Here is a 103,262-nt window from a genome sequence, read left to right as displayed (position 1 = left end):
ACCCAAGGTGATCAGGTCGAGTTCATCAACGAAGACATCCACAACGCGCACCGGATTGGTGTCGCTGACGTAATCGTCCAGGCTCTCGGGGAGCAAGTTACTTTGACCTCGGTGTTCACCTTGAATAAAGCGTTTCATGGGCAACCCTTGCGATGAAATCCTGGGGAATCATAGCAAGGGTTAGCTTGGATGTTTTTACACACTCTGGGCCGGCGGCGGCTAACCCGGCATCCATGCCGGGTTGCCCACTACGCAGAACCTCCACTCGGCCTCTCGAGGGGGCAAGAAGATCAAAAGCCAAAGCAAAAGCAAAAGCGAGGCGGCCTACCGGCCGGCCTGATCGCGGGGTTCGTTCGCCTGTGATGCAACTGGTCGGCTGACAGGCCGTCATCGCGAGCAGGCTCGCTCCCACAATTTGATCGGTGGACATCAGCAAGACATTGGTCGGCTGGCAGGCCGCCATCGCGAGCAAGTCGGATCGCCGCACCGTCGCTCCCACAGAAGAGCAAAGGCGGATCGGCGTACACCTTCGCTCTTCACCACTCATCAGGCCGAGCGTTAGCTCGCCTGCAGCTCTTGATCTTGATCCACCCGCCCCCTCGGCAGGCTGAGTGGAGGCGTTCATCCGGGGGTGGGCGCGTAGCGCCGTTCGGCGCAGCCGAACACATCGAGAGGAGGTCGAGCGAAGCCGACCGGAGGCGATGCCCCCGGATGAATGCCGGAGCGAAGGAACCCCGAGCCTTAGCGAGGGGCCGTACGTTCGGGGCGAGCGTTTTTTTGCTTACTTTTTTTAGGCGCTTGTAAAAAAAGTGAGTCGCCGTAAGGGCGAAACCATAAGCCGCCGTTACCTGAACAACGGATATGTACACAATCAACAAATAACAGGGCTAGCACGCAACTACGGATCAAAGCTCGAACCGCAACTCAGGCCAGATCGGCGACGTCCCCCGCTTCTGCGACTCAAGTATGGCCCGGCACAACGAACACAGCCGCTGGTCCTGAAACACCCGGCGATCAACACTCGACCAGCGCGGTTGCGCCGGCAACAGACTGCCACACAAGGTCCGGTCCGCCGAACCGCCCAACTCCAGCTGACGGGTCACCAGATGCACCCGCACTTCCTGGCAGGCGAACAGATCCAGCTGTTCGTCAGGCTCGATCAGTTGATAGGCAAATAGTGACCAGGCGGGACGCGGCATCGGGGGCTCCAAATCGGGGGCGCCACCTTAGCCGAAAGCCTGCCTCTAGAAAAGTGTCATAACAGCGGTTTTAGAGTAGGCCAGACATTTTCCAGCAACTTGTCCTGGGCCCCGGCCGCCGGGTGTATGCCGTCGGCCTGCATCAAGTCCGGATGACCGCCCACACCGTCGAGGAAAAACGGCACCAGCGGGATCTTTTTCTCATCGGCCAGGTTGCTATAGACCTCGGCGAACGCCTTGGTGTAACGCGCACCATAATTGGGTGGCAATTGCATGCCGAGCAGCAACACCTTGGCACCGCTGGCCCGGGAGCTGTCGATCATCGAAGCAAGATTTTGTTGCAATTGAGTTGGCAGCATCCCGCGCAGGCCATCATTGCCGCCCAACTCGAGGATCACCAGCTCCGGTTTATGCTCTGCAAGCAGCGCGGGCAGGCGCGCCTGGCCTCCGGCACTGGTGTCGCCACTGATGGACGCATTGATCACTTTGTCGTCGAAACCTTCGCGCCTGAGCCGTTGCTCAAGCAGCGACACCCACCCCAGCCGGGTATCCAGCCCGAAACCGGCGCTGATACTATCGCCAACGATCAGGACTGTACCCGCCGCTGCGTTTTGGGCCATGCACATCAAGGCCAGGCCAGCACTCAAAAACCAGACACGCATCGGACTCTCCATGGGCGCAAGCATTCTCATCGCGAAGGACCTTAGCAAAGTGGTTCCCAGCGCGGAAGGTGAACTGACCATCCTGCACGAACTCAGCCTGGAACTGAACAAGGGCGATAGCCTGGCCATCGTCGGCGCTTCCGGCTCTGGCAAGTCCACCCTGCTGGGCCTCCTCGCCGGCCTCGACCTGCCGAGCAGCGGCGAAGTCACTCTCGCCGGGCAAGGCCTGAGCAACCTCGATGAAGACCAGCGTGCGCGCATCCGCGCCGAACACGTGGGTTTTGTGTTCCAGTCATTCCAATTGCTCGACAGCCTCAATGCCCTGGAAAACGTCATGCTGCCGCTGGAGCTCGATGGCCGCAAAGACGCCCGCGAACGCGCCACCCAATTGCTGCAACGCGTAGGACTGGGCCAACGCCTGACTCACTCGCCGCGCCAGCTCTCCGGAGGCGAGCAACAACGCGTGGCGATTGCCCGCGCGTTTGCCGCCGAGCCCGATGTGCTGTTCGCCGACGAACCTACCGGCAACCTCGACAGCCACACCGGCGAGCGCATCAGCGACTTGCTGTTCGAGCTCAACCAGGAGCGCGGCACGACCCTGGTGCTGGTGACTCACGATGAACGCCTGGCCCATCGCTGCCGGCGCCTGATCCGTCTTGAAGCCGGCCTGCTGGTCGCCCCTCTGGAGCCTTGATGGCACGTCTGCCGCTGTTGCGCCTGTTCCGTCTCGCCATCCGCCAATTGCTGCGCGATGCCCGCGCCGGTGAATTGCGCGTGTTGTTTTTCGCCTTGCTGGTGGCCGTGGCCGCCAGCACCGCCATCGGCTATTTCGGCGCCCGCCTGAACGGCGCCATGATGCTGCGCGCTACCGAATTCCTCGGTGCCGACCTGCTGCTCGAAGGCAGTTCGCCTGCGCGCCCCGAACAGATAAGAAGCGGCACCGAACTGGGACTGGAACATGCGCAGGTGGTGGAGTTTTCCAGCGTCATCGCCACCGACAACGGCATTCAGCTGTCCAGCATAAAGGCGGCCGATGACACCTACCCGCTACGCGGCGAATTGAAAAGCGCGCCCGCACCCTTCGCCGCGGAAACCGTCGGTGGCGGACCGCAACCCGGCGAAGCCTGGGTCGAGGCGCGCCTGCTGACAGCCCTGGACCTGAAGATCGGCGACAGCATCGATGTCGGCATGAAAACCCTGAAACTGGCGCGGGTGCTGACTTACGAACCCGATCGCGCCGGCAATTTCTACAGCCTGACGCCGCGAGTGCTGATCAACCTCGACGACCTTGCGGCCACCGGCGTGGTGCAACCCGGCAGCCGGGTCAGCTATCGCGAATTATGGCGAGGCAATGCTCAAGCACTCGAGACGTATCGGCAACTGATCAAACCGGGGCTTGCCGCCAATCAACGCTTGCAGGACGCCCGCGACGGCAACCGGCAGATCGGCGGCGCCCTGGGCAAGGCCGAACGCTACCTGAACATGGCCAGCCTGGTGGCGGTGTTGCTGTCCGGCGTGGCGGTGGCGCTGTCGGCAACCCGTTTCGCCACCCGCCGGTTCGATGCCAGTGCCTTGCTGCGCTGCCTCGGGCTGTCACGCCGGGAAACCATGGTGTTGTTCAGCCTGCAACTGACCGTGCTCGGGCTGCTGGCCAGCATCAGCGGCGCCCTCCTCGGCTGGCTCGCACAGCTGGGATTGTTTGCCCTGCTGCGCGACTTGCTGCCGACCGACGTGCCTCCGGGCGGGCTGTTACCGGCCGTTGCCGGGATCGGCACCGGACTGGTGGCGCTGGCCGGATTCGCCTTGCCGCCACTGGCGGCTCTGGGCCGGGTTCCGCCATTGCGCGTGCTGCGTCGGGACATGCTGCCGATCCCTTCCAGCACCTGGATGGTCTACGGCGCAGCGCTGGGCGCCCTCGCCCTGATCATGTGGCGCCTGAGCCTGGACCTGGTGCTGACCTTTGCCCTGCTCGGCGGCGGCGTGATTGCAGCGCTGGTGCTGGGCGGCTTGTTGCTGCTGCTGTTGAAGAGTCTGCGGCGCATGCTCGCGCGTGCATCCTTGCCCTGGCGCCTGGGACTCGGCCAACTGCTGCGTCATCCGCTCGCTGCCGCGGGCCAGTCCCTGGCGTTCGGCCTGATTCTGCTGTCGATGGCGCTGATTGCGCTGCTGCGCGGCGAGTTGCTGGACACCTGGCAGAACCAGCTGCCGAAAAACGCACCAAACTACTTCGCGCTGAACATCCTGCCGGCGGACAAACAGGCCTTCATCGATCACCTGATCGCCGTGTCGGCGCAATCGGCACCGCTGTACCCGGTGGTGCCGGGGCGCTTGATCAGCATCAACGGCGAACCGGTACAGCAAATCGTCACCAAGGAATCTGCAGGCGACCGGGCGATCCAGCGCGACCTGAGCCTGACCTGGGCCGCGGACCTGCCATCGGGCAACAAACTCACGGCCGGCAATTGGTGGAACGAACAGACGCCGGAAGATGTTCCCGGCGTGTCGGTAGAAGGCAAGGTCGCCGAAAGCCTGAAAATCAAGCTCGGCGATCATCTGGTTTTCAGCGTGGGCGGGGTCAATCGCGAGGCGAAGGTCACCAGCCTGCGGGAGATCAACTGGGACAACTTCCAGCCGAACTTCTTCATGATATTCCAGCCCGGCACCCTCAAGGATCTGCCGGCGACCTACTTGACCAGTTTCTATCTGGCATCGGGTCATGACCAACAGATTGTCGACCTGTCCCGCGCCTTCCCGGCGGTGACCATCCTGCAGGTCGAAGCCTTGCTGGAGCAACTGCGCAGCATCCTCGCCCAGGTGACCCTGGCGGTGGAGTACGTGTTGTTGTTTGTGTTGGCGGCGGGGATGGCGGTGCTGTTCTCCGGCCTGCAAGCGACGCTGGATGAGCGCATTCGCCAGGGCGCGTTGCTGCGTGCGCTGGGGGCGGAGCGACAATTACTGGTCAAGGCTCGACGTATCGAGTTCGGCTTGCTGGGCGCAGTCAGTGGCTTGCTGGCGGCGCTGGGTTCGGAAGTGGTGAGTTGGGTGCTCTACCGCTACGCCTTTGATCTGCCGTGGCATCCGCACCCATGGCTGTTGCTGCTGCCACTGCTGGGCGCCGTGCTCATTGGCGGTGCCGGGGTGTTCGGCACCCGTCGGGCATTGAACGCCAGCCCGCTGACAGTCCTGCGTGAGGGTTGATAGACTCCTGCCATCCTCACCACAAGAAGCTGTCATGAGCCGTTACCGCCCTCCCCGCACCGCTGGCACCGCGCTGATCACCCCCGAGGGTGAAGCGCGGATGCGCGCCGAGTTCCATGAGTTGTGGCATGTACGTCGGCCCCAGGTCACCCAGGCTGTCAGCGAAGCCGCGGCCCAGGGTGACCGCTCGGAGAACGCCGAATACACCTATGGCAAAAAGATGCTGCGAGAGATCGACAGCCGCGTGCGTTTTCTCACCAAACGCCTGGAAGCGCTCAAGGTCGTCAGCGAAAAACCCAGCGATCCGAACAAGGTCTATTTCGGCGCCTGGGTCACGATCGAGGACGAGGACGGCAAAGAGTCACGCTACCGCATTGTCGGGCCGGATGAACTGGATCTCAAACAGGGCCTGATCAGCATCGACTCGCCCTTGGCTCGCGCCCTGATCGGCAAGGCACTGGACGCCGAAGTTCGGGTCCAGACGCCAACGGGTGAGCAGTGTGTGTATATCGTGGCGATCGACTATCCCTGACCTGCGGCGCTCTGAACCTTAACGCCGGGTAATCAACCCTTGCCGGGCAACGCGGGTCAGTTGCCGGATCACTTCAGGCGCATCTTCGAGGCTGGGGGACTGAATCACTGCCAGATCGAAACTGTCGTCGGCGAAACGAGCGAGCGACTCACCGTCTTCGACAAACTGGATCAGGAAGGCAGCGGGGCCGCCGGTACGACGTGGCCAGCCATCGAGATAACGCAAGAGCGTCGGCTGATGTTTGCCGCCAAGCAGGATTTTTGGATTGCGCTGGGTCAGATGTGCCGTAATCGGCGCGGGACGTACAACGGGGTTTAGTGCATTCATTGTGTCGTGTCTCTGCCTCAAAAGTCTGCATGGCAGGTGAGAGGCAACACCGAACCAGCGCTTTAGCGGTATTTCGAAGCCTGTTCCGGCTTCTATCGGCAACTGGATGGTCACCTGGCGCCCCGCAAGTAGCTGTTTAAATCGGCGCATGAGCAACATCCTAGAGAAGCTGACTGGACAGTGTCAAGAATGACGCGCAACAAAAAAGGCCCGCACAATGCGGGCCTTTTCGTTGAACCAGAGCGGTCAACCGGCGATGGCGCGGTCCGCTGAGAGTTTGCCCGCACCTTCGATCAATACCGCGATACTGCCACCGAGCAAGGCCAGGGCGAATTCATAACCGTTGTTGGCCATGAACAGTCCGTTGCTGATGTGCACCGAGAAAATCGCGACCAGCAACAGGAAGGCCAGGCCAAGCGCGGCCGGGCGAACCAGCAAGCCGATGATCAGAGCCAGGCCGGCGAAGAATTCAATGCCGCCCGCCAGTGTCGCCATCAGGTAACCCGGCGTCAGTCCGTGGCTTTCCATGTACTGCGCGGTTCCAGCCAGACCATAGCCACCGAATGCCCCGAAGAGTTTCTGCGAGCCGTGAGCGGCGGAAATAATGCCGACCACGATGCGCAGAACCGTCAGGCCGTAGCCAGCGCGGGTAGACAGTACCTTGTTGATCAGAGTGCTCATGCTGTTTCATTCCTTGTAAGTGTGTGTTGGTTGGCCGCCATATTAATCAGTAAACCGCATGTTAAAAGCGCAAAAAACCCGCCATAACAATCAGATTAGTTGATCATTTGCGTGAGGCAACCTTTTGCTCCTGGGGCTCCAACGACTCGCGCTCCCGGTCGAACGCCAAGTAATACTTGTTCACGCTATTAACATAGCTGACAGGCCCCATACCTACTTGCTCCATGGCAATTCTTTCGACCTGGAAAAACCACTGGTTGGGATTCAAGCCTCGCCGCCGCGCTTCGGCGCGCATGCCCTGGACCCGCTCCGGCCCGATGTTGTAGGCCGCCAGCACGAAGGCCATGCGTTCGCGCTCGTTGAGTTTCGGGCTGGCAAAGAACTTGCGCCGGATCATCGCCAGGTACTTGGCCCCGGCCTGCACATTGCCATCAAGGTCCTGAATATTGTTGACCCCTACCCGCTGCGCCGCAGAAGGCGTGATCTGCATCAATCCGGTCGGGCCACCATCACTGCGGGCGGCAGGTTGCAGGGCTGACTCCTTGAAGGCCAGCGCCGCCAGGTTCAGCCAGTCCATGCCCTGGGCATCGGCGTGTTTCTGCAGCACCGGGCGAAGTTTTTCCAGACGCTGCCGGTCCGCCTTGGCCAGTGGATAGTGCACTTGATAGAGACGACGATAGATCCGCAGGAACGCGACGTCCTGATCCGATGGTTTTTTGTAGACGGTGAGGAAGCGATCGATGCTGGCCCGCAACATCGAGGCATCGCGGCGCACGAACCAGAACTCTTCCCCTGGATCACTGACGAGTACCTGCTTGTCGAAACGCAGCTTGGGCAGGATCTTGCCCCAGCGTTCGGCGATCGGCTGCTCGACGATGGTCAGGTGGAAGATCCCGCCCTGCACCATCTCCAGCACATCCTCGACGGCAAGGCTCGGATCGACCCATTCGATTGTGACCGGTGGCAGTTTGTGCAAGGCGAGCTTTTGATTGATCTGGCTGACGGCATCTCCGGCGGCGCTGCCGGCGGGTAACGCCAGGGTCTTGCCGGAAAGCTGTTCAAGCCTGGTGTAGCGGCGTTCGCCCTTGATGCCCACCAGGACCAACGGGATGTTGCTGGCAATCGGCTCACTGGTGCTGACGGCGAAGCCGGGTTGCAGATCGAGCAACTCGCCTGGCGCCACCAGGTCGCCCTCCCCGCGCTGCAATGCGCCAAGCAGTTGATCCTTGGCCTTGGGAATGATCTTGAGGGTGATTTCCTGGCCGTCACGGGCGTGGCCGTTGAGGTATTGCTCGAACGCTCTCAGGCGATGGTATTCAACCCCGATCGCCTGCCCCTGGACTTCGCCGGAACTGTTGCGGCTCTGGTTGACCAACACCCGCAGCACACGACTGCTGCGAATTTCCGCAAGGTCGCGCACCTTGCTGGCCGGTACGGCTTGCAGCGGCCCGGGCAGACGCGCGACCGCCGACATCGGCAGTAGCAGCGAACAACACAGCAGTAGCAAAACCGAGGGACGAATCATCCACTCTCCGGAAAGAATATGAGGCCCGCTTCAATGACGAAAACCATCAAGCGCGGCGACAAAAACAGAGCGCCCAAGGCGCTGGCAAAGTGCGAAAGACTGGCACAATGATGGCAAAACTACCAACCCGGCTTGCCCCGCGGCTCAAGAGACAGCGTTAACCCGTTGTAGTTCTTGGCTTTTCTTATAAATCCACGGCTCTGATATGCTTTCCGGCCTTTGGGCCGAGGTAGCACCATGCAACTCATCGATATCGGCGTCAACCTGACCAACGCCAGTTTTGCCGACAAACACCAGGCCGTACTCGACCGTGCCTACGCGGCCGGCGTGTGCCAACTGGTGCTGACCGGCACCAGTGTCGAGGGCAGTGAACAGGCTCTTGAGCTGTGCCAGCAACTGGACGAAAGCGCCCAGCGCCTGTTCGCCACCGCCGGTATTCACCCTCATTGCGCCAGCGACTGGAACGCCGACAGCGCCCGACGTTTGCGCAGCTTGCTCAACGAGCCGAATGTGGTGGCCGTGGGTGAGTGCGGGCTGGATTTCAACCGTGATTTCTCGCCGCGCCCGCAACAGGAGAAAGTCCTCGAAGAACACCTGGCCATGGCCGTCGAATTGCAGCTGCCGGTGTTTCTGCACGAACGCGACGCCAGCCAGCGTTTGCTGGAAATCCTGCGCGACTTCCGCGACCGACTACCGGCCGCGGTGGTGCACTGCTTCACTGGCGAGCAGAAGGCACTGTTCAGCTATCTCGACCTGGACTTGCACATCGGCATTACCGGCTGGATCTGCGACGAGCGCCGGGGCACGCATTTGCATCCGCTGGTCAAGGAGATCAAGCGCGGACGCCTGATGCTCGAAAGCGATGCACCGTATCTGCTGCCGCGCAGCCTGCGCCCCAAGCCGAAAAACGGGCGCAACGAGCCGGCGTATCTGACCGAAGTATTGCGCGAAGTGGCGCTGCATCGCGGGGAAAGCCAGGAAGATCTGGCGGCGCACACGACAGCGTGCGCACGGGCGTTTTATGGCCTGCCATTGATCTCCTGATTCCCACAGGTTTGAAGTTGATCTGCATCAAGAATCAACCACCTGAGTAGCGGCACAATGATGGCACCTTGCCAAAACTGTTTCCGCTATCAGAGAAGACCTCCATGGGTGCCTGGCTTAGCAATATCTCGCTGAAATACAAATTCTGGGCGGTCAACGCCGTCGCTTTCGTCACCACCCTGTTGTTGGCGCTGTACGCGGTGCAGATCGAACAGCAGGCCCGCAGTCACGCTGCCCAGGCTTCGGCCCAGGCCCAGGCGCGATTGCTCGAAGCCTGGCCCGCCGGGCAACCGCTGCCCCACGTCGACAACCTGCTGGCGTTCAGCCGCGGGCAGGCACCCACGCTCAATGAGCAACCCGTGCAAGAACTGGCCGACGCTAATGGCTGGGTCGAGATCAACCCGATGCCGCTGTTCGGTGACAATCCGTTGATGGGTGCCGAAGTGTTTACCCGTGCCGACGGCCAACGGGTCGCCCTGATTGCCCATGGCCCGAGCTTGAGCCAGGTGTTCAACGAGCGCTTCGCCAACTACGCCTTGGCCGTGTTCATCCTGATGCTGGCAATGCTCGGCGCATCGCAGTTATTGATCCGCTTCCTGCTCAGCCAGCTCAACACCTTGAAAGACGTCATGTTGCACGTGGAGAAAACCGGCGACCTGTCGGCCCGCGTGCCATTGGCTTGCAGCGACGAAGTCGGGCAAATGGCCAACGCCTTCAATGCCATGCAGGCCGGTTATCAACGGGTAGTCAACACCGTCGCCAGCACCGCCCGGCAATTGGACATCAGCGCCGCGCGGCTGGCGGCCAGCATGAATGAAGTGCGCCACGGCATGCTGGGCCAGCAAAGCGAAACCGATCAGGCCGCCACGGCGATCAATGAAATGACCGCCACGGTCTATCACATCGCCCAACACGCTGGTGCCACCCGTGACCTTTCGCAATCGGCCAATACCCTGGCCGGCAGCGGGCAGGAGGTCGTGACACGGGTGCAGCGGTCGATTGCCGGGCTGTCCACTGGCGTCCAGCAGACCGCCGAGATGATTCAACGCCTGGCCAAGGACAGCCAGAAGATCAACGGCGTGGTCAACGTGATTCACAGCATTGCCGAGCAGACCAACCTGCTGGCGCTGAACGCAGCCATCGAAGCGGCCCGGGCCGGCGAGATGGGTCGCGGCTTCGCGGTGGTCGCCGATGAAGTACGCAACCTCGCCAAACGCGTGCAGGCCTCCACGGATGAAATCACCCTCATGGTCTCGGCGTTGCAGGCTGGCACGCGGGACGCCGTGGATTTCATGCAAGAGAGCTCGTTCAAGGCTGACGATTGCGTGCAACAGGCGCAAGAGGCCGGGGCGGCATTGGCCGAGATCACCAGCGCAGTGGCGCAGATGCGTGAAAGCAACACGCAGATCGCGGTGGCGGCCGAGCAGCAGAGCCAGGTGGCAGAAGAGATGAACCGGGCGGTGGTGAGCATCCGTGACGTGACCGAGAACACGGTGCAGCAGACGGTGACTTCGGCGACCACCAGCAATGAGCTGGCGGCGTTGGCTGGGGAATTAAGCAAGACGATAGGTCAGCTCAAACTTTGAGGGCCTCTTCGCGAGCAAGCCCGCTCCCACAGGTGACCGAGTTCTTTCATTAGAATGCGGACGAATGTGGGAGCGGGCTTGCCCGCGATGAGGCCGGAACCGGCAACATCAATCCAGACCATGACACCTATCAAGCCAATAGCCAGCCTTGATTCGCCGCCAGCATTGACCGGGCCTATTCTTCCTACATGTGTTCAACATGGATCGAGGATCAGCATCATGGGCAAACGTCACCCCAACCTTCCCGCCTGGCAATGGCGAGCGTACCCGAACAATCACCAGCACCCGACCAATCTGGTGCTGCACCTGATCGCGGTGCCGCTGTTCATCGTGGCGTTTCTGCTGATTGTGTCCGGGGTGTTCAGCCTGAGCCTGGCAAACATCGCCATCGGCGTGATCGGTGTGATTGCGGCGCTGGCCTTGCAACGCCACGGCCACAGCCTGGAGACCCAAGCCTCCGAACCCTTCAGTGATCGCAAGGATGCGGTATCGCGCCTGTTGGTCGAGCAGTTCCTGACGTTTCCGCGGTTTTTCCTCAGCGGCGGCTGGTGGCGCGCCTGGCGTGAGCGCCACCGCCGTCACTGATCAAGCGAATACGGTCACCGTCTGCCGGCTCATGGCGATCAACCGGCCATCCGCGCTCCACATTTTTGCGGCGGCATGTCCGTAGCCGTCAGCGGCGTATTCGGTTTCGACCAGGTATTTGCACCAGTCCAGGGTGGTCAGTTGCAGCAGCGGTTGCACGAACTCGATGGTCCAGGTCAGCGTGCTGCCCATCGCCGGTTTCTTCAAAAACGGCATCAGGGCCGGCGGCCAGGCGTCCACCAGCGCCAGGATATGCGCCTCGCTGATGGCCTCTTCCTTTACATCACCGCGCAAGCGTACCCAGCCACCCATTTGCCGGGATGTACTACCACTGAACGGCAGCCCGCCGACACTCCAGCGCATCGCCAGATGCCGCATGAACTCCGGGATGACGCCTTCGACAAAAGGCAATTCCTGGCATTCGTCCCAGTGCTTCATTTCAGGTGCCGGTTCAGCGGCCACCGCCACTTCCGAGGGGCGCGAGGCACCAAAGCTGCCCTGGATCAACGTCACCACTTGGCCCTTCTGCATCACCCGGCCCAGCACTTGGCTGACGGCCTTGCCTTCACGCAGCACCTCGACCTCAAAACTGACCGGAACCTCGGGTTCAACCGGGCCGACGAAGGTGATTGCCAACGAACGCACCGGCCGATCCGCCGGAACCCGGGCGCGCATGGCTTCGTACTGCAAAGCAGCCACCAGGCCACCGAAACTGGCCCGTCCCTGGGCCCAGGAGGCCGGGATAGACAGCTCCAGCGGCTGGCTGCGGACAGCATCGAGCAGTTCGGAAAAACGCATGAAAACCTCTGGGATCGGAAAAAGATGAAGGGATCTTAACCAGCCAGCGAAGGCTATACAGCACCCATTCCGGCCAAATTGACTGACAGATGAGCCGTGCTCGGCTCTAACACAAAATCTCTGGCCAACATTGAGCCCCCACAAGGGATCTGGATAGATATCAGGATTTGAAGCAGTCGCGGCTGAGTTTCTCCAGCACAAGGTCCGCACGCTGTTCAGCCTCGGCCATGGTAGTTTTCCAGACCGCAGCACAGGGCTGCAAATCCGCTTCCCGTTCAGCCATGGCCAGCCATTGCACGCAATCGTGCCAGTCACCCAGCGCGCCCTGGGCCGATTTCAATCGGGGCATGGCCGCTTTCGGCAAACGGTCCAGCTCGGGGTAAGCGTCGATGCCATAGCGCACGCGCTTGATCAGCAGGCGCAATCGATGACGGTCGTGGGTCGGATCGTGCAGTGCCTTGTCGAGTTTTTTCCACTGCTTGCCCAGGCGCTTTTCGATGCGCTTGCGCAGGCCCTTGAGCAATCCCTGGCGCTGGGCGGCACGCAGAAAACGCGGAAACGCATCGAGGACGATCAGCATTTGCGCGAGCTCGGGACTGGCCGCCACAGCCGGATAGGCCTCGGCCATTTGCGCCATGCGCCACTGTGCGGCTTGGGGTTGATGGTGCTGGAGCAGGTACGCCGCCAGCACTTCGCGATCACGTAATGGCGTGCTCAGTTCGCCCACCCTGGAGGCGGCCGCTTCCAGTTGCTCGACACCGGGCTGCCCGCGCAAGGGTCGCAACAGGCTGCGCAACCGACGCATGGTTGTGCGCAGATCGTGTAACGCTTCAGGGTCTGTACGCTCTTTCAAGCGGGCCTGACAGGCCAGCAGACGAACTTCCAGGCCCAGAACCTGAGCCACCAACCGATCGATCATGGGGGTTTACTCCGTAAACAGCGCCAGGCTGCAAGCTCCAGGCTGCAAACTCGATGAGTCTTGCAGTTTGCAGCTTAGAGCTTGTAACCGCTTTTCGCTTTTAACGCCCTGCGCGCGATTCACGAATATAGAAACGGGCCTTCTCGGCTTTGGTGGTGCAGCCTTCGAACCCCTCGAATTGCTGCTGGGTCTTGGCCGCGGTCAACAGCGACAGGGCCTTGGAGTAGCTGACAGTCCCGGCAAAACCTTCGGCCTTGGCCAGGTCCAGTTCATGCCATGCAGCATCCAGGTTGCTACCGCAACTGTCGCGATAAGCGGTTTTGCCGGCACAACCGGCGAGCGCCAGGGCAATCAATGGCACGCAGATCCAGGCTTTCATCACTCACTCCTCAAAGATAGGTCAACAGTCGTGCAGGTAAGACGTTGTGGCACCTGAAAAGTGCCGTTGGTCCGCTGTGCAAACTATAGCGCTGCCGAGAATAACCATGTGCCGCCATGGAGTGTCGAAAATACGACGCTCTTGCCCCATCGAACGACCATGGCGATTGAAGCATGCCCCTCGATGGGTGCATTGTTGAACCATTCAAGCGAGGGCGATTCATGAAAAAGCGTGTCGCACTGGTATTGGGCTCGGGTGGAGCCCGGGGTTATGCGCATATTGGGGTCATTGAAGAGATCGAACGGCGCGGCTATGACATTGCCTGTGTCGCCGGTTGCTCCATGGGCGCGGTGGTGGGCGGGATCTACGCCGCCGGCAAACTCAATGATTACCGCGACTGGATCGAGAGCCTGGATTATCTCGACGTGTTGCGTCTGGTGGACGTCAGTTTTCGTCTGGGGGCGATCCGTGGCGAGAAAGTCTTCGGGCAGATCCGCAAGATCGTCGGCGAGATCAACATCGAAGATTTGCGTATCCCCTACACCGCCGTTGCCACCGACCTGACCAACCAGCAGGAAATCTGGTTCCAGGAAGGTTGCCTGCATCAGGCCATGCGCGCCTCGGCAGCGATTCCCAGCCTGTTTACCCCGGTGATGCAGGGCAACCGCATGCTGGTGGACGGCGGCATTCTCAACCCGCTACCGATCGTGCCTGTAGTGTCGAGCCATTGCGATTTGATCATCGCGGTCAACCTCAACTCCACCAACCAGCGCCACTATCAATTGCCGGTCATCCAGCGTCCCGCCGCCTTCAAGACCCGCTTCGACAGCCTGATCAACTCCGTCGGCTCTAAGCTGCCGTTCCGGCGCAAACAGGCTGAACAATTGTTGGTTCTGGAACAGGAAGCCTTGAAGGCCGAAGGTGCAGACTTCAATCCGTGGATCGAATCCGCCGAGCCCGAAGCGCAGCAACCCGCGGCCGCTCCGCAAGCCAGTGGCGCCCCTCGCTCCGCCACCGGTTCGTTCATCATCGACAATGTCGGACCGGCGTCCTTGCTGGATTTGATCAACCAGAGTTTCGAGGTGATGCAGACGTCGCTGGCGCAGTACAAGATTGCCGGGTATCCGCCTGACATCCTGATCAACGTGCCCAAACGCGTATGTCGGTTTTTCGAGTTCTACAAGGCGCCGGAGTTGATCGCGCTGGGACGGGAGATTGCGCGGGATACGCTGGACCGGTATGAGAATGAGCAGAACTGAGCGCCTGAAAACTCTCGATTGAATGTAAGGGCCTCATCGCGAGCAGGCTCGCTCCCACAGTGAATCTTTGGTGTTCACAAAATGTGTATCTGGCCGAAACTCCTGTGGGAGCGAGCCTGCTCGCGATGGGGCCGGATCATTCAGCACAAAACTAAAGGCTGCCCTCACTCAACAACCGATACCCCACCCCCGCCTCAGTGACGATGAACCTGGGTTGGGTCGGATCATCCGCGAGTTTCTGGCGCAAGTGCCCGACCACGATACGCAAGTAGTGAGTGTCTTCGGTGTGAGTCGGCCCCCAAATGTCCTTGAGCAATTGCTGTTGGGTGATCACCCGTCCGGGATGTCGCGCCAGTTGCGCCAGCACGGCGTATTCCTTGCGGGTCAGCGCGACCTCGACTCCGTCGAGCAACACCCGGCGATACGCCAGGTCGACCGTCAATGGACCGAAGCTCAGCGCCGCTTGTTGCGCCTCGCCTGCGGGCGCCTGGCGCAATAAGGCCCGAATCCGCGCCAGGAACTCCTGGATGCCGAACGGCTTGGTCACGTAGTCATTGGCGCCGCCATCCAGGGCATCGACTTTCTGCCCTTCACTGGCGCGCACGGAGAGCACCAGCACCGGCACCGTCGACCACTCGCGAAAATCGCGCAATACCTGTTGGCCGTCCATGTCCGGCAAGCCGAGATCGAGCACGAGCAAGTCCGGTTTGTTCAGCGCGGCTTGCGCCAACCCTTCGCTGCCGGTGCCCGCCTCCAGCACTTTATAGCCCTGGGAAGCGAGGCTGATGCGCAGGAACTTGCGGATCTGCGGTTCGTCGTCGATGACCAAAATGGTCGCGGTCTGGCTCATGAATTCACATCAATACAAAGAAGTGGCAAGAGAGTAGCGCAAGCGCGATCAGGCTTCACTTTCGTATCCCGGCTGTGCCTGCAGCGGCAGGTGCAACATGATGCAAGTGCCGCGCCCCTCGATGCCGTCGGTAACGGTGATGCGCCCGCCATGGGCACCGACCATGCCCTGACAAATCGCCAGCCCCAGCCCGGTACCCTGCCCGCCGCGATCACCCCGCGCCGCGGTATAGAACATGTCGAAAATCTTCGCCCGTTCCGCCTCCGGAATCCCCGGGCCCTCATCGCTGACTGAAAAAAACAGCTCACTGTCATCGGCCCCGGCGCGCAATTGCATACGCCCGTGGGGCGGCGAAAACCGCGCAGCGTTTTCCATCACGTTGATCAGTGCCTGTTCGATCAGCGCGGCATGCACATACAGCAACGGTAACTCGGCCGACACGTCGGTGCTGACCTGCAACGACGCAAGGACTGTCCGCAGCCGATTGAGCGCACTGCCGACGATGTCCGCCGGCGACACCCAGTCCCGCGCCAGCTTCAAGGCTCCGTGGCCGAGGCGGGTCATGTCGAGCAGGTTTTGAATGTAGCGGTCGAGGCGCTCGGCTTCATCGCGGGTGCCTTCGAGCAACTCACGTCGATCCTCCAGCGGGATCGCTTCACCCAGGGCCAGCAGGCTGTCGATACTGCCGCGCATGGACGTCAGCGGAGTGCGCAAATCGTGGGACACCGACGCCAGCAAGGCACTGCGCAGTTGCTCGGTTTCGCCGTGCAGCCGCGCCGCTTCCAGATCATCGGCCAGTTGCGCCCGGGCCAGCGCCTGGGCCAGCGGCTGGCTCAGCGCGGTCAACAAGCGTCGGCGCTGGCCGCTCAGGGTCTGGCCTTCCCTGGCGCATACGCCGAGCAACGCCAGCGGGCCGTCCTCTACCGATAACGGCCACCACCACCAGCGGCCGAACGGCAAGGTGCCGGTGCCCGCACCCGCCGGTTGATCGTGCTGCCAGGCCCAATCGGCGGCGGCGCGCTCGGCTTCAGTGAACTCCAGCGGGCCACCGGTTTCGACTTTCCAGCCGCTTTGCCCGTCGCGATTGAGCAGGCACAGTTGTACATCGTTCCAACCATTGAGGTGCTGGGCGGCCGCGCTGACCACAGCCTGGCGGTCGGTGGCGGCGGTGAGCTTGCGTGACAGGTCGAGCAATTCGGTGGTTTCTTCCTGAGTATCGCGCAGTGCCTGCAATTGCCTGCGCTGACGCGCCGCGAGGTTGCCGGTGAGGGCCGCCATCAGCAGGAAGAACAGCAGGGTCAGCACGTCTTCTTCGCGCTGGATTCTGAAAGAGAAATTCGGTGGAATGAACAGGAAGTCATAGGTCAGGAACGACAGCGCCGCACAGGCCAGCGCCGGCCCGAGACTGCTGCGCACCGCCACCAGCAATACCGCTGCAAGGAACACCAGGGAGATGTTCGGCAGTGGCAGCACGCTCGCCACGGCCCAGGCCAGGGCGCTGGCCAGAACCGTCGCGACCACGGCCAGTGCGTAGTCGAACCAGACCAGTGAATGCATCGACCGCTGATGGGGTTGATGCTGTTGGTGATCGCTGTCGAGAACGTTGATTTCCAGTCCGCGAGCATTGCGCAGCAGACGCGCCGCCAGCCCGCCCCCGAACAGACGTCGGCGCAAACGCGGCCGGGACTGACCGACCAGCACCAGGCTGGCGCGGCGTTCGGCGGCATGCTGGATCAGGGTTTTCGCCACTTCACCGGCGCGCAGCAACACCACTTCGCCGCCCAGGCGCTCAGCCAGTTGCTGGGCGCTCTGCAGACGCAGGCGTGACTGCTCGTCACGCACGCTGCCGTTGTCCACGTGCACCAGACTCCAGGGCAGGTGCCGCCGCTGGGCCACGCGACTGGCATGCCGTACCAGGCGCTCGGCCTGCGCATCGCCGTCGACCCCCACCAGCAAACGCCCGCGCACGGCCGGCGCCGCTTGCCCCAACTGACGATACCCTTGGGCCAGATCGTTATCGACCTGAGCCGCCGCGGTTTGCATCGCCAACTCGCGCAGGGCCGTGAGGTTGGTCTGGGAAAAGAACGCGTCGATGGCCGCCCGCGCCTGCTCCGGCACATAGACCTTGCCATCGCGCAGGCGCTCCAGCAGCTCCCGTGGCGGCAAGTCGATCAGCAGCAGTTCATAGGCTTCCTGCAACACCCAGTCCGGCAGGGTTTCGCGGACCTGCACGCCGGTGATGCCACGCACCTGGTCGTTGAGGCTTTCCAAGTGCTGGACGTTGACCGTGGTGTACACATCGATGCCGGCGGCGAGCAGTTCCTGAATGTCCTGCCAGCGTTTTTCGTGACGGCTGCCCGGAGCGTTGGTGTGCGCCAGTTCGTCGACCAGCACCAGCTTCGGTTTGGCGAGGAGCAGACCGTCGAGGTCCATTTCTTCGAGCAACACGCCACGGTACTCGGAACGTACCAACGGCTGCTGCGGCAAGCCGCTGAGCAGGGCTTCGGTTTCGGCCCTACCGTGGGTTTCGACGACGCCGGCGATGATTTTCACCCCTTGGCGTAACTGGGTGTGGGCCGCTTGCAGCATGGCGTAGGTCTTGCCGACACCCGGCGCGGCGCCGAGAAACACCTTGAGCCGGCCACGGCCATCGCGGGACAGGTCTGCTAACAGCGCGTCGGCGCGGCCGGAGTTGCTCATGCTTGGGAATCTCTTTTTTCAGATGTTGTTGTGGTGATTGTGAGTCCGTCATCGCGAGCAGGCTCGCTCCCACAATTGGAATGCATACTCCTGTGGGAGCGAGCCTGCTCGCGAATGGCTGCACCGCCGATTTACAGTTTTTCCAGTGCCAGATTCAACTCAAGCACATTCACCACAGGCGGGCCTACCAGTGGTTGCTCGATGTGGGCATCCAGCAGTTGCTGCAGGGTCGCCACCGGCAGGTTGCGCGCCGTCGCGACACGCGCCAGTTGATAGGCAATCGCCGCCGGTGGCAAGTGCGGATCGAGACCGCTGCCAGACGTAGTGACCAGCGCCAAGGGCACCGGCCCCTGGCCAGGCACCAGCAGTTTGCTGGCATCGTCGAGTACCCGTGTCGCCAGCGCCGGGTTGCTCGGCGCCAGGTTGCTGGCACTGCTCGACACGGTGGCAAAGGCACCGGCCGAAGGACGCGGGTGGAACCAGGCGTCGCCGACGAAATCCTGGGCGATCAGCGAGGAGCCGCGGACCTTGCCCTCGGCATCCCGCACCAGGCTGCCGTTGGCCTGATCCGGGAATGCGACCTGGGCCACGCCGGTGACCACCAGTGGATAAGCGACGCCGGTGATCAGCGTCATCAGGACCAGCAGGCTCAGGGCCGGGCGTATCAATGTGGACATTGCAAAATCCTCGAATTCGTAAAGTGTTCAATCCGTTGCACCGTGGTGCACTCATCGCGAGCAGGCTCGCTCCCACAGGGGAATGCGGTGCTCCTTGTGGGAGCGAGCCTGCTCGCGATCGGTCAAACCAGATGCAACGCGGTCAACAGCATGTCGATCGCCTTGATGCCCACGAACGGCACCAGGATCCCGCCCAGGCCATAGATCAGCAGATTGCGCCGCAGCAACGCCGCCGCACTCGCCGCTTGAACCCGCACACCGCGCAGCGCCAGCGGAATCAGCACCACAATGATCAAGGCGTTAAACACGATCGCCGAGAGAATCGCGCTCTGCGGGCTGCTCAGGTGCATCACGTTGAGCACGCCCAGTTGCGGGTAGATCGCAGCGAACAGTGCCGGCAGGATTGCGAAGTACTTGGCCACGTCGTTGGCGATGGAGAAGGTCGTCAGCGCACCGCGGGTGACCAGCAACTCCTTGCCGATCTGCACCACGTCCAACAGCTTGGTCGGGTCGCTGTCGAGGTCGACCATGTTGGCCGCTTCACGTGCCGCTTGCGTGCCATCGTTCATCGCCATGCCGACGTCTGCCTGGGCCAGGGCCGGGGCGTCGTTGGCGCCGTCGCCGCACATGGCGACCAGGCGACCGTCGTTTTGCTCGTGACGAATGCGCGCCAGTTTTTTCTCCGGCGTGGCTTCCGCCAGCACATCGTCCACACCCGCCTCAGCAGCAATGGCAGCGGCGGTCAACGGGTTGTCGCCGGTGACCATGACGGTGCGGATCCCCAGCTTGCGCAGCTCGGCGAAACGCTCGCGGATACCGGGCTTGACCACGTCCTTGAGGTGGATCGCACCGAGCAACCTGCCGTCGGCACACACCAGCAGCGGGGTGCCGCCGCTTTGGGCGATCTTGTCGATTTCGCGGGACAAGGCCGGTGCCAGGTCAGCACGCTTGAGGCCAACGAAAGCCAGCAACGAATCCACCGCGCCCTTGCGGTACACGCGTCCCTGATAGTCGACACCGGACAGGCGGGTTTCGGCACTGAATGGCACACCTGTCAGCACCTCAGCGGACGGTTCCGGTTGCGGATGAGTGCCACGCAGGTATTCGACTATCGACTTGCCTTCCGCGGTGTCGTCGGCCAGCGACGCCAGCAATGCGCCTTCGGCCAGCTCCCTGGCTGTCACGCCAGGCGCGGCATACACCGCCGAGCAACGACGGTTACCGAAGGTGATGGTGCCGGTCTTGTCCAGCAGCAAAACGTGCACGTCCCCCGCCGCTTCCACCGCACGACCGGATTTGGCGATCACGTTCAGGCGTACCAGACGATCCATCCCGGCGATACCGATGGCCGACAGCAAACCGCCGATGGTGGTCGGAATCAACGTGACCAACAGCGCCACCAGGAACACCAGCGGCAGGCTGCCGCTGGCGAAGTGGGCGAACGGTTGCAGGGTGACGACCACCAGCAGGAAGATCAGGGTCAGGCCGATCAGCAGGATATCGAGCGCCACTTCGTTCGGGGTTTTCTGGCGTTTGGCGCCTTCGACCAGGGCGATCATGCGGTCCAGGGTCGACTCGCCGGGGTTGGCGGTGATCTTCACCAGCAGCCAGTCGGACACCAGCCGGGTGTTGCCGGTGACGGCCGAGCGGTCGCCGCCGGATTCGCGGATCACCGGCGCCGATTCACCGGTAATCGCCGCTTCGTTGACTGCTGCGATGCCTTCGATCACTTCGCCGTCACCGGGGATCATCTCCCCCGCTTCGACGCGCACCACATCACCCTTGCGCAGGCTGGTGGCCGGCACCACTTGGAACGTGCCGTTGCTGGTCTTGCGGCGGGCGCTCAAGCCTTCACTGCCGGCCTTGAGGCTGTCGGCGCGAGCCTTGCCGCGGCCTTCGGCCAGGGCTTCGGCGAAGTTGGCGAACAGCACAGTGAACCACAGCCACACGGCAATTTGCGCGGCGACGAACGTCGGCACGGCCGTATCGGGAATGAAACACAGCACGGTAGTCAGGATCGCGGTCAGTTCGACCACCAGCATCACCGGTGCACGCTGCAATTGCCGTGGGTCGAGCTTGACGAAGGCTTGCACCAGCGCCGGACGCCAGAGGGCCGAGATCGCGGTTTTCGGTTGCTCCGGTGCCTTGACGGTGGCGACCGGTTTAGTTACGGGCATATTCATCAAATAGTCCTCAGAAGCCCATGCTCAAGTGTTCAGCGATAGGACCCAGTGCCAACGTCGGCAGGAAGGTCAGGCCGCCCACCAGCAAAATGGTCACGGTCAGCAGGGTCACGAACAGCGGGCCATGGGTCGGGAAGCTGTTCTGGCCGATCGGTGCGGTTTTCTTCATCGCCAGGCTGCCGGCCAGGGCCAGAACCGGGAGGATGTAGCCGAAGCGACCGATCAACATGCCAAGCCCCAGCATCAGGTTGTGGAACGGGGTGTTGGCGCCGAAACCGCCAAACGCTGAACCGTTGTTGGCACTGGCCGAGGTGTAGGCGTAGAGCAGCTGACTGAAACCATGAGCGCCGGGGTTGCTCACGGCGGCCACCGGGCCTGGCAGGCTGGCGGCGATCGCGCCGAGCACCAGTACGCCAATCGGCATGACCATCAGGGTGACCACCAGCAATTGCACTTCTTTGGCTTGCAGTTTCTTGCCGAGGTATTCCGGGGTGCGGCCGATCATCAGGCCGGCGAGGAACACCGCGATCAACACGTTGAGCAACATGCCGTAGAGCCCGGCACCGACGCCGCCGAAGATCACTTCGCCGACCATCATGTTGACCAGCGCCACCATGCCGCTCAGCGGGTTGAGGCTGTCGTGCATGCCGTTCACCGAACCGTTCGACGCTGCAGTGGTGGTCACCGACCACAACACAGTGGCGGTAGTGCCGAAGCGCGCTTCCTTGCCTTCCAGCGGCGCAGTCTGTTCGACGGCGACGTTGTTCAGGGCCGGGTTCGGCTGGTATTCGGCCCACAGCGAGGTCGCGCCGCCGATCAGGAACAGCGCCAGCATGCAGGCGATGATCGCGCGGCTCTGGCGCAGGTCCTTCACGTAGTGGCCGAAGGTGAACACCAGCGCCACCGGGATCAGGATGATCGAGGCCAATTCGAACAGGTTGGCCCAGGCGGTCGGGTTCTCGAACGGATGCGCCGAGTTCACGCCAAAGAAGCCGCCACCGTTGGTGCCCAATTGCTTGATCGCAATCTGACTGGCAGCAGGCCCCAGTGGAATCACCTGATCAACGCCTTGCATCGTCACTGCATTCACATACTGTGCGAAGGTTTGCGGTACACCCTGCCAGACCAGATACAGCGCCAGCAGCAGGCACAGCGGCAACAAGCCATAGAGGGTGGCGCGGGTCATATCGACCCAGAAGTTGCCCAGGGACTGGGTGGATTTGCGACCGATGCCGCGGCACAGCGCGACCAGTACCGCCAGACCGGTGGCAGCGCTGACGAAGTTCTGCACGGTGAGGCCAACCATCTGGCTCAAGTAGCTCAGGGACGCTTCGCCGCTGTAGGCCTGCCAGTTGGTGTTGGTCATGAAGCTGACGGCGGTGTTGAACGCCAGCGTCCACTCCTGACCCGGCAGGTTCTGCGGGTTCAGCGGCAGGTGGTCCTGGAACATCAGGATGGCGAACAACAGCAGGAAACCCGCGAGGTTGAAGGCAAGCAAGGCCAGGGCGTATTTCTGCCAGCTCTGTTCGGCTTGCGGGTCAACCCCGGCCAGTCGGTAACAGCCACGTTCGACTGGCCCGAGGACCGGCGACAGCCACGTGCGCTGACCTTCCATTACCTTGTAGTAGAAGCGCCCGAGAAACGGCGCCGGGACCAAAACCAGGGCAAAAAAACCGAGGATCAGCCAATAGTCATAACTGTGCATAGCCGCTCCTAGTTCCGGTCCGCGCGCAACAGCGCAACCAACAGATAGATGAACAGCCCCACTGCGAGCAGCAGCGACACCCCGTCCAGAACGCTCATGGAAGTTCTCCGTGTTACGGCGTATTGCCGCGTGTGGAGTCATTGTCGGAAAGGAGGCTGTAAAGGAACGAGATCGAGGGGGCGCGCCAGGCATAAAGAAAGCGTAAAGAGTGGGTTTACGCCGGGGTTACAGGGTGCGGGGAGGAGCTCCGGTGCGGAAAAACCGGGAATGTCGCAGGTAGAACTCTAAATTGTGCGCAAGAGTAGTGAGTGACTGCTGCAAGTCGTGGATAATCCCGCCCGATTGGCGCGACGCAACCGAATGGGGTCAAGAACTCTTGCACCTCCCCGCTCGCGCCTGCAAGCTACCGCTATTCGCATTACTGAAAAAGGCTGGCCCAACGTGCGTATCCTTATTACCGGCGGAGCCGGTTTCATAGGCTCGGCCCTTGTCCGCGAGCTGATTCAACACACTGAGCATGATGTGCTCAACCTGGACAAACTGACGTATGCCGGCAATCTCGAATCGCTGACCAGCATTGCCAACGACACTCGCTACGAGTTCGTTCAGGCCGATATTGTCGATCAGGCGACCGTCAGTGCAGTGCTGGCACGTTTCCGGCCTCACGCGATCATGCACCTGGCAGCCGAGTCCCACGTCGATCGTTCCATCGACGGGCCATCGGAATTCATCCAGACCAACATCGTCGGCACCTACAGCCTGCTCGAAGCCAGCCGCGCCTATTGGCAAGCCCTTCCGGAGCCTGAGAAAAGCGCCTTCCGCTTTCATCACATTTCCACTGACGAGGTTTACGGCGACCTGCACGGTGTCGACGATCTGTTTACGGAAACGACACCCTACGCGCCGAGCTCGCCCTACTCCGCCAGCAAGGCTGCGTCCGATCACCTGGTCCGTGCCTGGCAGCGAACCTATGGCTTGCCGGTGCTGCTGACCAATTGCTCGAACAATTACGGGCCGTTCCACTTCCCCGAGAAACTGATTCCGCTGGTCATCCTCAATGCCTTGGCCGGCAAGCCGCTGCCGGTGTATGGCAATGGCCTGCAAGTGCGCGACTGGCTGTTCGTCGAAGATCACGCCCGGGCACTGCTCAAAGTGGTGACCACCGGCACCGTCGGCGAGACCTACAACATCGGCGGGCACAACGAACAAAAGAACATCGACGTGGTGCGTGGCATCTGCGCCCTGCTTGAAGAACTGGCACCGCACAAGCCTGAGGGCATTGCGCATTACGCCGACCTGATCACGTTCGTCCAGGATCGTCCTGGTCATGACCTGCGCTATGCAATCGATGCCGGCAAGATTGAACGCGAACTGGGCTGGGTGCCCGAAGAGACCTTCGAAACCGGCCTGCGCAAAACCGTTAAATGGTACCTGGAAAACATGGAGTGGTGCCGCCGTGTCCAAGACGGCAGCTATCAGGGTGAACGCCTTGGCGCCATCAATCCCAAGGAGCTGCTCGCATGATGAAAGGCATCGTTTTGGCGGGTGGCTCGGGCACACGCCTGCACCCGATTACGCTTGGAGTGTCGAAACAGCTGTTGCCGGTCTACGACAAGCCAATGATCTACTATCCGATCTCAGTACTGATGCTGGCCGGCATCAAGGATATCCTGCTGATCTCCACCCCGCAGGATCTACCCCAGTATCGCAATCTGCTGGGGGACGGCAGCCAGTTCGGGGTGAACTTCAGCTTTGCCGAGCAGCCGTCACCGGACGGTCTGGCCCAGGCTTTTCTGATTGGCGAAGAGTTCATTGGTGATGACCCCGTTTGCCTGATCCTGGGCGACAACATCTTCCATGGCCAGCACTTTGGCGAACAATTGCAGAACGCGACAAAACGCACTTGCGGTGCCACCGTATTCGGCTACTGGGTCAAGGACCCCGAGCGCTTCGGCGTGATCGATTTCGACAAAGATGGCCGTGCGCTTTCGATCGAAGAGAAACCGAAAAAGCCGAAATCCAGCTATGCCGTTACCGGCCTGTATTTCTACGACAACGATGTGATCGAGATCGCCAAGGCGGTGAAGCCTTCGCCTCGCGGCGAGCTGGAAATCACTGACGTCAACAATGCCTATCTGCAACGTGGCGATCTGCAGGTCGAGCGTTTTGGTCGAGGATTCGCCTGGCTCGACACCGGCACCCACGATAGCTTGCTCGAAGCCTCTCAGTACGTGCAAACCATCGAACACCGCCAAGGCCTCAAAGTCGCCTGTCTCGAAGAGATAGCCTATGAACATGGCTGGATCGACCGCGAACAGTTGCTGGAGCGTGCCCGGTACTTTGGCAAAACCGGGTATGGCCAGTACCTGGCCAAACTGGCAGGGGAAGAGCAATGAATCTGTGCGAGCCCGATTCGCCCGGTATCGAGACTGGACTGTTCCCGTGAAAATACTCATCAATGGCCGACACGGTCAGGTTTCACATGAATTGCAACAGCGGCTGGGGGCTGTCGGCGAACTGATCGTATTGGGTCGCGATCAGCTCGACCTCGCGCAACCCGATCAGATTCGCCGTCAGGTGCAAAACGTCCGTCCCGATCTGATCATCAACGCAGCAGCCCATACAGCGGTTGATCTGGCAGAAAGCGAGCCGCAATCAGCCTTTGCCATTAACGCGGTAGCTCCCGGCATCCTTGCCGAAGAAGCGCTGGCTCTCGACATCCCATTGATACATTACTCCACGGACTATGTATTCGACGGGAGTAAAGTCGGACCTTACAACGAGGACGACACGCCAAATCCGCTCGGGGTGTACGGCAAGAGCAAACTGGCCGGCGAACAGGCCATCAGGGGCGTGCAAGGTAAGCATCTGATCCTGCGTACCAGTTGGGTCTATTCAACTCATGGCCGCAACTTTCTGCTGACGATGCAGCGCTTGCTCCAAGAGAAACCGGAGTTACGCGTAGTCGCCGATCAAATCGGCGCACCGACATGGGCCGGTACAATCGCCAACAGCACCCTCGCCATGATTGAACGCTGGCAGGCGAACGAAGTTGCCAACTGGGGTACTTATCACCTGAGCGCTCAAGGTGAAACCTCCTGGTTTGGCTTCGCCCAGGCTATCGGCGAAGCATTGCGACAACAGGGCAAGCCCTGCGCCGACCTGTTACCGATCCCGTCCAGCGACTACCCGACACCCGCAGCCCGGCCGCTCAACTCGCGCCTGGATTGCAGTCGCTTGCAGCGTGATTGGGGTGTCAGTCAACCAGACTGGCAAACCGCGTTGCGCGAGTGCCTCACTCAGCAAGCCTGAGCATCAACCGCTGCCCGCACCTGCATTTAAATACCAAACCTGCGTGTTGCAGCGGTGTTGGGGAGCGGGTATGCGGGCTTGCTCGCGAAAGCCGCATTTGCAACAACTGCGCCCCTGACTGACGCACAAATTTGTGCATCCAGTGGCGAACATCCCCGATACGACGCCTTTCAGCCCATTACGACGCACAATTGCGAAATGGCACGCCCACTGCACTGGCCTCCCCCGAGCTTTCCAAACCACTCAGGGAGCAAATCCATGAACACACAACTCAAACCCACGCTGGGCACCTTGCACCTGTGGGGCATTGCGGTCGGGCTGGTGATTTCCGGAGAGTACTTCGGCTGGAGCTATGGCTGGGGCGTGGCCGGGACTTTGGGCTTTCTGGTGACTTCGTTCATGGTCGCCACCATGTACACCTGCTTCATCTTCAGTTTCACCGAACTGACCACCGCCATTCCTCACGCTGGCGGTCCCTTTGCCTACAGTCGTCGCGCCTTTGGCGAGAAAGGCGGGTTGATCGCCGGGCTGGCGACACTGATCGAATTCGTCTTCGCCCCACCGGCGATTGCCCTGGCCATCGGCGCCTACCTCAATGTCCAGTTTCCAGCCCTGGACCCGAAACACGCGGCAGTCGGTGCCTACATCGTGTTCATGGGCCTCAACATCCTCGGCGTGAAACTGGCAGCGACCTTCGAGCTGGTGGTCTGCGTATTGGCCGTCGCCGAATTGCTGGTGTTCATGGGCGTGGTTGCCCCGGCATTCAGCTTCAGCAATTTCGCCCTCAATGGCTGGGCCGGTTCCGACGTATTCGGTGCTCCGGCGATTGCCGGGATGTTCGCAGCGATCCCCTTTGCCATCTGGTTCTTCCTCGCCATCGAAGGCGCAGCCATGGCCGCCGAAGAAGCCAAGGACCCGAAACGCACGATTCCCAAGGCTTACATCAGCGGTATTTTGACCCTGGTGCTGCTGGCGATGGGCGTGATGTTCTTCGCCGGTGGCGTCGGCGACTGGCGCACCCTGTCGAACATCAACGACCCGCTGCCACAGGCAATGAAAACCGTGGTCGGCGAAAGCTCGGGCTGGCTGCACATGCTGGTGTGGATCGGCCTGTTTGGTCTGGTGGCGAGTTTTCACGGGATAATCCTCGGCTACTCGCGGCAGTTCTTCGCCCTCGCCCGGGCCGGTTACCTGCCGGCGTCCCTGGCCAGATTGTCGCGTTTTCAAACCCCGCACCGGGCGATCATCGCCGGTGGCGTGATCGGCATTGCAGCCATCTACAGCGACGGTTTGATCAACCTCGGTGGCATGACGCTAACCGCCACAATGATCACCATGGCCGTGTTCGGCGCCATCGTGATGTACATCATGAGCATGCTCAGCCTGTTCAAACTGCGTAAAACCGAGCCGAACCTGGAACGCACCTTCCGCGCCCCCTGCTACCCGCTGGTGCCGTTCATTGCGCTGATGCTGGCGGTGGTGTGCCTGGTGGCGATGGCCTGGTTCAACACGTTGATCGGCCTGATCTTCCTGGGTTTCATGGCGGTAGGTTTCGTTTACTTCATGCTCACCGCGCAATTGCGTGCCGACGCACCGGCGGATGCGATGCTGACCGGACTTTGAAAGCGTTCGAGTGAACCTTGAACAACAGGCATAGAATGGGGGTGATAGCGATGGAGCTGCGATGAAACCCCATCACTCAAAGTGGTATCCACGATCGGTTGGCGAGCCCTCGCCGACCGCCGGCTTTTCAAGGAGAGTCCTATGCCCTGGTATGCCTGGTTGATTCTGGTCGTTGCCATCGGCTCGATCGTTGGTGGTCTGATGCTGCTGCGCGACACCGCCAACAAGGTCGAACTGACCGAAGAGCAACGTAAGCGCGTCGCCGAACGCAATGCGGAAATGGACGCCAAGGAAGCGCAGGACCGCTGACTGAAAACCCCGCCTTGAACGGCGGGGTTTGTTTTTGCGTGAAATCTCCTGAAATCATGCCGCTTAGTGCCCATATCGATGCATCTGCATGCTTTTAAGAAGTAGAAGTACAGTCACCATGCAATTTTCATTGGTTAATATGGCCGCATTGATGCGGAGATATCAGATGCGTTACTCGCAGGACCATAAAGCCCAGACCCACCAACGCATAATCAAGGAAGCTTCAGCGCGATTTCGACGCGACGGTATAGGCGCGACCGGGCTGCAACCCCTGATGAAAGCACTGGGCTTGACCCACGGTGGCTTTTACTCGCACTTCAAGTCCAAAGACGAACTGGTAGAGAAAGCCTTGCAAGAGGCTGGCGTACAAGTCGACGAGTTGTGCGCGCAAATCTTCGCCGAGGAACAGCCACTCGAAGCCTTCATCGACGCTTATCTGTCCGAATGGCATCAAACCTCACCCCAAGAAGGTTGCCCGCTGCTGACCATTTCTTCGGAACTGGGACTGCGTGGTCAACCGAGTCCGACCAGCGACGTCGTGCTCCAGGCGCGACTCGATCAGATCCAGCACACCCTTGACGGAGAGCGCACCGACGAACGCAGCATCGTCATCATGTCTACGCTGGTCGGCGCCTTGCTGTTATCGCGCAGCGTCGCCGACGCCGAGTTTGCCCAACGGATTCTCGACGTCGCACGCGAACACCTCAAGCACTCGCAGGATTAACCCTGCCAACGCTTGAACAGCACACTGGCATTGACCCCGCCAAATCCAAAGCCATTGGACAACGCGTACTCGATGGCCATTGGCCGCGCTTTGCCATGAACGATGTCGACACCTTCAGTGGCAGGGTCCGGGTTCTCGAAATTGAGGGTCGCCGGCACGATCTGGTCACGGATCGCCAGCAGCGTAAAGATCGCTTCGAGTCCACCCGCGGCACCGAGCAAATGCCCGGTCGCCGACTTGGTCGATGTCACAGCGATGCCATTTTGTGCACCGAACAACGCCTTGATCGCCGCCAGTTCACCCAGATCCCCCACTGGAGTCGAGGTTGCATGAGCATTCAGATGCTGAACCTGAGCCGGTGAAACACCGGCCTGTGCCAATGCCAACGACATTGCTCGACGCGCACCGCTGCCGTCCTCGGGGCCGGCGGTCAGGTGATAGGCATCGGCGCTGGTGCCGTAGCCGACCAGCTCCGCCAGAGGGTGGGCACCCCGCGCCAGCGCATGCTCCAGAGACTCGATGACCAGCAACCCGGCCCCTTCTCCCATGACAAATCCATCGCGACCACTGTCGAAAGGTCGCGAAGCGCGCTCAGGCGTTTCGTTGTAAGCGCTGGACAAGGCACGAGCAGCCGCAAACCCGGCAAGGCTGACCCGATCGATCGCCGCTTCCGCACCGCCGCACACCGCGATATCCGCCTCACCCGCACGAATCAGCCGCGCCGCGTCGCCAATCGCCTGAACCCCGGCGGCGCATGCCGTGACCGGCGCGCCTAGTGGCCCCTTGAAGCCATGCTGGATCGACACATGACCTGCCGCAAGGTTGACCAGAAATGAAGGGATGGTGAATGGCGACAAACGTCTCGGACCACGGCTATCGGTGGTGCGCACCGCCTCGGCAATCGCGCCGAAACCACCTACACCTGAACCGATGATGGTGGCCGTGCGCTCCTGGGCATTGGCGTCCAATGCTTGCCAGTCGGCTTGCTCCAGTGCCTGACGCGCCGCTTCCATGGCGAACAGGATGAAGCGGTCCATCTTCTTTTGTTCCTTGGGTGGGGTTGCCCGGTCCGGATCGAACCCCGCCTCCGGATCGTCAGCCAGCGCAGGCACTGCACCGCCAACCTTGGCCGGCAGATCGGCAACCACCTCTTGCGGTAAATTACGCAGCCCGGAGCGCCCGGCCAACAGCCGCGCCCAGACTGCTTCGACACCGCTCCCCAGCGGCGACACCAGGCCCATGCCCGTTACAACCACACGACGATCACTCATACCGCAATACCTCAGTCGATTAGGGGCGTTTCATTTGTAACGCGCAGCGGCTTTGCTTTTGGAAAGATTGGGCGCCATCACATGGCGTGCCGCAACAAAGGCATCCCAGTCGGCGGCATCCGGCAGCGAAGGAATGGTGACCAACTCGCCCTGATCCAGACCCGACAGTGCCGCGTCGACCATCTCGCCAGCTTCCATGACCATCTCGGCCGGAATCTGCGAAGCATCGATACCGGAGCGTTCCCAGATTTCGGTGCGCGTCACCCCAGGCAATACGGCCTGGACCTTGACCCCGGTGCCATCGAGTTCGGCATTCAACGACTGGGTCAGGCTCAATACATAGGCCTTGCTGGCGCTGTAGGTGGCGTTGAAGCGTTCGGGAAACAGCGCTACCACTGAAGCAATGTTGATGATGGTACCCCGGCGCGCCTTGGCAAAACTGGCCGCCGCGGCCGATGCCAATCGCGTCACCGTTGTAACATTCAACTGAATCATTCGCTCCAGTTGATCGGTATCGGCGTTGGCCAACAAGCCATCCGCGGCCACGCCAGCATTGTTCAGCAAAAGGCTGATGCTCGAATCGCTGCGCAGACGCTGTTCAAGTTTCAGCACGTCGTCCTTCTGCGTCAGATCTGCCTTGAGCACCTCCACCTGAACCCCATGAGCATTGCGCAACGCGCTTGCCGCGGCTTCAAGCCGCTCTTGGTCACGAGCAACCAGCAACAAATCAAAACCTCGCGCTGCTAACCGTTGCGCGTAAATCGCACCGATACCGGAAGAAGCACCAGTGACGAGGGCGGTGCCTTGGGACTGAATGGACGTCATGACTTTGCTCCTGGGAGATACCAGAGGGATAGATAAGCGCCTGAGCCTCAGCGCGCCTGGACGAGCGGAGCATTTATTATACGCATAATTTAATCAGTATATGATAGTCGTAATTTTTTCATCGCCGACGGAAGGCAAAACTTCGCAGCCGTCGCCAAAATGAAAAAAGGCCGGTCAATGACCGGCCTCCAAGGCTGATCTATAAGCTTAGTTCAACCGAGACTTCTCGCGATTCTTATCTGGAAGGGCCTTGCCGATACCCTTCACTTCGAACAACTCGTCGAAGGACACAAACAGACCATTACTTTCGCGATACGCAACAATCGCCAGAACCTTGGTCTCCCCCAACACCGCTTAACTCACGCTACAAAGTCGGCACATCGGCCTTGCCAAGATCCACTGTGCCAGATTGCGCATTCGCTGAAGCCTGCATCGCCACCGGAGCCTTGGTAGCCTGCGGCTTCGCTGCAGGCGCTGCATTCGCAGCAATAGGGGTGCTGGTGAGTAGGGCAAAAACCTGTGAGTAGAAATAGCCCGTACACATAAATGGCGCTTCATGACATCGGTTGAGGAAGCAGCTTTTCCGAAACGGCTTCCTCAAACCGGGCGACGTAGGAGGATGTCAAAAATGTGTCTGTTGCGGGATGTGAGACAATCAAACGTCGAGATAAATGAGTTTGGCCAGATAACTTTCTTCAATGTAAACGCAGGAACTGGCAGTACGATTCCAGCAGCAGTGTGATGAACGAAGAATGTCCCAAAAAACTATATTTAAATCGCGAATCTTTCCGAATAATTTATCTAGCCATATCGAAAATTAAATAAAAACAGAAAGATTAACTATAAGAGTTGCGTGTAGCGTCTTGAGAAGATGCACCATCAATAGGTCAATGGCACGATTGAAACCAGATAGCGCTCCGTGAAGAGGCAGTGGATGGAACTGATTACTCCCCCCTTTTGCGTTGCTAAAATAGCCTGTGGATTGCCGAGTCACCAACCGCTGCATTTTCCAGGCGAGCAAGTTTGGTCAGCCACGGCAGAAATCACAGCCTCCGCCGATCGGTTAGAACTGGAGGACCATGGCTGTAGACAGGGCATTGAAAAACCGTGAAAATCGGCAGCTGCCTTATGACCTGCTGCGAAATCTCAATAAATGACTGCGAAGAAAAATATCAGCGCTCTATCCTCTCCAGTGGCTGCGAGTGCTGCAGCTATCGTCGGTCGATTTCTCCTGCTTGGTACGGGGGCCCTGACTGGAATTCTACTGCCACTCACTATGAAGCAAGAGACCGTGGGCTTGTTTTTTTTGTGCCAGTCCATAATAGCAGCGCTTGCCACTTTGGGTCAGTTAGGTTTAAGCATTACAGCTCCAGCTATTATCTCCAGAGCCATGGGTGACAAAGACACTGCCAGGATAAAGCAAACTTTACGGCGCACTTTAATCATTGGATGCTCAGCGGCAAGTCTGTTCGCGTTGACTTTTTGGATAACACTAACGGTACTGGAAAACCTGTTGCACTCAGAGTTGGCAGGCGCGCTGCAGAAATTAGCACCACTTATCTCAATCAGCATGATGTTAGCTGCCACGGTAACTTTACTATCCGAGCAACACCGGGTTTTAGGACACTTTGTTCAGGCGAGCTTCCTGATGGTTGGTGCTAGTGTCGCCAGTGCTGCTGCCGTCATTATTGCCTGGCAGTCAAAAACAACACTTCCATTGGATACCCTTCTCTTCTCGGGAGTTCTTGGTGTTTTATGTACCGCATTACTGGGTGGATATTCCCTGTGGCGCTGGCATAATACCCATGATGGGGAAACCAAAGAAGCTGTAGGTTATTCCGAAATACTGTGGCAAACCATACCTAACCTTACCACTACAAGCGTGCTATTTATCGTAGCTCAAGCAGACTTGTGGATCATTGTTTTCTTTGGCAGCACCGCTGATGTGGCAATCTATGGCCTGGCATCACGGCTTGCTATCTTGGTGATAATTCCCTTGGCAGTAATCAATACAGTCATCGCACCATCAATTGGGCGTCTGTGGGTTCGACGAAAAAAACGTTACTTGCAAAAAGTGATGGGTATCGGTGCGGGTGCAGCAACGGGAATGGCAATCACGGGCTATCTATTATTTGCCATTTTAGGTCAACTCATTATTGCGCTAGCTTGGCCAGAAGAGTATTCAGAAGCTTACTTCATATTTATCATTCTCGGTTTCGCTCAAGTTATTCAGACCTTTGCTGGAACCGCCGGCATGGTCTTGGTCATGTTGCAAAAACAACATATCACCATGCGAATCTCTATTGTCAGCGGTGTATTGATGATCGCCGGAGGAAGTGTGGCGTTCATATATTTCGGCATAATTGGATTAGCGATCGTTTATAGCTCGGGCAGTATTATTCAGTCAGCCTTGATGATTCATTATGTAAATCGAATATTCAACTTGAAAACAACTGCCAACTTTAAATCAACAATCAAATTCAGCCTATCCTATTTTCACTAAGAGAATCCACATGGACGATAAAACGACAACACTACCGAAAGTCACTATTGTCATCCCCACGTACAATACTGCTCGATATTTGCTGGATGCAATTGATAGCGTCAAAAAACAAACTTATCAAAATATCGAACTGATTGTGGTTGATGATGGATCAACAGATGACACTCCGAATTTGCTGATGAATCATCCTATGCAGTTCTCGCATTTCAGACAAGAAAATGCAGGGCAAAGCGCTGCCATGAATTTTGGATGGAAACAAAGCTCTGGTGATTTGTTGGGCTATCTAAGTGCTGACGACAGATTACATCCTAATGCAATCGAGACGATAGTCTCGCGAATGGCGTTGTCACCTGAAGCAGTATTGGCATACCCGGATTTTTGCGTGATCGACGAAGACTCAAACTATGTCAGGACCATTACAGCCCCCGAATACTCTGAAAACCTGCTCATTGCCAATTTCCAATGTTTGCCTGGTCCGGGCGCGCTATTCAAACGGACAACATGGGCGCTAGTGGGTGACTGGAATACTGGGTTAAGAAATATTCCGGACATGGACTTTTTTCTACGTTTTTGTCAACACGGCCCATTCATCCGTGTCCCGGAGGCGCTAGCAGATTTCCGCATTCACTCTGGGTCGACTACCTATAATCCCTCCAGTGCTCAACGTTCAGATGAGCCAGTTACCGTTATTAAAGATTTTTATAATACGAATGGTTTACCCAAAAGGTTTCTTCGCTGGAAAAAAAGGGCGATGGCAAACGCCTATCTGCTGTCAGGATTCATGCATGGTTTCTCCGGACGTTACCTCATCAGTTTAAAGCAGATGTTTCGGGCCGCAACACTAAGCCCATCGTCAATACTTTCACGCAAGATGATCAGCTACGTAATCGGTATTTATAAATCCGCATCGGTAAAGAAATGAACGGAATCTCAGAAGGCTATTTAGATAATAAAGCGACAACAAAATGGATTGTCGCCACAGTGACTTTACTTAGCATATGGGCAGGTTTCTATTACCCAGGCATGATCGCTTTATTTGCAACCTATTGCACGCTGAGCATTGCCATAATATACGCCACGATTACAAACCGACCAAAAAGCTACTTCATATTTTTTCTATTTTCTTTTTTGACTTTAGGTTGCTGGGCAAAAATAACTTTACATTTGCTCATTGGAAACAATTTCATTGAGCCTATAGGAAGCTTTGATGAATCGCCAACAGCATGGGACAATGCTATTGCAGTATTGATCACAGCATTTAGCGCGTTGCTTATGTGTTACTTCATTGTTGTGGCCGGCTTGAAAAAAAGAAAAGAACTAGAAACCAATATAAACACAAAATCCTTATCAATACTCTTGGCCATGGCAATCATCTTCGCAATTGCCTCTCTAATTTTCAACTATCACCATTCAATCATCAAAGTTGGATACGAACCAACTTTAAAGCTGCATAGTTATATTTACGCAGTCTTTTCCTTCATGGTCGCCTGGGGCAACGCTATTGCTATTTTTACTTTGGCTTATTGGTTGGTAAAAAGCGAAAAACTAACCCCAAACATGCTTTTTTATATCATCATTATTGAGGGTGCGCTGACATCAATTTCGATGGGCAGTCGTGCACAAATGATCCTTCATGTTTCGGTCCCTTTTATTGCTTACCTGATACAAGGGAGAAAATTAGAGTGGAACATATCAAAAATTAGCTGGATAAAGATTTTTTCGACGACCGCTTTATTGTTTGCATTTTCGATAATTTCCGTATCAGTTGACCGCCTTTCTTCATTTGCAAAGGCAGTACCTTATACAGAAAAAACCATCGAGGCAGAAAATCTGGAAAAATCCGGGAATAGCTCCACGTCCGCGACAGGGAATCTGGAATTATCCGGGAGTAATTCCACGTCCTTGGAATTATCCGAAAAAGCTTTAACACACGACGTCACCCCAGAACCGTACGTCGCACCGCATCCACTTTCACTCGAACTGAAGGTCAAACTAATCGCAATCGAAATGAGCAAGCTAATCGTAGACCGTTGGATTGGCGCTGAAGGAGTTTTAGCAGTAACAAGCGTACATCGCCTGGATTTAGATCTTTTTATGAGAGGTTTAAAAGAAGATCCAGCACAAGGCACACAAGCAATATACCAGCGAATATCTAATGCAAAGTATGAAAGATTAGAAAACTTTACATTCATGACAATCCCTGGTCCTATAGCAGTACTGTATTACAGCGGAAATTATCTCACGCTCTTTGCTGGCATGGCTCTATTATTCTTCTTGGGTTATACCATCGAACTTTCCGCCAAACGATTACTAAATAACATAATGACAAGTGCTACCATTGGCGTTGCAATGGCATACTTAATAGTGCAAATTAATTTCCCCAGGGCATTTCTATTTTTCGTGATTGAGATAACCGCCTTTCTTATGGGATTAATCGTGCTGAGATGGATGCTAAATAAACAAAAGCAACCATCAACTCCTCACATTAATAGCCATTCTAATTATCCTGAGTAAAACCCTCAAAATAATCGACCATATTAGTTACAATCACATGCCAACTATAATGGTCGATTACAAACGACTTAAGTCGCTGCCCTTTAAGCGTCAAATCGTCGATCTCTGATAACATGACCTGAAGCCCTCTACTGATACCTGCGGCTGTCGGCTCGACTACGCTTCCCCCGTTGATCGCCTGTACTTCGTCAAAGCCACATGTACTTGTCAGTAACACCGGCAAACCTGTAATTCCAGCTTCCAGAGCAACAAGTGACATAGCTTCCGATCTAGAGGGAATGACAAGCATCAATGCATGTTGATAAGCTTCATTTCTCTGGGCCTCATTGAGAAATCCAATAAAATGAATCTGATGAGCTATTTCATGACCAATCAAAGAGGCTTCAAGCTCGGCTTGCATTCCAAAGTCTGGCCCGGCAAGCACTAAAGGATAATGGTGAGCTGCCTTTGTAGAGAGATAGGCTTTAATAAGCAAGTCAGGGCCTTTGACAGGGGCAAGCCTACCCATAAATAAAATATAAGGCTCTTCGGGCAGATACTGCAGTGTACGCATTGGAGTTAACGCGGGCTCCGACACCCCATTCGGAAACACCGGGATACGATCCTGCAAAAAGCCTGTAACTTCTGCAATTAGTATTCGCTCTAACTGAGTAATTGCAATAAACCCCGACGCCCTTTTTATAAGTGATTTACCAAGCAACAAATGAAACAGCTTCTTAACTGGACTAGGCTTTCCGATGGAAGAAAATTCACCCGCGGGGCAAAGTACATAAGGAGTCCGCGCGATCCAGGCGAAGAAGCCTGTAATAAAGCTCAACAAATTCCAATAGCCCATGATATGGATAATGTCAGCAGACTTCACCGCTTTCCACAGACGCATAAAATTGACCAATGGGATTGGAAGGCGTTGACCAATTTTTCCAGTAATGTAGGTTTTAACACCTCGACTATTAAATTCTGATTGCCAGGAATCACCGGACATCGCGATGACTTCACAACGACAGCCTTTATCCGCAAGGGTATTGGCTAAATGTCTCGTACGCTCAGCTGTTCCCCCTCCACGTTGTGCATCAAGAGAAATATTAACCAATAAAATATTCATACCGTTGCCCTCAAGTGACTCAAGTAACCTTTTAGGCGATTGGTGAATAGTGCAGAATCAGACAATCCAAGTTGCAACAATCGATCTTCATGGAAGCGGCGCATTGGATCGGTATTACTAATCCTCCTGGCATTTAATACCAAACGCAGTACTCGCGAGGGAAGGTAAGGTATATGCAATACTGCCGTACGGTTAAATACTTCCAACAAACAATCCTGAAGATAAGCGAAATTATTATCAGCGTCAGCGTCTTCAGTCACTACAATAATTTCCCCCTGAATTATTGGTGCCGCCGTTGTAACAAATAATAAAACCTCGACTACTTTTTCAACGCTGACCAAATGCATTCGCCGCGCACCGTACAATGAACGGCGCAATGCGAGTTTCCAGCCAGGGGCACTCGAAACTTCCCTTACGAATGAAACAACATTTAATCCACCGACACCAAATACCGCGCCAAGGCGCAAAATCAAGGCTTCGAAATGCTCGGCATTGACAGCGCTCACAAACTTCTCAGCAGCGGCATGCTCACGCTCATAAGGCGTGATAGGCACGATCTCTGAAGCCGAAGTACAAATGCTGTCTTGGCTTGCTCCAAAAACGTCAATACTTGAAACATGGATATAACGTTTAACACGTGCATTGCCGCAAGCGCGCAAAATATTCTTGATCGCTGACAAGAACCATCCGGTGCCGTCTGGCCGCAGCAAATTCAAAACGATGCTGCCGCAATTCAAAATTTCCTCTAACGACGCGCTATCATCCAAGTCAAAATGTCGAACCTGTATAGGCGATTCTGTTAACCAATGTGGCTCGTTTCGATGGACCGCGAAAATAATTTCGAACTCTTTGCTGCAATCAACTAAAGAATTGAGTAAATGCTGACCAACAAAGCCAGTTCCACCTATCACAACGATACGCTGTTCAATGGTAGCGTGAACTTCGCATTCAGTATCACTTGTCTCAAGATTCAAGATGACTCACTCCTTAAATGCACACACAATTCAAGCCCTAGTATTCGTACCAACGCCATCAAAAATATAAAACAGCTTAAAAAATATAATACATCTATTCAGTGCGCCTACTCAGCCCGCCATGGATCCAAGATTTTTTTCAGTTAAAATCCGTAATATAACCGGCTTAATGATCAAGACGCCGCTGTTCGTAAATCCAATCCACTATCTCTCCTTGAGGGGTGTATCCATGGACTGTTTCTCTCAATAATTGTCGAACGAGAGAGTAATCATCCTCATCAAGCGCCGCAAGCAGATGCTTCAGCTTGACCTTGAGGACTTCCCAGGCCAAATAATCCTCGTGAGCACTCATGATCATCGGGTGCTGAGTTGCAACTACGTTGTCACCAATCAGCAGTTCTTCGTAGAGTTTCTCTCCCGGGCGTAACCCAGTAAACTCAATGGAGATATCACCGTGCGGATTTTTTTCTGAACGAACACTTAAACCTGACAGATGAATCATTCTCTCTGCCAGCTCAACAATTTTTACCGGTTTACCCATATCCAGCACGAAAACATCACCTCCCATCCCCATAGAGCCCGCCTGAATAACCAGTTGCGCCGCCTCTGGAATGGTCATGAAGTAACGAGTGATTTTAGGATGAGTAACCGTGAGCGGGCCACCTGATTTTATTTGTTTGTGAAATAATGGTATCACCGAGCCGGAAGAACCTAAAACGTTTCCAAAACGGACCATCGTAAATCGGGTTCGATTGACTCTAGATATGCTTGCAGTGTCACCAAATAGTACCGGTGCGGGCTCCTTGCTGAGAGCTTGAAGCGTCAGTTCGGCAAGACGCTTAGTGCTACCCATGACATTTGTAGGCCGTACAGCTTTATCCGTCGAAATCAATACAAAATTAGCCACGCCTGCCTGGATTGCAGCTTGGGCTGTATTAAGTGTACCCATTACATTATTGAGTACACCCTCGGCAATATTATGTTCGACCATCGGAACGTGTTTATAAGCCGCAGCGTGATAGACGGTCTCTACATGCCATGTTGACATCACATCTAAAATTTTAGCCTTATCACGGACCGATCCGAGGATCGGAAGAATTTTCGTAGACAACGACTCCCGAACAATTCGTTGCTCAAGCTCCGACAAAATACTATAGAGATTAAATTCACTATGTTCGAGCAATAAGAGGACCGTGGGTTGCAATGACAATATCTGCCGGCACAACTCAGAACCTATAGACCCACCAGCCCCAGTAACAAGTACGACCTGTTGTTTGATGCAATGTTCGAGTAATTCATGCTGGGCAGCAACTGCATCACGCCCCAATAAGTCGGCGATATCTACTTCTTGGATATCATCGACTTTTACGCGTCCGCTAGCCAAATCCATGAACCCGGGGACAGTGCGAACATGAAGGGGATATTCCTCCAGAAAACCAAGTATTTCTCGACGACGCCCACGAGATGTGGAGGGTATCGCTAATAATATTTCCTGCACACCGGTAGCTTCAATCATCTCCTTGATATGCTTTGGTTTATAAACCTTAAGCCCAGAAATAACTCGACTGGCAATACTTCTATCGTCATCGATAAAGGCGACCGGACGCATGGCTCGTCCCATTCGCAAAGCTGCTACAAGCTGATTTCCGGCAGCACCAGCTCCATAAATGGCCACCTTAGGTAATCCGTTATCCCGGCTGGTGAAAGGAACATGTTGAGCTGCGGAAAACCAATCACCGAGAAAGTATTGACGCATGAACAGTCGAAGACCACCGATCATGACCAAACTTAGCCACCAATAATTAAAAATTATTGACCGCGGCACAATATTCTGATGATTACTATACCAATACACGACGACGCCAAGAATTAACGATGACAAACTTACCGCTTTGACGATCGTAATAAGGGCATCATTACCAAAATAGCGCATGACTGCGCGATACATTCCAAATTGAAAGAAAAGTGGAATTGCTACAAACGGCGCACTCAAAAAAAGCCAGAGATGCTGAGTGAGCGGGTTGACCATCTCATCGATGCCTAATCGGACAACAAATGCCATCCACAGGGCTAGCCACACCAACGCGACATCAGCAGCAACCTGGATCAGTCGTTTACTGCGGCGCGGAAGACCTAATAACAAAGCCCGGAATCTTTCCATAACCCCTTCGAACGCTCCAACCACACCTATTTTTATGACGCTTAGAATGCGCTCATTCCCGTACGACTGTCATTTTACACCAGTAAGAGTCGAACATCTGGGCCTGGCCTGAATTTTTCTTTCTCGCCCGGATGAAATACCTTAGCCAGAACGACCAATGGAGACTAGCAATTACAAGACCCGAACTGCCATATCGGTACCCTGTTTCGAGTGCACCAGAATATGACTCGATTGCTTATCCAACCCAAAAATTGCACGACTCATTTTAATAAGTTCGGGTCGAGCGCCAAGCAGAGTCATAATCTTAAGCATTCAACTGCCCCCCTAATAAAATCCAGCTTAAACAGGAGCACTTTGATACCAGACACATCCTGAAGGCCCGCTTTATGAGAAGTATAATCATCCAGTTCAGAAATATCTTCTTCGCCTCCAACAAAATACTTTTTATAATTTAGATTACGACTACCTGCTGGGATACGGTAATAGCGCGCCGCCAATGCGGCACTGTTATCAGGATCACAAACCAGTCAGGCGCCCGACTCAACGATCACGCAGATCTCTCTCCTTGCAAGGCCGTCATGATAGGGCAACCGGCCGCAAGATGTGATTGGACTTTACTGCATAGTGCGCAGGAGATATCTCCTCATTACTTAAACCAACCAACAAAACTGAGAAACTCTCAAATATTTATTACATGCAACCCACAGAACGTCGCTCCAACAATAACAAATTATCAAAACAGTGATTATTTTTACTGTTCCTGCCCCAACTCAAGCATGCTACCGCTGCCGAAAGTTAATATCTTCTTCCAGCCTTAACAACCTGCTAGTTTCTACCATCGAGCCCGTAGACTGAGCAGTACAGATACTCCAATAAATACCACACTAGAGTTATATCTCATCGACAAGCAAGGCAGGCAGACTAGCAGGCGCACTTCTCCTGCATTCTTGAGAAACTGCTCTATCTACCGAACTGAAAAAAGTTGCAGATATAACAAATCGAAAACGATGGATTACCGATACCCGGAAAACATCACTGAACCGTCAACCGAACGCTCATCTCTTTATAATTTACTTGGCTGACGTCCGCGACACCTTCCTGATCCTAAGCAATAGCCAAAACAATAGAGGCCCCAACACCATCCCTACCAACAGTGAAAGCACTACAATTACCGACACGGGCAATGCAGGCCCTGTCCACCCAAGAAACACCATCGAAATGGTTTGTTGGTTTTCCAGGACGAACACTAAGACCACTAAGATCAATAGCAACAACAAAACCGCAAGCATTACGCGTTTAATATTAGGCATCAGTAACAACCCAAACTCCGTTTACTATCACGACACTTCCTCCTCATCCTCATTCACCCGATCACGCAACTCCTTGCCGGGCTTGAAATGCGGAACGAACTTGCCATCGAGGCTGACAGACTGACCGGTTTTCGGATTGCGTCCCACGCGCGGTGCGCGATAGTGCAGCGAGAAACTGCCGAAGCCACGGATCTCGATGCGATCGCCGGTGGCCAGGCATTGGGACATTTGCTCAAGCATGGTCTTGATGGCCAGCTCCACATCCTTTGATGAGAGCAGTCCTTGATGGGTGACAATTCGTTCGATCAACTCCGACTTCGTCATATTTTTCCCTTCTTTTTCAAGCAGCTAGATCAGCGCTTCAAAGGTTTTAGCACGCCCGGACGATTTTGAACAGCCCATTGCATTTACCGCATTCTCTCCCTGCATGAGCGTCCGCGCCCCGGCACACAGCTCACCTACAGATAACCAACATGGTCCGTATCAATAAACCCGCAGGATTGAAGCCAAAGAAGTATTCATCTTCATCCTTGGCGTCGTCGGACCTTGCCACAACCTTGTAACCTGCCCCCTTACATTCCCTGTCAGCTCGCTTTTGACACCTCTCCCACCCCGATCCCAGCCCCGAGCAATCGATCTCGACGCCACTGACCCCGCGTACCGCATGGGTCCTTGCATTAGTCGTACAACCCGCCAATGTCAGTACGGCAATCACGACAATGAGCCTTTTCATTCACATCCTTATGCCAGACGCCTCGCCTGACCGTCGTTCGCCTTCAGGCATAAGACTAGCTGCAAATAAATGACTGATCCGATTAAAGAAAGAGACAACCTGAAGCGCCTTGGGTTTCTGCAATCCTCCCCGGGAACCAATATCCTGTTCAACCCGAGTGGTAGCACAGGAGCATCAGTAGCTAATGGCTTGTCGCGCAGGCTCTGGATTACTTCTTTCGTAAGCGACCCATAAACCACACCTGGCAAAAATGAGGTGTGGTTTATGGGTCGCTTACAATGCTCAGTCGCTCCATCCCAATCCATTGAAAGATGGCTCTGACCGTCGCCGCTTGCGCCAAGTCGATAACATACTGTGCGGGTGCGCCATCAAGTTGATTACGAATGTAGCGATAACCGTAGGGCGCAGTCGACAGCACATTGATACTGCCCCGCTTGGCTCCATGAAGCTTGCCGCGACGATGGCGCTCCATGATTTTGGCCCGCTCATACTCCGCAATCATGCCCTGCATCTGCAGCAACAACGACTCCTCCAGCGTCACGCCAATGGCATGATTGCGGAATACGACCTGTACGCCGCACGCCGATAGCTCTTCCATCAGCAATGCCTGGTGGGCATATTTTCGCGGCAGCCGGTCTGGGGGGACAGGACGTAGAGACGATCTACCAAGCCAAGTGCAGCGCGGTCTCTGAGCCGTTCCAATTGTGGGCGAATCAGCGTCGCGCCGCTGACGCCGGCGTCGATAAAGCGCATGTCCTCAACGACTTGGGCGCCATCAGCCACGATCCGCTCCATCAGCGCGGCAATCTGGCTTTCAATCGTGCCGCGTTTAGCCTGTTGGTCAGAGGATACCCGGGCATAGAGCGCCACCATCACAGCCTGGCTCATTGCTCACCTCGCTTGGCAGTACGATGCTTTTTCACAGGGGACCGGGATTGCGACAACTCTGAGGAAGTCCGCGTTTCTGTCGGTTTTAGCTGCTCGTAGACCCTCTCGAGCTCTTCACAAAAGAATCGATTTGGCTCAAAAGCCAGACGAATATGCCAGATCCGCGGTTTTCGGCTCATGACTGAATTCTCCCGTCAGTGGGGGCGATGACCTCAATGACGAGAACAATCTCGACGTCGGGGCATCCCGCATACCTCGGAGCAAAACTCTCCCTGGCAATGCACAGCCCCCATTTTATCCGAGAGTTTGCTCTATTGTTGCCGGCGCTATCTCGCCATTGTTGTCGAACATCCTGCTCAACGAACTCGATCGTGAATTGGAGCGGCGAGGCCATCGTTTCGTGCGCTACGCCGACGATGCGAACATTTATGTGCGCAGCCGTCGTGCCGGTGAGCGAGTGATGGCCGGCGTCGAGCGGTTCTTGAGGCAGCGTCTGAAACTGACGCTGAACCGGGAAAAGAGCCGGGTAGCCGGGTCATGGATGTGTGACTACTTGGGCTACGGGATGAGCTGGCATCAACAGCCAAGGCTGAGAGTGGCGACAATGAGTCTGGGTCGCTTGCGCGACCGACTCGCAGAGCTACTGCGTGGAGCGCGGGGCCACAAGATGGCGTATGTCATCGAGCGGATAAACCCCGTACTGCGCGGTTGGGCTGGCTACTTCAAGCTAAGTCAGAGCAAGCGGCCGCTGGAGAGACTGGACGGCTGGGTGCGTCGCAAGTTTCGCTGCGTCGTCCGGCGTCAATGGAAGCAGCCCTCGACGAGGGCACGAAACCTGATGCGCTTAGGGCTCAACGAAGGGCGCGCCTGCAGATCAGCGTCCAATGGCCGAGGCCCATGGTGGAACTCGGGAGCGCCACACATGAATCAGGCGTTACCGAAGAAACTGTGGGATCGACTGGGTCTGGTCTCGATACTGGATACGATAAACCGGCTTAGCCGCATAGCCTGAACCGCCGTATACGGAACCGTACGTACGGTGGCGTGAGAGGACGGCGGATGGAAATCCGCCTCCTACTCGATCACTGAGGAAACCCATGGCCAATACATATGACACCCGGGCGCTGCCCTTGGGGACGCCTGATCCACGCGCGCTTTACGACAATGCGTCGAACGTCGATGAGGCAATGAATGGACCCAAGGTATCTTGGGTTGATCGATTTGGAAATGTGCGTAAGACATGGGCAGGCATAGAAACGGATTTTGCTGCTTTCATCTTGGCAAGCGGTTTCGAGCCCGTTCATTTCACCTATGTGGCCGGCTCCCCGCTGACCGTGCAGCGACCCACACAGCTGATTGACTACGCCGGTTCAGTCTGGCGGGTGAAAACACCAGCCTCCTTCCCTGCGACATTGTCCGGGACGTGGGCCATGGACTTAGCTCGATTGGTGGACGTCGGCGATCAATCGCTGCGTCAGAGCCTCGCTGCCCAAGGCGGTCCTGCTTTGATTGGCGACCCTGTGAGCGGCACGGTAGCGCAAACACTGATATCGCTGCGTAGCCAGACGCTCGACTCGGTGGCAGCGATGCGCGCACTTACAACTGCTGTACCTACGGTCATCGTGCGTGACTATCGCGGTGGCTTCAACGCGCGGGCGAATCCTGTGCCTCGAGGCGGTGACGCCTTCGATTGGAACGCAACCAGCACAGCCGCGGATGATTCGGTCGACGTCTTCAAGCTCACCAGTGTGGCGACAGGCCGCTACATTCGCCGCCGTGCGGGTCGCCCGGTTGATCCATACGACGCTGGCGCGGTCGGCGATGGTACGACTGACGACTACGCCCCATCACAGGCAGCACGGAATGTCGCTCAAGCAGGCATTCGAAACTTTTATGTGCCCGCTGCTGATTTCTATATCAGCCAAGGCTTGACCCAAACCTCCCAACCGAAATGGTCCGGCGCTGGCAGAGGCATTGACCGCTTCATTCTCAATGGGGGCTCTGGTCTGACGGTGCCCCCACCCACCGGCCGGGCCGCAAGCCGCTTTTGGACTTGGGATAACTTCAGCCTGGTTCCGAAAACCGCTGGAACCGGCGATTTCGGAATGCGCATCAAGCTGAACGCCGGCTGCTTCCTGTCCAACTTCAGTATCGGCTACGTTGAGATCGGTGATGTTCTGGGGCGTGGCCTGGAGTTCGACAATAGCGTCAAGAATCTCGACGGGTTCTTCACAGGCGTGGTGGAGCGCTGCTGGATCAACAGCGGCATCCACGGCACCTACATGGGCGACAGCCTCACGATCCAGCACAACACGATTACCGGTCGCAACTGCGGTATCGAGGTGATCGGCTTGTCTGGCGCTCAGCAGATGGTCATCCATGACAACAACATCACGACCAACGGCGGGGCGCTGGCGTTGATCAACGTCGAACAGCCTCAAATCACGATCAATCAGTTGGAGCACCCTGGTTACTCGTCCCGCTACACGGGCATCTACGATTCGTTCATCTATCTGTCGGGTTGCTTTAAGCCTTACCTGCATCGAAACACTATCAATCCCGACAACCGTTCTGGCGACTATGCAAACAGCGTTTTGCCGTCAAGCACCATAACTACCGATAACGGCACGACCAAGACGGTGCTGAGCGGAAACGATATGAACAAGGCGCGTTTGTATCATGTGAACAATGGGGTGACAGGCGCTGTGGTGTACCTCGACAAGTATCAGACCTACTACAACGGAGCGGCTTTGGCCTCTTCTGGTACGGTCGTAGCGGAGGCTCTCGTAGGATGAAAATTCAGTACACACAATGGCCGCGCAGCGGGAAGATCAGCGCGGAGCTCGTCTACGCCGACGGTACCCATAAGGTCGGTCCTCCTTGCGATACGGAAAAGGTAGCTCTGGCTGCAGCCAAGAAGGCTGAAGCGGAGAAGTAGCCCAAGCGATCCTATGCGAGGGACGGCTGGTGTGTTATCGCAGGCCAGTCTCAAAGCTGATAGCATGCCGGCCTTCTGACTATATGTTCGCCTAAAGGACGACTGGCAATGACTTTGGCCAAGGTAATACGCTGTGCATCGCCGAAACGGATTACGTTGGCGGGGTTGGCGGGGTTGGCTCTGGTTTTGATTTCTTCCTCTGCGCTGGGCTCGTCTTTGGTAGAGTAAGCAGCTGCAGCTTGGAAAACGGCAGATCAGGAAGCGAGAGATTGTAGTATACCGGATGTGGACCTGATTGATGCGGTCCCAAAATCCGTAAGAGATCAAGAGGGGTGCCTAATCAAAGTAGGCTCACGTTCTTGGACCCAGCAAACCCAATCTGACATGTCCTGTGCGATAGCTTCTCTGGATACAGTGGGGGTGATCAAATAGGAAAGTTACGACAGGGTATGCGTCGTGGAGCTCACCCGAGCTAAGCGAGACTCGATTGTGGCAAGCGCCAGGTAGATCCCGAGTGCCCAATACACTTGCCGGCTATCGGCTTAGTATTTCAAGGAAATCAGGAATGTATTCATCATTCGTCAATCGTGGCAGTCTCTTGCTTGCCCCTGCTTTAGCGCTGTGTTCATGGACATCTTTGAATCCGTACTTTTTATGGGGCTCCAGTAGGCATATTGCACTTGCCGGACTAACGGCTGGCGTCATTGCGGTGCTCGCGTTTATCGCTGGTGATAGGCCACGCAAAAGTGAAATGATCGGCTTTGCCATGATGGCAATTTTTATAGTCTACATAAGCTTCCTCCCGAAAACGGACGGAAGCTTTACACGTTGGTATTTCGTTCTGCCGACTATGCTAGCGCTCTTCGTATTCGAAGACAGTCGAAGAGCCGAGCTTATAAAAGCATTTTCGATTATCTTCGGGTTGAGCTTGCTGCCAGGTGTTTTGGTATCGATTGGCGCCATTCTCGGGCTTCAAATCAGCTTTAATCACAGGCCGCTTCTAAACCCTGTAATGGCCGCAGCGGGGGGCTATTATCTGAATGTGCCCGGTGTGCTATTGCTTGGGAATAACGTGACGTCTCTACCATGGGGCGGAACGCTCTACCGTTTGTGTGCGGTTTATGATGAGCCGGGGATGGTGGGTACCGTTTCAGCATTTCTGCTCGCAGCCCATAGGTTCCGGATCAGGTCCACAGCCACCATCCTACTTTTCGTAGGCGGGCTGCTTTCGTTTTCTTTGGCGTTTGCAGTGCTGACAGTCGCTGGTTTTACTGCTCGGCTGGTGCTGACCCGATCTGCCACAACCTTGGCGCCTCTCGCTCTGAGCGTAGTTGCGGGGCTGCTTGCCGCAGGAGTCATCAAGCCAGATTCTTTTCACACAGAAACGAATTCGAAAGGCCCTGGAGTCGAAGTCACTGCATCGGCGCCTAGCTTGATAAGACCATTGTCTTCTCCTCCGGAGCTAGTTGCTAGCCTTCCAGAGACGCAGGCATCGGAAGCTTCGGTAGTGAAAAACACCACTGTATTACCGGCCTCAACCTTGCGTCAGACTCAGTACATAAACAATAGATCGCTTCCTGAAATGCAAAAACTGATCAATGACTATTGGTCTTCAGATTTGAAGACTCTTATGTTCGGGGTAAGCTCTGACGCTAGCGTAACGTTTGGTGGAGTCTCTCAAGTGGTAACGAGAATATTCACGGACTTTGGGATCATCGGGATGATCCTTTTTGCAGGCTCTATGATTTTGCTTGCTATCGCGCTTCTGCGTAGAGCTGATTTGCCGAAATGGGCATTACTGTTTTTCGCGCTGTTCCTGTTTAGTATATATCAGCGGCCAATTGTCTGGATGCCTTACGCGTTCACGCTGTTCATTTGTTGTCCGGTATTAGCTGGAGTTAACGTGAGGAAACGAATCAGCGTTACTTAAACGTTATGACTTCATAACAGCTTCAATCTCAACATGACCCGCTACGGCGGGTTTAATGAGATTGTCAGCCTGACCGAGAAGCCCTGCAGGTTTACGCTGCAGGGCTTTTCTCGTTTTTGGCGGAGGATCTCTCATGAACATATCGTCGCTTGTAGAAAAATGAATTAACCGCTCAGGCCACTAGGAGCGTTTTTTCACCTTGGACATAGCGCATAAGAAAAATGCCCGTATCTTGCCATACGGGCATTTTCTTTAACCGGCCAGCAGATTGCTAGGTTTTCACACAGCCTGCAATGGTCGGCCTTTTCCGTTCAACTACACGTCTAGTTCAATTCGATCTTCTCGCGATTTCTGTCCAGAAGCGCTTTACCAATCCCCTTCACTTCCAGCAGTTCATCTACTGACGCAAATGGCCCATTGCTTTCACGATATGCAACAATCGCTTTGGCCTTGGCCTCGCCTACACCCGACAATTCACGCTGCAGCGTTGCTGAATCGGCACGATTAAGATCGATTTTGCCCACTTGCCCCTTGGCGGCCACATCCAGTACCTGAGGTGCTTTGAGCACCTCAGGACTGGTCGCTGGAGCAGCGAAAGTAACGACGGGAGCACTGGTGAGAAGGGCAAAAACCAGAGAGTAGAAATAGCCTGTACGCATAATTGAAGCTCCATGACGGCGTTTTAGAAAGCAGCTTTTCCGAGGCTGCTCCTCAAACTTAGGCTATGTCATGGCGCTGTCAAAAATATGTACATTGCAAAATATGAAACAATCAGGGTTCCAGGCGTCGCTGCTGGTAGATCCAGTCGACGATTTCACCATCCGGGGAGTAGCCACTAACCGTGTCGCGCAACAACTGGCGAACACGCGCATAATCGTCTTGATCAACGGCGCGGAGCAATTCGCTCAGCTTGACCTTCAGCACATCCCAGGACAGGTAATCCTCGTTGGCAGTCATGATCATCGGGTGCTGAGTGGCAGCCACGTTGTCACCGATCAACAATTCCTCATATAGTTTTTCACCCGGACGCAGGCCCGTGAACTCGATAGAGATGTCGCCATGCGGGTTTTTTTCCGAACGGACACTCAAACCAGATAAATGGATCATCTTCTCGGCGAGCTCGACAATTCTCACAGGCTCCCCCATGTCCAAAACGAAAACATCACCGCCCTGCCCCATGGAACCCGCTTGAATAACTAGCTGCGCGGCCTCGGGAATGGTCATGAAGTATCGAGTAATCTTGGGGTGGGTAACCGTCAGTGGCCCCCCCGACTTGATCTGTTTGTGAAATAGCGGAATAACCGAACCGGACGATCCCAGAACGTTCCCAAATCGCACCATTGTGAAGCGCGTCTTGTTAACCCGAGAAACGTTGGTCGTGTCACCGAACAATACCGGTGCCATCTCTCGACTGAGCGCCTGCAGCGTCAACTCGGCAAGACGCTTGGTACTGCCCATTACATTGGTAGGCCTCACGGCCTTGTCAGTCGAAATCAATACAAAGTTGGAGACGCCGGCCTGAAGTGCCGCCTGTGCTGTATTCAGTGTGCCGATCACATTGTTGAGCAGACCTTCAGCAATATTATGCTCGACCATAGGCACGTGCTTGTAGGCCGCGGCGTGATACACCGTATCCACACGCCAGGATTTCATCACATCCAGAAGTTTTTCCTGATTGCGCACAGACCCAAGAATTGGCAAAAGACGAATCGGCAATGACTCTCGTGCAATTCGCTGTTCCAGTTCGGACAAGATGCTGTAGAGATTGAACTCGCTATGCTCAAACAGCAAAAGTGTCGTGGGCCCGAGCGCCAGGATCTGACGGCAGAGTTCGGAGCCAATGGAGCCTCCAGCACCTGTAACCAGAACGGACTGCCCCTTGATGCAGTGCTCGAGCAAATCCCCCTGAGCCGGAACAGCATCGCGGCCGAGCAGGTCGGCAATGTCTACTTCCTGGATGTCGTCGACCTTGACCCTGCCACTGGCCAGGTCCATGAATCCCGGGACACTTCGAACGTGCAGAGGAAAACCTTCGAGAAAACCAAGAATCTCGCGGCGGCGACCACGGTTGGATGACGGGATGGCTAGGAGAATTTCCTGAGCGCCCGTGTTGTCTATCATTTGTTGGATATGTTTAGGCTTATATACTTGCAGCCCAGAAATAACCCTATTGGCAATACCACTATCGTCATCGATAAAGGCAACAGGTCGCATGACCCTCCCCATTCGCAAGGCGGTAACGAGTTGATTGCCGGCGGCCCCCGCACCGTAAATCGCGACTTTTGGCAAGCCATCATCCCTGCTCGTAAACGGAACATGCTGAACCGCGCTGAACCAATCACCCATAAAATACTGGCGCATGGCGAAGCGCAATCCCCCGATCATGATAAGACTCAACCACCAGTAGTTGAATATGATCGAGCGGGGAACGACGTTCTGATGGTTGCTGTACCAGTACAACAAGACGCCCAGGATCAGGGACGATAATGTGACGGCCTTGATAATGGCAATGAGCGCATCATTTCCGAAGTACCGCATCACCGCGCGATACATACCAAAGCGGATGAACAGGGGGATTGCCACGACAGGTGCGCTGACAAAAAGCCAAACATGCTGAGTGAGGGGATTGACCATCTCGTCCAGCCCCAGACGTACAACAAACGCCATCCACAAGGCAAACCAGACCAGAAAAATATCAGTCAGAACCTGCAAAATTCGCTTATGTCGTCTTGGCAGACTTAATAAATGTGCCCGAATCTTATCCATAACCCCTCTAAACACCTCTCGAAGCTCCTAGCATTGATACAGCAACTACAGCTTTTGGTATCTCTTGTGGATAAGGCATTGCGTGATAGCCAGAGCAACCATCACGCATTGTTCGCGATTTCCAACTCGCCAGCGTGGAATTTGAAAGCCAGCGCCACCAAAGGCACATAGGCAAGAATCAATCCTGTCGCACCATCCAGGTACTGCATGACGACCAATATAGCGACCGGCAATAACCACAACAAATTGACAGCGGCTATTGCGACTGTGACCACACGATGGCTGCCGAATTTCCGTGAAGCGTACTGGTATCCATGGCTGCGATGAGCCTCATAGACCTTGTCACCACGCAACAGGCGTCGCAGCAAGGTAAAAGTGGCGTCAACAATGAATACTCCTAACAGGATAAGCCATGCCCACAAAAACACCGGTGCAGTCCATGCGGCCTGCAGGGCCAACACCGCCAGCACTATGCCTAGAAAACCACTCCCGGCATCGCCCATGAAAATACGCGCTGGCGGGAAATTCCAGACAAGGAAACCGAGTACGGCCATTGTCAGCACAAACGGGGCAATGGAGAGACTCACATGACCGCCAATCCAATACACCAGACAAGCACCGACACAGGCGCAAATCGCTTCGACGCTCGCCAGACCATCAATACCATCCATAAAGTTATAGAGGTTGAGCATCCAGACTAGAAAAAAAGCCCCGATGACATAACCAAACCATCCCAGACTTATTTCGTAACCGAACACATTGATCGGGGCCATGCCGCCAATCCAGAACAATGCCCAGATCGCACCAGCGAAATGCGCCAGCAGGCGCCACCGGGCAGCAATGTGTCCATGGTCGTCAAGAAAACCTATGACTGCAATCCACCCACCGGCTCCAAGTAGAGCCAACGCCATGGGCCAGGCCATGTCATCTACCCAGACAAGCGCCGGTAACGCAATCAGAAAACTCAGGACGATGGCCACACCGCCACCGCGCGGTGTCGGGACCGAATGTGAACTTCGTGAATTCGGAATATCTATCAAACTGCGTGCCAAGGCATATTTGCGCAATGCACCCGTGGCCAAAAATGAAACACCAACCACAGCAGCCAACAACCAAATTGTGTTCAAAGATCAACTTCCTGAAACAGCCAAAATCAATTTTGCAATTGAACCAGCACTGCCGTTAGCCAGCTTATCGCTGCCTGTCCTTGTAGTAGTTCGCAACCGACACCAGAGCTTCATCGACGCTGACGGGAGGAGTCCAACCCAGCAGTTTTCGAGTTTTGCTTATATCGACTTGCAACGACCCGCAAAGCCGTTGCGATAAAGCCCGCTTGCCTAAAAGCTGCGCTCCTCGCTCAAGCAGTACACTCGGAACAGGCAACAACCGTGCAGGCTTGCCCAGGGCTTGCCCCATGCGCCTCAACAGCTGCGTAGTGGACAGATCTTCCCCATCACTAACAAGGAAAATCTGATTCGCTGCAGCAGGGTGACGAATACAGGTCGCTATTAAATCAACAAGATTGTCGAGCGCGACCAGACTGCGTCGATTATGGATAGCCCCGAATGGCAGCGGCACCCCCTTGTCCAGCCAGCGCATCATGCTCAGGAAATTGGCCCTGACACCCGGGCCATAAACGAGCACAGGACGAATAATCACGACCTCCATCCCTGAATCGATGGCAATTTCGCGTAACCCTCGCTCGGCCTCCATTTTTGAAACGCCATAGGGGTCCGCTGGCGCGGGTGGAGCATCTGCAAGATAGGGTTCATTGAGGGGCGTACCTTCACCATTCACCTTGATCGAGCTGATGAACACAAAACGTCGAACCCCTTGGCCAGCCGCCTGCCGGGCAAGATTCAGCGTGCCTTCGACATTCACTTTGCGAAACGCAACCAGCGGATCGGACTCGGTGTCATTCATCACATGGACACGCGCCGCGCTGTGAATGACGACCTCCACCCGATCCAGCGCTTGCGACCAGTCGGTATCACTAGCGAGCCCGGAGGTTTGAACAGTTGTAACGCGCGCCGGACAGTCAGGCAGGGCATGCCCGCGAATGGCGGCCACCGGTTCCAGATCTTCAGAAGCCGCTAACCGGCCCAGGACTGCACGGCCTACGAAACCAGTGGCACCTGTCAACAAAACACGCATTTTCAAACCTCGACGCCGCTCAGGGTTTCGACCAGACAGTACGGTTGATGTAGTCGGTGTAACTCAATACGACCCGAACCACCTGCTTGGACACCGGACCCGCCTGGTAATCCCTGACCACGGGGATGACACGCTGATCACGATCATGCTGACTGGTCACCACACGTACGGCATTGAGAACGCCATCCACTTTCAGGCCACTCATAATGAGAGTCCCTTCGTCCATCCCTTCCGGACGCTCATGTGCATTACGGATGGTAATGGCAGGCAAGTTCAGCAGAGAGGCTTCCTCAGTGATGGTGCCACTATCGGACAGGACGCAAAACGCCGACATCTGCAACTTGATGTAGTCAAGCAGACCGAATGGTTTGGAAAAACGGATCAACGGGTGATCCAGCGATTCGCCTATCGCCTCCAGACGTTTGCGGGTGCGGGGGTGAGTGGACACGATGATCGGAAACTTATATTCGTCGGCCAAGGCTCGCAGCGTCTTGAGCAAATCCCGGAGGTTCTCCGGCGTATCGACGTTTTCCTCTCGGTGAGCGCTGATGATGAAGAATTTATCCTGCTCCAGCCCCTCTCGAACCAGCACGTCGGAAATGAGAATTTTCGGCATGTAATAGTCGAGCACTTCCTCCATATGCGAACCTGTCTTGATGATGGTTTCAGGACGAATCCCTTCAGCGATCAGATAACGCCGGGCATGCTCGGTCAGCACCATATTGATATCGCTCAGGTGATCGAGCACCTTGCGATTCAGTTCCTCGGGAACTCGCTGATCAAAACAGCGATTGCCGGCTTCCATATGGAATACGGGAATCTTGCGGCGCTTGGCGGCAATGACTGCAAGACAGGTATTGGTATCGCCATAGAGTAAAAGCGCGTCCGGCTTTTCAACTTCAAATACTTCATCCGCCTTGGAAATCACCTCGGCGATGGTCTTGGCAGCCGTATCGCCAGCGGCGCCCAGAAAGTAATCGGGCTTTCGAATTTCAAGATCGTCGAAAAACACCTGATTCAATTCGAAGTCGTAGTTTTGGCCGGAGTGGACCAACACATGGTTGACCTGCTTATCCAGCTCAGCAATGACACGACTCATCTTGATAAGCTCTGGTCGCGTGCCGACCAGCGTCATGACCTTAAGCATCAAGTTTCTCCTGAATGTATTCCAGATTCAAAAGAACTTTCTTCACGCCTTCAACATCGAGACGCTCAGTGTTATGCGAGGTGTAATCTTCAAGATCGGAAATCTCCTGCTCACCTTCAACAAAGAATTTCTTGTAGTTCAGGTCGCGATTGTCCGCCGGGATTCGATAGTAACGCCCCATGTCTTCGGCTTTGGCCATTTCTTCACGGGAAATCAGCGACTCGTAGAGTTTTTCGCCATGACGGGTGCCAATGACCTTGACAGTATTGTCGCGAGAGAACAGTTCCTTGAGCGCTTGCGCCAGGTCCGCGACTGTCGAGGCAGGTGCTTTCTGAACGAAAATATCGCCTTGCTCGGCATGCTCGAAAGCGTGCAACACCAGGTCGACAGAGTCCTCCAGCGACATCAGAAAGCGGGTCATGTTCGGATCAGTGACGGTCAGCGGTTCGTCATTTTGCAATTGGTTGATAAACAACGGGATCACTGACCCGCGCGAGGCCATGACATTGCCGTAACGAGTTGCGCAGATCACAGGTCCCGCTGCCGGAATCATCCGCGACCTGGCCACCATCAGTTTTTCAGCCATGGCCTTGGAAATACCCATGGCATTGATTGGATAAACAGCCTTGTCGGTACTTAGCACGACAACGCGCTTAACACCCGAAGCAATCGCCGCATTCAAAACGTTTTCGGTACCGATGACGTTAGTACGCACGGCTTCCATAGGGTAGAACTCGCAGGAAGGCACCTGCTTCAATGCTGCAGCGTGAAAAATGTAATCCACACCGACCATGGCCTGATCAAGGCTATCGCGATCGCGAACATCACCGATATAGAACTTCACCTTGTCGTTCGACAGGGCAATGCGCATATCTTCCTGTTTTTTTTCATCGCGGCTGAATACACGAATTTCTTTTACGTCTGTATCAAGAAAACGCTTCAACACTGTATGACCAAATGACCCTGTGCCGCCCGTGATCATCAAAATTTTATTATCAAACATAACTACCATCCAAGACTTGATTGTATTTAATGATCAACGCGTTGCGCGCATTGATTTGACCAATTCCAACCATGAAGGTGGAACATAACCGGTCGCGGATTGGAATTTTGATGAGTCCAGCGAACGATTAATAGAAAGATCACTGTCGGCGACGATATCGATTTCCTTTTCATAAACTTCTGCCACCAATTTCAGCAGAGACAATTTATCAATAGGTGCCACCGAGACATGATAAAGACCCTTAAGCTCCGGGTTCGGGATCACATAATCTCGAATGACACGCGCCAGCTCCACGGTAGGAAGCCCCGAAAAAATGGCCTTTTCGTAGCCCTTGACGGACCCGTTCTGGGATAGAAACCAATCCACCAGTGAGTACTGGCTTCCCAGTTCATGACCGATGATTGAAGTCCGGAGAGTGACTGCATTCGGTCGGGCATGAAGCTCGCCAATGTACTTGGACTTGCCGTAGAGATCCTCCGCATCGGAGACATCCTCTTCAGTGTAAAGCCCTTTACGTCCGGAAAACACGCAGTCGGTACTGATGTGAATCAAGCGAGCGCCAGACAGTTCGCACAACTTGGCAATGCGATGCGGCAACATGGCATTGATGGGAAGCGCTGAAAGGGGATCCTTGGCATCGGCCAGCTGCTTGATCAAGCCGACGCAGTTAATGACGACATCCGGCTTGACCCGTGCCAGCACCGAAACCAGCGAGTCCTGGTCCAGCACGTCAACATTACTGATTAACGAACTGCGAGTTTCGTCTGAAAAGTATTTTGCGCCACCTGGATTACGTAAAGTGCCCCACACCTCATAGCGTGGGTTTCCATGGAATTGCCTGAACACCGTGCTACCCAGCATCCCGGTGACCCCTAACACTAGAACTTTCATTTTGAGCTACCTTTCAATTCATTGATCCTGGTACAGAGGATTTCGACGAGACGCTGGCTTTGACGCTCCATTTCGAAATGCTCGAGGTAGTACGCCCTGCCCGACTGCCCCAATGATTCCCGTTCATCCGAACTCATGTGGAAAAGTTGCTCAATGCACTTGGCCATACCTTCGGCATCTTGCGCCGGGCTCGTCAGGCCTGCATTGGCCTCTTGAATGACCCGAGCCCCTTCGCCATCCAGCGCGGCCACAATCGGCCTCCCCGCTGCAAGGTAAGCCTGGACTTTACTGGGAATGGTATAGGAGAACGCCTCATCTTGCTTCAACGTCACCAACAATCCCGTGGCACGACTGAAAAAATGTGGCATTTCACTTACCGGAAACCGGCCGGCGAGGACTAGGTTGTCCAATGATCGGGATTTTTTCTGGCTTTCGATCCAGCTCAGCATGCTACCGCTGCCGACCAGCACAATTCGGAGATTGGATAGATGGCGAAGCCTGTCTGCTACCTCAACCAGGGTTTCGACCGATTGCGCGGTCCCCAGGTTGCCAGCAAAAACGAGACAGAAATGGTTTTCGAGCTCCGCGAGCAGCGATACTGGAATCCGGGTCTCTTCGGAGCCTGGCGGAGTATCCTGATAACAATTTGGGTAATACACGACCTTGCCGGGATCAGCATAGCGAGCAACCGGCTCCCGGAATGCCTTCGACTGAACGAGTAAAGTGTCAACGCAGGCGTAAATGCCTCTGACCATCCACCCTACCACGCGCAAGAGCAATTTATTCCTGATGAATCCCGTCGCACTCAAACTCTCTGGCCAGAGATCTTGAACCCATACAGCCAGATGACTCTTGAGCTTCCATTTCAAATAGATGGCGGGAATGACCGACGTAATCGGGGAAGGTGCAAACACAAAAATTGCGTCGTAACGCTCGCCCCTTACAGCATCCGGGTAAAATTTCAACCCATTTACGATATAAGACAAATAATTCAGTATCAGGTTTTTTGCGCCCGAAGAGCCGCGAGGTCTAAGCGGCGCACGGCATACGCTAACTGTCGTTTCGTAACTTTCTTCCTGATATCCGGCGGCATTGTAGCCGTCGAACACAATGCCATCGGGGTAATTCGGCTTGCCGGTAAGAACTTTTACGATATGCCCCTGAGCAGACAAGCTCTTGACCAGGTCGTTGATAATAAATGATTCCGGCCAAAAATACTGCGACACCACGAGAACTCTCATTTATCAAACACCTGCTTTTCGCAACTTGGCCAGCGCCAGCAACTCGGACCACGTTCTTCTTGAGGTTTTCTCCCAATCAAACTTATCACTTTGCGCAACCGCTGCAACGGCCAGCTTTTTCAAGAGTTCCGGACTTGTTAAAGCTTCTGTCAATACGTCTGCTATGTCTTGGGAATCAAACGGCGAAAAATACAATGCTGCGTCCGCGCCAAACTCCGGCATGGGCATAACATTGGAGCAGATCATTGGCCGACCTGAAGCGAGCGCTTCAAGAAGTATGTTCGGGCAGTTCTCGCACGACGAGGCAAAGAGATTCAGATAAGCGTGGTGATACAGAGGAGGAAGTTCCTGATAAGGAATAGCGCCCAGTAGCAGGACCTGGCCTTCAAGGCCCAGCGTTGAAACCAGAGTCTTTACGCGCTCAGCTTCCGGCAGATTTGTTTCCCCGACAAGAATCAGCGGGAACCTTTCGCGAAGCTCTTGAGGTAGTTTCCCGTAAGCACTGACCACTTGAAAATGATGCTTGTAAACGTCAAATCTCGACACATATAAAATGTACTCGCTCCCTGGTAAAAAATCCGGGCGAACAGTACTTTTGCCGTGCGTCCGAAACACAGAACCAATTCCATGAGGCATAGTAACGGCGTTTTTAACCTTGGTCAGCGATTCGATGACCCCTCGTGCATAATTTGAAATAAATATCGTCAAATCAGCTTCAGTCATGCTCTTGAGCATAATGCGGTTCAATAACCAATCTCTGATCCGTTGCAACCCGAATGGTAAACTTTTTCGTACGCGCAAATCAAATGGAATCATGTTCCGAAACATCGTCGCAACCTTGCAACCGGCTGGTGCACGAGTGCCCACTACCCCCCCGGGACAAAACAGCAGGTCAGCCTTTTCAGCCTTCAAGATACCGGGTAACACCCACTTTTCCCACAAGGCTCTGACAAGCGGATTTTCTGTCGGCCAGGCAGGTTCGACGCGACGGATCCTTGGGTGATCCGGCAGCTTGAGTGACGAAGGGGCGAACACGCGGATCTCAAGATCCTTGTCGAAGGGTACGAACTGAAAAAGATTAATCAAATATGTCTGACCTCCACCTAGACGGGCAGAGAGCGCGTTGAAAACTATCTTCATGGAAAACCTTTTGCTCAATCTGAATTAGCGACTATTTTTATCAAGCCAGGATTGGAACATCAGAATATTCCACAAATGAAGACTACGATCGTACGTTCCGTTTTGATGCTGGAGCCACGCCGAGCGAATTTTCTGACAATCGAAATAACCCTCTCTCCTGATTCGCTCCTCAGCCAGCAAGTTCTCTGTCCACTCTCTCAGTAGTCCACGCAACCATTGCGCCAGCGGAATAGAGAAGCCCACCTTTGGTCTATCGAGGAACGAGGTAGGTACATATCTCTTAAGCAGTTCGCGAAGCGGCCATTTCCCGACGCCATTTTTGATCAACTGCTCTGAAGACAAAAAAAACGCCAGTTCCGCGACTCGATGATCGAGCAAGGGTGCCCGGGTTTCGAGGCTCGCGCTCATGGCACCACGCTCGACTTTTACCAGCAGATCATCCGGCAAGTACTGAGAAACATCCCATCTGCGAATTTCTTCGGTGTAATCGTCCATCGACTCCCAAGAGACGTCGCCCTGATCTTGACCGTCAATACCCAGTACCACATTGTCTGTAGTCTGTAGGCTGTCATTGCGACTACATTTACGCCAGAAAACCTTAACAACTAAAGCGCAAACAGCAATGAATTCCCGTCTCAACGAACGCGCGCAGGATACCGCATCATTGCCTCTGCCGAACACCAGAAACAAATTCCAATAAAATCAATGTTCAACTTACCGCCCCTGCTTCTGACCCTCAAGGCATAAGCAGACACAACACCGCCCCCCCCCCACAATCATTCCGACCAAGAATGAAACAACGCCAAAAATCGACAACTGAAGCTGTGGTGAAGAAAAACCTAAAAAGGAGATGACAACAAACTGCTGGTTTTCCAGTACGAAGAGCAGGCATGGAATTGATACAAACAACACAAACCCTGTGATCACGAATCGCTTGAAGCGACTGCTGTCTCGCCAACTAATCGTCACTGCAACCCTCCTCATCCTCATTCACCCGATCACGCAATTCCTTACCCGGCTTGAAATGCGGAACGAACTTGCCGTCGAGACTGAGACCGACCGGTTTTCGAATTGCGCCCCACCCGCGGGGAGCGATAGCGCAGAGAGAAACTGCCAAACCCACGGATCTCGATACGATCGCCGGTGGCCAGGCATTGGGACATTTGTTCAAGCAAGGTCTTGATGGCCTGCTCCACATCCCTGGATGAGAGCAGCCCCTGACGGGTGACAATTCGCTCGATCAACTCCGACTTAGTCATAGCCCCCCCTTCTTTTTCAAGCAACCAGATCAGCGCTTCAGCACACCCGGAGATTTTGAACAGTGCTGCAGTTATCGCATCGTCCTCCTGCCAGGTATCTCGCCTGACCATCACTTACTTTCAGGCATAAGGCTAGCTGCAAATAAACGACTGATCCGACTAAGAAAGAGACAACCTGAGGAGCCCAGGGTTTCATCAACAAACCCCGGCAGGCCAATATTCTGTTCAGCCCAGGTAAAATCCAGGCACAAAAAAGGGCGACCGAAGTCGCCCTTTTTTACAGAAAGTCAGAACTTAGTTCTGCTTTTCCATTTGTGCACGCAGCAGGTCACCCAGAGTGGTGGCCACAGGAGCATCAGTAGCTACTGGCTTGTCGCGCAGGCTCTGGATTGCTTCTTTCTCGTCTTCAACGTCTTTCGACTTGATCGAGAGCTGAATTACACGGCTCTTGCGGTCAACGCTGATGATCTTGGCTTCTACTTCTTCGCCTTCTTTCAGAACGTTGCGCGCGTCTTCAACGCGGTCACGGCTGATTTCGGAGGCTTTCAGAGTCGCTTCGATATCGTCGGCCAGAGTGATGATGGCGCCTTTAGCGTCAACTTCCTTCACGATGCCTTTAACGATGGCGCCTTTGTCGTTCTCTTGAACGTACTCGGAGAACGGATCGCTTTCCAGTTGCTTGATACCCAGGGAGATGCGCTCGCGCTCTGGGTCAACCGACAGGATAACGGTGTCCAGCTCGTCGCCCTTCTTGAAGCGGCGAACGGCTTCTTCGCCCACTTCGTTCCAGGAGATGTCGGACAGGTGAACCAGACCGTCGATACCGCCGTCCAGACCAATGAAGATACCGAAATCGGTGATCGACTTGATGGTGCCGGAGATTTTATCGCCCTTGTTGAACTGGCCAGAGAAATCTTCCCATGGGTTAGATTTGCACTGCTTGATGCCCAGGGAGATACGACGACGCTCTTCGTCGATGTCCAGAACCATAACTTCCACTTCGTCGCCGACTTGTACGACTTTCGAAGGGTGGATGTTCTTGTTGGTCCAGTCCATTTCGGAAACGTGTACCAGACCTTCAACGCCTTCTTCCAGCTCAGCGAAGCAGCCGTAGTCGGTCAGGTTGGTTACACGCGCGGTAACGCGAGTGCTTTCTGGGTAACGGGCTTTGATAGCAACCCATGGATCTTCGCCCAGCTGCTTCAGGCCCAGGGAAACACGATTGCGCTCGCGATCGTACTTCAGAACCTTGACATCGATCTCGTCGCCAACGTTGACGATTTCGGAAGGATGCTTGATACGCTTCCAAGCCATGTCGGTAATGTGCAGCAGGCCATCGACGCCACCCAGATCGACGAATGCGCCGTAATCGGTGAGGTTCTTGACGATACCTTTGACTTGTTGGCCTTCCTGCAGGGATTCCAGCAGAGCTTCGCGCTCGGCGGAGTTCTCGGCTTCCAGGACGCTGCGACGGGAAACGACAACGTTGTTGCGCTTCTGGTCCAGCTTGATGACCTTGAATTCCAGCTCTTTGCCTTCCAGGTGCGTGGTGTCGCGCACTGGACGGACGTCAACCAGAGAACCTGGCAGGAACGCACGGATGCCGTTAACGTCGACAGTGAAGCCGCCTTTAACCTTACCGTTGATAACGCCCTTGACCACTTCTTCGGCTGCGAAGGCTGCTTCCAGAACAATCCAGCATTCAGCGCGCTTGGCTTTTTCACGGGACAGCTTGGTTTCACCAAAGCCGTCTTCAACCGAGTCCAGAGCAACGTGAACTTCGTCACCGACGTTGATGTTCAGTTCGCCAGCGTCGTTGTAGAACTGCTCAAGCGGGATGAGTGCTTCAGACTTCAGGCCAGCGTGAACGGTTACCCAGCGAGCCTGGTAATCGATATCAACGATAACACCGGTGATGATGGAGCCTGCCTGAAGGTTCAGGGTTTTTAGGCTTTCTTCAAAGAGTTCCGCAAAGCTTTCGCTCATTTTAATTCCTGTTGATGAGGGCGAAGAATACGCCCATCTCCACACCCCAGACGGTGTGGGTTAGTTTCATTTAAAAGAAGCCACCGCAGGACTATGACTGGTCCCCTGCGGCCTTCTTGGTCACCCGGCGATATCGCGAATGGCGATCTCGCTCATGATGCGTTCCAGCACCTGGTCGATGGATAATTCCGTGGAATCCAGCTGTATGGCGTCAGCCGCCGGTTTGAGCGGGGCTACCGCTCGCTGGGTGTCACGCTCATCGCGCGCACGTATCTCATCTAGCAGACTCGACAGACTAACACCCTCGACCTTGCCCTTCAACTGCAAATATCGACGGCGCGCCCGTTCCTCGGCACTGGCGGTCAGAAAAATCTTCAGCGGCGCGTCGGGGAAAACCACTGTGCCCATGTCGCGACCATCCGCCACAAGGCCCGGCGCCTCCTGAAAGGCTCGCTGGCGCTGCAGCAGCGCCTCGCGTACAGCGGGCAACGCAGCCACCTGGGAAGCGCCGGAACCGACGCTTTCGGTGCGAATGACATCGCTGACTTCATCACCTTCCAGAATGATGCGTTGCAACTGACCGTCCGTCGCCGCGATGAACTGCACATCCAGATGAGCGGCGAGTTTCTTCAGCAGCTCTTCATTGGTCAGGTCGACACCGTGGTTATGCGCGGCGAAGGCCAGCAATCGGTACAACGCACCGGAATCCAGCAGGTTCCAGCCCAGGCGCTTGGCCAGAATCCCGGCTACCGTACCCTTGCCCGAACCACTTGGCCCATCAATAGTGATGACCGGTGCAATGTTGATCACGACTGTGCCTCTTGTGCCACGCGAATACCGACCTGTGCGCACAGCGCCAGGAAATTCGGGAACGACGTCGCGACGTTGGCGCAATCATGAATGCGGATCGGCGCACTGGCGCGCAGCGAAGCAACGCTGAACGCCATGGCAATACGGTGATCACCATGACCGTGCACTTCACCGCCGCCGATCTGGCCGCCGTCGATGATGATGCCATCCGGGGTTGGCTCGCACTTGACGCCCAGCGCCAGCAAACCATCCGCCATGACCTGGATGCGATCCGACTCCTTGACCCGCAGCTCTTCGGCGCCACGCAACACGGTGCGCCCTTCGGCACAGGCCGCGGCGACGAACAACACCGGGAACTCGTCGATCGCCAGCGGGACCAGCGCCTCGGGAATCTCGATACCTTTGAGTTTAGCTGCACGTACGCGCAAGTCAGCCACCGGTTCGCCACCCACTTCACGCTGGTTTTCCAGGGTGATGTCGGCGCCCATCAGGCGCAGGATGTCGATCACGCCGGTACGGGTCGGGTTGATGCCGACGTGCTCCAGCACCAGCTCCGAACCTTCGGCGATCGATGCCGCCACCAGAAAGAACGCCGAAGACGAAATATCGCCCGGTACTTCGATGTGGGTCGCGGTCAGTTTATTGCCGGACTCGACCGATGCGGTCGCACCGTTGACCGTTACCGGGTAGCCGAAGCCACGGAGCATGCGCTCGGTATGGTCGCGGGTCGGAGCAGGCTCGGTAACCGTGGTCCTGCCTTCGGCATAGAGGCCGGCAAGCAGCAGGCAGGACTTAACCTGGGCACTGGCCATCGGCATGGTGTAGGTCAGGCCCTTGAGCTTGTTGCCACCACGAATGATCATCGGCGGACGACCTTCAGCGGCGGTTTCGATCACCGCGCCCATTTCACGTAGCGGATTGGCCACGCGATTCATCGGGCGCTTGGACAGCGAAGCGTCGCCGGTCAGGGTGCTGTCGAAGTTCTGCGCAGCCAACAGGCCGGACAGCAGACGCATCGAAGTACCGGAGTTGCCCAGGTAGATCGGACCCGGTGCCGGCTTCAGGCCATGCAGGCCGACGCCGTGAATGGTCACGCGACCATGGTGTGGACCTTCGATGACCACGCCCATGTCACGGAAAGCCTGCAAGGTCGCCAGGGCATCTTCGCCCTCGAGGAAGCCTTCGACTTCGGTGACGCCTTCGGCCAGGGAGCCAAGCATGATCGAACGGTGGGAAATCGATTTGTCACCCGGTACGCGAATCCGACCGGACAGGCGGCCACCAGGTTGAGCCAGGAAAATCAGATCGTTGGAATTCATAGCGTCCACATAGGCCCTGCGGGCCAGGATTTTACTGAAATGCTCGCGGGCAACCCGGGCGCGAGTGAAAACGCCCAACAATTGGTGCCCATCCCCTGCATCGACCGCGTCGCGCAAGGCGTCGAGATCGCTGCGAAATGTATCGAGTGTGCGCAGGACAGCTTCGCGGTTGGCGAGGAAGATGTCGTGCCACATGACCGGGTCGCTTCCGGCGATTCTCGTGAAATCGCGGAAACCGCCCGCAGCGTAACGGAAGATCTCAAGATTTTCATTGCGCTTGGCCAACGAATCGACCAGACCGAACGCCAGCAAGTGCGGCAGATGGCTGGTCGCAGCCAGTACTTCGTCGTGACGCTCGACCTGCATGTGCTCGACATCGGCGCCCAATTCGCGCCACAAACGATCGACGACTGCCAGGGCTGCCGGATCGGTCTGCTCCAGCGGCGTCAGGATCACTTTATGGCGACGGAACAGCTCGGCGTTTGAAGCTTCCACCCCACTCTGCTCCGAACCGGCAATTGGGTGCCCGGGCACGAAGCATGACGGCATCTTGCCAAATGCTTCGGTGGCTGCACGCACCACATTGCCCTTAGCACTGCCGACATCGGTCAGGATCGCCTGCCCCAAATCCATGCCCGCCAGACGCGCGAGCACTTTCTCCATGGCCAGGATCGGCACTGCCAACTGGATGACGTCGGCGCCCTGACAAGCAACGCCCAGATCTTCCTCGCAGCGATCCACCACACCCAACTCGACCGCGAGCTTGCGCGATTGTGGATCGAGATCGACCCCGACCACTTCGCGGCACAGACCGCGTTCACGCAAACCCTTGGCAAACGAACCGCCGATCAACCCGAGACCGACCACCACCAGGCGACCGATCACAGGTTCAGCAGATTGCAGCGCAGTAACATCAACCACGAGCCAGAACCTTGGTCAGCGCCTCAAGGAAGCGGCTGTTCTCTGCCGGCAGGCCAATGGTGATGCGCAGGTGGTTCGGCATGCCATAGTTGGCCACCGGACGCACGATCACGCCTTCACGAAGCAAGCCCTGGAACACTGGGGCCGCGACCTGACCGAGATCGACGCAGATGAAATTGCCTTTGGACGCAATCCAGCTCAGCCCCAGCTCACGGAAACCGGCTTCCAGTTGCTGCATGCCGGACTCGTTCAACTGACGGCTTTGCGCCAGATACTCTTCGTCCTTCAACGCCGCACAGGCAGCGGCCAGGGCCAAGCTGTTGACATTGAACGGCTGACGAACACGGTTCAGCACGTCTGCGACTACCGCCGTGGACAAGCCATAACCCACGCGCAGTGCCGCCAGGCCATAGGCCTTGGAGAAGGTACGGGAAACCAGCAGGTTCGGATAAGCCGCCAGGAAGTCCAGGCCGTCCGGCAGATCGCTGCCTTCGGCGTATTCGATGTAAGCCTCGTCCAGTACGACCAGCACATGCTCCGGAACATCCTGCAGGAATTCGTCCAGCGCCTCAGCGTCGAACCAGGTCCCGGTCGGATTGTTCGGATTGGCGATGAACACCACGCGGGTGTTGGCGTCGATCGCCGCCAGCATGGCAGGCAGGTCATGCCCCCAATCCTTGGCCGGAACCACCTTGGCCTCTGCGCCGACTGCCTGAGTGGCAATCGGGTAGACTGCGAACGCATGCTCGCTGAACACGGCATTCAGGCCCGGCGCCAGATAGGCGCGCGCCACCAGCTCAAGAATGTCGTTGGAGCCATTGCCCAGCGTCACTTGATTCAGTTCGACACGGCATTGTTCGGCCAGCAGGGTCTTGAGCGCAAAACCGTTGCCGTCCGGATAGCGGGTCAACTCGGCCAGCGCGTCGTGGATGGCCGCCAGCGCCTTGGGGCCGGCGCCCAACGGGTTTTCGTTGCTCGCCAACTTGACGATGCTGGCTGGATCGAGATTCAGCTCACGAGCCAGTTCGTCCACGGGTTTGCCCGGAACGTAAGGCGAAAGTTGTTGCACGCCCGGCTGTGCCAGAGCGAGGAAATTGCCACTCATTTGCTACCGCCCCTTAGAGAACTGCTTTCGGGTAGGAACCCAGCACCTTGAGTGCCACTGCTTCCTGACTGATCTTTTCCAGCACACCTTTGACCAGCGGGTCGCGATGATGGCCGACGAAATCGATGAAGAACACGTAGGTCCATTTACCGCTGCGCGACGGACGGGTCTCGATACGCGTCAGGTCGATGCCGTTGTCGTGGAACGGCACCAGCAACTCATGCAGCGCGCCCGGCTTGTTGCTCATAGAGACGATGATCGACGTCTTGTCGTCGCCGGTCGGCGGCACTTCCTGATTGCCGATCATCAGGAAGCGCGTGGAGTTGTCCGGGCGATCCTCGATTTTCTCGGCCAATCGGGTCAGCCCGTACAGGCCGGCCGCCATGTCGCCGGCAATCGCCGCCGAGTTCCACTCACCCTTGACCCGCTTGGCCGCTTCGGCGTTGCTCGACACCGCCACGCGCTCGACATTCGGGTAGTGGGCGTCCAGCCACTTGCGGCACTGGGCCAGTGACTGGGCGTGGGAGTAGATACGGCTGATGCTGTCGGTCTTGGTGTTTTCACCGACCAGCAGGTGATGGTGGATACGCAGCTCGACTTCGCCGCAGATCACCATGTCATGTTCGAGAAAGCTGTCGAGGGTGTGGTTGACCGCGCCTTCGGTGGAGTTCTCCACCGGCACCACGCCAAAATTCACCGCACCGGCTGCCACTTCACGGAACACTTCGTCGATCGCCGCCATCGGCTTGCTGATCACTGCGTGGCCGAAGTGCTTCATGGCCGCCGCTTGAGTGAAGGTGCCTTCAGGGCCGAGGTAAGCCACTTTCAGCGGCTGCTCGAGCGCCAGACACGAAGACATGATTTCGCGGAACAACCGCGCCATCTCTTCGTTGCCCAGCGGCCCCTGGTTGCGCTCCATGACACGCTTGAGCACCTGAGCTTCGCGCTCAGGACGATAGAACACCGGCACTTCGCCTTCGGCCAGCGAGGCCATCTTTACCCGCGCGACTTCCTGGGCGCAGCGCGCACGCTCACTGATCAGCTCCAGGACCTTTTCGTCCAGGGCATCAATGCGCAGGCGCAGTGCCTTGAGTTCTTGCTCAGACATTAGCCGTGTTCCTTCTCGAACTCTGCCATATACGAAACCAGCGCGTTGACGGCGTTGATGTCGACGGCGTTATAGATGGAGGCGCGCATGCCGCCCACGGAACGGTGCCCCTTGAGGTTCAACAGGCCACGCTCGTCGGCACCGGCCAGGAACGGCTTGTCCAGACGATCATCAGCCAGGCGGAACGGAACGTTCATCCACGAGCGGTCCGACTTGTTGATCGGGTTGCTGTACAGGCCGCTGGCATCGATGAAGCCGTACAGCGTGCGCTGCTTGACTTCGTTGAGTTTGCCGATGGCCTCGACGCCGCCCTGCTCCTTGAGCCACTCGAACACCAGGCCGGACAAGTACCAGGCCAGGGTCGGCGGGGTGTTGTACATCGAACCGTTATCGGCCGCGACCTTGTAGTTGAGCATGGTCGGGCAAATGGAGCGCGCATGACCCAGCAGGTCTTCGCGAACGATGTTGACGACGATACCGCTCGGGCCGATGTTTTTCTGAGCGCCGGCGTAGATCATGCCGAAACGCGAAACATCCACCGGGCGCGACAGGATGTCCGAGGACATGTCGGCGACCAGCGGGATATCACCGGTCTCGGGAATCCATTGGAATTCCAGGCCGCCGATGGTTTCGTTCGGCGCGTAGTGAACGTAGGCCGCGTCTTTAGACAACTTCCATTCGTTCTGGCCGGGAATGGCGAAGTAGTCGTAAGGCTTGGCGGTGCCGGCAACGTTGACGTGGCCGTAGCGCGAAGCTTCTTCGATGGCCTTCTGCGACCAGATACCGGTGTCGATATAGTCGGCAGAGCCGTTTTCCGGCAACAGGTTCAGAGGAATCTGAGCAAATTGCTGGCTGGCGCCACCTTGCAGAAACAGCACTTTATAGTTCGAGGGGATATTCAGCAGATCACGCAGATCCTGCTCGGCCTTGGTGGCGATGGACACGAACTCATCGCTGCGATGGCTCATTTCCATGACCGACAGACCCTTGCCGTGCCAGTCGAGGAGTTCACCCTGGGCGCGCTGCAGGACAGCTTCGGGAAGCGCCGCAGGACCGGCACAGAAGTTATAGGCTCTCTTGCTCACATCCAATCTCGCTCTGATTTGGTGGTATCACGCAGTAAATCATCAGCCGACACCAATACAATGTGGGAGCGGGCTTGCTCGCGAAAGCGGTTGGACTGGCGACATCTTCATTGGATGTCAGTCCGTCTTCGCGAGCAAGCCCGCTCCCACACTGGATCTTCGTGGGTGTCGATATTTCATTACGGACAAACAACAAGGGGGCGAATTTTCATCCGCCCCCTGTTTACCCGATTATTCCTGTGGTTCTTCGTCAGCGGCGGCGTCGAGTTGCTGGTCTTCGGCAACGTCGTCGATCACGACTTCACCGACAAACCCCTCACCCTCTGCACCTTCCAGCTCTTCACCCTCGACTTCCGACGGCTCCTGAACCCGCTCCAGCCCGACCAGTGTTTCGTCGTTGGCCAGTTTGATCAGGGTCACGCCCTGGGTGTTACGACCCAGGCTGGACACTTCGTCGACACGGGTACGCACCAGGGTGCCCTGGTCGGAAATCAGCATGATTTCCTCGCCGTCGAGCACCTGGACCGCACCGACCAGACGGCCGTTACGCTCGTTGCTGACCATGGCGATAACGCCCTGACCGCCACGCTTGTACTCAGGGAACTCGGTGATCGCCGTGCGCTTGCCGTAGCCACGCGCCGAAGCGGTGAGGATCTGGCTGCCTTCTTCCGGGATCAGCATGGAAATCAGTTTCTGGCCTTCCGGCAGACGCATGCCGCGCACACCGCGGGCGGTACGGCCCATGGCGCGAACGTCGGATTCCTTGAAGCGGGTGACCTTGCCGCCATCGGAGAACAGCATCACTTCGCGCTCGCCATCGGTGATGGCCGCGGAAATCAGCACGTCGCCTTCGTCCAGTTCCAGCGCGATCAGGCCGACGCTGCGTTGACGACTGAAGGATTCCAGCGGGGTCTTCTTCACGGTGCCGTTGGCGGTGGCCATGAAGATGTAGTGACCTTCGGTGTATTCCTCGACCGGTAGCATGGTGGTGATGTACTCACCGTCGTCCAGCGGCAACAGGTTGACCAGCGGACGACCACGGGCAGCGCGGGACGCTTCAGGGATTTCGTAGGTTTTCAGCCAGTAAACCTTGCCCTTGCTGGAGAACAGCAGCAGCGTGGTGTGGCTGTTGGCAACCAGCAGGTGAGCGATGTAGTCCTCATCCTTGACGCCGGTGGCCGACTTGCCTTTGCCGCCACGACGCTGGGCCTGGTACGCAGCCAGCGGCTGGGTCTTGGCGTAGCCACCGTGGGAAATGGTCACGACGCGCTCTTCTTCCGGGATCATGTCACCCAGGGTCAGGTCGAGACGGGCATCGAGGATTTCAGTACGACGCACGTCGCCGTATTCGGCGCGAATCACTTCCAGCTCTTCGCGGATCACTTCCATCAGGCGCGTGGCGCTGTTGAGGATGCGGATCAGCTCGCCGATCTGGTTGAGGATCTCTTGATACTCGGCCAGCAGTTTTTCGTGTTCCAGACCGGTCAGGCGGTGCAGACGCAGTTCCAGAATGGCTTGCGCCTGTTCTGGCGACAGGAAGTACTTGCCGTCGCGCAGACCGTATTGCGGATCGAGGTTTTCCGGACGGCACGAATCGGCGCCGGCACGTTCAACCATCGCCACCACGGCCGAGGATTCCCAAGGCGTGCTGATCAGCGCTTCCTTGGCTTCCGACGGCGTTGGCGACGCCTTGATCAGGGCGATGACCGGGTCGATGTTCGACAGGGCAACCGCTTGACCTTCAAGGATGTGACCACGCTCGCGCGCCTTGCGCAGTTCGAACACGGTACGACGGGTCACCACTTCGCGGCGGTGACGGACGAAGGCTTCCAGCAGGTCCTTGAGGTTCAGGATCCGCGGACGGCCGTCGATCAGCGCGACGATGTTGATACCGAACACCGCTTGCAGCTGGGTCTGGGCGTAGAGGTTGTTGAGGATGACCTCAGGCACTTCGCCGCGACGCAGTTCGATCACGACGCGCATACCGTCCTTGTCGGACTCGTCGCGCAGTTCGGTGATGCCTTCGAGCTTCTTCTCCTTGACCAGCTCGGCGATCTTCTCGATCAGACGCGCCTTGTTCAGCTGGTATGGGAGTTCGGTGATGACGATCTGCTGACGACCACCGACCTTGTCGATGTCTTCGATCATCGAGCGGGCGCGCATGTAAATGCGCCCGCGACCGGTGCGGTAGGCTTCGATGATGCCGGCGCGACCGTTGATGATCGCGGCGGTCGGGAAGTCCGGACCCGGGATGTATTGCATCAGCTCGTCGACGGTCAGCTCAGGGTTGTCGATGAGCGCCAGGCAACCGTCGATGACTTCACCGAGGTTGTGCGGCGGAATGTTGGTCGCCATGCCCACGGCGATACCGCTGGAGCCGTTGACCAGCAGGTTGGGAATACGGGTCGGCATGACCGCCGGGATCATTTCGGTGCCGTCGTAGTTCGGCACCCAGTCCACGGTTTCTTTATGCAGGTCAGCCAGCAGCTCGTGCGCCAGCTTGGTCATGCGCACTTCGGTGTATCGCATGGCCGCGGCGTTGTCGCCGTCCACCGAACCGAAGTTGCCCTGGCCGTCTACCAGCAGGTAGCGCAGGGAGAATGGCTGCGCCATCCGAACGATGGTGTCGTACACCGCGGTATCACCGTGCGGGTGATACTTACCGATCACGTCACCGACAACACGGGCAGATTTCTTGTACGGCTTGTTGAAGTCGTTGCCCAGCTCGCTCATCGCGAACAGCACGCGCCGGTGCACGGGCTTCAAGCCATCGCGCGCATCCGGCAGTGCCCGCCCGACAATTACGCTCATCGCGTAGTCGAGGTAGGACTGCTTCAGCTCGTCTTCGATATTGACCGGGAGGATTTCTTTGGCCAGTTCGCCCATGAGAAGCCTGATTCCTTTTTCTGGTGAAACTTCGTCAGGACCAACGAAGCTCGCCGCTGCAGGCTCAGTGCCATGCATTGGCTTACAACAAATCAACGAGTTATGCCATGGATCTGCGCAGTACGGGTCGCCACTTCGGGCAACCCTGGAAACCGCCGGATGTTATCACAAGAGCCGCCACGCACCTATCCCCCAGATGCGCATGGGAGAGTAGTTAGTTGACCGGTGACAGGCTTGAAGGGGACGAGAGAAGCTTAGAGCTGTGTTGAATGGAGAATTTGTGGCTGATTCGGGCTGATTTGTTGGCTTTAAGGGCCTCTTCGCGGGCATGCCCGCGATAGCGATTAAATAGACACCAGGGCAATCAATGCAGACGCTTACGGCACATCAACTGCGCCATTTTCGCCGTATCCGGGCGTTCGACGATGCCTTTTTCGGTGACGATCGCATCGATCAGGTCCGCCGGCGTCACGTCGAACACCGGGTTAAAGGCATCGACGTCGGCCCCGACGCGCTTGCCACCGACCTCCAGCAACTCGCGACCATCACGCTCTTCAATCGGAATGTCATCGCCACTGGCCAGGTTCATGTCGATGGTCGAACTCGGCGCCACCACCATGAAGCGCACGCCGTGGTGCATGGCGTTGACGGCCAGCTGATAGGTGCCGATCTTGTTGGCCACGTCACCATTGGCGGTGATCCGGTCAGCGCCGACGATGACCCAGGTGGGGCCTTTGGTCTTCATGATATGCGCCGCGGCGGAATCGACATTGAGGGTCACGGGAATGCCTTCATTGGCCAGCTCCCACGCGGTCAGCCGCGAGCCCTGCAGCCATGGGCGGGTTTCGTCGACATATACCTGCTCGATCATACCCTCGATGAATGCACCACGAATCACTCCCAGCGCCGTGCCAAAGCCGCCCGTGGCCAGCGCGCCGGTGTTGCAGTGGGTCAGGATCGCCTGGGCGTTGCCCTGATGCTTGCGGATCAGGTCCACACCCAGTTGGGCCATGGTCAGGTTGGCTTCGCGATCACTTTCGTGAATGGCGATGGCCTCTGCCTCCAGCACCGCCAGCGGATCAGCATTGTCCTTCAGGCGATCAAGCCGGTCGTGCATGCGACCCAGCGCCCAGAACAGGTTGACCGCGGTAGGACGGGAATCGGCCAACAGCATGAAATCCTCTTCCAGCGCAGCGTACCAGTCGCCACCTTCGGCAATCCGGGCGCGGGCCGCCAGTACGATGCCATAGGCTGCGCTAATGCCGATGGCCGGCGCGCCACGCACCACCATCGAGCGAATGGCCTCGGCCACGCCAGCAGCGCTGGTGTAAGCAATCCAGGTTTCCTCGAACGGCAAAATACGCTGATCCAGCAGATGGAGAGCGCCATCACGCCAATCGATGGCCTTTACCTTTTCCGCAGCCAACAGTCGATCGCGCATCCCTCACCCCGCACTCATGAACAAAAGCCGCCGATTATAGCGATCCCCCCGCGAAGACGCTCGGGTATACTTCGCCATCCCTTACAAAAGCACTGGAACCGACCCTCGATGCCGAACACTGCCGCTGCGCTCGACCTGTTATTGCTGCCGACCTGGCTGGTACCCGTCGAACCCGCTGGTGTTGTCCTCAAGGAACATGGCGTGGGCATCCGTGATGGACGCATCGTGTTTATCGGCCCACGTTCCGCCGCGCTGAAGCTTAACGCAACCGAAACCCGCGAATTGCCCGACATGCTGCTCAGCCCAGGCCTGATCAATGCACACGGGCACGCGGCGATGACGCTGTTCCGTGGCCTGGCCGATGACCTGCCATTGATGACCTGGCTGGAAAACCACATCTGGCCCGCCGAAGCCAAGTGGGTCGACGAGGACTTCGTGCGCGACGGCACGGATTTGGCCATCGCCGAGCAAATCAAAGGCGGCATCACCTGTTTCTCTGACATGTACTTCTTCCCGAAGGTTGCCAGCGAGCGCGTGCACAACAGCGGTATTCGCGCGCAGATCGCGATTCCGATCCTCGATTTCCCGATTCCGGGCGCCGCTACGGCGGACGAAGCCATTCGTCAGGGCGTCGAATTGTTTGGCGATCTCAAACACCACGAGCGCATCAAAATCACCTTCGGCCCCCATGCACCCTACACCGTGGGCGACGAAAACCTGGAAAAAATCAGGGTGATTGCCGAAGAGCTGGACGCATCGATTCACATGCACGTGCATGAAACGGCGTTTGAAGTGCAGCAATCGGTCGAGCAGCGCGGTGAACGACCGCTCGCCCGACTGGCGCGCCTGGGCTTGCTGGGGCCACGCTTCCAGGCGGTTCACATGACCCAGATCAGCGAAGAAGACCTGACGCTGCTGGTAGAAAGCAACAGCAATGTGATTCATTGCCCCGAGTCAAACCTGAAGCTGGCCAGCGGGTTCTGCCCGGTCGAGCGTTTGTGGGAGGCCGGGGTCAATGTCGCGGTCGGCACCGATGGCGCGGCAAGCAACAATGACCTGGACCTGCTCGGCGAAACCCGCACCGCGGCCCTGCTGGCCAAGGCTGTCGCCGGCTCGGCCACCGCGCTGGATGCCCATCGCGCCTTGCGCATGGCCACCCTCAACGGTGCCCGGGCACTGGGTATCGAGGCCGAAGTCGGCTCGCTGGAAATCGGCAAAGCGGCGGACATGGTGGCTTTCGATCTCTCCGGCCTGGCCCAGCAGCCAGTCTACGACCCGGTTTCGCAGCTTATATACGCCACCGGCCGGGACTGCGTGAAACACCTTTGGGTTGCCGGCAAGCAGTTGCTCGACGACCGTCGCCTGACACGCCTGGATGAACAACAGCTTGGCACTGTCGCGAGGGCCTGGGGCCAGCGCATCAGTGGCCGCACCGAATCGTAAGCACCCTGGAACGCAATCCGGGGCAACAGGATTTTTCAAGTTTTAGAGGACTTAAACCATGAGCAACGTCGACTACGCCGAAATCGCCAAATTCGAGGCCCTGGCCCATCGCTGGTGGGACCGCGAAAGCGAATTCAAACCGCTGCACGACATCAACCCGCTGCGGGTCAACTGGATTGACGAGCGGGTCAACCTGGCCGGTAAAAAAGTCCTCGACGTCGGTTGCGGCGGCGGCATCCTCAGCGAAGCCATGGCTCAGCGCGGTGCGACCGTGATGGGTATCGACATGGGCGAAGCGCCGCTGGCGGTTGCCCAGTTGCATCAGCTGGAGTCGGGCGTGAGCGTCGAATACCGGCAGATCACCGCCGAAGCCCTGGCCGAGGAAATGCCGGAGCAGTTCGACGTGGTCACCTGCCTGGAAATGCTTGAGCACGTGCCGGACCCGTCGTCGGTCATCCGTGCCTGCTTCCGCATGGTCAAACCCGGCGGCCAGGTGTTCTTCTCCACCATCAACCGCAATCCGAAGGCGTACCTGTTCGCCATCGTCGGCGCCGAATACATCATGAAGCTGCTGCCGCGCGGCACCCACGACTTCAAGAAATTCATCCGCCCTTCCGAACTCGGAGCCTGGAGCCGCTTGGCCGGCCTGACCGTCAAGGACATCATCGGCCTGACCTACAACCCGCTGACCAAGCACTACAAACTGGCGGCCGACGTGGACGTCAACTACATGATCCAGACCCTGCGCGAGGAGTAAGCCGATGCCAATCAGAGCAGTTCTTTTCGACATGGACGGCACCCTGCTCGACACCGCGCCGGACTTCATTGCGATCTGTCAAGCGATGCGTGCCGACCGTGGCTTGCCACCGATGAACGAAAAGCACATTCGCGACGAGATTTCCGGCGGCGCCAAGGCGATGGTCGCGGTGACCTTCGCCATGGACCCGGAATCGCCGGGTTTCGAGGAACTGCGCCTGGAGTTTCTGGAGCGCTACCTCGTCGGTTGTGCAGTCCACAGCAAGCTGTTCGACGGCATGGGCGAACTGCTGGCGGACATCGAGAAGGCCAACCTGATCTGGGGCGTGGTCACCAACAAGCCGCTGCGCTTCGCCGAGCCGATCATGCAACAGCTGGGGCTGGCTGAACGCTCGGCGCTGCTGATCTGCCCGGATCATGTGAAGAACAGCAAACCGGACCCGGAACCGCTGATCCTCGCCTGCAAGATGCTCGACCTGGACCCGGCCAGCGTGCTGTTCGTCGGCGATGACCTGCGCGACATCGAGTCGGGCCGCGATGCCGGCACCAAGACTGCTGCGGTGACCTTTGGCTATATCCACCCGGATGACAACCCGCGGCATTGGGGTGCGGACGTGGTGGTCGATCATCCGCTAGAGTTGCGCAAGGTGCTCGATAGCGCGCTTTGCAGCTGCTGAGCCAGATAGCTTGACGTGGGCACCTGCTTTTGTGGCGAGGGAGCTTGCTCCCGCTGGGCCGGACTGGCGCTCCAGCGCGAAGCGGCCCCTCTGCCTCTGCATGCGCTGACTCAGGCACCGTTATTAAAGGATTTACGACTGCTTCGCAGCCGAGCGGGAGCAAGCTCCCTCGCCACAGGTATGCGATGCCTGCCTAGTATTGGATTGTTGTGAGGTTTATATGTTTGATTACTCCGCTCGCCCCGAACTGCTCAAGGATCGGGTCATTCTGGTCACAGGCGCAGGACGCGGCATCGGCGCCGTAGCGGCAAAAACCTACGCGGCCCACGGCGCAACCGTGCTGTTGCTGGGCAAGACCGAAGCCAACCTGACCCAGGTCTACGACGAAATCGAAGCCGCCGGCCATCCACAACCGGCGGTGATCCCGTTCAACCTCGAAACCGCCCTGCCCCATCAATACGATGAGCTGGCGGCCATGATCGAAAGCGAATTCGGGCATCTCGACGGCCTGCTGCACAATGCTTCGATCATCGGCCCACGCACGCCGATCGAGCAGCTTTCCGGCGAAAACTTCATGCGGGTCATGCAAGTCAACGTCAATGCCATGTTCATGCTCACCAGCACACTGCTGCCGCTGCTCAAGCTGTCGCAGGATGCCTCGGTGGTGTTCACTTCCAGCAGCGTCGGCCGCAAGGGACGTGCGTACTGGGGCGCTTACGGTGTCTCCAAGTTCGCCACTGAAGGCCTGATGCAAACCCTGGCTGACGAAGTCGATACCGTGGCCCCGGTACGCTCCAACAGCATCAACCCGGGTGCTACCCGCACCAGCATGCGCGCCCAGGCTTACCCGGGTGAAAATCCGCTGAACAACCCGACGCCCGAGGAGATCATGCCGGTCTACCTTTACTTGATGGGCCCGGACAGCACCGGTATCAATGGCCAAGCGTTCAACGCCCAGTAACGACCGCACGTCGCTTTTTAGTGCCGCGCCAGCTTCCTGTCGCGGCACTCGAAGGCTCTCGGGTTCGAGCCAGGCACCTGTCAAACAAACGTCACACGCTGCGCTACACAGGTAGCAAATAAACAACAACCCGTTGATTTAACACAGCTTTTATTCTGATGAACCGAATGGCACGACTTTCGCTCTAAGTTTGCTCAGACACGCAACGTGGAAGCAGACGGGGTGAAGCTTGAGTGCAGAGATTACTCATCTTCTACAAAGCGGATTAAACTTGTACGAAATGTCCTACGGGACTGACGGACCAGTACGACGCGCAGCCCTAAGCCGCTCTCACCCTGCTTGTAAGACAGCCTTACTGCTTAGGGGCGCACGCCTTATGAAACCACCTTCCCAGACCAACGCAATTGACTTCGATAGCGCCAAATTGCAGCGCCTGGGCTTTGGTCAGCAGCCGCCTCTTCTGGAAAGGCCTGTCAGTCTTGCGCAATTGCGCCAGCAGCTGAGCCTGCAGTTGCAAACCAGTCTGGAGCCGCAACGCATTCTTGGGACTTTCTATCGCGAGATTCAGCGATTGGTGCCGTTGGACGCCTTGTGCTATCTGCACAAGAGCAGTGACCTGCGCCTGGAGTTCGGCCAACGCGGCCACCATTCCATCAGTTACAGCCTCAGCCACGAAGGCGAACACCTGGGTGAGCTGATTTTCCGTCGCAATCAGCGTTTCAGCGAACAGGAACAGGGCAATCTCGAATCACTGCTGGCCGCGCTGCTTTTCCCGATGCGCAACGCGCTGCTTTACCGTACCGCCACCCAAAGCGCACTGCGCGACCCGCTGACGGGCACCGGCAACCGCATCGCCATGGACCAGACGCTGCAAAGGGAAATCGAGCTGTCCCGGCGCCATCTGCAACCGTTGTCGGTGCTGATGCTGGACATCGATCATTTCAAGCAAGTCAATGACACCCATGGCCACAGCACTGGCGATGACGTGCTCAAGGCGGTCGCCGCCACGATCAAAAACCAGCTGCGCAACGTGGACATGGTGTTCCGCTATGGCGGTGAAGAGTTCCTGATCCTGCTGTCCAATACCAGCCGCGAGGCCGCGGCCATGGTCGGTGAGCGGCTGCGGTTTGCAGCGCAGTCTGAAGAGTACCTGGCCGATGGTCATACGATCCTGCTGACGGTCAGCCTCGGCTGTTCGACCCTGTTGCCCGGCGAGTCTGCCGAAAGCCTGTTGCGACGGGCAGACAGCGCGTTGTATGTGGCCAAGCGCGAAGGTCGTAACCGGCTGGAGATGGCAGGCTAATTTTTCAGTCACACACAAACCAATGTGGGAGCGGGCTTGCTCGCGAATGGGATCTGACCTTCAACGATGATGTTGACTGACAGTCCGTATTCGCGAGCAGGCTCGCTCCCACAGTTGTTTTTCAAGCAGCGATTGAATCAGCCTTCGGCCAGTGCCATCCGCTCACGCACGACTGGCACCCGCTCTGCGTGCTCCAATTGCATGCAACGTTCGAGAAACAGGTGCATGTAGTCGTAACTCTTGCAAACGGCCTGGCGCAGCTCCACCTGCAGGGATTTGCTCGGGTTGGTGCCCGCCAATGTGCAGATGATTTCCAGGGCTTCCCATGGATGGGCATCGTCGTACTGGGCATGCATCTTCAGCCACTTCATCGCCCGCTTGCGATCTTCCTCGGGGAACGAGGCGGCGTAGGTACCGTTGGAACAAACCACCGCCGACCATTCCCCGGTCGCCCCTTCAATGGCGTAGTTGGTAGCGGCAATCGCAACGATCAGCGAGTCGGCTGAACTGGTGTGCCAGCACCAATGGCTCAGGGCGTGAAGCTCGGGGGGAACCTGCTGAGCCTGCAAGTCTTCCAGGCTGACACCGTGCGCGCGGCTCCAGTGCACCCAGTAGTCGGCGTGGTTCAATTCGACGCGGATGTTGCGCATCAGCCAGCGACGGGCCATGTCTTCGCCCGGATGACGGGCAAAGCGTGTCTTGGTCAGGTTTTGTGCCATATACAACGCGAACTGTTCGACCACTGGCCAGCCACCGATCAGGTACTGGCGCATGGTCTTTGCACTGAGCTTGTTGTCTCGCATGCGTTGGTACAGTTCGTGTTCGACAACCCGGCGCTTGCTCTCGCTGCAATCCTGGATCAGGCGCTGGGCCCAGGCAGGATAACTTGCAGCTTCCATGAGCGGTCCGGTTCGGTTGAATGTGTCGATCACTGTCGAGCTCCTTTTGATTGTGATTGTGAGACCGGCAGGAGTTTCAACGGAACGTGCCAGGCGCCTTGAACAACAGCGGCTGAGGCCTGGCAGGACGACTCAGCAAGCTATCGCAGGTAAACAGCTGCGGGCGTTCAATCACATACCCTTGAGCGTAATCCACCCCGATCTCCAGCAATGCCTGCTCGATCTGGGGTGTTTCGACAAACTCGGCAATCGTGCGTTTACCCATCACATGGCCAATGTGATTGATCACTTCGACCATGGCGCGGTTAATCGGGTCGTCCAGCATATCCTTTACGAAACTCCCGTCGATCTTCAGGAAGTCTACAGGCAAATGTTTCAGGTATGCGAATGAGGACATTCCGGCACAAAAATCATCCAGTGAAAAATGGCACCCTAAGCCTTTGAGTTCATTAATGAATCGGATGGCGCTGCCAAGATTTGAAATAGCGCTGGTTTCAGTAATTTCAAAACAAATCATTTCAGGCGGAATTGAATACGTCACAAACTGTTGGCGCAAGAAGCCCAGGAACGCATCATCCCCGATCGTCGTGCCTGACAGATTGATCGCACACATGGCCAGCGGCCCGGGGCCTTGCTCGGCCCGGCATTGAGCAATAATCTTGAACACGTTCTGCACCACCCAACGATCAAGCGAGCTCATCAGGCCATAACGCTCGGCAGCCGGAATGAAGCTGTCAGGCAAGATCATCCGCCCGGCTTCATCATGCAATCGCAGCAGAATTTCAATGTGCCCGCAGCCCTTATCGACATGACCCAAGGGGGCAATTTCCTGGGCGTACAGGCAGAAGCGGTCCTCCTCCAGCGCCATGTGCAAACGCTGCACCCAGGCCATTTCGCCGAAGCGCAGGGACAATTCCGAGTCATCCGGATGATAGACCTGGACCCGGTTCCGGCCCTTTTCCTTGGCCATGTAGCACGCCATGTCGGCAGCACGTAGCGAGGTTTCGAGCGTCGTCGGATTCTGTGCGACATGGACCAGCCCGATACTGACAGTGGTCACGAAAGGCCGGCCCTTCCAGACAAAATGCAGATTCTGCACAGTCTGGCGCAGGCTCTCGGCAATTTTCTCCGCCGCTTCCGGTGCGCAGTTTTCCAGCAGGATGCCGAACTCGTCGCCGCCCAGGCGCGCCAGGGTATCGCCTTCGCGCAGCCCGGATTGCAACAAGGCACAGATATGCCGCAACAGTTCGTCGCCCGCCGCATGGCCGCAGGTATCGTTGACCAGTTTGAACTGATCCAGATCGAGGAACATCAGGGCATGGCGACCCGCGTAGCGGGTCAGGTTGTGCAGCGCCTGTTCCAGGCGATATTCGAATTCTCGGCGGTTGGCAAGCCCGGTCAAGGCGTCGTGGGTCGCCTGCCACGACAGATTGGCGATGTATTGCCGCTCCTGGGTCATGTCATGCAGCACCAGCACCGTACCGCTGACTTTGCCAGCATTGCGGATCGGCGCGCCCACCAGCGTGACCGACACCGTGCTGCCGTCCAGGCGTTGAATCAGCTTGGAGTGTTCACTGCCGCCACTGAGCTGGCCGCTCAGAATATGCTCGATCAGGGTGAACCCATCGGTCTGGGCATTTTCGTCCAGCAGGTTGAACAGCGCCGCCAGCGGCAACCCTGTCGCCTGCTCGGCCTTCCAGTGGGTCAACGCCTCGGCCGCCGGATTCATGTAGGCAATCGCACCTGATACATCCGTGGTGATCACGCCGTCGCCAATCGATTGCAGGGTGATCTGCGCCCGTTCTTTCTCCAGCTGCAGCGCATCAGCGAAGGCATGGCGCTGCTTGAGCAGTTTATGGGTGCGCATCAAGGCCAATGCAATCAAGCCCAGGGCGGTGGCGAGGTTGGTCACCAGCAACAGTCGCAGGATCATCCGCGAGCCTTCGCCCAAGGCATCGCTGAAGGCCTTCGCCGCCGGTGTCACACTTTCGTTGATGTCGAATATCTGATCCTTCCAGTGCTTGATATCGGCATCGGTGGCCTGCCTGGTGGTGATGCGCTGATGCATCTCCCGCGCAATGGCATCGAGTTGCACCAGATAGGCGTCGCCCACCCTCCAAAGGTCGATGGCTTTCTCGTGGTAACTGAAGTGCCGGAAATTCAGGTACAGCCAGATCACACTGGTGCTGTCATCCGGATGGTTGCCGCCCTTGAGGATCGCCACACGTGCCGCCTCGATGTTCGGCGGCCGATGATCCAGCGCCACACGCAACTCATGCCCGCCCTGGGGCACGGAAATGGCGTTCTGGTATTTACGAAAAATCGCTTCGTCGCCGCTGTCGGCATAGAGGTTGAGATAATAGATGGCGTCTTTCTGGCCCTTGGACCACAGGCTTTCGCCGGCAACATAGCCGCGAACCGCCGACAGCACGTAAAGGCTAACGCCGCCCAACAAGGCTTGAAACACCACAACGGCGATAAATGGCCAGACGATGCCCAACAACCGTGGCGTTCCGAGAGTCCGCGTTTGATTCATGTGGTCCCTTGCATTAGCACTGCCTTCTCGTCTTCCGGACGAAATCGCTTTAGCTAGACTAGGGGGCGATATCGCTTCCGGCAAGCCAGACACGGTACAACATGCACTACATATGTACCGCATCCGCAGCGAACAAAACTTTGAGACTGGCGGCTCTCATCCATTGAAGAGTCGCTTTCTCATGCAAACTGCAACTGCTGCGCCCACCCTGGCTCAACGGCATGCCGGCCAACAGGCCGAGTACGGGGCAATACTGACCGCGTTACGAGCCGTAAAGGCGAAAGCCTCGGACCTGCGTGGTTACTACCTGTCAACCCTGGCAGATTCGCCCCTGGCCCTTGAGTACGAACACGCGAAAACGCTTCTGCTCGCATTGTTCGAAGATAGCGGTGACAACGCTCTGTCTCAGCATCTTCGACCACTTAAAGGACTACTGACGGAAGTCAACGGTATCGCCGATCAGTGTGTGTTCTCGACGACCCGCAAGGATGGCACCGTCGATACACACATAATCCAGGATGTAACAGGTTCCACCAGAGAGATTCGAGCCTTTCAACGAACGCTTGTGGACATAGGTGGACACATACGCACCGACAGGGTGTTGCCCCTGTCGCAGGTCCTGAAGTATTACGGTCTCGCATTGCCAGCTGTACAGAATACGGACTCCCTGACCCGACTGATTGAAGAGGTGGATGAAAAACGCGCCATCCACCGATTGAACCTTGAACAGGGGCTGCAAATCAGTGTTCTGATAGAACCGCACGATCACACTGCGATTCACGACGTCATCAGCGAAGTTCTCACAGATGAGGCCGGCTCCGTCATCGACGCCCTGGCCAGTGAGATCGCGCCCCCCATGACACCACAGCAACTGGCCACCCAGCCCACCGCCTGCATTGAGCGCTTGCTCGACACTCCAAAGGCACAAGACCTGGCCAAACGCCTGCTGGAAACACTCAATTGGTACGGCGGCAGATCCGATGAAAAAACGGTGCCGGACATCGGCGCAAAGCTGCTGCTGGAAGCGTTGCGACTGTGGTACGAACTGCCGCACCCCGATCCGTCCCGGAAAATTGCCGGCTATCAATTGCAACAACGCGCCAACCAAGGCAAAAGCTACGCGGATATTCTCAAGCACTTCCGGCAACACCTGGAGGACTCACTTCGCACGACAACGCCGACCGAAACAGCGCTGCTGGGAAGGCTCTGTCAAACTGGGTTTCCAGTTGAATTTCAGGTGCGCGACATTCCTCACGACTTGCCCTATGCCACTTCTATCGTATGGGTCAATTTCGTTCACGGCGCCCATCTCGCTCATGCACTGGACCCCACCCTGCTGCAACGACTGACCTTCCAGCAAATCACCGATCTGCCGTTGAAGAAAAGCCAGAACGCCAGCGACGCCCTGCTCCAGTTGATCGCCCTGACGCGTATTCCAGCGGCGTTTACCTGGGCGCAGGCGACCAGTGCAGTGGAAGCGAGCGCGCAAACTGGCGATGTTCAGGAAAGCAGACTGAAAGCCTTGCAAGCGCTGGAGGACCACAAGGCACAGTTGAACGAAGCTATTGTCCAACTCGATATCGCACCCCCAAAACGGTTGAAGCTGGCGGAACAACAATTGGAGTTGGCATTGGCCAGCGAGTTTCACATGGACCCACTGAGCATCCGCGTGATGCGCGACCTGTACCGGTCGGGCAGGCGCGTTGAGCGCAGCCTTCTGGATACCCCGGACGTACCGCAGAAAACCTGGCCGTTGCCGGAGGTATACGCCTCGGGCGGCTTGAGCCCCGATCGCAAGTGGTACATCAGTAGTGACGGCAAAACCGCGGGGCATTGGATCAGACTGTCCTCTGACCGCAAGTTTGAATCAGGTGTGGCAGATCCCGCTGTTCGCCATAGCCTTTCGTTTCCAGACAACCGCACCCTGCCGGATATTGACGCTCTGTTCGACGAGCAATTCAATAGCTACCTCGCCAAATCAAAAGCAGCCTACGAAGGCCTGATCAAGAGTCTGTTGGTCTCACTGCCGTGGGACGATCGCAAGGCGCTGGAGCAGGGTGAAGTCAGGGTGCTCAGCCTCCGGGACGAAACCGGGCGCAAGGCTGAGGAAGAAACCGCAGCACACACGCTGCCGCTCAGGGCGCGCATGGGGTTTGTGCTGCAAGCCACTTACGGGAACGCCGTGCGCTTCTATGAGTGCCTGCCCCGTGCCGGCGTCATACGACCGCGCCCCGATGTGACAACCGCGCATGTCGGGGGTGTCCGTGGCAAGTTTTTGTTCCGCAACCGCCTTGTCGAGGAGGACTATGACTACTACATCGCCATACTCGCACGCCCCCTGCCATTCGACCGGGATGCCCATACAACCGGCACACCTGCGAAATCAGGAGCCAGCTGTAACGCGATCCTTGACCCACTCGGCGACGTCCTCCCCCCTACTCCAACGCCGTCGGCACATCACGACATTTCTCCCAATCTCACACTGACTTCTGCCCGTACGCGGCAAATTGCCTCCTTCATCGCAACCCACCTGTTTTATGTTGATGAACAGAATCTCCGTCGCGAAGCCTTGGGCGTCACGCAGTTCGAACGCGACCGCGACGAAAAACACTGGCTTCACAACCTCAAGGGATTCGTACCATTCTGGGGTAGCATCGAAGACCTTCAATCGGACCAGTTTGGTGATCGGGTCCTCGGCGCGATCGGCCTGGTGCTCGATATCGTGTCATTTGCGGTTCCCTTGGGTAAGTTCGCCGCAGGAAGCATCAGGCTGGCCGCGCGAGCCGGCGGATTGGGGATTCGCTCGACGCTGCCGCGAATGGTGCGGTTGTCCGGCAAACTGTTGACTTCGAGCTTGAAGAACCTCAACCCCCTGGACGGCTCCGTGGATCTGCTGCGGCTCACTGGCAGGGGCATAAAAGGAGCAGGACGTGCAGTCGTCTATCTGGAAAAAAGGGCGATGTTCCAATTGAAAAAACTCGCCGGCAAGGCCGATAGCTATGACTTTGTCAGCAGCCTGCCCCAGGTAACCGAACCGGGACGCTGGAAACCGCTGACGGACGCCGACCAGTTAGCCATCGTCAAAGGCATCGAAGATGTCCCCGTGCAAAAGATCGACGGCCACCATTACTTGCTTGACCCCCTGTCCACCCGCCCCTATGGCCCTCGGCTCTCTCCGCAGAACCATGAACTGTCACTCGGTCGCTCAAGCTACGGCACCGTGAAAAAAACCGACGACCTGGTCTTCGTCGAACTCCCGGAACAGGCGCACGCACGCTACCAGTTCGACATCGATGGGCGCACGACAGTCTTCATCGACGACGTCCCCTACCGCCTGGATGGCGAAGAGTTGCGCCGCGTCGAGATGATCGATGACAACAGCCTCTGGTCACGGATACCGTGCCGACCAAGCCGCGCACCGGACAGTCCCGGCGATTGTCGTGCGAGCTATGTGAGCGGCGAACCGGCACCCACACCGCCGATTGGCACGATCGACAAAACCAAGGGTTATGCACCCTGGTTTGGCGACCGGATATCCGACGCCGCGGCATTGCCAGGTCATGAAGGTTCGTTTTTGGCGGTCGATGCCAAGCTCTATCGAATCGTGGACGACAGACCGACATTGTTTACCGGAAACCTGGCCCGTTTGGGCATCCCGGGCGGCAGGCTGGTGCCAAGGCAGCAGACCCAGGCCACGCTGCAGTTTCGCAAAGGCATTTTTGCACGCATCAAAGTTGACGGGACGTATGACGGGCTCAACGATTCGCAACGGGTCGGCGCGGTTCTCGTGCCTGCTGTCGATGAGTCTGCCGATTATGCGTTTTTCCGGGTCAATACCCGGGATTTCTACATGACGACGATTCCCAAAGGCCAGAAACCGCCTGTTACGCTGACTTTCAAGCGCCTGCAACCCGCCGAGATGGCCGAAGGAACGCTCGGGGCAGAGTTGTTGACCGTGTACGAAGGCGGGTTGATGGCCAACAACAACGCGCGCATCCACAAGCTCGAAGACATCGAACGCGCCATGACCACCATGGAAACCATCGCCATCCCCCTCGGCACCACCTCGAATCCACCCGCGAACATGAAGTGGCTGAAAGTGGACACCAGCCCCGGAGAGGCCTTGATGTACGATCACCGGACCCGAATGATTGTCGCGCAGCGGCCGGAAGGCGCTGCATCGTGGACTCGCAGCAAAGAGGCTTCCCAGGCGTTGCGGCAAAAAACGGCAGAAGTATTCGATACCCTGTTCCTGTCGCCGACCATCAACCCCAGGAATGCGGATGCTGCATTGCGAATCGACAGCGCGATGCAGAAACTGCAAAACCTGTTGCCCAGATACGAACGCCCGTTTAATGCCAGGAACATTGCCTATGCCGACGTTACTACCGCGAACGGTAAACGCGAGGTCTATGTCAGCGTGTCGGGCGCCCGGGGCTCCACCACCCGACTACCATTGTTCCGTCATCTGGGTGCCAACCATGTACGGATCGGTGATACGACCTACATCAACATTGATTACAGTCTGACGTTTCCCAAGACGTCGCTGGACGTGACAACCGAAGGCAACCTGCTGGCCGTGCCTTTGACGATCAAGAACATCGGCAAATACCATCCGTCAATGGCCGCCCGCCCGACGTCACTGGACAGCGAAAGCAAGCTGATCCGCGTGCTTCGCGAGAAGTACCCCGACTCCGAAGAGCTGCGCTCCGTGGACATCGCCACGACCATGCGCCCTTGCGAGTCATGTTCCATGGTGATGAAAGAGTTCGGCCATGACGGCGGGGCAGACGCGTTGAAAGTGTTGTGGTCCTGAATTACAACTGCTGCAAATGCCCATACAGCTTGGCGTACAGCCCACCCTCGGCGATCAGTTGCTGGTGGTCGCCGTCCTCGGCAATTTGCCCGCCGTCGAACACCAGCACACGGTCAGCCTGTTTTACCGCCGAAAGACGGTGGGCGATGATCAACGTGGTGCGGTTGCTCAGGAAGCGCGCCAGGGCCTGGTGCAGGTTGTATTCGGTGGCGGCGTCCAGTGCCGAGGTGGCCTCGTCCAGAATCACCACCTTGGGTTCGGCCAGCACCATCCGGGCGATGGCCAGGCGTTGACGCTGCCCACCGGACAAACGCACGCCTGAGCGCCCGACGATGCTGTCCAGGCCATTGGGCAAATCCCGGACCGTGCCGTGTAATTGGGCGATTTCCAGTGCCTGCCAGCAGGCCTCGTCACTGCGCTCGCGGCCCATGGTCAGGTTGGCCCGGATGGTATCGTTGAACAGCGCCGGATGTTGCAGGACCACGGCAACATTTTCCCGCACGGTTTCCAGGCCGATCTCTTGCTGGGTCGAACCGCCGAAGCGAATGGTTCCGGCCAACGGCGTGTACAAGCCCAGCAGCAGTTGCACCAGCGTGCTCTTGCCGCCGCCACTGGCGCCGACGATCGCGACCTTTTCGCCAGGGGCGATGGACAGGTTCATTTTGTTCAGGACCAGTTCATCGCCGTAACCGAAGCTCAGCCCTTGTACTTCCAGCCCGACCGTCTCGCGACCGACGAAAGGGTCGACGCCGCCCGGGTATTCGGGCTCATCGGCTCGGGACAGCAGTTCATTGATCCGCGACAGCGCACCACCGGCAGCGTAGTAGGCATATTGCAGGTTCAGCAGTTGTTCCACCGGACCGATCATGAACCACAGGTAGCTGAACACCGCGAGCATCTGGCCGATGGAAAGGTCGGAAAACAGCACGGTGAGCATGGCCGCGGCCCGGAAAATATCGATGCCGAACTGGAACAGCAAACCGCTGGCCCGGTTCGACGCATCGGTTTTCCATTGCGAATTCACCGCATAGTCACGCACGTCCCGGGCGCGTTGCCCCAAGCGACCGAGGAAAAAACCCTGGCGGTTGCCGGCGCGAACTTCCTGGATGGCATCCAGGGTTTCGGTCAGCGCCTGGGTAAAACGCGAAGTGCTGTCGTTCTCGAGTTTCTTCAGGTGCTTGACCCGCTTGCCCAACTGCACCGTGGCGTAGATCACCAGCGGGTTGAACAGCAGAATCAGCAATGCCAGTTTCCAGTGCATCCACACCAGAATGCCCGCCGTGCCGACCAGGGTCAGCATGGCCACGAGGAAACGGCTGAGGGTTTCACCGACGAATTTGTCCAGCGTGTCCAGGTCGGTGACCAAATGCGTGGTCACCGTGCCACTGCCCAGGCTTTCATATTCGCCAAGGGAAATGCGCTTGAGACGCTCGATCAGGCGAATGCGAATGCGGTAGACGATGTCCTTGGCCAACCCGGCGAACAATTTCGCCTGCACCACGTTGAACAGCAACGCCATGCATCGCAGGGTCAAGGTCACCACCAGCATCAGGCCGATGTAGCCCGCGGCTTTCTGCCAGCCTTCGGGCAGCGCGTGGTTCATGATCTTCAGCGCGGCATCACCATGCCCCAGCAACACCTCGTCCACCAGCAACGGCAGGAGCAAGGGAATCGGCACGCTGCACAAGGTCGCCAGCACGGCCACGCCGTTGGCGATCCACAGGGATTTCTTGTGATGCAGGGCCAGGCGGCGGATTTCCGCCCAGCTCAGACGGTCGACACGTTTAGCGGTAGCAACATCATCGGGCAGGTCATGCACAGGCAGCGCGCTCCAGCCAGCGGCCGAGCAGCGGGGACAACTCGCTCAACGGCTGATAACCATTGGTCAGCAACGCCAACTGCCCATTTCGCTCAGCCAGCAACGTAGGAAAACCGGCGATGCCCAGGTCCTGGACCCAAGTGAAATCGGCAGATGTCGCGGCGTGCGTATCGGCACGGTCGAACGCGGCGGCGAATTCAATTCGCGGTAGACCGGCCTGCTCTGCCAGCTCCACCAGGACACTGGCGCGCGTGACATCGCGACCTTCAGCGTAAAAGGCGTGCTGAATCAGCCCGAGCAGTTTCCACGCACAATCCGGCGCCAGGTTGCGTGCAGTCACCAGCGCCCGGCAGGCAGGTTCGGTGTCGTAGACAAAACCGTCAGGCAACGCGCCTTCGCGCTTGAACGGCTGGCCGGTAGCCTCGGTGACCGCCTGCCAGTGTTCAAGAATGTAGCGCCGGGTGGCCGGCTCCAGCGCGGCGCCACTGCCGGTGCGCAAACCACCCACCACCAGATGCACGTCCACACCGGCGGCCGCCGCCTGCTCTACCAATGCGTTTGCAACCGGAGCAAAGCCCCAGCACCAGGAACACATCGGGTCCATCACATAGAGCAGGCGCGCAGACATGGTTCAGGCCTCGGAGGATGCTTGCTTGTAGTTGAAGCCGATCGGGTGAGGCTGGTTACGAGCCTTGGCCAGTTCGATCTGCTTCTGCCGGTCGATCGCACTGCGACGGGTCTTCTCACTCAGCTTATCCCAGCAATGCGGGCAACTGATGCCGGCCACGTAATGCTCGGACGCGCGGTCTTCCACGCTCACCGGCGTGCGGCAGGCATGACATTGATCGTAGTCGCCTTCGCTCAGGTCGTGACGAACGGTCACGCGGTTGTCGAACACGAAGCAGTCGCCCTGCCACTTGGTTTCTTCCTGCGGCACCTCTTCGAGGTACTTCAGGATGCCGCCCTTGAGGTGAAAAACCTCACCGTAGCCCTCGCTGAGCATGTAGCTCGAGGCCTTCTCGCAGCGGATGCCTCCGGTGCAGAACATCGCGACCTTCTTGTGCACGGCCGGGTCGAAGTTGGCTTTGATGTAATCGGGAAATTCGCGAAAACTGGTGGTTTTCGGGTCGATGGCGCCTTCGAAGGTACCGATCGAGACTTCGTAATCGTTACGGGTGTCGATCAACAGCACTTCGGGGTCGCTGATCAGCGCGTTCCAGTCCTGCGGATCGACGTAGGTGCCGACCTTTTTGTTCGGGTCCACGCCTTCCACGCCGAGGGTGACGATTTCTTTCTTGAGTTTGACTTTGGTGCGGTAGAACGGCTGATCAAAGCAGTACGACTCTTTATGGTCGATGTCGTCCATGCGCGGGTCGTTCTTGAGCCAGGCCATCAGCCCGTCGATGCCTTCACGGCTGCCGGACACGGTACCGTTGATGCCTTCCTCGGCAATCAGCAGGGTGCCTTTGATGCCGTTGTCGACCATTGCTTGCAGCAGGGGCTCGCGCAGGGCGACGTAATCTTCCAGGGTGACGAACTTATACAGTGCCGCCACGACAATCTGTTGTGTCATGGGTAAATCTCCAGGTGGCTACCCTCGTAAGGGGTGAACCGGATGCGAAAAAAAACGCGCCGGGTTAGCGGCGCGTTGGGCATTCTAACAAAAAGACAGCTTCAAGCGGCAAGCTTCAAGCCGCAAGATAAAACCAGGTCGTGTCAATCTTGCGGCTTGCGGCTTGCGGCTGTTTTTACTGCTTTTCTCCGCCCGCACAGGTCGGCGAGGCCGGGGCCGCGTCGATCTGTGCCCATTCCTCTGGCGTGTACGTATGCAGCGCCAACGCATGGAACTCGCCCATCAGCTCGCCGAGCGTGCCGTAGACTTTTTGGTGGCGCTTGACCCGGTTCAGGCCTTCGAACTGCGTACTGACCACCACAGCCTTGAAATGGGTTTGCAGCCCACGGCTATGCATATGGCTCTCATCCAGCACTTGCAGATGCTCGGGCTGAAGCAGGCCCAACGTCGATTCGATGCGTTGTTGCATGGTCATACCGAACTCCGCTTAAGGCTTTTTCTTGGCTGGAGCGGCCGCGTCTTTCGGCGTCAGCTCGGCGGTCATGTCAGCCAACAGCTTGTTGACCACCGGCACTGCGCTTTCCAGCTTGGCCTGGGTCATCTGGGCCGATTGCTGGGTCAGCTGAGGCATTTTTTCCAGGACTTTCTTGCCCAGTGGCGACTGGTAGAACGCAACCAGGTCCTTGAGCTCGGATTCGGTGAAGTTGGTGGTGTAGAGCTTGACCATGTCCGGCTTCAGCTTGTTCCAGCCAATGGCCTGGTCCAGAGCGGCGTTGGCCTTGGCCTGGTAGGTTTCCAGCACGGCCTTTTTCGACTCAGGGGCTTTGGTCTGTTCGAAACGCTGGGCAAACATCTGCTGTACTTGCATGTACACCGGGGTGCCCAGTTTGTCAGCGTGCGCCATGGTCAGGAAAGCCTCGGCACTGGCGTTATGGCTGGCGGTGTCGGCAAGAACCTGGCCGCTGGCGCAGACCAAAGCAACGGCGGTACAGATGGCACGAAGACGAGTCATCGAGTTTCCTTTTCTAGCTGGCGAGGTAAGACCCCAAGGGCGTCCATTCTGCGCCTAAAAAAGTGTGTCGCTCAACCCCAAGCCTTGTCGCACCTGATTTAGAGGGGTTGAATGGTCAAATTCAGACTGATGGAACCACGGCCGTCGATCACGGCCTAAACTGCGCAATCGGACCTACAGGAGTGAGCAAGATGAGCCGTATCGAAACCGACAGCCTCGGCCAGGTTGAAGTCCCGGATGAAGCCTATTGGGGCGCTCAGACGCAACGCTCGCTGATCAACTTCGCCATCGGCAACGAACGCATGCCGCTGGCCGTATTGCATGCCCTGGCGCTGATCAAGAAAGCCGCGGCACGGGTCAATGATCGCAACGGCGACGTGCCCGCCGATATCGCCCGTCTGATCGAACAGGCGGCCGACGAAGTGCTCGCCGGCGACCACGACGATCAGTTTCCGTTGGTGGTCTGGCAAACCGGCAGCGGCACCCAGAGCAACATGAACGTCAACGAAGTGATCGCCGGGCGCGCCAATGAGCTGGCCGGCAACCCCCGTGGCGGCAAGTCCCCGGTGCACCCCAACGATCACGTCAATCGCTCCCAGAGCTCCAACGATTGCTTCCCCACCGCCATGCACATCGCGGCCGTCCAGGCGGTGCAACAGCACTTGCTGCCGGCGATCAGCGAACTGTCCGGCGGGCTGGCCGAGCTGGCCGCCCGCAATATGAAACTGGTCAAGACCGGCCGAACCCACATGATGGATGCGACACCGATCAGCTTCGGTCAGGAAATCTCGGCCTTCATTGCGCAACTCGATTACGCCGAGCGGGCGATCCGCAGCGCACTGCCCGCGGTCTGCGAGCTGGCCCAGGGCGGAACGGCCGTCGGCACCGGGCTGAACTCACCCCACGGCTTCGGTGAGGCCATCGCCGCGGAATTGGCCGCCCTCTCCGGATTGCCGTTTATCACCGCGCCGAACAAGTTCGCCGCGCTGGCCGGACATGAACCGCTGACCACGCTGTCCGGCGCGCTGAAAACCCTCGCGGTGACGCTGATGAAAGTCGCCAACGATCTGCGCCTGCTGGGTTCCGGCCCGCGCGCCGGCTTCGCCGAAGTCAGGCTGCCGGCCAATGAGCCGGGCAGTTCCATCATGCCGGGCAAGGTCAACCCGACCCAGTGCGAAGCGCTGTCGATGCTGGCCTGCCAGGTGTTGGGCAATGACGTCGCCATCGGCTTTGCCGCCAGTCAGGGCCACTTGCAGTTGAACGTGTTCAAACCGGTGATCATCCATAACCTGCTGCAATCGATCCGTTTGCTGGCTGATGGCTGCAGCAACTTCCAGCAGCACTGCGTGGCCGGTCTGGAGCCGGATGCGGAAAAAATGGCTGAACACCTGGAGCGTGGCTTGATGCTGGTGACGGCGCTCAACCCGCACATTGGCTATGACAAATCGGCGGAGATCGCCAAGAAGGCCTACAGCGAAGGACTGACCTTGCGCGAGGCGGCGTTGCAGCTCGGGTATCTGACTGACGAAGAGTTCGATGCGTGGGTGAGGCCGGAAAATATGCTGGAGGCTGGGGCCAAGGGCTGAATCTTTAGCGCCTGATAGTCCGTCTTCGCGGGCAAGCCACGCTCCCACAGGTTTTGCGTCGTCCACAAAGTTGATGAACGACTCGAAACCTGTGGGAGCGTGGCTTGCCCGCGATGAACGATGACGCGGTCTAACTGGCTGCCATTCGCACCTTCCGCGCCTTCAATCCGGCAATCAACGATGGCCCCAACGCCACCAGCGCCGACCCCAGCACCACCAGCACCGCGCCGCCATATCCCAGACCATTGATCGTCTCGGCATGCACATAGTCGGGCCACAGCCACGCAGCCATGGCAACCGCGGCAAAAGTCACCAACGGCGTAATGGCCAGCGTCGCACTGACCCGGGAAGCTTCCCAATGGGCCAGGGCCTCGGCAAACGCGCCATAGGCAATCAGGGTATTCAGACAGCACGCCAGCAGCAACCAACCCTGCAACGGGTTCAATTGCAACGCTTCGAGCGGATGCACCCACGGCGTCAACAGCGCCGCGCAAAACAGGTAGATCACCATCATCACCTGCAGCGAATTCCACACCGTCAGCAATTGCTTCTGCCCCAGGGCATAGAAGGTCCAGACCGTGGACGCCAACAGCACCAGCAGCACGCCGGCGGTGTAGTCGGTCAGCGACGTGAGCAACTCACTCAAGCGCTGGTTGAAAAACAGCGCAAAGCCGATCAGCAGCACCAGCAGGCCAATCCCCTGCCCCAGGCTGAAACGTTCCTTGAACACAAAAAGACTGGCGATCAGCAGCATGATCGGGCCCATCTGCACCACCAGTTGCGCGGTGCCGGGGCTGAGCAGGTTCAGGCCCATCAGATACAACACATAGTTACCGACCAGGCCGAGCACCGCCATCAGCACCAGCCAGCCGCCACGAGGTCCGAGCACTTTGCGGCTGGGCAGGCGCCTGGTGGCTGCCAGGTAAATGAACAGGCAGCCGCCGGATACCAGCAGGCGAAACCAGGTCACCGTCACCGGGTCCATCACCAGCAACACTTGCTTGAGTTTGATCGGCAGGATTCCCCACAACAGCGCGGTCAACAAGGCCAGGAACAGACCGTAACCCCAGCGACCCGATGAAATGTGCATGTGAACCCCAACGCCAACTGACAGGAGTCGTCATTCTAGGCTCGCAGCGGTGGCGTACACAGGCACAGTTTCGGTCTGGCCGCGAATGAAACTGTGCAGGTCGTAATCTTCAGGTGATGTTTTTTGACCGTGGTGCCCCCATCGCGAGCAGGCTCGCGATGGCTGTCTAACTGACAACGAGAAATATGGAGGCTTAACGCACCGTTTCAAACAACCCGGTTGCCCCCATCCCGCCACCCACGCACATGGTGACGATGCCGTACCGCAGATTGCGTCGCTGCAATTCACGAACCAGATGCCCGACCTGGCGCGAGCCGGTCATGCCGAACGGGTGACCAATGGAAATCGAACCACCGTTGACGTTGTAGCGGGCGTTGTCGATTTCCAGGCGGTTGCGGCTGTACAGGCACTGTGAGGCAAATGCTTCGTTGAGTTCCCACAGGTCGATGTCGTCAATCCGCAAGCCTTTGGCCTTGAGCAGTTTCGGTACCGAAAACACCGGACCGATACCCATTTCGTCCGGTGCGCAACCGGCCACGGTAAAGCCGCGGAAGAACGCTTTCGGCTTGAGCCCCAGTCCCAGTGCTTTCTCCAGGCTCATCACCAGGGTCATGGACGCGCCGTCAGACAGCTGCGACGAGTTGCCCGCCGTGACCGAGCCATCTTCGGCGAACACCGGTTTCAACCCGGCCAGGCTTTCCAGGGTGGTGTCCGGGCGGTTGCAGTCATCGCGGTCGACGATGCCGTCGAGGATCTGTGCTTGACCTGTGGCCTTGTCTTCGACGCGGTACTTCACCGCCATCGGCACGATTTCATCGGTGAACAGCCCGGCGGCCTGAGCCTCTGCGGTACGCTGCTGGCTCTGCAGCGCGTACAGGTCCTGCTCTTGGCGGCTGACGCCGTACCGACGCGCGACGATTTCAGCAGTCTGGCCCATCGGGAAGTAGATGCCCGGCACCTGTTCCTTGAGCAGCGGGTTGATCAGATTGTCGGTATTGACGCTCTTCATGGTCAGGCTGATGGACTCGACGCCGCCGGCGACGATGATGTCGCTGCAACCCGAAGCGATCTGGTTGGCGGCAATGGCGATCGCCTGCAAGCCCGAGGAACAGAACCGGTTGAGGGTCATGCCGGCCGTGCCGATGCCCAGGCGCGACAGCACCGCGACATTGCGACCGATATTGAAACCCTGGGCGCCTTCGTTGGAGCCGGCGCCAACGATGCAGTCCTCGACGCTCGCCGGATCGATACCGGAGCGCGCCAACAGTGCATCGACACAGTGTGCCGCCATGTCGTCCGGGCGGGTCATGTTGAATTTACCGCGAAAGGATTTGGCCAGGCCGGTCCGCACGCTGTCGACGATCACCACTTCACGCATGGCATACCTCATTGTTGTTATCGGTTGAGAGTGGACCGAGCATAAGTCCAGCTCTTCACCGACCGCGACAATTATTCACCTCGCGTATGCGTAACCATCGCTTCAATCCTTGTCCTTACGCTTCTTGTGCTCTTGTCGGTCGGATGTTTCGAAAGCCTCTTCCAGTGCCCGGTTGATGGTGCGCAGCACCTTGACCCGTGCCCAGCGCTTGTCGTTGGCTTCCACCAGAGTCCATGGCGCAATCTCGGTGCTGGTACGGTCGACCATGTCACCGACCGCCGCGCGATAGTCATCCCATTTTTCACGGTTGCACCAGTCATCTTCAGTGATCTTGAAGCGCTTGAAGGGAATCTTTTCGCGCTCCTCGAAGCGCTCCAGTTGCGTCTGTTTGTCGATGGACAGCCAGAACTTGACCACGATCACACCGGCGTCGGTGAGCTGTTCCTCGAAATCGTTGATCTCGCTGTAGGCGCGCAGCCAGTCTGCCGGGCTGCAAAAACCTTCGATGCGCTCCACCAACACCCGGCCATACCAGGAACGGTCGAACACGGTGAACTTGCCCCGGGCCGGCAGGTGCCGCCAGAAGCGCCACAGATACGGTTGCGCCCGTTCTTCTTCGGTGGGCGCGGCAATCGGCACGATGCTGTACTGGCGCGGATCAAGTGCTGCCGCGACCCGGCGGATCGCCCCGCCCTTGCCGGCTGCGTCGTTGCCCTCGAACACCGCCACCAGCGCGTGGCGGCGCATGCGTTTGTCACGCATCAACCCGGAAAACCGCGCCTGCTCGGTGATCAGCTGTTCTTCGTAATCTTCCTTGTCCAAGTGCAGGGTCAGGTCCAGGCTGTCGAGCAGGTTCACTTGATCGACACTGGGGAACACTGGCGCGGCGCTGACCTTTTCCGGATGGATCGTCGGTCGCTGCAATGCGCCCTGCAGGCCCGCCAGTAGAATCCGCCCCACGGCCAGGCTCCGATAATGGGCATCCGCCCCGGCGATCACATGCCAGGGTGCATAGTCGCGGCTGGTGCGGCGCAGCACCCGCTCGCCATACTTCACGAACCTGTCGTACGTTTCCGACTGCTGCCAGTCCAGCGGGCTGATGCGCCAGCTGTGCAGCGGGTCGTCGGCCAGCGCCTTGAGGCGTGCCTTCATTTGCTTCTTGGAGAGGTGAAACCAGAACTTGAAGATCAGCGCACCTTCATCGCACAGCATCTTTTCCAGGCGCTCGGCGGCATTGATCGCCTGGTCCAGACGCGGATCCTTGAACTCGCCATGGACCCGTCCCTGCAGCATCTGGCTGTACCAGTTGCCGAAGAAAATCCCCATGCGCCCCTTGGCCGGGAGCATCCGCCAGTACCGCCAGGCCGGCGGCCGCGCCAGCTCTTCGTCGGTTTGCTGGTCGAACGTGCGGACCTCGATCAAGCGCGGGTCCATCCACTCGTTGAGCACCTTGATCGTCTCGCCCTTGCCAGCACCTTCGATGCCATTGATCAAAATGATCACCGGAAAGCGGCGTTGCTGCTGCAATTCGAATTGCGCTTCGAGCAACGCTTCGCGCAGGGCCGGGACTTCGGCGTCGTAGGTTTCTTTGTCGATGGCGTGATCGATTTCGGCGGATTCAAACATGAGCGGCTCCCTTCCAGATGTGAGCAAGACTAGCGGATTGAACTGAAGGCCAGCAGAGATTCTCCCGGTCTCGGCCAATGCATACCTTGCCACGGATCAAGCACCGCCCCCGTGATCGGCTAGAATGGCGGCCTTGCCGTTGCCGAGCCTGCCATGAAACCTGTATTGCCCCACGCCCAGCTCGACTGGGACGACCAAGGTCGCCCGTATTCGCGAGTGTTCGACGATGTGTATTTCTCCGACCAGTCGGGCCTGGACGAAACCCGCTATGTCTTTATTGAGCAGAACCGCTTGGCGGAACGCTTTGCGGCCTTGCCCGAGGGCGGACGGCTGGTCATCGGGGAAACGGGGTTCGGCACCGGGCTGAATTTTCTGTGTGCCTGGCAGGTGTTCGAGCAACACGCCGCGGCCGGTGCGCGGCTGCATTTTGTCAGCGTCGAGAAGTACCCGTTGAGCCCGGCCGACCTGCAACGAGCCCTGGCGCTGTGGCCGGAACTCAAGGTGTTTGCCGATCAACTGCTTGAGCAGTACGTGGCCATCCATCAGGGCTTTCAGCGCCTGACGCTGGACCACGGCCGCGTGACCCTGACGCTGCTGATCGGCGATGCACTGGAGCAACTGCCGCAACTCGATGCCCGAATCGACGCCTGGTTCCTCGACGGTTTCGCCCCGGCGAAGAACCCCGACATGTGGACCGCCGAACTGTTTGCCGAGCTGGCTCGCCTGGCCGCTCCCGGTGCATCCATCAGCACCTTCACCAGCACCGGCTGGGTGCGGCGCCTGCTCAACGCCGCCGGCTTCAAGATGAAACGCACCCCCGGCATCGGCCACAAATGGGAGATCCTGCGCGGCGAGTTCCTCGGCTGGCCCCAGGAAACGCCGGCCCCGGCCCTGGATAAACCCTGGTTTGCCCGCCCGACCCCGTTGACCGGCGAGCGCCAGGCACTGGTGATCGGTGCCGGCCTGGCCGGTTGTGCCAGCGCCGCCAGCCTCGCCGCGCGGGGCTGGCAAGTGACAGTGCTGGAGCGCCACGACGACATCGCCCAGGAAGCCTCGGGCAACCCGCAGGGCGTGCTCTACCTGAAGTTATCTGCCCATGGCACGGCGCTGTCGCAAATGATCGTCAGCGGATTCGGCTACACCCGACGCCTGCTCGAACACTTGCAACGGGGCCGCGACTGGGACGATTGCGGCGTGTTGCAACTGGCCTTCAATGCCAAGGAAGCCGAACGCCAGGTGCAATTGGCCGCGGCGTTTCCAGCGGACCTGTTGCACCTGCTGGATCAACCCGAGGCACAGGCCGTGGCCGGTATCGGGCTGGCACAGGGGGGCCTGTTCTATCCCGAAGGCGGCTGGGTCCACCCACCGGCGCTGTGCCAGTGGCAGGCTGCGCATCCACAGATTCAATTGCTCACCCATCACGATGCGCTGGAACTGCGCAAGGTTGAAGGCCGTTGGCAAGCCTGGGACGGCGAGCGATTGCTTGCCGACGCCCCCGTGGTGGTGCTCGCCGGCGCAGCCGAAATCCAGCGTTTCCCCGAGAGCGCCGAGTTGCCGCTCAAACGCATTCGCGGGCAAATCACCCGCCTGGCGCAAACCCCGCAAAGCCAGGCCCTGAGCACCGTGGTGTGTGCCGAAGGCTATGTCGCCCCCGCCCGTTTGGGCGAACACACCCTGGGGGCCAGTTTCGATTTCAAGAGCGATGACCTGACGCCGACCACGGCAGAACACCTGGGCAACCTGGCCATGCTCGAAGAGATTTCCCACGATCTGGTCGAGCGGCTGGAGATCGAACACCTCGACCCCGAGCATCTCCAGGGTCGCGCTGCATTTCGCTGCACCAGCCCCGACTACTTGCCAATCGTCGGCCCATTGGCCGACACCCAGGCATTCACTCAGGCGTATGCGGCGCTGGGTAAGGATGCCCGGCAGGTGCCGGACGTCGAATGCCCATGGCTTGACGGTTTGTACGTCAACAGCGGCCACGGCTCTCGCGGTCTGATCACCGCGCCGCTGTCCGGTGAACTGCTGGCGGCGTGGCTGGACAACGAACCCCTGCCGTTGCCCAGAAGCGTGGCCGAAGCCTGTCACCCCAACCGGTTTGCCCTGCGGCGCCTGATCCGGGGCAAGTAGTCGATACAGCAGTCGAAGTTGCTCTCACAAGGGCATTCGGCCGCGGTCAGTCGCGCATATAACTCATCGATCTAAAACTCCCCTTACCGAGGAGGGTCACTTTCTGAGTACCCGCCGTTTGGGCGCGGTATCGATCGACCCTCCCCAACGGAAAAACCGGTAAGGAATTTATGTGCGGATTAGCTGGCGAGTTACGTTTTGATCATCAACCTGCAGACCTTGCAGCCATTGAACGAATCACCCATCACCTGGCCCCCCGCGGCCCCGACGCCTGGGGCTTTCATAGCCAGGGGCCGGTTGCCCTGGGCCATCGGCGCCTGAAAATCATGGACCTGTCGGACGGCTCGGCGCAGCCGATGATCGACCCGCAACTGGGCTTGTCCCTGGCCTTCAACGGGGCGATCTACAACTTTCCGGAACTGCGCGCGGAACTTGAAAACCTGGGTTACGCCTTCTATTCCGGTGGTGATACCGAAGTGTTGCTCAAGGGCTATCACGCCTGGGGCGAAGCGCTGCTGCCAAAACTCAACGGCATGTTTGCCTTCGCCGTTTGGGAGCGCGATGCCCAACGCCTGTTCATCGCCCGCGACCGACTCGGCGTGAAACCGCTGTACCTGTCGCGCACCGGCCAGCGCCTGCGCTTTGCCTCGGCGCTGCCGGCATTGCTCAAGGGCGGCGACATCAATCCGCTCCTCGATCCGGTGGCGCTCAATCAATATCTGAATTTCCACTCCGTGGTCCCGGCACCGCGCACCTTGCTGGCGGGCATTGAAAAACTGCCGCCGGCCACCTGGATGCGCATCGAAGCCGATGGCCGCACCGAGCAGAAAACCTGGTGGACCCTGCCCTACGGCCCTCACCCCGATGAAACGGATCTGACCCTCGAAGACTGGCGCGACCGTGTGCTCGACAGCACCCGCGAAGCGGTCGCCATCCGCCAACGCGCGGCAGTGGATGTCGGCGTGCTGTTGTCCGGTGGCGTCGATTCAAGCCTGCTGGTGGGCCTGTTGCGGGAAGTCGGCGTGGACAACCTGTCGACCTTCTCCATCGGCTTCCAGGATGCCGGCGGCGAGCGTGGGGACGAGTTTCAATACTCCGACCTGATCGCCCGACACTACGGCACGCAGCACCATCAACTGCGTATCGATGAAAAAGAGATCATCGAACAACTGCCCGCCGCGTTCCGCGCCATGAGCGAACCGATGGTCAGCCATGACTGCATCGCCTTCTACCTATTGTCCCGGGAAGTGGCCAAACACTGCAAAGTCGTCCAAAGCGGCCAGGGCGCCGACGAACTGTTCGCCGGTTACCACTGGTATCCGCAAGTGGACGGCGCGAGCGATCCGTATACCGCGTACCGCGAAGCGTTTTTCGACCGCAGTTACGACGACTACGCCGCCACCGTGCAACCGAAATGGCTGACTGCGAATGACGCCGCCGGTGACTTCGTCAAAGCCCATTTCGCCCAGCCCGGTGCCGATGCGACGGTGGACAAGGCCCTGCGTCTGGACAGCACGGTGATGCTGGTGGACGACCCGGTCAAACGCGTCGACAACATGACCATGGCCTGGGGCCTGGAAGCGCGCACGCCGTTTCTCGACTACCGCCTGGTGGAGCTGTCGGCACGGATTCCGGGGCGTTTCAAACTGCCGGACGGCGGCAAGCAAGTCTTGAAAGAAGCTGCGCGACAAGTGATTCCCAGTGAAGTGATCGACCGCAAGAAAGGTTACTTCCCGGTGCCGGGCCTCAAGCATTTGCAGGGCGATACGCTGGAATGGGTGCGCGAGCTGCTGCTCGATCCCAGCCAGGATCGCGGCCTGTTCAACCCCGCGATGCTCGACCGTCTGCTGACTGATCCACAGGGGCAATTGACGCCGTTGCGCGGCTCCAAGCTGTGGCAACTGGCGGCCCTCAACCTGTGGCTCAACGAACAAGGAATCTGACCGATGAAACCTCACGCCACGGCTTTCAGCCAACGCCTGTTGCGCGGCCAGTCGCCTTCCTACGAACGCTTGCAGGCACGTCTGGCCGAGGATGGCAGTGAACTCGGCGGGGCGCCGATTGCCGTGCATTGCGGCTGGGGCCGCTTGCTGATCGGCCATACCTTTGCCGATGCCGCGAGCCTCGCAGGCGAGTTGCTCAACGAGCAGCCCGGCGAGCGGGACATTGCCCTGTACGTCGCCGCACCCCAGCAAGTACTGGGGCTTGAGCCGACGCAGCTGTTCCTCGACCCGTCCGATACCTTGCGCCTGTGGTTCAGCGACTACCGTCAGGCGACCCGGGTATTTCGTGGTTTTCGCATTCGACGCGCGCAAAGCGATACCGACTGGCAGGCGATCAATCAGCTGTACCAGGCCCGCGGCATGCTGCCGATCGATGCCACCCTGCTCACTCCGCGTCATCTGGGCGGCCCGGTGTACTGGCTGGCCGAAGACGAGGACAGCGGCGCGGTCATCGGCAGCGTCATGGGCCTCAACCACCACAAGGCCTTCAACGACCCGGAAAACGGCAGCAGCCTGTGGTGCCTGGCGGTCGACCCGCATTGTGCGCGGCCGGGTGTCGGTGAAGTGCTGGTGCGGCATTTGATCGAACACTTCATGAGTCGCGGGCTCGCCTGCCTCGACCTGTCGGTACTGCACGACAACCGCCAGGCGAAAAGCCTCTACGCCAAGCTCGGTTTTCGCAACCTGACGACCTTCGCCATCAAGCGCAAGAACGGCATCAATCAGCCGCTGTTTCTCGGGCCCGGCCCGGAAGCCGCGTTCAACCCCTACGCACGGATCATTGTCGAGGAAGCACACCGTCGTGGCATCGATGTGCACGTCGATGACGCCGACGCCGGGATGTTCACCCTCAGCCATGGCGGGCGCCGGGTACGCTGCCGTGAATCCCTGAGCGACCTGACCAGCGCCGTCAGCATGACCCTGTGCCAGGACAAAAGCCTGACCCACAAAGTCCTCAAGGCTGCCGGGTTGAAACTGCCGGCGCAGCAACTGGCGGGTAACGCCGATGACAATCTGGCGTTCCTCGATGAACACCAACGCGTGGTGGTCAAGCCACTGGATGGTGAACAGGGCCAAGGGGTGGCGGTGGATTTGCGCACCATCGAGGAGGTGCAGCAAGCCATAGAAGCCGCTCGCCACTTCGACAGCCGCGTGCTGCTGGAAAGTTTCCACGAGGGCCTGGACCTGCGCATTGTGGTGATCGGTTTTGAAGTGGTCGCCGCCGCCATTCGCCGGCCGGCCGAAGTGGTCGGCGACGGCCAGCACTCCATCGGTGCATTGATCGAAGCCCAGAGCCGGCGGCGACAAGCGGCCACGGATGGCGAAAGCAAGATCCCGCAGGACCAGGAAACCCAGCGCACCTTGCGTGCCGCCGGTTACGAATACAGCAGCATTCTGCCGGCCGGCGAACACCTGTTCGTACGGCGCACGGCGAACCTTCATACCGGCGGCGTGCTTGAAGACGTCACGGCGATCCTGCATCCGACGCTGGTGGACGCCGCCATCCGCGCGGCCCGAGCCCTGGACATTCCCATGGTCGGCCTCGACCTGATGGTGTCCGCCGCTGACCAGCCGAACTATGTGTTTATCGAAGCCAACGAACGGGCCGGGCTGGCCAACCACGAACCGCAGCCCACGGCGGAGCGGTTTGTGGATTTGTTGTTTCCGTACAGTCAGCCGGTGGTCTCTTAGTGATGCGTTGTCTGGACTGATGCCATCGCGAGCAGGCTCGCTCCCACCTTTGATCGCGTTCCCCCTGTAGGAGCGAGCCTGCTCGCGAAGGCGGCCGTACAGGCGAAAACCAATCAGGAGTTTCCATGACCAGCAAAATCCCCGAGCCGGACCTCGGTTACCTGCAAAAAGTCCTGCTGGAAATGCTCGCCATTCCCAGCCCCACCGGGTTCACCGACACCATCGTGCGCTACGTCGCCGAACGCCTTGAAGAACTCGGTATTCCCTTCGAGCTGACCCGTCGCGGCACCATCCGCGCCACGCTCAAGGGCAAGAAAAACAGCCCCGACCGCGCCGTTTCCGCCCACCTGGACACCATCGGTGCGGCGGTGCGTGCAGTGAAGGACAACGGCCGCCTGAGCCTCGCGCCCGTCGGCTGCTGGTCCAGCCGTTTTGCCGAAGGCAGCCGGGTCAGCCTGTTTACCGACAATGGCGTGATCCGCGGCAGCGTCCTGCCGCTGATGGCTTCCGGGCACGCGTTCAATACCGCCGTGGATGAAATGCCGATCAGTTGGGATCACATCGAATTGCGCCTGGACGCTTACTGCGCCACCCGTGCCGACTGCGAATCGCTGGGCATCAGCGTCGGCGATTTCGTCGCCTTCGACCCATTGCCGGAGTTCACCGAAAGCGGCCACATCAGCGCCCGTCACCTCGACGACAAGGCCGGGGTGGCCGCGCTGCTGGCGGCGCTCAAAGCCATCGTCGACAGTGGCGAAGAGCTGATGATCGACTGCCATCCACTGTTCACCATCACCGAGGAAACCGGCAGCGGCGCCGCGGCGGCGTTGCCCTGGGACGTCAGTGAATTCGTCGGCATCGACATCGCACCGGTGGCGCCCGGCCAACACTCCAGCGAGCACGCGGTGAGCATCGCGATGCAGGATTCAGGCGGGCCGTATGACTATCACCTGTCGCGCCACCTTCTGCGCCTGGCCAGCGACAACGAGTTGCCGGCACGCCGCGACCTGTTCCGCTACTACTTCAGCGACGCCCATTCGGCGGTCACCGCCGGCCACGACATTCGCACCGCCCTGCTTGCCTTCGGCTGCGACGCCACCCACGGTTACGAGCGCACCCACATCGACAGCCTCGCCGCCCTGAGCCGCCTGCTCGGTGCATACATCCTCAGCCCACCCGTGTTTGCAAGCGATGCACAGCCGGCCAAGGGCTCACTGGACCGCTTCAGCCATCAGCTTGAACACGACACACAGATGGAAAGCGATACGCGGGTGCCGTCGGTGGACAGCCTGGTGGGGCAGCGGTCGGAGAGTTGAGTTGAAACGCTGAGATATTCGGTGTCTGACACATTGCCTTCGCGAGCAAGCCCGCTCCCACATTCGACCGCATTTTCATGGAGTAACTCGGTCAACTGTGGGAGCGGGCTTGCTCGCGAAGGCGTCAGACTAGACAACATAAGACCCCGGGCTGGCTGTCCTCGCCCAATCGCCGTAGCATCGCGCCATTGATCCAACCGAGGTGCCTATGCTGATCCCCCACGACCAACTTCAAGTCGACACCCTCACTCGCCTGATCGAGGACTTCGTGACCCGCGACGGCACGGACAATGGTGACGACACACCACTGGAAACCCGCGTCCTGCGCGTGCGCCAGGCCTTGACCAAGGGCCAGGCACTGATTGTCTTCGATCCGGAAAGCGAGCAATGCCAGTTAATGCTCAAGCACGACGTGCCCAAGCACCTGTTTGACTGAGGCCTTCAGCGCTCCTTGG

The 103,262-nt window shown here is 57.7% G+C and carries 85 protein-coding genes and 4 pseudogenes (1 of these 89 cut by a window edge); 31 read left to right on the top strand and 58 right to left on the bottom strand.

Annotated elements, in window-relative coordinates:
• The 3 genes from AC1DVE_RS04355 to AC1DVE_RS04345 form a co-directional block, all read right to left on the bottom strand.
• Window positions 1–138 (bottom strand): hypothetical protein (locus tag AC1DVE_RS04355; protein ID WP_477783786.1); only part of this gene is annotated, 138 nt, incomplete at its 3' end.
• A gap of 767 nt (window positions 139–905) precedes the next feature.
• The gene (locus tag AC1DVE_RS04350) at window positions 906–1,199 is read right to left on the bottom strand and encodes a hypothetical protein (protein WP_003226812.1); all 294 of its coding nucleotides are present in this window, start codon (window positions 1,197–1,199) and stop codon (window positions 906–908) included.
• Window positions 1,200–1,255: 56 nt separating this feature from the next.
• The gene (locus AC1DVE_RS04345) at window positions 1,256–1,861 is read right to left on the bottom strand and encodes an arylesterase (RefSeq protein ID WP_008049055.1); all 606 of its coding nucleotides are present in this window, start codon (window positions 1,859–1,861) and stop codon (window positions 1,256–1,258) included.
• Window positions 1,862–1,871: 10 nt separating this feature from the next.
• On the opposite strand from AC1DVE_RS04345, the gene AC1DVE_RS04340 reads away from it, so the two are divergent.
• Genes AC1DVE_RS04340 through greB form a run of 3 tightly spaced genes read left to right on the top strand, consistent with a single transcriptional unit; the run spans window position 1,872 to window position 5,591 of the window.
• On the top strand, window positions 1,872–2,555 hold the full coding sequence (locus AC1DVE_RS04340) for an ABC transporter ATP-binding protein (protein ID WP_223456271.1): 684 nt from the start codon (window positions 1,872–1,874) through the stop codon (window positions 2,553–2,555).
• Complete coding sequence (locus AC1DVE_RS04335; protein WP_223456270.1) at window positions 2,555–5,059, top strand: ABC transporter permease; 2,505 nt, start codon at window positions 2,555–2,557, stop codon at window positions 5,057–5,059. The genes AC1DVE_RS04340 and AC1DVE_RS04335 overlap by 1 nt, the downstream gene beginning before the upstream one ends.
• Before the next feature lie 34 nt (window positions 5,060–5,093).
• Window positions 5,094–5,591, top strand: a complete 498-nt coding sequence (greB, locus tag AC1DVE_RS04330; protein WP_007973570.1) for a transcription elongation factor GreB — start codon at window positions 5,094–5,096, stop codon at window positions 5,589–5,591.
• Between the two features lie 18 nt (window positions 5,592–5,609).
• Here greB and AC1DVE_RS04325 read toward each other — a convergent pair whose 3' ends face one another.
• From AC1DVE_RS04325 to AC1DVE_RS04315, 3 genes are all read right to left on the bottom strand, one after another.
• Window positions 5,610–5,918, bottom strand: coding sequence for a hypothetical protein (locus AC1DVE_RS04325; RefSeq protein ID WP_008001428.1), 309 nt, complete (start codon window positions 5,916–5,918; stop codon window positions 5,610–5,612).
• A 246-nt stretch (window positions 5,919–6,164) separates the two neighbouring features.
• On the bottom strand, window positions 6,165–6,599 hold the full coding sequence (locus AC1DVE_RS04320) for a DoxX family protein (RefSeq protein ID WP_223456269.1): 435 nt from the start codon (window positions 6,597–6,599) through the stop codon (window positions 6,165–6,167).
• 103 nt (window positions 6,600–6,702) lie between these two features.
• Window positions 6,703–8,124, bottom strand: a complete 1,422-nt coding sequence (locus tag AC1DVE_RS04315) for an MltF family protein (protein WP_223456268.1) — start codon at window positions 8,122–8,124, stop codon at window positions 6,703–6,705.
• Window positions 8,125–8,361: 237 nt separating this feature from the next.
• Here AC1DVE_RS04315 and AC1DVE_RS04310 point away from each other — a divergent pair, with 237 nt between their 5' ends.
• The 3 genes from AC1DVE_RS04310 to AC1DVE_RS04300 all read left to right on the top strand — a co-directional run bounded on the left by AC1DVE_RS04310 (window position 8,362) and on the right by AC1DVE_RS04300 (window position 11,339).
• Entirely contained in the window at window positions 8,362–9,168 is an 807-nt protein-coding gene (locus AC1DVE_RS04310) for a TatD family hydrolase (protein ID WP_223456267.1), read from the top strand.
• 104 nt (window positions 9,169–9,272) lie between these two features.
• On the top strand, window positions 9,273–10,754 hold the full coding sequence (locus tag AC1DVE_RS04305; protein WP_223456266.1) for a methyl-accepting chemotaxis protein: 1,482 nt from the start codon (window positions 9,273–9,275) through the stop codon (window positions 10,752–10,754).
• Window positions 10,755–10,973: 219 nt separating this feature from the next.
• Complete coding sequence (locus AC1DVE_RS04300; RefSeq protein WP_008049048.1) at window positions 10,974–11,339, top strand: Mpo1-like protein; 366 nt, start codon at window positions 10,974–10,976, stop codon at window positions 11,337–11,339.
• On the opposite strand, the gene AC1DVE_RS04295 is transcribed toward AC1DVE_RS04300, so the two are convergent.
• The 3 genes from AC1DVE_RS04295 to AC1DVE_RS04285 form a co-directional block, all read right to left on the bottom strand.
• Window positions 11,340–12,137 carry an acyl-CoA thioesterase gene (locus tag AC1DVE_RS04295; RefSeq protein ID WP_223456265.1) on the bottom strand — a complete coding sequence of 266 codons (798 nt, stop codon included), beginning with the start codon at window positions 12,135–12,137 and terminating at the stop codon, window positions 11,340–11,342. It abuts the gene before it with no gap.
• A 160-nt stretch (window positions 12,138–12,297) separates the two neighbouring features.
• The gene (locus tag AC1DVE_RS04290) at window positions 12,298–13,056 is read right to left on the bottom strand and encodes a CHAD domain-containing protein (protein WP_223533679.1); all 759 of its coding nucleotides are present in this window, start codon (window positions 13,054–13,056) and stop codon (window positions 12,298–12,300) included.
• A gap of 100 nt (window positions 13,057–13,156) precedes the next feature.
• The gene (locus AC1DVE_RS04285) at window positions 13,157–13,435 is read right to left on the bottom strand and encodes a hypothetical protein (RefSeq protein ID WP_008000319.1); all 279 of its coding nucleotides are present in this window, start codon (window positions 13,433–13,435) and stop codon (window positions 13,157–13,159) included.
• Window positions 13,436–13,656: 221 nt separating this feature from the next.
• On the opposite strand from AC1DVE_RS04285, the gene AC1DVE_RS04280 reads away from it, so the two are divergent.
• Window positions 13,657–14,694: a patatin-like phospholipase family protein gene (locus tag AC1DVE_RS04280; RefSeq protein ID WP_223456263.1), complete on the top strand. Its 1,038-nt coding sequence runs from the start codon at window positions 13,657–13,659 to the stop codon at window positions 14,692–14,694.
• Window positions 14,695–14,845: 151 nt separating this feature from the next.
• Here the strand turns inward: AC1DVE_RS04280 and AC1DVE_RS04275 are convergent, their stop codons facing one another.
• From AC1DVE_RS04275 to kdpF, 6 genes are all read right to left on the bottom strand, one after another.
• Entirely contained in the window at window positions 14,846–15,544 is a 699-nt protein-coding gene (locus AC1DVE_RS04275) for a response regulator (RefSeq protein ID WP_223456262.1), read from the bottom strand.
• A gap of 48 nt (window positions 15,545–15,592) precedes the next feature.
• Window positions 15,593–18,244 (bottom strand): sensor histidine kinase, encoded by a 2,652-nt coding sequence (locus AC1DVE_RS04270; RefSeq protein ID WP_223533678.1) that lies wholly within the window; start codon window positions 18,242–18,244, stop codon window positions 15,593–15,595.
• A 131-nt stretch (window positions 18,245–18,375) separates the two neighbouring features.
• Complete coding sequence (gene kdpC / locus AC1DVE_RS04265) at window positions 18,376–18,921, bottom strand: potassium-transporting ATPase subunit KdpC (protein WP_223456260.1); 546 nt, start codon at window positions 18,919–18,921, stop codon at window positions 18,376–18,378.
• Window positions 18,922–19,043: 122 nt separating this feature from the next.
• Entirely contained in the window at window positions 19,044–21,104 is a 2,061-nt protein-coding gene (gene kdpB, locus AC1DVE_RS04260) for a potassium-transporting ATPase subunit KdpB (protein WP_223456259.1), read from the bottom strand.
• A 10-nt stretch (window positions 21,105–21,114) separates the two neighbouring features.
• Window positions 21,115–22,809, bottom strand: a complete 1,695-nt coding sequence (kdpA, locus tag AC1DVE_RS04255) for a potassium-transporting ATPase subunit KdpA (protein ID WP_223456258.1) — start codon at window positions 22,807–22,809, stop codon at window positions 21,115–21,117.
• A gap of 8 nt (window positions 22,810–22,817) precedes the next feature.
• Window positions 22,818–22,907 (bottom strand): K(+)-transporting ATPase subunit F, encoded by a 90-nt coding sequence (gene kdpF / locus AC1DVE_RS04250; RefSeq protein ID WP_007899818.1) that lies wholly within the window; start codon window positions 22,905–22,907, stop codon window positions 22,818–22,820.
• Window positions 22,908–23,250: 343 nt separating this feature from the next.
• Here kdpF and rfbB point away from each other — a divergent pair, with 343 nt between their 5' ends.
• The 6 genes from rfbB (at window position 23,251) to AC1DVE_RS04220 (ending at window position 28,777) form a co-directional block, all read left to right on the top strand.
• Window positions 23,251–24,333 (top strand): dTDP-glucose 4,6-dehydratase, encoded by a 1,083-nt coding sequence (rfbB, locus tag AC1DVE_RS04245; protein ID WP_223456257.1) that lies wholly within the window; start codon window positions 23,251–23,253, stop codon window positions 24,331–24,333.
• Window positions 24,330–25,205, top strand: coding sequence for a glucose-1-phosphate thymidylyltransferase RfbA (gene rfbA / locus AC1DVE_RS04240; RefSeq protein ID WP_223456256.1), 876 nt, complete (start codon window positions 24,330–24,332; stop codon window positions 25,203–25,205). The genes rfbB and rfbA overlap by 4 nt, the downstream gene beginning before the upstream one ends.
• Window positions 25,206–25,251: 46 nt before the next feature.
• A complete protein-coding gene (rfbD, locus tag AC1DVE_RS04235) occupies window positions 25,252–26,121 on the top strand; it encodes a dTDP-4-dehydrorhamnose reductase (RefSeq protein WP_223456255.1) in 870 nt (289 codons plus the stop codon).
• A gap of 258 nt (window positions 26,122–26,379) precedes the next feature.
• Complete coding sequence (gene eat / locus AC1DVE_RS04230; protein ID WP_223456254.1) at window positions 26,380–27,744, top strand: ethanolamine permease; 1,365 nt, start codon at window positions 26,380–26,382, stop codon at window positions 27,742–27,744.
• Window positions 27,745–27,885: 141 nt separating this feature from the next.
• Window positions 27,886–28,053, top strand: coding sequence for a DUF2897 family protein (locus AC1DVE_RS04225; protein ID WP_007985427.1), 168 nt, complete (start codon window positions 27,886–27,888; stop codon window positions 28,051–28,053).
• A 166-nt stretch (window positions 28,054–28,219) separates the two neighbouring features.
• On the top strand, window positions 28,220–28,777 hold the full coding sequence (locus AC1DVE_RS04220) for a TetR/AcrR family transcriptional regulator (RefSeq protein ID WP_223533677.1): 558 nt from the start codon (window positions 28,220–28,222) through the stop codon (window positions 28,775–28,777).
• On the opposite strand, the gene fabF is transcribed toward AC1DVE_RS04220, so the two are convergent.
• The 3 genes and pseudogenes from fabF to AC1DVE_RS04205 all read right to left on the bottom strand — a co-directional run bounded on the left by fabF (window position 28,774) and on the right by AC1DVE_RS04205 (window position 31,417).
• A complete protein-coding gene (fabF, locus tag AC1DVE_RS04215) occupies window positions 28,774–30,048 on the bottom strand; it encodes a beta-ketoacyl-ACP synthase II (RefSeq protein ID WP_223456252.1) in 1,275 nt (424 codons plus the stop codon). The two genes, AC1DVE_RS04220 and fabF, sit on opposite strands and share 4 nt — an antisense overlap.
• Before the next feature lie 30 nt (window positions 30,049–30,078).
• A complete protein-coding gene (locus AC1DVE_RS04210) occupies window positions 30,079–30,873 on the bottom strand; it encodes an SDR family NAD(P)-dependent oxidoreductase (RefSeq protein ID WP_223456251.1) in 795 nt (264 codons plus the stop codon).
• 207 nt (window positions 30,874–31,080) lie between these two features.
• Window positions 31,081–31,417, bottom strand: a pseudogene (locus AC1DVE_RS04205) (ComEA family DNA-binding protein).
• 609 nt (window positions 31,418–32,026) lie between these two features.
• On the opposite strand from AC1DVE_RS04205, the gene AC1DVE_RS04200 reads away from it, so the two are divergent.
• From AC1DVE_RS04200 to AC1DVE_RS04190, 3 genes are read left to right on the top strand one after another with little or no spacing between them, the layout of a single operon-like run.
• Window positions 32,027–33,376, top strand: a complete 1,350-nt coding sequence (locus tag AC1DVE_RS04200; protein WP_223456250.1) for a lipopolysaccharide biosynthesis protein — start codon at window positions 32,027–32,029, stop codon at window positions 33,374–33,376.
• Between the two features lie 10 nt (window positions 33,377–33,386).
• Window positions 33,387–34,298 (top strand): glycosyltransferase, encoded by a 912-nt coding sequence (locus tag AC1DVE_RS04195; RefSeq protein WP_223456249.1) that lies wholly within the window; start codon window positions 33,387–33,389, stop codon window positions 34,296–34,298.
• On the top strand, window positions 34,295–35,890 hold the full coding sequence (locus AC1DVE_RS04190; RefSeq protein ID WP_477783781.1) for a hypothetical protein: 1,596 nt from the start codon (window positions 34,295–34,297) through the stop codon (window positions 35,888–35,890). The genes AC1DVE_RS04195 and AC1DVE_RS04190 overlap by 4 nt, the downstream gene beginning before the upstream one ends.
• Here AC1DVE_RS04190 and AC1DVE_RS04185 read toward each other — a convergent pair.
• From AC1DVE_RS04185 to AC1DVE_RS04140, 10 genes and pseudogenes are all read right to left on the bottom strand, one after another.
• Window positions 35,874–36,992: a glycosyltransferase gene (locus AC1DVE_RS04185; protein ID WP_223456247.1), complete on the bottom strand. Its 1,119-nt coding sequence runs from the start codon at window positions 36,990–36,992 to the stop codon at window positions 35,874–35,876. The two genes, AC1DVE_RS04190 and AC1DVE_RS04185, sit on opposite strands and share 17 nt — an antisense overlap.
• The gene (locus tag AC1DVE_RS04180) at window positions 36,989–37,966 is read right to left on the bottom strand and encodes an NAD-dependent epimerase/dehydratase family protein (protein ID WP_477783780.1); all 978 of its coding nucleotides are present in this window, start codon (window positions 37,964–37,966) and stop codon (window positions 36,989–36,991) included. Before AC1DVE_RS04180 ends, AC1DVE_RS04185 begins: the two co-directional genes overlap by 4 nt.
• A 166-nt stretch (window positions 37,967–38,132) precedes the next feature.
• The gene (locus tag AC1DVE_RS04175) at window positions 38,133–40,127 is read right to left on the bottom strand and encodes a polysaccharide biosynthesis protein (RefSeq protein WP_223456245.1); all 1,995 of its coding nucleotides are present in this window, start codon (window positions 40,125–40,127) and stop codon (window positions 38,133–38,135) included.
• A gap of 192 nt (window positions 40,128–40,319) precedes the next feature.
• Window positions 40,320–40,439: pseudogene (locus AC1DVE_RS04170) on the bottom strand (UDP-N-acetylglucosamine 2-epimerase (non-hydrolyzing)); the annotation flags it as partial.
• A complete protein-coding gene (locus AC1DVE_RS04165; RefSeq protein ID WP_223456244.1) occupies window positions 40,424–40,624 on the bottom strand; it encodes a hypothetical protein in 201 nt (66 codons plus the stop codon). The gene AC1DVE_RS04165 and the pseudogene AC1DVE_RS04170, both read right to left, overlap by 16 nt.
• A 573-nt stretch (window positions 40,625–41,197) precedes the next feature.
• A complete protein-coding gene (locus tag AC1DVE_RS04160; RefSeq protein ID WP_223456243.1) occupies window positions 41,198–41,437 on the bottom strand; it encodes a lipopolysaccharide assembly protein LapA domain-containing protein in 240 nt (79 codons plus the stop codon).
• A 27-nt stretch (window positions 41,438–41,464) separates the two neighbouring features.
• Window positions 41,465–41,761: an integration host factor subunit beta gene (ihfB, locus tag AC1DVE_RS04155; protein ID WP_108215432.1), complete on the bottom strand. Its 297-nt coding sequence runs from the start codon at window positions 41,759–41,761 to the stop codon at window positions 41,465–41,467.
• 130 nt (window positions 41,762–41,891) lie between these two features.
• On the bottom strand, window positions 41,892–42,170 hold the full coding sequence (locus AC1DVE_RS04150) for a hypothetical protein (RefSeq protein ID WP_223456242.1): 279 nt from the start codon (window positions 42,168–42,170) through the stop codon (window positions 41,892–41,894).
• Between the two features lie 262 nt (window positions 42,171–42,432).
• The gene (locus AC1DVE_RS04145; protein WP_263287521.1) at window positions 42,433–42,768 is read right to left on the bottom strand and encodes a recombinase family protein; all 336 of its coding nucleotides are present in this window, start codon (window positions 42,766–42,768) and stop codon (window positions 42,433–42,435) included.
• Window positions 42,768–43,058 (bottom strand): recombinase family protein, encoded by a 291-nt coding sequence (locus AC1DVE_RS04140; RefSeq protein ID WP_263287520.1) that lies wholly within the window; start codon window positions 43,056–43,058, stop codon window positions 42,768–42,770. Before AC1DVE_RS04140 ends, AC1DVE_RS04145 begins: the two co-directional genes overlap by 1 nt.
• A gap of 322 nt (window positions 43,059–43,380) precedes the next feature.
• On the opposite strand from AC1DVE_RS04140, the pseudogene AC1DVE_RS04135 reads away from it, so the two are divergent.
• From AC1DVE_RS04135 to AC1DVE_RS04125, 3 genes and pseudogenes are all read left to right on the top strand, one after another.
• Window positions 43,381–44,070: pseudogene (locus tag AC1DVE_RS04135) on the top strand (group II intron maturase-specific domain-containing protein); the annotation flags it as partial.
• Between the two features lie 85 nt (window positions 44,071–44,155).
• Complete coding sequence (locus tag AC1DVE_RS04130) at window positions 44,156–45,853, top strand: right-handed parallel beta-helix repeat-containing protein (protein ID WP_223456241.1); 1,698 nt, start codon at window positions 44,156–44,158, stop codon at window positions 45,851–45,853.
• Window positions 45,854–46,561: 708 nt separating this feature from the next.
• Entirely contained in the window at window positions 46,562–47,926 is a 1,365-nt protein-coding gene (locus AC1DVE_RS04125; protein ID WP_223456240.1) for a hypothetical protein, read from the top strand.
• A 323-nt stretch (window positions 47,927–48,249) separates the two neighbouring features.
• Here the strand turns inward: AC1DVE_RS04125 and AC1DVE_RS04120 are convergent, their stop codons facing one another.
• The 19 genes and pseudogenes from AC1DVE_RS04120 to mtnA form a co-directional block, all read right to left on the bottom strand.
• Window positions 48,250–48,585, bottom strand: coding sequence for a ComEA family DNA-binding protein (locus tag AC1DVE_RS04120; RefSeq protein ID WP_223456239.1), 336 nt, complete (start codon window positions 48,583–48,585; stop codon window positions 48,250–48,252).
• Window positions 48,586–48,697: 112 nt separating this feature from the next.
• Window positions 48,698–50,692 carry a polysaccharide biosynthesis protein gene (locus AC1DVE_RS04115; RefSeq protein WP_223456238.1) on the bottom strand — a complete coding sequence of 665 codons (1,995 nt, stop codon included), beginning with the start codon at window positions 50,690–50,692 and terminating at the stop codon, window positions 48,698–48,700.
• A gap of 101 nt (window positions 50,693–50,793) precedes the next feature.
• A complete protein-coding gene (locus AC1DVE_RS04110; protein ID WP_223456237.1) occupies window positions 50,794–51,819 on the bottom strand; it encodes an MraY family glycosyltransferase in 1,026 nt (341 codons plus the stop codon).
• 64 nt (window positions 51,820–51,883) lie between these two features.
• Window positions 51,884–52,846 carry a UDP-glucose 4-epimerase family protein gene (locus AC1DVE_RS04105; RefSeq protein ID WP_223456236.1) on the bottom strand — a complete coding sequence of 321 codons (963 nt, stop codon included), beginning with the start codon at window positions 52,844–52,846 and terminating at the stop codon, window positions 51,884–51,886.
• 19 nt (window positions 52,847–52,865) lie between these two features.
• Window positions 52,866–53,993: a non-hydrolyzing UDP-N-acetylglucosamine 2-epimerase gene (gene wecB, locus AC1DVE_RS04100; RefSeq protein ID WP_223456235.1), complete on the bottom strand. Its 1,128-nt coding sequence runs from the start codon at window positions 53,991–53,993 to the stop codon at window positions 52,866–52,868.
• The gene (locus AC1DVE_RS04095) at window positions 53,986–54,996 is read right to left on the bottom strand and encodes a polysaccharide biosynthesis protein (RefSeq protein ID WP_223456234.1); all 1,011 of its coding nucleotides are present in this window, start codon (window positions 54,994–54,996) and stop codon (window positions 53,986–53,988) included. Before AC1DVE_RS04095 ends, wecB begins: the two co-directional genes overlap by 8 nt.
• A gap of 33 nt (window positions 54,997–55,029) precedes the next feature.
• On the bottom strand, window positions 55,030–55,887 hold the full coding sequence (locus AC1DVE_RS04090; protein WP_223456233.1) for a dTDP-4-dehydrorhamnose reductase family protein: 858 nt from the start codon (window positions 55,885–55,887) through the stop codon (window positions 55,030–55,032).
• A complete protein-coding gene (locus AC1DVE_RS04085) occupies window positions 55,884–57,128 on the bottom strand; it encodes a glycosyltransferase family 4 protein (protein WP_223456232.1) in 1,245 nt (414 codons plus the stop codon). The genes AC1DVE_RS04090 and AC1DVE_RS04085 overlap by 4 nt, the downstream gene beginning before the upstream one ends.
• Window positions 57,129–57,131: 3 nt before the next feature.
• Window positions 57,132–58,268: a glycosyltransferase family 4 protein gene (locus tag AC1DVE_RS04080; RefSeq protein WP_223456231.1), complete on the bottom strand. Its 1,137-nt coding sequence runs from the start codon at window positions 58,266–58,268 to the stop codon at window positions 57,132–57,134.
• A 24-nt stretch (window positions 58,269–58,292) separates the two neighbouring features.
• Window positions 58,293–58,763, bottom strand: coding sequence for an asparagine synthase-related protein (locus tag AC1DVE_RS04075; protein WP_411741642.1), 471 nt, complete (start codon window positions 58,761–58,763; stop codon window positions 58,293–58,295).
• A 463-nt stretch (window positions 58,764–59,226) separates the two neighbouring features.
• Window positions 59,227–59,527, bottom strand: a pseudogene (ihfB, locus tag AC1DVE_RS04070) (integration host factor subunit beta).
• Between the two features lie 294 nt (window positions 59,528–59,821).
• Window positions 59,822–61,513, bottom strand: a complete 1,692-nt coding sequence (gene rpsA, locus AC1DVE_RS04065) for a 30S ribosomal protein S1 (protein WP_007973639.1) — start codon at window positions 61,511–61,513, stop codon at window positions 59,822–59,824.
• 120 nt (window positions 61,514–61,633) lie between these two features.
• Window positions 61,634–62,323, bottom strand: coding sequence for a (d)CMP kinase (gene cmk / locus AC1DVE_RS04060; RefSeq protein ID WP_007985391.1), 690 nt, complete (start codon window positions 62,321–62,323; stop codon window positions 61,634–61,636).
• Window positions 62,320–64,527, bottom strand: coding sequence for a bifunctional prephenate dehydrogenase/3-phosphoshikimate 1-carboxyvinyltransferase (locus tag AC1DVE_RS04055; protein WP_263287549.1), 2,208 nt, complete (start codon window positions 64,525–64,527; stop codon window positions 62,320–62,322). The genes cmk and AC1DVE_RS04055 overlap by 4 nt, the downstream gene beginning before the upstream one ends.
• A 28-nt stretch (window positions 64,528–64,555) precedes the next feature.
• Window positions 64,556–65,668: a histidinol-phosphate transaminase gene (gene hisC / locus AC1DVE_RS04050; protein WP_223456229.1), complete on the bottom strand. Its 1,113-nt coding sequence runs from the start codon at window positions 65,666–65,668 to the stop codon at window positions 64,556–64,558.
• 13 nt (window positions 65,669–65,681) lie between these two features.
• Window positions 65,682–66,776 carry a prephenate dehydratase gene (pheA, locus tag AC1DVE_RS04045; protein WP_007939916.1) on the bottom strand — a complete coding sequence of 365 codons (1,095 nt, stop codon included), beginning with the start codon at window positions 66,774–66,776 and terminating at the stop codon, window positions 65,682–65,684.
• Window positions 66,776–67,861: a 3-phosphoserine/phosphohydroxythreonine transaminase gene (serC, locus tag AC1DVE_RS04040; RefSeq protein ID WP_046042602.1), complete on the bottom strand. Its 1,086-nt coding sequence runs from the start codon at window positions 67,859–67,861 to the stop codon at window positions 66,776–66,778. The genes pheA and serC overlap by 1 nt, the downstream gene beginning before the upstream one ends.
• 231 nt (window positions 67,862–68,092) lie before the next feature.
• On the bottom strand, window positions 68,093–70,747 hold the full coding sequence (gene gyrA, locus AC1DVE_RS04035) for a DNA gyrase subunit A (RefSeq protein ID WP_223456228.1): 2,655 nt from the start codon (window positions 70,745–70,747) through the stop codon (window positions 68,093–68,095).
• A 364-nt stretch (window positions 70,748–71,111) separates the two neighbouring features.
• Window positions 71,112–72,188: an S-methyl-5-thioribose-1-phosphate isomerase gene (gene mtnA / locus AC1DVE_RS04030; protein WP_223456227.1), complete on the bottom strand. Its 1,077-nt coding sequence runs from the start codon at window positions 72,186–72,188 to the stop codon at window positions 71,112–71,114.
• A 108-nt stretch (window positions 72,189–72,296) separates the two neighbouring features.
• Between mtnA and AC1DVE_RS04025 the strand changes: the two genes are divergently transcribed.
• The 5 genes from AC1DVE_RS04025 (at window position 72,297) to AC1DVE_RS04005 (ending at window position 77,328) form a co-directional block, all read left to right on the top strand.
• A complete protein-coding gene (locus AC1DVE_RS04025; RefSeq protein WP_223456226.1) occupies window positions 72,297–73,631 on the top strand; it encodes a TRZ/ATZ family hydrolase in 1,335 nt (444 codons plus the stop codon).
• Between the two features lie 58 nt (window positions 73,632–73,689).
• On the top strand, window positions 73,690–74,388 hold the full coding sequence (ubiG, locus tag AC1DVE_RS04020; RefSeq protein ID WP_223456225.1) for a bifunctional 2-polyprenyl-6-hydroxyphenol methylase/3-demethylubiquinol 3-O-methyltransferase UbiG: 699 nt from the start codon (window positions 73,690–73,692) through the stop codon (window positions 74,386–74,388).
• 4 nt (window positions 74,389–74,392) lie between these two features.
• Entirely contained in the window at window positions 74,393–75,064 is a 672-nt protein-coding gene (mupP, locus tag AC1DVE_RS04015) for an N-acetylmuramic acid 6-phosphate phosphatase MupP (protein ID WP_223456224.1), read from the top strand.
• 220 nt (window positions 75,065–75,284) lie between these two features.
• A complete protein-coding gene (locus AC1DVE_RS04010; protein WP_223456223.1) occupies window positions 75,285–76,025 on the top strand; it encodes a YciK family oxidoreductase in 741 nt (246 codons plus the stop codon).
• Window positions 76,026–76,401: 376 nt separating this feature from the next.
• Window positions 76,402–77,328, top strand: coding sequence for a GGDEF domain-containing protein (locus AC1DVE_RS04005; protein WP_223456222.1), 927 nt, complete (start codon window positions 76,402–76,404; stop codon window positions 77,326–77,328).
• 137 nt (window positions 77,329–77,465) lie between these two features.
• Here the strand turns inward: AC1DVE_RS04005 and AC1DVE_RS04000 are convergent, their stop codons facing one another.
• Together AC1DVE_RS04000 and AC1DVE_RS03995 are read right to left on the bottom strand one after the other, a co-directional pair.
• Window positions 77,466–78,227, bottom strand: a complete 762-nt coding sequence (locus AC1DVE_RS04000; RefSeq protein ID WP_263287547.1) for an iron-containing redox enzyme family protein — start codon at window positions 78,225–78,227, stop codon at window positions 77,466–77,468.
• Between the two features lie 76 nt (window positions 78,228–78,303).
• A complete protein-coding gene (locus AC1DVE_RS03995; RefSeq protein ID WP_223533257.1) occupies window positions 78,304–80,763 on the bottom strand; it encodes an EAL domain-containing protein in 2,460 nt (819 codons plus the stop codon).
• Window positions 80,764–80,944: 181 nt separating this feature from the next.
• On the opposite strand from AC1DVE_RS03995, the gene AC1DVE_RS03990 reads away from it, so the two are divergent.
• Complete coding sequence (locus AC1DVE_RS03990; RefSeq protein WP_223456219.1) at window positions 80,945–85,579, top strand: hypothetical protein; 4,635 nt, start codon at window positions 80,945–80,947, stop codon at window positions 85,577–85,579.
• Between the two features lies 1 nt (window position 85,580).
• On the opposite strand, the gene AC1DVE_RS03985 is transcribed toward AC1DVE_RS03990, so the two are convergent.
• From AC1DVE_RS03985 to AC1DVE_RS03965, 5 genes are all read right to left on the bottom strand, one after another.
• Window positions 85,581–87,398 carry an ABC transporter ATP-binding protein gene (locus AC1DVE_RS03985; RefSeq protein ID WP_223456218.1) on the bottom strand — a complete coding sequence of 606 codons (1,818 nt, stop codon included), beginning with the start codon at window positions 87,396–87,398 and terminating at the stop codon, window positions 85,581–85,583.
• Window positions 87,391–87,993, bottom strand: a complete 603-nt coding sequence (locus AC1DVE_RS03980) for a DsbA family protein (RefSeq protein ID WP_223456303.1) — start codon at window positions 87,991–87,993, stop codon at window positions 87,391–87,393. Before AC1DVE_RS03980 ends, AC1DVE_RS03985 begins: the two co-directional genes overlap by 8 nt.
• Before the next feature lie 36 nt (window positions 87,994–88,029).
• Entirely contained in the window at window positions 88,030–88,971 is a 942-nt protein-coding gene (gene trhO / locus AC1DVE_RS03975) for an oxygen-dependent tRNA uridine(34) hydroxylase TrhO (RefSeq protein ID WP_223456217.1), read from the bottom strand.
• A 175-nt stretch (window positions 88,972–89,146) separates the two neighbouring features.
• The gene (locus AC1DVE_RS03970) at window positions 89,147–89,446 is read right to left on the bottom strand and encodes a BolA family protein (RefSeq protein WP_223456216.1); all 300 of its coding nucleotides are present in this window, start codon (window positions 89,444–89,446) and stop codon (window positions 89,147–89,149) included.
• 12 nt (window positions 89,447–89,458) lie between these two features.
• Window positions 89,459–89,983 (bottom strand): DUF2059 domain-containing protein, encoded by a 525-nt coding sequence (locus AC1DVE_RS03965; protein ID WP_007997268.1) that lies wholly within the window; start codon window positions 89,981–89,983, stop codon window positions 89,459–89,461.
• Window positions 89,984–90,174: 191 nt separating this feature from the next.
• On the opposite strand from AC1DVE_RS03965, the gene AC1DVE_RS03960 reads away from it, so the two are divergent.
• Window positions 90,175–91,569, top strand: coding sequence for a class II fumarate hydratase (locus tag AC1DVE_RS03960; RefSeq protein ID WP_223456215.1), 1,395 nt, complete (start codon window positions 90,175–90,177; stop codon window positions 91,567–91,569).
• 130 nt (window positions 91,570–91,699) lie between these two features.
• On the opposite strand, the gene AC1DVE_RS03955 is transcribed toward AC1DVE_RS03960, so the two are convergent.
• From AC1DVE_RS03955 to pap, 3 genes are all read right to left on the bottom strand, one after another.
• Complete coding sequence (locus AC1DVE_RS03955) at window positions 91,700–92,659, bottom strand: DMT family transporter (RefSeq protein ID WP_223456214.1); 960 nt, start codon at window positions 92,657–92,659, stop codon at window positions 91,700–91,702.
• A gap of 193 nt (window positions 92,660–92,852) precedes the next feature.
• Window positions 92,853–94,037 (bottom strand): thiolase family protein, encoded by a 1,185-nt coding sequence (locus AC1DVE_RS03950; RefSeq protein ID WP_223456213.1) that lies wholly within the window; start codon window positions 94,035–94,037, stop codon window positions 92,853–92,855.
• A gap of 102 nt (window positions 94,038–94,139) precedes the next feature.
• The gene (gene pap, locus AC1DVE_RS03945) at window positions 94,140–95,663 is read right to left on the bottom strand and encodes a polyphosphate:AMP phosphotransferase (RefSeq protein ID WP_477783779.1); all 1,524 of its coding nucleotides are present in this window, start codon (window positions 95,661–95,663) and stop codon (window positions 94,140–94,142) included.
• 153 nt (window positions 95,664–95,816) lie between these two features.
• Between pap and mnmC the strand changes: the two genes are divergently transcribed.
• The 5 genes from mnmC (at window position 95,817) to AC1DVE_RS03920 (ending at window position 103,243) form a co-directional block, all read left to right on the top strand.
• Window positions 95,817–97,796: a bifunctional tRNA (5-methylaminomethyl-2-thiouridine)(34)-methyltransferase MnmC2/FAD-dependent 5-carboxymethylaminomethyl-2-thiouridine(34) oxidoreductase MnmC1 gene (gene mnmC, locus AC1DVE_RS03940; RefSeq protein ID WP_223456211.1), complete on the top strand. Its 1,980-nt coding sequence runs from the start codon at window positions 95,817–95,819 to the stop codon at window positions 97,794–97,796.
• 170 nt (window positions 97,797–97,966) lie between these two features.
• Window positions 97,967–99,739, top strand: coding sequence for an N-acetylglutaminylglutamine amidotransferase (locus tag AC1DVE_RS03935; protein ID WP_223543544.1), 1,773 nt, complete (start codon window positions 97,967–97,969; stop codon window positions 99,737–99,739).
• A 3-nt stretch (window positions 99,740–99,742) separates the two neighbouring features.
• Window positions 99,743–101,491 carry an N-acetylglutaminylglutamine synthetase gene (ngg, locus tag AC1DVE_RS03930; RefSeq protein WP_223456209.1) on the top strand — a complete coding sequence of 583 codons (1,749 nt, stop codon included), beginning with the start codon at window positions 99,743–99,745 and terminating at the stop codon, window positions 101,489–101,491.
• Window positions 101,492–101,616: 125 nt separating this feature from the next.
• Window positions 101,617–102,807, top strand: a complete 1,191-nt coding sequence (locus AC1DVE_RS03925) for an osmoprotectant NAGGN system M42 family peptidase (protein WP_223456208.1) — start codon at window positions 101,617–101,619, stop codon at window positions 102,805–102,807.
• Window positions 102,808–103,015: 208 nt separating this feature from the next.
• A complete protein-coding gene (locus AC1DVE_RS03920; protein WP_056727184.1) occupies window positions 103,016–103,243 on the top strand; it encodes a YheU family protein in 228 nt (75 codons plus the stop codon).
• Window positions 103,244–103,248: 5 nt separating this feature from the next.
• Here the strand turns inward: AC1DVE_RS03920 and csrA are convergent, their stop codons facing one another.
• Window positions 103,249–103,262, bottom strand: the 3' end of a protein-coding gene (csrA, locus tag AC1DVE_RS03915; RefSeq protein WP_223456207.1) for a carbon storage regulator CsrA. The gene runs 172 nt beyond the window's last position; only the last 14 of its 186 coding nucleotides appear in the window; its start codon lies beyond the right edge, outside the window — the gene reads right to left on this strand; it ends in the stop codon at window positions 103,249–103,251.

The sequence above is a fragment of the Pseudomonas sp. P4_B4 genome (genome assembly GCF_056402255.1).
This window is presented reverse-complemented; position numbering and strand designations above follow the sequence as displayed.

Coding starts and splice junctions, on each gene's coding strand:
- AC1DVE_RS03995 (WP_223533257.1), bottom strand. CDS start 80,763: ATGAATCAAACGCGGACTCTCGGAACGCCACGGTTGTTGGGCATCGTC.
- hisC (WP_223456229.1), bottom strand. CDS start 65,668: ATGAGTGGCAATTTCCTCGCTCTGGCACAGCCGGGCGTGCAACAACTT.
- mupP (WP_223456224.1), top strand. CDS start 74,393: ATGCCAATCAGAGCAGTTCTTTTCGACATGGACGGCACCCTGCTCGAC.
- AC1DVE_RS04185 (WP_223456247.1), bottom strand. CDS start 36,992: ATGAATATTTTATTGGTTAATATTTCTCTTGATGCACAACGTGGAGGG.
- ihfB (WP_108215432.1), bottom strand. CDS start 41,761: ATGACGAAGTCGGAGTTGATCGAACGAATTGTCACCCATCAAGGACTG.
- mnmC (WP_223456211.1), top strand. CDS start 95,817: ATGAAACCTGTATTGCCCCACGCCCAGCTCGACTGGGACGACCAAGGT.
- AC1DVE_RS04335 (WP_223456270.1), top strand. CDS start 2,555: ATGGCACGTCTGCCGCTGTTGCGCCTGTTCCGTCTCGCCATCCGCCAA.
- AC1DVE_RS04105 (WP_223456236.1), bottom strand. CDS start 52,846: ATGCGTGTTTTGTTGACAGGTGCCACTGGTTTCGTAGGCCGTGCAGTC.
- AC1DVE_RS04140 (WP_263287520.1), bottom strand. CDS start 43,058: ATGAGCCAGGCTGTGATGGTGGCGCTCTATGCCCGGGTATCCTCTGAC.
- AC1DVE_RS03920 (WP_056727184.1), top strand. CDS start 103,016: ATGCTGATCCCCCACGACCAACTTCAAGTCGACACCCTCACTCGCCTG.
- AC1DVE_RS04120 (WP_223456239.1), bottom strand. CDS start 48,585: ATGCGTACAGGCTATTTCTACTCTCTGGTTTTTGCCCTTCTCACCAGT.
- AC1DVE_RS04285 (WP_008000319.1), bottom strand. CDS start 13,435: ATGAAAGCCTGGATCTGCGTGCCATTGATTGCCCTGGCGCTCGCCGGT.
- AC1DVE_RS03965 (WP_007997268.1), bottom strand. CDS start 89,983: ATGACTCGTCTTCGTGCCATCTGTACCGCCGTTGCTTTGGTCTGCGCC.
- ngg (WP_223456209.1), top strand. CDS start 99,743: ATGAAACCTCACGCCACGGCTTTCAGCCAACGCCTGTTGCGCGGCCAG.
- AC1DVE_RS04300 (WP_008049048.1), top strand. CDS start 10,974: ATGGGCAAACGTCACCCCAACCTTCCCGCCTGGCAATGGCGAGCGTAC.
- kdpA (WP_223456258.1), bottom strand. CDS start 22,809: ATGCACAGTTATGACTATTGGCTGATCCTCGGTTTTTTTGCCCTGGTT.
- AC1DVE_RS04115 (WP_223456238.1), bottom strand. CDS start 50,692: ATGGATAAGATTCGGGCACATTTATTAAGTCTGCCAAGACGACATAAG.
- trhO (WP_223456217.1), bottom strand. CDS start 88,971: ATGACACAACAGATTGTCGTGGCGGCACTGTATAAGTTCGTCACCCTG.
- gyrA (WP_223456228.1), bottom strand. CDS start 70,747: ATGGGCGAACTGGCCAAAGAAATCCTCCCGGTCAATATCGAAGACGAG.
- AC1DVE_RS04210 (WP_223456251.1), bottom strand. CDS start 30,873: ATGACGTCCATTCAGTCCCAAGGCACCGCCCTCGTCACTGGTGCTTCT.
- AC1DVE_RS04085 (WP_223456232.1), bottom strand. CDS start 57,128: ATGAGAGTTCTCGTGGTGTCGCAGTATTTTTGGCCGGAATCATTTATT.
- AC1DVE_RS04145 (WP_263287521.1), bottom strand. CDS start 42,768: ATGGAAGAGCTATCGGCGTGCGGCGTACAGGTCGTATTCCGCAATCAT.
- mtnA (WP_223456227.1), bottom strand. CDS start 72,188: ATGCGCGATCGACTGTTGGCTGCGGAAAAGGTAAAGGCCATCGATTGG.
- AC1DVE_RS04130 (WP_223456241.1), top strand. CDS start 44,156: ATGGCCAATACATATGACACCCGGGCGCTGCCCTTGGGGACGCCTGAT.
- AC1DVE_RS04350 (WP_003226812.1), bottom strand. CDS start 1,199: ATGCCGCGTCCCGCCTGGTCACTATTTGCCTATCAACTGATCGAGCCT.
- AC1DVE_RS03925 (WP_223456208.1), top strand. CDS start 101,617: ATGACCAGCAAAATCCCCGAGCCGGACCTCGGTTACCTGCAAAAAGTC.
- AC1DVE_RS04275 (WP_223456262.1), bottom strand. CDS start 15,544: ATGAGCCAGACCGCGACCATTTTGGTCATCGACGACGAACCGCAGATC.
- AC1DVE_RS03970 (WP_223456216.1), bottom strand. CDS start 89,446: ATGACCATGCAACAACGCATCGAATCGACGTTGGGCCTGCTTCAGCCC.
- AC1DVE_RS04160 (WP_223456243.1), bottom strand. CDS start 41,437: ATGCCTAATATTAAACGCGTAATGCTTGCGGTTTTGTTGTTGCTATTG.
- AC1DVE_RS04010 (WP_223456223.1), top strand. CDS start 75,285: ATGTTTGATTACTCCGCTCGCCCCGAACTGCTCAAGGATCGGGTCATT.
- pap (WP_477783779.1), bottom strand. CDS start 95,663: ATGTTTGAATCCGCCGAAATCGATCACGCCATCGACAAAGAAACCTAC.
- AC1DVE_RS04095 (WP_223456234.1), bottom strand. CDS start 54,996: ATGTTTGATAATAAAATTTTGATGATCACGGGCGGCACAGGGTCATTT.
- AC1DVE_RS04150 (WP_223456242.1), bottom strand. CDS start 42,170: ATGAAAAGGCTCATTGTCGTGATTGCCGTACTGACATTGGCGGGTTGT.
- AC1DVE_RS04315 (WP_223456268.1), bottom strand. CDS start 8,124: ATGATTCGTCCCTCGGTTTTGCTACTGCTGTGTTGTTCGCTGCTACTG.
- ubiG (WP_223456225.1), top strand. CDS start 73,690: ATGAGCAACGTCGACTACGCCGAAATCGCCAAATTCGAGGCCCTGGCC.
- greB (WP_007973570.1), top strand. CDS start 5,094: ATGAGCCGTTACCGCCCTCCCCGCACCGCTGGCACCGCGCTGATCACC.
- AC1DVE_RS04025 (WP_223456226.1), top strand. CDS start 72,297: ATGCCGAACACTGCCGCTGCGCTCGACCTGTTATTGCTGCCGACCTGG.
- AC1DVE_RS04090 (WP_223456233.1), bottom strand. CDS start 55,887: ATGAAAGTTCTAGTGTTAGGGGTCACCGGGATGCTGGGTAGCACGGTG.
- kdpC (WP_223456260.1), bottom strand. CDS start 18,921: ATGTCCACATTGATACGCCCGGCCCTGAGCCTGCTGGTCCTGATGACG.
- AC1DVE_RS03980 (WP_223456303.1), bottom strand. CDS start 87,993: ATGTGTTCCTGGTGCTGGGGCTTTGCTCCGGTTGCAAACGCATTGGTA.
- AC1DVE_RS04195 (WP_223456249.1), top strand. CDS start 33,387: ATGGACGATAAAACGACAACACTACCGAAAGTCACTATTGTCATCCCC.
- AC1DVE_RS04295 (WP_223456265.1), bottom strand. CDS start 12,137: ATGCGTTTTTCCGAACTGCTCGATGCTGTCCGCAGCCAGCCGCTGGAG.
- AC1DVE_RS04310 (WP_223456267.1), top strand. CDS start 8,362: ATGCAACTCATCGATATCGGCGTCAACCTGACCAACGCCAGTTTTGCC.
- fabF (WP_223456252.1), bottom strand. CDS start 30,048: ATGAGTGATCGTCGTGTGGTTGTAACGGGCATGGGCCTGGTGTCGCCG.
- eat (WP_223456254.1), top strand. CDS start 26,380: ATGAACACACAACTCAAACCCACGCTGGGCACCTTGCACCTGTGGGGC.
- AC1DVE_RS04290 (WP_223533679.1), bottom strand. CDS start 13,056: ATGATCGATCGGTTGGTGGCTCAGGTTCTGGGCCTGGAAGTTCGTCTG.
- AC1DVE_RS03990 (WP_223456219.1), top strand. CDS start 80,945: ATGCAAACTGCAACTGCTGCGCCCACCCTGGCTCAACGGCATGCCGGC.
- AC1DVE_RS04200 (WP_223456250.1), top strand. CDS start 32,027: ATGACTGCGAAGAAAAATATCAGCGCTCTATCCTCTCCAGTGGCTGCG.
- AC1DVE_RS03950 (WP_223456213.1), bottom strand. CDS start 94,037: ATGCGTGAAGTGGTGATCGTCGACAGCGTGCGGACCGGCCTGGCCAAA.
- rfbA (WP_223456256.1), top strand. CDS start 24,330: ATGATGAAAGGCATCGTTTTGGCGGGTGGCTCGGGCACACGCCTGCAC.
- AC1DVE_RS04080 (WP_223456231.1), bottom strand. CDS start 58,268: ATGAAGATAGTTTTCAACGCGCTCTCTGCCCGTCTAGGTGGAGGTCAG.
- AC1DVE_RS04270 (WP_223533678.1), bottom strand. CDS start 18,244: ATGAGCAACTCCGGCCGCGCCGACGCGCTGTTAGCAGACCTGTCCCGC.
- AC1DVE_RS04190 (WP_477783781.1), top strand. CDS start 34,295: ATGAACGGAATCTCAGAAGGCTATTTAGATAATAAAGCGACAACAAAA.
- AC1DVE_RS03955 (WP_223456214.1), bottom strand. CDS start 92,659: ATGCACATTTCATCGGGTCGCTGGGGTTACGGTCTGTTCCTGGCCTTG.
- AC1DVE_RS04005 (WP_223456222.1), top strand. CDS start 76,402: ATGAAACCACCTTCCCAGACCAACGCAATTGACTTCGATAGCGCCAAA.
- AC1DVE_RS04125 (WP_223456240.1), top strand. CDS start 46,562: ATGTATTCATCATTCGTCAATCGTGGCAGTCTCTTGCTTGCCCCTGCT.
- AC1DVE_RS04075 (WP_411741642.1), bottom strand. CDS start 58,763: ATGGACGATTACACCGAAGAAATTCGCAGATGGGATGTTTCTCAGTAC.
- kdpB (WP_223456259.1), bottom strand. CDS start 21,104: ATGAATATGCCCGTAACTAAACCGGTCGCCACCGTCAAGGCACCGGAG.
- AC1DVE_RS04340 (WP_223456271.1), top strand. CDS start 1,872: ATGGGCGCAAGCATTCTCATCGCGAAGGACCTTAGCAAAGTGGTTCCC.
- AC1DVE_RS04225 (WP_007985427.1), top strand. CDS start 27,886: ATGCCCTGGTATGCCTGGTTGATTCTGGTCGTTGCCATCGGCTCGATC.
- AC1DVE_RS03935 (WP_223543544.1), top strand. CDS start 97,967: ATGTGCGGATTAGCTGGCGAGTTACGTTTTGATCATCAACCTGCAGAC.
- AC1DVE_RS04345 (WP_008049055.1), bottom strand. CDS start 1,861: ATGCGTGTCTGGTTTTTGAGTGCTGGCCTGGCCTTGATGTGCATGGCC.
- pheA (WP_007939916.1), bottom strand. CDS start 66,776: ATGTCTGAGCAAGAACTCAAGGCACTGCGCCTGCGCATTGATGCCCTG.
- AC1DVE_RS04325 (WP_008001428.1), bottom strand. CDS start 5,918: ATGAATGCACTAAACCCCGTTGTACGTCCCGCGCCGATTACGGCACAT.
- wecB (WP_223456235.1), bottom strand. CDS start 53,993: ATGCTTAAGGTCATGACGCTGGTCGGCACGCGACCAGAGCTTATCAAG.
- AC1DVE_RS03960 (WP_223456215.1), top strand. CDS start 90,175: ATGAGCCGTATCGAAACCGACAGCCTCGGCCAGGTTGAAGTCCCGGAT.
- AC1DVE_RS04000 (WP_263287547.1), bottom strand. CDS start 78,227: ATGGAAGCTGCAAGTTATCCTGCCTGGGCCCAGCGCCTGATCCAGGAT.
- AC1DVE_RS04220 (WP_223533677.1), top strand. CDS start 28,220: ATGCGTTACTCGCAGGACCATAAAGCCCAGACCCACCAACGCATAATC.
- rpsA (WP_007973639.1), bottom strand. CDS start 61,513: ATGAGCGAAAGCTTTGCGGAACTCTTTGAAGAAAGCCTAAAAACCCTG.
- AC1DVE_RS04280 (WP_223456263.1), top strand. CDS start 13,657: ATGAAAAAGCGTGTCGCACTGGTATTGGGCTCGGGTGGAGCCCGGGGT.
- kdpF (WP_007899818.1), bottom strand. CDS start 22,907: ATGAGCGTTCTGGACGGGGTGTCGCTGCTGCTCGCAGTGGGGCTGTTC.
- AC1DVE_RS04320 (WP_223456269.1), bottom strand. CDS start 6,599: ATGAGCACTCTGATCAACAAGGTACTGTCTACCCGCGCTGGCTACGGC.
- AC1DVE_RS04175 (WP_223456245.1), bottom strand. CDS start 40,127: ATGGAAAGATTCCGGGCTTTGTTATTAGGTCTTCCGCGCCGCAGTAAA.
- AC1DVE_RS04305 (WP_223456266.1), top strand. CDS start 9,273: ATGGGTGCCTGGCTTAGCAATATCTCGCTGAAATACAAATTCTGGGCG.